The 115,343-nt window shown below is 63.4% G+C and carries 87 protein-coding genes and 1 riboswitch (1 of these 88 running past the window's edge); of the genes, 33 read left to right on the top strand and 54 right to left on the bottom strand.

Going from position 1 to position 115,343, the window contains the following annotated elements:
* From gndA to B0E55_RS20920, 4 genes are all read right to left on the bottom strand, one after another.
* Positions 1-454: the beginning of an NADP-dependent phosphogluconate dehydrogenase gene (gene gndA / locus B0E55_RS20935; protein WP_007730904.1), read on the bottom strand. The gene continues 1,004 nt to the left of window position 1, outside the view; 454 of the gene's 1,458 nt are visible here — the first part of the coding sequence; its start codon is at positions 452-454; the stop codon falls past the left edge of the window.
* A 218-nt stretch (positions 455-672) separates the two neighbouring features.
* Positions 673-2,640 carry a DEAD/DEAH box helicase gene (locus B0E55_RS20930; protein ID WP_080910392.1) on the bottom strand — a complete coding sequence of 656 codons (1,968 nt, stop codon included), beginning with the start codon at positions 2,638-2,640 and terminating at the stop codon, positions 673-675.
* A gap of 261 nt (positions 2,641-2,901) precedes the next feature.
* A complete protein-coding gene (locus tag B0E55_RS20925; protein ID WP_003944922.1) occupies positions 2,902-3,855 on the bottom strand; it encodes a M56 family metallopeptidase in 954 nt (317 codons plus the stop codon).
* 25 nt (positions 3,856-3,880) lie between these two features.
* Complete coding sequence (locus B0E55_RS20920) at positions 3,881-4,294, bottom strand: BlaI/MecI/CopY family transcriptional regulator (protein WP_003944876.1); 414 nt, start codon at positions 4,292-4,294, stop codon at positions 3,881-3,883.
* A gap of 191 nt (positions 4,295-4,485) precedes the next feature.
* Here B0E55_RS20920 and B0E55_RS20915 point away from each other — a divergent pair, with 191 nt between their 5' ends.
* Positions 4,486-7,059, top strand: coding sequence for a bifunctional lysylphosphatidylglycerol flippase/synthetase MprF (locus tag B0E55_RS20915; RefSeq protein ID WP_080910391.1), 2,574 nt, complete (start codon positions 4,486-4,488; stop codon positions 7,057-7,059).
* A gap of 10 nt (positions 7,060-7,069) precedes the next feature.
* On the opposite strand, the gene B0E55_RS20910 is transcribed toward B0E55_RS20915, so the two are convergent.
* Genes B0E55_RS20910 through B0E55_RS20900 form a run of 3 tightly spaced genes read right to left on the bottom strand, consistent with a single transcriptional unit; the run spans position 7,070 to position 10,466 of the window.
* The gene (locus B0E55_RS20910; protein WP_080910390.1) at positions 7,070-7,921 is read right to left on the bottom strand and encodes an ABC transporter ATP-binding protein; all 852 of its coding nucleotides are present in this window, start codon (positions 7,919-7,921) and stop codon (positions 7,070-7,072) included.
* Positions 7,918-9,009, bottom strand: coding sequence for a FecCD family ABC transporter permease (locus B0E55_RS20905; protein WP_019748452.1), 1,092 nt, complete (start codon positions 9,007-9,009; stop codon positions 7,918-7,920). Before B0E55_RS20905 ends, B0E55_RS20910 begins: the two co-directional genes overlap by 4 nt.
* A complete protein-coding gene (locus B0E55_RS20900) occupies positions 9,006-10,466 on the bottom strand; it encodes a FecCD family ABC transporter permease (RefSeq protein WP_080910389.1) in 1,461 nt (486 codons plus the stop codon). Before B0E55_RS20900 ends, B0E55_RS20905 begins: the two co-directional genes overlap by 4 nt.
* 202 nt (positions 10,467-10,668) lie before the next feature.
* On the opposite strand from B0E55_RS20900, the gene B0E55_RS20895 reads away from it, so the two are divergent.
* Positions 10,669-11,451 (top strand): hypothetical protein, encoded by a 783-nt coding sequence (locus tag B0E55_RS20895; protein WP_020907762.1) that lies wholly within the window; start codon positions 10,669-10,671, stop codon positions 11,449-11,451.
* Between the two features lie 236 nt (positions 11,452-11,687).
* Positions 11,688-12,116 carry a PaaI family thioesterase gene (locus B0E55_RS20890; RefSeq protein ID WP_020969625.1) on the top strand — a complete coding sequence of 143 codons (429 nt, stop codon included), beginning with the start codon at positions 11,688-11,690 and terminating at the stop codon, positions 12,114-12,116.
* A gap of 87 nt (positions 12,117-12,203) precedes the next feature.
* Here the strand turns inward: B0E55_RS20890 and B0E55_RS20885 are convergent, their stop codons facing one another.
* Entirely contained in the window at positions 12,204-13,619 is a 1,416-nt protein-coding gene (locus B0E55_RS20885) for an NAD(P)/FAD-dependent oxidoreductase (protein ID WP_019748456.1), read from the bottom strand.
* A gap of 410 nt (positions 13,620-14,029) precedes the next feature.
* Between B0E55_RS20885 and B0E55_RS20880 the strand changes: the two genes are divergently transcribed.
* Entirely contained in the window at positions 14,030-14,827 is a 798-nt protein-coding gene (locus tag B0E55_RS20880) for an ArsR/SmtB family transcription factor (protein WP_080910388.1), read from the top strand.
* Between the two features lie 421 nt (positions 14,828-15,248).
* Here B0E55_RS20880 and B0E55_RS20875 read toward each other — a convergent pair whose 3' ends face one another.
* Entirely contained in the window at positions 15,249-15,542 is a 294-nt protein-coding gene (locus B0E55_RS20875; RefSeq protein WP_080910387.1) for a hypothetical protein, read from the bottom strand.
* A 58-nt stretch (positions 15,543-15,600) separates the two neighbouring features.
* Here B0E55_RS20875 and B0E55_RS20870 point away from each other — a divergent pair, with 58 nt between their 5' ends.
* From B0E55_RS20870 to galE, 5 genes are all read left to right on the top strand, one after another.
* Entirely contained in the window at positions 15,601-17,688 is a 2,088-nt protein-coding gene (locus B0E55_RS20870) for a glycosyltransferase (RefSeq protein WP_080910386.1), read from the top strand.
* Positions 17,689-17,749: 61 nt separating this feature from the next.
* Positions 17,750-18,022 (top strand): PqqD family protein, encoded by a 273-nt coding sequence (locus B0E55_RS20865; protein WP_080910385.1) that lies wholly within the window; start codon positions 17,750-17,752, stop codon positions 18,020-18,022.
* A 64-nt stretch (positions 18,023-18,086) separates the two neighbouring features.
* Positions 18,087-18,908, top strand: a complete 822-nt coding sequence (locus tag B0E55_RS20860) for a hypothetical protein (RefSeq protein ID WP_029255362.1) — start codon at positions 18,087-18,089, stop codon at positions 18,906-18,908.
* Complete coding sequence (locus B0E55_RS20855; protein ID WP_080910384.1) at positions 18,887-20,017, top strand: nucleotidyltransferase family protein; 1,131 nt, start codon at positions 18,887-18,889, stop codon at positions 20,015-20,017. The genes B0E55_RS20860 and B0E55_RS20855 overlap by 22 nt, the downstream gene beginning before the upstream one ends.
* Positions 20,014-21,048 carry a UDP-glucose 4-epimerase GalE gene (galE, locus tag B0E55_RS20850; RefSeq protein WP_080910383.1) on the top strand — a complete coding sequence of 345 codons (1,035 nt, stop codon included), beginning with the start codon at positions 20,014-20,016 and terminating at the stop codon, positions 21,046-21,048. The genes B0E55_RS20855 and galE overlap by 4 nt, the downstream gene beginning before the upstream one ends.
* On the opposite strand, the gene B0E55_RS20845 is transcribed toward galE, so the two are convergent.
* Positions 21,020-22,003 (bottom strand): hypothetical protein, encoded by a 984-nt coding sequence (locus tag B0E55_RS20845; protein WP_080910382.1) that lies wholly within the window; start codon positions 22,001-22,003, stop codon positions 21,020-21,022. The two genes, galE and B0E55_RS20845, sit on opposite strands and share 29 nt — an antisense overlap.
* A gap of 489 nt (positions 22,004-22,492) precedes the next feature.
* Between B0E55_RS20845 and B0E55_RS20840 the strand changes: the two genes are divergently transcribed.
* Positions 22,493-23,626, top strand: a complete 1,134-nt coding sequence (locus B0E55_RS20840) for a GGDEF domain-containing protein (RefSeq protein ID WP_080910445.1) — start codon at positions 22,493-22,495, stop codon at positions 23,624-23,626.
* On the opposite strand, the gene B0E55_RS20835 is transcribed toward B0E55_RS20840, so the two are convergent.
* The 4 genes from B0E55_RS20835 to B0E55_RS20820 all read right to left on the bottom strand — a co-directional run bounded on the left by B0E55_RS20835 (position 23,615) and on the right by B0E55_RS20820 (position 52,660).
* Entirely contained in the window at positions 23,615-24,088 is a 474-nt protein-coding gene (locus B0E55_RS20835; protein ID WP_080910381.1) for a DUF5709 domain-containing protein, read from the bottom strand. The genes B0E55_RS20840 and B0E55_RS20835 overlap by 12 nt on opposite strands.
* Positions 24,089-24,161: 73 nt before the next feature.
* On the bottom strand, positions 24,162-25,337 hold the full coding sequence (locus tag B0E55_RS20830; RefSeq protein ID WP_021344275.1) for a lipase: 1,176 nt from the start codon (positions 25,335-25,337) through the stop codon (positions 24,162-24,164).
* A gap of 110 nt (positions 25,338-25,447) precedes the next feature.
* Complete coding sequence (locus tag B0E55_RS20825) at positions 25,448-52,024, bottom strand: non-ribosomal peptide synthetase (protein ID WP_080910444.1); 26,577 nt, start codon at positions 52,022-52,024, stop codon at positions 25,448-25,450.
* Positions 52,025-52,303: 279 nt separating this feature from the next.
* Complete coding sequence (locus tag B0E55_RS20820) at positions 52,304-52,660, bottom strand: hypothetical protein (protein ID WP_020907776.1); 357 nt, start codon at positions 52,658-52,660, stop codon at positions 52,304-52,306.
* A 189-nt stretch (positions 52,661-52,849) separates the two neighbouring features.
* Here B0E55_RS20820 and B0E55_RS20815 point away from each other — a divergent pair, with 189 nt between their 5' ends.
* A complete protein-coding gene (locus B0E55_RS20815) occupies positions 52,850-53,188 on the top strand; it encodes an RNA polymerase-binding protein RbpA (RefSeq protein WP_019748472.1) in 339 nt (112 codons plus the stop codon).
* Positions 53,189-53,615: 427 nt separating this feature from the next.
* On the opposite strand, the gene B0E55_RS20810 is transcribed toward B0E55_RS20815, so the two are convergent.
* The 6 genes from B0E55_RS20810 to B0E55_RS20785 form a co-directional block, all read right to left on the bottom strand.
* Positions 53,616-54,794 carry a PrsW family intramembrane metalloprotease gene (locus tag B0E55_RS20810; protein ID WP_080910380.1) on the bottom strand — a complete coding sequence of 393 codons (1,179 nt, stop codon included), beginning with the start codon at positions 54,792-54,794 and terminating at the stop codon, positions 53,616-53,618.
* Entirely contained in the window at positions 54,791-55,444 is a 654-nt protein-coding gene (locus B0E55_RS20805; RefSeq protein WP_241896109.1) for a hypothetical protein, read from the bottom strand. The genes B0E55_RS20810 and B0E55_RS20805 overlap by 4 nt, the downstream gene beginning before the upstream one ends.
* Before the next feature lie 136 nt (positions 55,445-55,580).
* Entirely contained in the window at positions 55,581-56,411 is an 831-nt protein-coding gene (locus B0E55_RS20800; RefSeq protein WP_080910378.1) for a hypothetical protein, read from the bottom strand.
* A gap of 92 nt (positions 56,412-56,503) precedes the next feature.
* On the bottom strand, positions 56,504-58,072 hold the full coding sequence (gene lnt / locus B0E55_RS20795) for an apolipoprotein N-acyltransferase (RefSeq protein ID WP_080910443.1): 1,569 nt from the start codon (positions 58,070-58,072) through the stop codon (positions 56,504-56,506).
* Positions 58,073-58,109: 37 nt separating this feature from the next.
* Positions 58,110-59,744, bottom strand: coding sequence for an amidohydrolase (locus tag B0E55_RS20790; RefSeq protein WP_080910377.1), 1,635 nt, complete (start codon positions 59,742-59,744; stop codon positions 58,110-58,112).
* Between the two features lie 12 nt (positions 59,745-59,756).
* Complete coding sequence (locus tag B0E55_RS20785; protein ID WP_003944915.1) at positions 59,757-60,317, bottom strand: FxsA family protein; 561 nt, start codon at positions 60,315-60,317, stop codon at positions 59,757-59,759.
* 250 nt (positions 60,318-60,567) lie between these two features.
* Here B0E55_RS20785 and B0E55_RS20780 point away from each other — a divergent pair, with 250 nt between their 5' ends.
* Positions 60,568-61,227 (top strand): hypothetical protein, encoded by a 660-nt coding sequence (locus tag B0E55_RS20780; RefSeq protein ID WP_037134396.1) that lies wholly within the window; start codon positions 60,568-60,570, stop codon positions 61,225-61,227.
* 37 nt (positions 61,228-61,264) lie between these two features.
* On the opposite strand, the gene B0E55_RS20775 is transcribed toward B0E55_RS20780, so the two are convergent.
* Together B0E55_RS20775 and B0E55_RS20770 are read right to left on the bottom strand one after the other, a co-directional pair.
* Positions 61,265-61,924, bottom strand: coding sequence for a response regulator (locus B0E55_RS20775; protein ID WP_003945024.1), 660 nt, complete (start codon positions 61,922-61,924; stop codon positions 61,265-61,267).
* 57 nt (positions 61,925-61,981) lie between these two features.
* Positions 61,982-63,145: a sensor histidine kinase gene (locus B0E55_RS20770; RefSeq protein WP_019748480.1), complete on the bottom strand. Its 1,164-nt coding sequence runs from the start codon at positions 63,143-63,145 to the stop codon at positions 61,982-61,984.
* Positions 63,146-63,183: 38 nt separating this feature from the next.
* On the opposite strand from B0E55_RS20770, the gene B0E55_RS20765 reads away from it, so the two are divergent.
* From B0E55_RS20765 to B0E55_RS20750, 4 genes are read left to right on the top strand one after another with little or no spacing between them, the layout of a single operon-like run.
* Complete coding sequence (locus tag B0E55_RS20765; protein WP_080910376.1) at positions 63,184-63,951, top strand: TSUP family transporter; 768 nt, start codon at positions 63,184-63,186, stop codon at positions 63,949-63,951.
* A gap of 30 nt (positions 63,952-63,981) precedes the next feature.
* Positions 63,982-65,502, top strand: a complete 1,521-nt coding sequence (locus tag B0E55_RS20760) for a TldD/PmbA family protein (protein ID WP_021344293.1) — start codon at positions 63,982-63,984, stop codon at positions 65,500-65,502.
* A complete protein-coding gene (locus tag B0E55_RS20755) occupies positions 65,499-66,857 on the top strand; it encodes a metallopeptidase TldD-related protein (protein WP_080910375.1) in 1,359 nt (452 codons plus the stop codon). The genes B0E55_RS20760 and B0E55_RS20755 overlap by 4 nt, the downstream gene beginning before the upstream one ends.
* Complete coding sequence (locus B0E55_RS20750) at positions 66,857-67,762, top strand: TIGR01777 family oxidoreductase (protein WP_020969646.1); 906 nt, start codon at positions 66,857-66,859, stop codon at positions 67,760-67,762. Before B0E55_RS20755 ends, B0E55_RS20750 begins: the two co-directional genes overlap by 1 nt.
* Positions 67,763-67,767: 5 nt before the next feature.
* On the opposite strand, the gene B0E55_RS20745 is transcribed toward B0E55_RS20750, so the two are convergent.
* Complete coding sequence (locus B0E55_RS20745; RefSeq protein ID WP_021344297.1) at positions 67,768-68,148, bottom strand: PPOX class F420-dependent oxidoreductase; 381 nt, start codon at positions 68,146-68,148, stop codon at positions 67,768-67,770.
* A 203-nt stretch (positions 68,149-68,351) separates the two neighbouring features.
* On the opposite strand from B0E55_RS20745, the gene B0E55_RS20740 reads away from it, so the two are divergent.
* Positions 68,352-70,007, top strand: a complete 1,656-nt coding sequence (locus B0E55_RS20740) for a GMC oxidoreductase (RefSeq protein ID WP_080910374.1) — start codon at positions 68,352-68,354, stop codon at positions 70,005-70,007.
* Positions 70,008-70,046: 39 nt separating this feature from the next.
* Here the strand turns inward: B0E55_RS20740 and cobN are convergent, their stop codons facing one another.
* A complete protein-coding gene (cobN, locus tag B0E55_RS20735; protein WP_070797025.1) occupies positions 70,047-73,667 on the bottom strand; it encodes a cobaltochelatase subunit CobN in 3,621 nt (1,206 codons plus the stop codon).
* A gap of 39 nt (positions 73,668-73,706) precedes the next feature.
* A riboswitch (cobalamin riboswitch) is annotated at positions 73,707-73,839 on the bottom strand.
* Positions 73,840-73,890: 51 nt separating this feature from the next.
* Here cobN and cobG point away from each other — a divergent pair.
* The 9 genes from cobG (at position 73,891) to B0E55_RS20695 (ending at position 80,605) form a co-directional block, all read left to right on the top strand.
* A complete protein-coding gene (cobG, locus tag B0E55_RS20730) occupies positions 73,891-75,033 on the top strand; it encodes a precorrin-3B synthase (RefSeq protein WP_080910373.1) in 1,143 nt (380 codons plus the stop codon).
* A 19-nt stretch (positions 75,034-75,052) separates the two neighbouring features.
* Complete coding sequence (locus B0E55_RS20725) at positions 75,053-75,679, top strand: precorrin-8X methylmutase (protein ID WP_007729839.1); 627 nt, start codon at positions 75,053-75,055, stop codon at positions 75,677-75,679.
* Positions 75,676-77,163 (top strand): precorrin-3B C(17)-methyltransferase, encoded by a 1,488-nt coding sequence (cobJ, locus tag B0E55_RS20720; RefSeq protein ID WP_080910372.1) that lies wholly within the window; start codon positions 75,676-75,678, stop codon positions 77,161-77,163. Before B0E55_RS20725 ends, cobJ begins: the two co-directional genes overlap by 4 nt.
* 26 nt (positions 77,164-77,189) lie before the next feature.
* Positions 77,190-77,549, top strand: a complete 360-nt coding sequence (locus tag B0E55_RS20715; RefSeq protein ID WP_019748490.1) for an HNH endonuclease — start codon at positions 77,190-77,192, stop codon at positions 77,547-77,549.
* Positions 77,546-77,950, top strand: a complete 405-nt coding sequence (locus B0E55_RS20710) for a nuclear transport factor 2 family protein (protein ID WP_020907789.1) — start codon at positions 77,546-77,548, stop codon at positions 77,948-77,950. Before B0E55_RS20715 ends, B0E55_RS20710 begins: the two co-directional genes overlap by 4 nt.
* Positions 77,947-78,096, top strand: coding sequence for a hypothetical protein (locus B0E55_RS31935; RefSeq protein WP_175470295.1), 150 nt, complete (start codon positions 77,947-77,949; stop codon positions 78,094-78,096). The genes B0E55_RS20710 and B0E55_RS31935 overlap by 4 nt, the downstream gene beginning before the upstream one ends.
* Before the next feature lie 77 nt (positions 78,097-78,173).
* Positions 78,174-78,743 carry a dihydrofolate reductase family protein gene (locus B0E55_RS20705; protein WP_080910371.1) on the top strand — a complete coding sequence of 190 codons (570 nt, stop codon included), beginning with the start codon at positions 78,174-78,176 and terminating at the stop codon, positions 78,741-78,743.
* Between the two features lie 82 nt (positions 78,744-78,825).
* Positions 78,826-79,857, top strand: coding sequence for a helix-turn-helix domain-containing protein (locus tag B0E55_RS20700; RefSeq protein WP_019748494.1), 1,032 nt, complete (start codon positions 78,826-78,828; stop codon positions 79,855-79,857).
* Positions 79,847-80,605, top strand: coding sequence for a nucleotidyl transferase AbiEii/AbiGii toxin family protein (locus tag B0E55_RS20695; protein ID WP_029538141.1), 759 nt, complete (start codon positions 79,847-79,849; stop codon positions 80,603-80,605). The genes B0E55_RS20700 and B0E55_RS20695 overlap by 11 nt, the downstream gene beginning before the upstream one ends.
* Before the next feature lie 213 nt (positions 80,606-80,818).
* Here B0E55_RS20695 and B0E55_RS20690 read toward each other — a convergent pair whose 3' ends face one another.
* From B0E55_RS20690 to B0E55_RS20650, 9 genes are all read right to left on the bottom strand, one after another.
* Positions 80,819-81,601, bottom strand: a complete 783-nt coding sequence (locus B0E55_RS20690; RefSeq protein ID WP_037134312.1) for an alpha/beta hydrolase — start codon at positions 81,599-81,601, stop codon at positions 80,819-80,821.
* Positions 81,602-81,802: 201 nt separating this feature from the next.
* Entirely contained in the window at positions 81,803-82,318 is a 516-nt protein-coding gene (locus tag B0E55_RS20685) for a DUF1990 domain-containing protein (RefSeq protein WP_029538145.1), read from the bottom strand.
* Complete coding sequence (locus B0E55_RS20680; RefSeq protein WP_019748498.1) at positions 82,318-82,677, bottom strand: VOC family protein; 360 nt, start codon at positions 82,675-82,677, stop codon at positions 82,318-82,320. The genes B0E55_RS20685 and B0E55_RS20680 overlap by 1 nt, the downstream gene beginning before the upstream one ends.
* Positions 82,678-82,687: 10 nt before the next feature.
* Positions 82,688-83,329: a ScbR family autoregulator-binding transcription factor gene (locus B0E55_RS20675; protein ID WP_019748499.1), complete on the bottom strand. Its 642-nt coding sequence runs from the start codon at positions 83,327-83,329 to the stop codon at positions 82,688-82,690.
* 159 nt (positions 83,330-83,488) lie between these two features.
* The gene (locus tag B0E55_RS20670; protein ID WP_230091155.1) at positions 83,489-84,409 is read right to left on the bottom strand and encodes a HAMP domain-containing protein; all 921 of its coding nucleotides are present in this window, start codon (positions 84,407-84,409) and stop codon (positions 83,489-83,491) included.
* Positions 84,410-84,554: 145 nt separating this feature from the next.
* On the bottom strand, positions 84,555-85,301 hold the full coding sequence (locus B0E55_RS20665) for a cobalt-precorrin-6A reductase (RefSeq protein ID WP_080910370.1): 747 nt from the start codon (positions 85,299-85,301) through the stop codon (positions 84,555-84,557).
* Positions 85,302-85,324: 23 nt separating this feature from the next.
* A complete protein-coding gene (cobM, locus tag B0E55_RS20660; protein ID WP_080910369.1) occupies positions 85,325-86,074 on the bottom strand; it encodes a precorrin-4 C(11)-methyltransferase in 750 nt (249 codons plus the stop codon).
* Positions 86,071-87,354, bottom strand: a complete 1,284-nt coding sequence (gene cbiE / locus B0E55_RS20655) for a precorrin-6y C5,15-methyltransferase (decarboxylating) subunit CbiE (protein WP_080910368.1) — start codon at positions 87,352-87,354, stop codon at positions 86,071-86,073. Before cbiE ends, cobM begins: the two co-directional genes overlap by 4 nt.
* The gene (locus tag B0E55_RS20650) at positions 87,351-88,112 is read right to left on the bottom strand and encodes an SDR family NAD(P)-dependent oxidoreductase (protein WP_021344316.1); all 762 of its coding nucleotides are present in this window, start codon (positions 88,110-88,112) and stop codon (positions 87,351-87,353) included. Before B0E55_RS20650 ends, cbiE begins: the two co-directional genes overlap by 4 nt.
* Before the next feature lie 30 nt (positions 88,113-88,142).
* On the opposite strand from B0E55_RS20650, the gene B0E55_RS20645 reads away from it, so the two are divergent.
* On the top strand, positions 88,143-88,568 hold the full coding sequence (locus B0E55_RS20645; protein ID WP_019748505.1) for a PPOX class F420-dependent oxidoreductase: 426 nt from the start codon (positions 88,143-88,145) through the stop codon (positions 88,566-88,568).
* Here the strand turns inward: B0E55_RS20645 and B0E55_RS20640 are convergent, their stop codons facing one another.
* Complete coding sequence (locus B0E55_RS20640) at positions 88,569-89,705, bottom strand: M24 family metallopeptidase (protein WP_020969665.1); 1,137 nt, start codon at positions 89,703-89,705, stop codon at positions 88,569-88,571.
* A 37-nt stretch (positions 89,706-89,742) separates the two neighbouring features.
* Here B0E55_RS20640 and B0E55_RS20635 point away from each other — a divergent pair, with 37 nt between their 5' ends.
* The gene (locus B0E55_RS20635) at positions 89,743-90,708 is read left to right on the top strand and encodes a 5'-3' exonuclease (protein WP_047888175.1); all 966 of its coding nucleotides are present in this window, start codon (positions 89,743-89,745) and stop codon (positions 90,706-90,708) included.
* A gap of 4 nt (positions 90,709-90,712) precedes the next feature.
* Here B0E55_RS20635 and B0E55_RS20630 read toward each other — a convergent pair whose 3' ends face one another.
* From B0E55_RS20630 to pafA, 7 genes are all read right to left on the bottom strand, one after another.
* Positions 90,713-91,546 (bottom strand): DUF4333 domain-containing protein, encoded by an 834-nt coding sequence (locus B0E55_RS20630; RefSeq protein WP_020907805.1) that lies wholly within the window; start codon positions 91,544-91,546, stop codon positions 90,713-90,715.
* Between the two features lie 52 nt (positions 91,547-91,598).
* A complete protein-coding gene (locus tag B0E55_RS20625; protein ID WP_021344319.1) occupies positions 91,599-94,310 on the bottom strand; it encodes a DEAD/DEAH box helicase in 2,712 nt (903 codons plus the stop codon).
* A 48-nt stretch (positions 94,311-94,358) separates the two neighbouring features.
* Positions 94,359-95,387, bottom strand: a complete 1,029-nt coding sequence (gene tatC / locus B0E55_RS20620) for a twin-arginine translocase subunit TatC (protein ID WP_019748510.1) — start codon at positions 95,385-95,387, stop codon at positions 94,359-94,361.
* Between the two features lie 73 nt (positions 95,388-95,460).
* Positions 95,461-95,736 carry a Sec-independent protein translocase subunit TatA gene (gene tatA, locus B0E55_RS20615; protein WP_003944836.1) on the bottom strand — a complete coding sequence of 92 codons (276 nt, stop codon included), beginning with the start codon at positions 95,734-95,736 and terminating at the stop codon, positions 95,461-95,463.
* Between the two features lie 134 nt (positions 95,737-95,870).
* Entirely contained in the window at positions 95,871-96,848 is a 978-nt protein-coding gene (locus tag B0E55_RS20610) for a helix-turn-helix transcriptional regulator (RefSeq protein WP_021344321.1), read from the bottom strand.
* On the bottom strand, positions 96,848-97,861 hold the full coding sequence (locus B0E55_RS20605) for a helix-turn-helix transcriptional regulator (RefSeq protein WP_019748512.1): 1,014 nt from the start codon (positions 97,859-97,861) through the stop codon (positions 96,848-96,850). The genes B0E55_RS20610 and B0E55_RS20605 overlap by 1 nt, the downstream gene beginning before the upstream one ends.
* Positions 97,862-97,971: 110 nt before the next feature.
* A complete protein-coding gene (gene pafA / locus B0E55_RS20600; protein ID WP_007729869.1) occupies positions 97,972-99,330 on the bottom strand; it encodes a Pup--protein ligase in 1,359 nt (452 codons plus the stop codon).
* Between the two features lie 144 nt (positions 99,331-99,474).
* Between pafA and B0E55_RS20595 the strand changes: the two genes are divergently transcribed.
* Complete coding sequence (locus tag B0E55_RS20595) at positions 99,475-100,893, top strand: phosphatase PAP2 family protein (protein ID WP_021344323.1); 1,419 nt, start codon at positions 99,475-99,477, stop codon at positions 100,891-100,893.
* A gap of 37 nt (positions 100,894-100,930) precedes the next feature.
* On the opposite strand, the gene prcA is transcribed toward B0E55_RS20595, so the two are convergent.
* From prcA to dop, 4 genes are all read right to left on the bottom strand, one after another.
* A complete protein-coding gene (prcA, locus tag B0E55_RS20590; RefSeq protein WP_019748514.1) occupies positions 100,931-101,698 on the bottom strand; it encodes a proteasome subunit alpha in 768 nt (255 codons plus the stop codon).
* On the bottom strand, positions 101,695-102,573 hold the full coding sequence (gene prcB, locus B0E55_RS20585; RefSeq protein ID WP_080910367.1) for a proteasome subunit beta: 879 nt from the start codon (positions 102,571-102,573) through the stop codon (positions 101,695-101,697). Before prcB ends, prcA begins: the two co-directional genes overlap by 4 nt.
* The gene (locus B0E55_RS20580) at positions 102,570-102,764 is read right to left on the bottom strand and encodes a ubiquitin-like protein Pup (protein WP_003944925.1); all 195 of its coding nucleotides are present in this window, start codon (positions 102,762-102,764) and stop codon (positions 102,570-102,572) included. Before B0E55_RS20580 ends, prcB begins: the two co-directional genes overlap by 4 nt.
* A 147-nt stretch (positions 102,765-102,911) precedes the next feature.
* Positions 102,912-104,411, bottom strand: a complete 1,500-nt coding sequence (dop, locus tag B0E55_RS20575) for a depupylase/deamidase Dop (RefSeq protein WP_019748516.1) — start codon at positions 104,409-104,411, stop codon at positions 102,912-102,914.
* Positions 104,412-104,469: 58 nt separating this feature from the next.
* Here dop and B0E55_RS20570 point away from each other — a divergent pair, with 58 nt between their 5' ends.
* On the top strand, positions 104,470-105,027 hold the full coding sequence (locus B0E55_RS20570) for an NUDIX hydrolase (protein ID WP_080910366.1): 558 nt from the start codon (positions 104,470-104,472) through the stop codon (positions 105,025-105,027).
* A gap of 66 nt (positions 105,028-105,093) precedes the next feature.
* Here the strand turns inward: B0E55_RS20570 and B0E55_RS20565 are convergent, their stop codons facing one another.
* Together B0E55_RS20565 and arc are read right to left on the bottom strand one after the other, a co-directional pair.
* Positions 105,094-105,771 (bottom strand): TIGR00266 family protein, encoded by a 678-nt coding sequence (locus B0E55_RS20565; RefSeq protein WP_003944961.1) that lies wholly within the window; start codon positions 105,769-105,771, stop codon positions 105,094-105,096.
* Positions 105,772-105,889: 118 nt separating this feature from the next.
* Complete coding sequence (gene arc / locus B0E55_RS20560) at positions 105,890-107,665, bottom strand: proteasome ATPase (protein WP_003944870.1); 1,776 nt, start codon at positions 107,663-107,665, stop codon at positions 105,890-105,892.
* Between the two features lie 195 nt (positions 107,666-107,860).
* On the opposite strand from arc, the gene B0E55_RS20555 reads away from it, so the two are divergent.
* Positions 107,861-108,385 carry a hypothetical protein gene (locus B0E55_RS20555; RefSeq protein ID WP_020907811.1) on the top strand — a complete coding sequence of 175 codons (525 nt, stop codon included), beginning with the start codon at positions 107,861-107,863 and terminating at the stop codon, positions 108,383-108,385.
* A gap of 64 nt (positions 108,386-108,449) precedes the next feature.
* Here B0E55_RS20555 and B0E55_RS20550 read toward each other — a convergent pair whose 3' ends face one another.
* Positions 108,450-109,373: a tRNA (adenine-N1)-methyltransferase gene (locus B0E55_RS20550; RefSeq protein WP_007729892.1), complete on the bottom strand. Its 924-nt coding sequence runs from the start codon at positions 109,371-109,373 to the stop codon at positions 108,450-108,452.
* 138 nt (positions 109,374-109,511) lie between these two features.
* Here B0E55_RS20550 and B0E55_RS20545 point away from each other — a divergent pair, with 138 nt between their 5' ends.
* Positions 109,512-110,402, top strand: coding sequence for a RecB family exonuclease (locus B0E55_RS20545; RefSeq protein WP_370627683.1), 891 nt, complete (start codon positions 109,512-109,514; stop codon positions 110,400-110,402).
* Between the two features lies 1 nt (position 110,403).
* Complete coding sequence (locus B0E55_RS20540) at positions 110,404-111,213, top strand: thioesterase family protein (RefSeq protein ID WP_019748522.1); 810 nt, start codon at positions 110,404-110,406, stop codon at positions 111,211-111,213.
* Positions 111,214-111,259: 46 nt separating this feature from the next.
* Here B0E55_RS20540 and hisG read toward each other — a convergent pair whose 3' ends face one another.
* From hisG to B0E55_RS20510, 6 genes are all read right to left on the bottom strand, one after another.
* Positions 111,260-112,111, bottom strand: a complete 852-nt coding sequence (gene hisG, locus B0E55_RS20535; RefSeq protein ID WP_003944905.1) for an ATP phosphoribosyltransferase — start codon at positions 112,109-112,111, stop codon at positions 111,260-111,262.
* Between the two features lie 97 nt (positions 112,112-112,208).
* Positions 112,209-112,472 (bottom strand): phosphoribosyl-ATP diphosphatase, encoded by a 264-nt coding sequence (locus B0E55_RS20530; protein WP_003944933.1) that lies wholly within the window; start codon positions 112,470-112,472, stop codon positions 112,209-112,211.
* A 59-nt stretch (positions 112,473-112,531) separates the two neighbouring features.
* The gene (locus B0E55_RS20525; RefSeq protein WP_046379912.1) at positions 112,532-113,392 is read right to left on the bottom strand and encodes a pseudouridine synthase; all 861 of its coding nucleotides are present in this window, start codon (positions 113,390-113,392) and stop codon (positions 112,532-112,534) included.
* Positions 113,393-113,449: 57 nt separating this feature from the next.
* The gene (trhO, locus tag B0E55_RS20520) at positions 113,450-114,310 is read right to left on the bottom strand and encodes an oxygen-dependent tRNA uridine(34) hydroxylase TrhO (protein ID WP_080910365.1); all 861 of its coding nucleotides are present in this window, start codon (positions 114,308-114,310) and stop codon (positions 113,450-113,452) included.
* 12 nt (positions 114,311-114,322) lie between these two features.
* Positions 114,323-115,021, bottom strand: a complete 699-nt coding sequence (locus B0E55_RS20515; protein ID WP_003944849.1) for an HAD family hydrolase — start codon at positions 115,019-115,021, stop codon at positions 114,323-114,325.
* The coding region (locus tag B0E55_RS20510) for a vitamin B12 dependent-methionine synthase activation domain-containing protein (RefSeq protein ID WP_133053430.1) at positions 115,014-115,343 on the bottom strand (330 nt) is incomplete at its 5' end. The genes B0E55_RS20515 and B0E55_RS20510, both read right to left, overlap by 8 nt.

Genomic DNA, 115,343 nt, shown 5'->3' with positions numbered 1-115,343 from the left:
CGCCGGGCATGATCGACGGACCGTTGAGTGCGCCTTCTTCGCCACCGGAGATACCAGCGCCGACGAAGTGCAGACCGCGGGCGCGGATCGCTGCTTCACGACGGATCGTGTCGGTGTAGAGCGAGTTGCCACCGTCGATGATGATGTCGCCGGGCTCCATGGCGTTCGCGAGCTCTTCGATCACGGCGTCGGTCGGGGCGCCGGCCTTGACCATGATCAGGACGCGTCGCGGCTTCTGCAGTGCGGCAACAAACTCCTCGACGGTCTCGGTGCGCACGAAATCGCCCTCGGAACCATGCTCGGCGATCAGGGCATCGGTCTTCGCGATGCTGCGGTTGTGCAGGGCAACGGTGTGACCGTGGCGGGCGAAATTGCGGGCAATATTCGAACCCATGACGGCCAGGCCGGTGACGCCGATCTGAGCTCGGGGTGATTCGGTGCTAGTGGTTGACATACTTACAGCTTTCCCTCTCGGTCCGCGGCTGTGAAATCCTGCGCTGTGCGCAGCCGAAAACGGTGCGGCCGCGACGCGCGTGAACATTCAGACCGTGCATACAAAACACGGATGCAGATCACTTTAATTGCAGTGACCTGCATCCGTCTCGATACAGCTTCCGGCACAGCCGGAAGGTTCTCAGTGTTCAGTTGTCGAGCCGCAGCTCAGCGCAGGTATTACCGCTGATCGCGCTTCGGGCCGTCGAATCCGTCATAGCTACGACGGTCGGTACGGCTGCGGAAGCCGCCACCGCTGGTCGAGGCTGCACGGTTGTCGCCGCCGTCGCGGTTGCCCTGGTAGCCACCGGAAGAGCGGTTGCCCTGGTAACCGGTCGAGGGGCGGCTGTCGCGATCGCCGTACGAGCGGTTGTTGTCGCGGTTGCCCTGGTATCCACCACCGGACGAACGGTTGCCCTGGTATCCGCCGCGGCTCTCGCCGTCACGGCTTCCCTGGTATCCGCCCGAAGAGCGGTTGCCCTGGTAACCCGTCGACGGGCGGCTGTCGCGGTCTCCGTAGGACGGACGGCTGTCACGGTTGCCCTGGTAACCACCGCTGGAGCGATCACCCTGGTAGCCACCGGAAGAGCGGTTGCCCTGGTAACCGCCGCGGCTCTCGCCGTCGCGGCTTCCCTGGTAGCCACCGGAAGAGCGGTTTCCCTGGTATCCGGTCGAGGGGCGGCTGTCGCGGTTGCCCTGGTAACCACCGCTGGAGCGATCACCCTGGTATCCGCCGCGGCTCTCACCGTCACGGTCGCCCTGGTATCCACCCGAAGAGCGGTTGCCCTGGTAGCCGCCGGAAGAGCGGTTTCCCTGGTAGCCGCCACGACTTCCGCCACGATCACCGAAGGAACGCTCGCCACGAGAAGAGCTCTCGCGCAAGGGTTCTCCGGTCGGCTTCTTGGCGCCGGTGATGCGAGCAAGTTCAGCAGAACCCGGGGTGACGGCAACGGCTGCGGCATTGACGCCGGCCATTCCGGTCAGACGCTTGAACTGACGCTTCTGGTTCGGCAGCACGATGGCGACAACGGTACCCTTCTCGCCGGCGCGAGCGGTACGACCAGCGCGGTGCAGGTAGTCCTTGTGGTCGGCCGGGGGATCGACGTGAACGACGAGGTCGATGCCGTCGACGTGGATACCGCGCGCTGCAACGTCCGTTGCGACGAGGACCGGGGTGCGGCCGTTCTTGAAACGCTCGAGGACGCGGGTGCGCTGGTTCTGTGCCTTGCCGCCGTGAAGCGACTCGGCAGCGATGCCGACTGCGCGGAGGCGATCGGTGATTCCCTCGCAACCGAGCTTGGTGCGGGCGAACATGATGGTGCGTCCGTCACGGGCACCGATCTCGGCGAGGACGGAATCCTTCTGCCCACGATCGACGAGGAGGACGTAGTGCTCCATCGTGTCGACGCTTGCGCGGCCGTCTTCGGTGGAGTGGGTGACGTGGTTGGCCAGGAACTGACGAACCAGCGACTGGACCTCACGGTCGAGGGTTGCCGAGAACAGCAGACGCTGTCCGTCTGCGGGGGTCTCGCCGAGGATCGAGCGAACCTCGGGCAGGAAGCCCATGTCCGCCATCTGATCGGCTTCGTCGAGTGCGGTGATTTCCACCGAGTCGAGGATGCAGGTGCCCTGACGCAGGTGATCGCCCAGGCGACCCGGCGTTGCGACGAGGACGTCTACGCCGCGGCGAAGCTGATCGACCTGCTTGGCGAACGGCGTTCCACCGACAGCGGGACGAACCGTGAGTCCGAGTGCGCCGGCGTAGGAGTTGAGGGAGTCGACCACCTGGAAAGCAAGCTCACGGGTGGGGACGAGCACGAGTGCGCGGGGACGCTTTGCGGCCGGGCGATCTTCGTGGCGTGAGAGGCGGGTCAGCATCGGCAGGCCGAAGGCGAGGGTCTTACCCGATCCGGTCTGTGCGCGGCCGAGAACGTTGGTTCCGGCGAGCGCGTCCGGGATGGACTGCGCCTGGATGGGGGACGGGACGGTGATGGAGTTGCGCGCCAATGCGGCAACAAGCTGCTCGGGCAGGCCGATCTCGGCGAAGGTGATACCCGGCTCGGTGGCGACTGCTTCTTCGGCAGCGGGGGTGTTGACGGTGGGGTCTTCGATGTTCTCGGAAGACGACATTTGGACAGCGTTGGTCACGCGGAAACCTCTCCGGACTACGGGCACGTCGCGGAGCGGAAGAAGCCATGCTGAAATACACGACACAGTTCGCAAAGGGACGAGCCAGGGCACATGTCACCTGGCAATCCGAACGCATACTGCGGGGAATTGGGCTGTGTGCCGTTATATGTTGACGGACCACGATGGTGGCCGTGGTCCACTCTACGCCACCGGGGACACCGAAGTCAGGTAGCCCCGCCTGTGACCTGCACTACTACACGGGGTTGCGCAGGTCAAGACTCAGTATGCGTTGAAAAGCAGTCGAAGTTCGGTGAGCCAGGGCACAGCCACCGCAACCGTGGGAACCACGAGAATCGCGACCGCCCCGAGATACGCAAAAACTGCGATGCGGGGATCTGCATCGTCGGCCGAGAGGCGCTGCACTCGGATGAGCGTCGACGGGCCGCCCGCTGCCATCGCTCCGCGGGGTGCCGTCGATCCGGCACACGCGACAAGTGCCCGCGCGAGGGGAGTGGGACCGGTAGCCCGCACAGCTGAATCGTCGGCGAGCAACTCCACCAGCAGTTGTACCGATCCCAGAGCCGACTTGCTACGGACGAAACGGGGGAAGGCGTGGTTGACGGCCGTGAAAGCCTCGAGGACCAGATCGTGACGAGCTCGCAGGTGTGAACGCTCGTGCGTCAGGATTGCTTTGACCTCGGCATGATCGAGGTTCTGCAGAGTGCCTTGGCTGAGAACCACGCGTTGGCGCAGACCTGGCAGGCAGTATGCGATCGGTTCGTCCACGTCCAGCACCCGCAGATCGGGTGTGCGTTCCACCGACGCGGGCATGGCGCAGTCGTCGAGAAGGTCCACCAACACGCGGTGACGTGCACGGCGACGTCGGGTTCTCACAGCGACCTGGATTATCGAGAAGATCAGCTTCGCGCCGATCAGGAGCGTCAGGGCAAAAACAACCACGTACAGAATCCACAGCGGGAGCCCGAGTGCATCGATTTCGGCGGTCGGGGCCGTCGTCGGCCTACCGTCAGCGCCGGGAACGAGCAGCTGGCTGGCAATGGCCAGGCCCGAGCTGAATGCCGACAGCACCGCAGCAATTGCGACGGCTTGCCACAGAACCAACGCCGCGCGTGGAGCGCGGTAAGGCCACGTGGAGCGGCTCAGGAGTGCGGGAACCGGACCGGCCAGCAACAAGGCAAGCAGTCCGAAAACCAGTGCAGTAGTGGCGTTCATGTCCTACACATCATGCACGACGAAATCAGTTCGGCCTAGAAATTCCGGGCTGCGCAGCCTTTTTCGCGGACTCGCGCACCTCGAGGGCAGCGAGCGCTTCGCGGAGAGCGTCGGCTTCGTCAGCATTGACCTGTCCCACGAAGTGGACGAGTGCCGCAGCGCGACCGCCGGACTCCGGAGCCTGGGCCAGAGCGTCGACCATCAGGCTCGCGACCAGTTCTTCGCGCTTGTTGACGGGAAGATAGCGATGGGCGCGATCGTCACGCTGCTGAATCACCAGATGCTTCTTCGCCAGGCGCTGCAGAACGGTCATTACCGTCGTGTACGCCAATTCGCGATGTGTCGCGAGTGCTTCATGCACCTGTCGCACAGTTTGCGGTTCCGATGTGGACCACAAATGATCCATCACCGCGCGTTCGAGTTCACCTAGACCTGCCATTCTTCGATTCTACGGACTTCCACGACGAAATACGTACTACTGGTAGTAGTAACCGCCTCGGTGGGGGTGTGGTATTGGCCATAGTGATCTGCGTGACGGTTACGGTGGTGTGAGACGACCAAAGTCCCGACAATGACGATGCCCGATAATTGCAAGCCAACAGTCGATCCGCAGAAAGTAGCCGCACGTAGATGACGATCGACAGTTCGCCGGGCACCGAAGAATCGACATCACGGGCGCGGGTAGTCACGCAGAAAGCTGCCGGCATCATCCGTTTCGGCATTCGCGACGCACCCTTGACGGTCGTCCTACTTCTCACCATGTGGATACTGGGCGCCGTAACCGGCAGCATCGTTCACGGACCGTCCCGCGATCTCGAGCACACGATCGGTGCGGGAATGGGCTCGATCCAGCACGGACATGTCTGGATTCCACTGAGCTCCGCGCTGTGGGCAGGAAACCTGCTCGGGTACATCGGCGCGAGCGTGCTCCTGATTGCGGTCGCTGCACCCCTCGAACGGCGGATGGGAACGATCAAGCTGGCGATCGCCGGCGCAAGCACTCAAATCTTGGGAGTTCTGCTCGGGCTCGGCTGGGCATCCTTCGTGAAAGTGTTCGACTCCAATTGGGGGTTCCGCCTCCATGTCGGCTCCGCTGTCGGCGCGAGCGCGTGGATCGTCGGCGCCGCGATGGCCGCCAGCTCGAACATGGGGACATTGTGGCGTCGCCGCATCCGCGTCGGAACCCTGGCTTTGACCATCACCTTGGCCTTGTTCAGTGGTCAGCTGCAAGATGTCATCCGATTTTTTGCCGCTGTGGTGGGTTTGGTGATCGGACAGTGGATCGTCGGACGATCGGCTCGCGGTGAACGCATCGCCGGGACACAGCGAGAGGGCCGTGTCCTGGTCGCCATCGTCGTCGCGGCAAGTGCGATCGGCCCGATGATCGCCGCGCTGTCCCCACAGGCGGTTGGCCCACTCGCCGTACTCCGCGATCTCTTCCGTGGTGTTCCCTGGACCGTCGCAGAAGTACGTGAGCTGTGCGCCGAATCCGCGTCGGATCCGGACTGCCGACGCGGCCTCCTCGAGCTGAGACTCTCGGGGATCGGGCCGACTCTGCTCTCGTTGATGCCGTCGATTTTTGTGCTGGTGTTGAGCGATGGGCTCCGTCGTGGCCGCAGATTCGCCTGGATTGCGACTGTCTGTGCTCAGGTCGTCTTACTCGTCCTCTCGATCGGGAACTTCGTCATCAGGTTCGTCGACGCAGTCGACAGTGACAGCTTGTTCTACGGAATCAGCGATCCGAACGTGTACCGAACTCTGGTGCCGTTCCTGACACCGCTCTTCGTGCTGATCCTGCTGATCGCCACACGTCGATACTTCGACGTCGCGGCCCCGGCCAAGACGTACCGACGTCTCGGTGCTGCGATCGTGGCCTTGCTCGCGGTCCTCGCCGTGATCTACGTCGGCGGCGGAATGCTCGCCAGGCACGGGTTCGACCGCGAGCCCACGGTCACGATGCTGCTCGCGGACTTCCCGCAGCGCCTTGTACCGCCGGTGTACCTGCAGTTGATCGACCCGCGCCTGCTTCCCGTGGACATCGAGTCGACGTTGCTCTTCGAGTGGACCGGCGTCGTGTTCTGGGGTGTTGCCGCCCTGTTGGTATTCGTGAGTTTCCTCAAGCCGGTCAAGACCGCCGATCCCACAGCCGCCGAACGAGCGCGATCCATGTTGATCGCCGGTACCGGCAGCCCGTTGTCGTGGATGACGACGTGGAAGGGGAACACCTACTGGTTCAGCGCGGACGGTTCGAGTTACGTCGCGTATCGCGTCATCGCCGGCGTTGCTCTCACCACCGGTGATCCGGTCGGTCCTCCAGATCGCATGCGCGCGGCGATCGAGGGGTTCGCCGAGTTCGCGTCGTCGAACGGTTGGATTCCCTGCTTCTATTCCGTGACCGACGACGCCCGAACCATCACCGATTCGATGGGCTGGAGCGGTCTACAGGTCGCCGAGGAAACCGTGCTCGACCTGGGACAAGTCGCGTTCACAGGAAAGCGGTTCCAGGACGTGCGCACAGCACTGAACCGGGCGAAGAAGTCCGGTATCACCGCCGAGTGGATTTCCTTCCCTCATGCACCTCTCGCGATCAAGGATCAGATAGTCGCCATCTCGGAGGAGTGGGTAGCGGACAAGGGGATGCCCGAGATGGGATTCACCCTCGGCGGACTCGACGAGGTCGAGGACGAACAAGTGCGGTGCCTGATCGCGGTCGACGAGGATCGCACCGTGCACGGTGTCACATCGTGGCTACCGGTGTACCGCGACGGCAAAGTCGTCGGGTGGACACTCGACTTCATGAGGCGACGCTCCGAAGGGTTCCGTCCCGCGATGGAGTTCCTCATCGCTTCCGCTGCACTGAAATTGGAGGAGGAGGGCGTCGAGTTCCTCAGTCTGTCCGGTGCACCGCTGGCAACAATCGCCGGTGACTCCGAGAGGAATGCGAACGAACCGGAGGCCACGACTTTCTCGGCGATGATGGACAGCGTGCTCGACCTACTCGGTCGCACCCTTGAACCGGTGTACGGATTTCGATCGCTGCTGGCCTTCAAATCGAAGTTCCAGCCGCGGTACGTGCCGATGCACATGACATTCGCCGATCCAGCCGCGTTGCCGAGCATCGGCAACGCGGTCGGACGGGCATACCTGCCGACCGTGACGATCGGTCAGGGATTCAAACTCGTTCGGACGATTCTGGGTCGCTGATTCGCGATCGTCACTCAGGCTTTGCCGGCCCGCCGACGGCACCGAACACGTGCCGGGTTCCGATCGGAACGATCAGCGGCCGATCCGAGACGGGATCGTCGATGACCGCAGCTTCGAGACCGAACACCTCGAGCAGAAGTTCCGCGGAAATGATGTCCTTGGGGACACCAGAAGCGACGACGGCGCCGTCGCGCATCACGATCAGATGATCGCTGTATCTGACCGCGAGATTGAGGTCGTGCAGAACCATCACCACGGTGCGCCCCATTTCCTCGTGGAGTTGATCCACCAGGTCGAGGACTTCCATCGAGTGTGCGAGGTCCAGATAGGTAGTCGGTTCGTCGAGAAGCAGGATGTCGGTTCCCTGGGCGAGAGCCATCGAGATCCAGGCTCGCTGACGCTGACCGCCGGACAATTGATCGACGGGCCGATCGGCGAGATCCGAGACACCGGTCAGCTCGAGCGCTTCGGCTACCTCGCCCTCGTCGTCCGCGGACCACTGCCTGATCCACGACTGGTGCGGGTGGCGCCCACGTGAGACCAAATCGGCGACGGTGAGCCCTTCCGGCGCAACCGGAGTCTGGGGGAGCATTCCGAGCACCCGCGCGACTTCCTTGGTCTTCATCGAACTGATCGCCTTGCCGTCGAGGATGACCGATCCACCCTTTGGCTTGAGCAGACGACCGAGCGCGCGCAAGAGCGTCGACTTGCCGCAACCGTTGGGTCCGATGACCGTCGTGATCACGCCGGTGGGGATCTCGAGATCGAGTCCGTCGACGATGATGCGATCCCCGTACCCGAGCGTCAGATTCTGCGCGACGAGACGCGAAGGAGCATCGGTGGACTGGGCGATGGTGGTCATGCTGTGACCTTCCGATTGTTACGAACCAACAGGTAGAGCAGGAACGGGCCGCCCAGTGCGGAAGTCACGATTCCGACGGGGAGTTCCACAGGCAGAATTGTTCGAGCGATGACGTCGCTGCCTACCACCAGTACAGCACCGGTCAGTGCGGAAGCCACGATGGGCGGGCCGGCGGAGCGCACCAGACGCATGGCGACCTGTGGCGCAGCCAGGGCGACAAAGCCGACCGGACCTGCTGCTGCGGTCGCGATGGCGGCCAGTGCCACGGCGGAAAGCAACAACTTGGCCTGTGATGATTGCAAGCGAACACCGAGTGAGGTTGCGTTGTCGTCGCCCAACCGAAGTGCTCCCATGGTGAACGATGCGATCACCGCGTAGCCGCCGACTACTGCGACGGCGATTGCGACCGGCCACATCTGATTCCAGGTGGCACCGTTGAGTGAACCGTTGAGCCACACCTGTGCGCGAGAAGCGTCGTTGATGTCCGCCGAGATGAGGAGCCATCCCGTCGCTGCCACCAGCATGGCGTTGATGCCGATACCGATCAGGATGAGGCGGAACCCCTCGACGCCCTTGCGCCACGCCAAGGCGTAGATCACCACTGCTGTCAGTAGGCCGCCGCAGAGCGCAGCCAACGGAATCCCCAGTGTGGCAAGCAGTCCCACGAACGAGCCACCCCCGCCGAGTACGATGAGTGCCACTGCGGCGGCACTCGATCCAGCCGTGATTCCGAGGATGTCGGGGCTGGCGAGGGCATTGCGCGCAATCGTCTGGGTGACCGCACCGGCAATGCCGAGTGCCATACCGATGAAGAGCGCGGTGAGCGACCGAGGAAGTCGAAGGTCGAAGACGATCAGGTTCTGTGTCTTGCTGCCATTGCCGAGCAGGACCGAAATGACATCGGGGATCGAGATCGGATAGTCGCCCCGCCCGATGTTGATGCAAAGCAGAAGGAACAGCGCAACTGCGAGGGCAATGCTCACCGACACCGCGAGTGGGCGGTAGACCAGCGAGAATCCACCGAGGCGGATCGACTTACGTGAGGGGACGGTCCGGGGGAGTACCCGGAGTTCCTGCTTGAGCGTCACAGACTTGCCAACTTCCTGCGGCGTACGAGAGCGATGAAGAACGGAGCGCCGAACAGGGCCAAGATGATGCCGACCTGCAACTCACCAGGGCGCACGACCACGCGGCCGATGATGTCCGCGGTGATCAACATGACCGCGCCGAGTAAGCCCGCGTACGGGACCAGCCAGCGGTAGTCGGGTCCGGTGATGGCCCGGGCCACGTGAGGGACCACCAAACCGATGAACGCGATCGGACCACACGCCGCGGTGGCGGCGCCGGTCAGCAGGGTGATCGCGACGATGCCGAGTGTGCGACTGAACGCGATGTTCGTTCCCAAGGCTTTTGCGACGTCTTCACCCAAGCTGAGGACGTTGAGCCCCGGCGTACTTGCCAAGGCGATGACCAATCCGAGTATCAGGAAAGGCAGGACCTGCCAGAGGACGTCGAACCCGCGACCGGACACCGACCCGACAACCCAGAAACGGTAGGCGTCCAGGCTCGTCTGGTCGAGGATTATCACGGCGTTGGTCATGGCTTGCAGGAAGAACGCGACGGCTGCGCCCGCCAGAGCCAGACTCAGAGGACTTGCGCCGCCGTTTCCGATGGAAGACAAGCCGAAAACGACGATGCTGGCGACGAAGGATCCTGCGAACGCGAACCAGAGGTACTGACTCGGCGCCGTAAAGCCGAAGAGGTAGATCGCCATGACCACGAAGAACGCCGCGCCTGCGTTGAGGCCGAGTAGACCGGCATCCGCCAACGGGTTGCGCGTGTGTCCCTGAATCAAGGCACCGGCGATACCGAGTGCAATTCCGACAACAAGACCCAAAATCGTTCGTGGGGCGCGCAACGTCCGCACGATGATGTCCGTTTGAGTTCCGTCCGAATTGAAGAGCGCGTGGAAGATCTCGGCGAACGTCAGTGGACGAGCACCCACCGCGATACTCGCGAGCATCACGAGCGCGAGCAGCACGGTGAGGACCGCGAGTCCGATCAGGCGGCGCCGGCGAGTTGCACCGACACTGTTGTCGCGTGCGAGTTCTTCGAAGCCCTCGTCGCGGGCCGTGCTTTCTCGGACCACCTCGATGCCGCTTCGGTCGAACGGTCTGCGCAGAGCCCGGCGGACACCGATGGGCTGTTTGGTGGTCGCGTCACGCGTGACCAGGCCAACCCATCCCTTCCCCGAGGTCCGACCGGTTGCCCCCTCACGGAATCCGAGGTTCCACACAAGGAGACCGACGGCGATGGCTATTGCTGTCCCGCCGAAGACTGCTCGATCGGCCTCGCCGCCACCGTTTTCGTCACGGAGCGACTGGACGATGTACCAGCCGACGATCAACGGAAGTAGGAACACCGCCGCGTCGAAAAGTCCAGCCAGGACACGCATTCGGACAGGAGCGGGGCCGCGCGGCACGATGCGCCGTCCGTACGTCTCGCTGGGTCCTCGGGGATGTCCGTTCCCGAGAGATTTGATCATCGTCACTGGCGGTTCGAGCTCCTGGTCTTGGTGCGCAGGGAATTCGCATCTTAGGTTACGGAACCCTATGCGGGTGCGCTTCCTGCGGGGGACGTTCCTGTGAATATGCGGTGCCCAGCGTCACAGTTCTTTACTCTTGAATTATGGTGAGGCTAACCTACATTAAGAACCACAAGACAACTTCGGCCGATTGGAGTGCACGGTGACCATCACCTTGACCACCCAGCATGCGGATGTTCGTGAATTCGAACTCCGGTCGAACGCATTGAGCCGCACCAGCGTTCGCCTACGAGCACTCAACCCTGACTATCCGCGCGTCTACGCGGTTGCCGCCATGGCGGGCGAAGGTAAACGGCGTTGGTGGCAACTGAGCGAGGGCCTGTGCGGGGATCGGGTGCATCAGATGTTCGCCCGTTCACTTCAAGATCTCGACAGCGCCGAAGCTGCGGCGATCCAGGTTGCCACGTCACTTATTCATGCCGTGGTCGGCAGGGTGGCCGCGTCGATCGTCTCCGAGGGGTCCGCATGGGACCCGGGGCTCGAGAACCTGTTCATCCACATGGACAGCGACGGCGGGATCGACTGGGCCGGCGTGGTCGACGAAACGCTGCGCGTTGCGCCCAACGGACGGGAGTCCGGCAGTGACGGCGTCGTCGACATGCCGTGTGAAGAAGCGCTCCTTGTCTGGACCGCGCACCGTTGCCTGACTTCACTCCGAGCCATTTATGACGCCGTCGCCAGGTGTGCGCCCGTCGACCAGTTCAGATTCTGGGGCCTGGTAGGGGAGTCGATCCTGGGTGCAGCGGCCTACGTCCCCATCTTGGCCGGTGAGGGCGAATCGGCCGCTCAGCGTCGAGGGCAGGGACTGCTGGACGCCTTTGTGGCCGCCGGGCTGCCGGTTCGTGCGCGCCGCAAGGTCTCGCTACGCCCTCGTTGGAACCAGTTCGACGAAGGGCTTGCTAAATTAGGTCAGCCTTGCCTATGATTGTGGAACACCTCGCAGAGAGCTACACGACGCGAGAGTGACGAAACTGCCGGACCGCGCCGGAGTCCTGAGGGCTGCAGAGACTCCCGGTCCTTCCCACGGCGGGTTTCCCATCGAATGATGGGAAACCCGCCGGTTCTTTTTCCAGACCTGATTCCAAGCTCGAGTTACCTCTCGTGTAATCAGGTAGGGAGTGGCAGCCACACCGGCGCCAGAGAATCACAGATGGAGATGGCATGGTCGACACTGCTGAGACCGCAGAGATGATGAAACGGCTCGGGACGGGCTTCGACGCCACCATCGGCCTGGAATACACCGAACTGAGCCCAGACCGTGTGAGGGCGCAATGGACGGTCAAGCCCACGCTGCACCAGCCCGCCGGGATACAGCACGGGGGTGTGTACTGCTCGGTGGTGGAGTCTCTCGCCAGCGTCGGTGGCACCGTGTGGCTGGGCGAGCGAGGACACGTAGTCGGAGTCAACAACAACACCGACTTCCTGCGCGCAACGCGGGAGGGCACTCTCACCGCTGAAGCCACCCCGATTCATCGCGGACGCACCCAGCAACTCTGGGAAGTTCGCATCACCGACGAGAACGGCCGACTCGTTTCCAAGGGGCAGGTTCGCCTCGCGAACATCACCGAGGTGGCGAAGATCGGAAACTGACCACGCGGCAGTCGATCAAATGACGAAGGGCGGCTGTGGAGTTGAACTCCACAGCCGCCCTTCGTTATTCGCCCAGGTGCTGATCGATCAGCCGGCGGCCTTCTGCTGCTTGCCGGCAGCCTTCTTGGCTTCGCCATTCGAAGTGCTGCCGGACTCCGTCGCTTCCTTGTTCTTCTTCTCCAACTCGCCCATCGCGTTTCGCGCGAAGACCTGCTGCTCGGTGGACGCCATCTGAGCACGGCCACGCCCGAAGAACGTCACTGCCCACGACAAGAGCGTCGAGGCGCGTGAACGGAATCCGACGAGGTACAGGAGGTGAATTGCCAACCAGGCAACCCACCCGATGAAGCCGCTGATCTCGAGCTTGCCCACCTTGGCTACCGCGCTGAAGCGCGAGATCGTCGCCATACTGCCCTTGTCGAAGTACTTGAACGGAACTCGTTCCGACGGGGACTTTCCATCCAGTGACGCTTTGATCTGTTTGGCCGCATACTTGCCGCCCTGCATGGCGACCTGAGCCAGTCCTGGAAGCTTGTCGAGCGACATCATGTCGCCGATGACAAAGACGTTGGGGTGTCCGGGAAGCGACAGGTCAGGATTGACCATCACTCGGCCGGCGCGATCGGTTTCTCCGCCGCTTTGCTCTGCAAGCTGCTTGCCGAGGGGGCTGGCCTGCACGCCGGCGGACCAGACCTTGCACTGTGACTCGATGCGGCGAAGCGTGCCGTCCTTTTCCTTGATGATCAGACCGTCGTTGTCGACGTCGGTGACCATTGCGTCGAGCTGGATCTCGACGCCGAGCTTCTCGAGCGTCTCGGCAGCTTTGCGGCTGAGCTTCCCGCCGTACACGGGCAACACGGCAGGGGCGCCGTCGAGGAGCACGACGCGCGCTTCACGAGGATCGATCTTGCGGAAGGCGCCGTCCAGCGTACGACGGGAAAGCTCGGCGATCTGCCCGGCCAACTCCACCCCGGTGGGGCCGGCGCCGACCACGACGAAGGTGAGCAAGCGCGCGCGCTCGGCGGGATCGTCCGACAGTTCGGCCTGTTCGAAGGCCCCGAGGATTCGTCCGCGCAGTTCGAGGGCGTCGTCGATCGTTTTCATTCCGGGGGCGAACTCCGCGAACTGATCGTTGCCGAAGTACGACTGACCGGCACCTGCCGCCACGATCAGACTGTCGAACGGCGTAACCGTGACGCGTTCGAGCAGACGCGAGGTCACGGTCTGATTCTCGAGATCAATGGTCTCGACCTCACCGAGCAGCACCTGGGCGTTCTTCTGCTTGCGCAGCACCAGTCTCGTGGCGGGAGCGATGTCACCGACCGAGAGGATGCCGGTCGCAACCTGATAGAGGAGCGGCTGAAACAGATGGTGGGTTGTACGCGCGATCATCGTGATGTCGGCATCGGCTTTTTTGAGAGCCTGAGTGCCGAACAATCCTCCGAAGCCGGAACCGATCACCACTACGCGGTGGCGGTGCGGTTCAACCGACTGGATGCTCATTCCGTACTCCTCGAGTTCTAGGCGACAGTCCTACGGTAGTCCCACCGCGGCCGAGCTTCTCTGCGAGCAGTCCGACGCGCGCCGGTGTGTCCGAATCGATCAAGCAGCCTCCGGCGGCGATCACCCCGAGACGCGTGTCATCCTCGCGCCGGGGGTGTTCACCACTTGGTCGAGGTGTCAGCTACTGGCGGACCGACAAAATGAACAGTGCGATGCACCCGCCGACGAAAACCAGGATCGACAGAGCCACCGAGGCATACCCGACACCCACTCCAATTGCTGCCCAGTCCATGTGCTCAACCTCTCTTACGGTGTGATCCGGGATTCAGATCACATCTGCCTGAAGACATCACACCCTATTTATCCCTACTTCCGAAACCCGGCACGCCCAACCATTGACATGCAAGCAAATGCTTGCATATCGTGAAGTTGTGAACGACCGGATGAATGCAGCCTTCAAAGCACTTGCCGATCCCACGCGAAGACTTCTGCTGGACCGCCTGTTCGTAGCCAACGGGCAGTCGCTCGGTGAGCTGTGCGAGAGCCTCGACATGAGTCGCCAAGCTGTCACGCAACACCTCACGGCGCTCGAGGATGCAAATCTGATCAGCACGGTGCGGCAGGGGAGAACGAAACTTCACTATCTCAATCCCGTTGCGCTCGAGGAGATTCGAGAGCGATGGATCAACAAGTTCGAGGTACCGCGCCTGCATGCGCTCAGTGCCGTCAAAAAACTCGCGGAGGAAGCCATGACCGACAAGCCCAGTTTTGTATATGTCACCTACATCGCCAGTACGGCCGAGAACGTCTGGAAAGCACTCACGGACGCGGGGGCCACTGCAGAGTATTGGGGACACAGCAACGTCTCCGACTGGCAGCCGGGATCGACGTGGGAGCACCGCCGGATCGACGGTTCGAACATCGCGGATGTAGTCGGCACCGTAGTCGAAAGCAGCCCACCGTCCAGGTTGGTCACCACCTGGGCTGATCCGAACGGTGAATCGGGCGTCGATATCTCGCGGGTGAGTTTCGACATCGAAGCCTTCGGCGCGATCGTGCGATTGACCGTCAAGCACACCGATTTGGCGGACGAATCGGCTCGCATGGAGGTAGCGGGCGGATGGTCGGCGGTGCTGTCGAATCTGAAGTCCTACCTCGAGACCGGAAATACTCTTCCGGTGGCGCCGTGGGAGATGCCGGTCGGTTGACGGTTGTCGACCGGGACAAACGAGTCCCCTGAACAGGAGGAGATCGCCGTACTTCTGTCCGAACAGTCGGCGCAGTCCGGACTCGAATTCGCATACCCGTCAAATATCGGCGCGTTCAGTCTGTAAAGTTGCCGGAAGGATGCTAGCGTTTTGCCCGACATCGAGTGAGGACGACCTCGTCTCGGACGCATGGGAGAAACACTATGGGCGGCGACGCTTTTCAGAATGTTCCGGTTGATCGACGCAAGTTCGTCAAGACAGTTCTGGCGGCCTCGGCGGTAACTGTTCCGGTCGTGACGTCGATCAGCCTCGGTGGTGCGGCACCGGCCTTCGCAGCCGGTGACACGCCGAACCTCTCCGGAGCTCCTACTCGTGGCCAGCAGAATCCGAATCAACCAGGCGGCGAGCAACCAGGCGGGAATCAGCCCGGTGGTAATACTCCGGGAGGGAACCAGCCGGGCGGAAACGAGCCGGGCAACCCCGGATCGTCGGGAAGTTCGGGATCGTCAGGAAGTTCGGGTAGTTCCGGGAGTTCGGGATCGTCTGGAAGTTCCACAGGTTCCGGATCAACCGGTAGCTCGTCAGGTTCGGGTGGAACGACTACCGCCAAGCCCACCGGGCCGACGGAGCCGACAGAGCCGACCGTCCCAACTGTGCCGACCACTCGCACCGAGCCGACGTTCCCAACCAGCCCGACCAAGCCGACAGATCCCACGGAACCTGTGTAACCGACGTAATCGATACAACGCCACGGGTTCCCAGGGAGCACACCGATGCCCGAGTTCGACGACGCCCTGCACCGCGCTCTGAAGCCTCTTCAGAGCGCGGTGCCAGTACAGGTGAAAGAAACGCCGCCGCACGGAGAATCTGCCGACCTCACCATTGCAATCGCGACCTACGACGATTTCGACGGCGCATACTTCACGATCCACTCGATCTTGGTCCATCATCGCGAGATTCTGGACAGAGTCGAATTCGTCTTGTTGGACAACAACCCCGAGGGGTTGCCGGCGCCGATGCTCGAATCGTTTGCCGGTTACATCGATCGGTTCCGCTACATCCCGTTCACCGACGTTCGATCGACTGCGGTGCGGGACGTCCTGTTCCGCAAGGCCACCGGAAAGTATGTCCTGGTCCTCGACTCCCACGTGATCCTGGCACCGGGATCGTTGTCGGCGTTGCTGGCGTATTTCGATGCAAATCCGGAAACTGACGATCTGATCCAGGGACCGATGCTCTCCCAGGATTCCTCGCACATCGCGGCCACCCACATGGACCCCAAGTGGCGCAACGGAATGTTCGGCTCCTGGGGGGTTGATCCGCGAGCGAAGCAACACCCGGACGTGCCTTTCGAGATCATCATGCAGGGCCTCGGCTCATTTGCCTGCAGGCGTGAGGCGTGGCCGGGATTGAACTCGCACTTCACCGGATTCGGCGGTGAGGAGGGATACATCCACGAGAAGTTCCGGATCAACGGCGGAAAGGTCGTCTGCCTTCCGACATTTGGTTGGCACCATCGATTCGAGCGCCCGGCGGGTGTCCCGTATCGAATAAATTGGGAAGATCGCGTTCACAATTACCTGCTCGGTTGGAGTGAGGTCGGATGGGATCTCGACTCACTCCATCGTCAGTTCTCCAGGTACCTCGGTGATTCGTATCCCGAGATTCGTCGCCGTGCCGAACTGAGCGTCCAGCGACCCGAGTTGGTCTTCGGCGGGGTGATCGTTCTCAGCGACGACGGCCGAGTAGCTCCGTGGCGTTCATGCCTGGCGGAGGCCGAGTCGATCGAACTGACCGTTCACCGTGCCATTCCGGCGGAGGACGACGGTCCGGATGGGTGGAGGACGGCCTCAGCGTTCGTCGCCGGACTCGACAAGGCGATTCTGCTGGGCTGGAAGTCGGTGGTCTTCCTGGACGAGGCTCGCGTGATCGAACCCGCGGTTATGTACAAGCTGCGGAACATAACAGACGACCTCCCCGCCGAAGCCGATGCGGCCGTCATCCACGCACACGGCGAAGACCTGGTCGGGGCTGCACTGATTGTTCGCGCCGCGGCATACCGAACCTTGCGAGACGAACTCTCTCGGAGCATGGACGGACCCGTGCGGTCCGACTTTTCACTGGCGACCTATCTGCTCGAGCGGGGCGCAGTCGACGTTGTGCTCGATCGCCCACTGTCGCCTGCCCGAGTAGGGGGAGAACCCACCCCGGCTGTCGAGGATTCGAAGTCGGACCTCGGTGTTGTCGTCGTGAATCTTGACCTCGATATCGACAGATGGAAGGCGTCCTGGCATCGATTCATTCGCTTACCGCGCGTAACAGCGGTGGAGAGAGAATCAGCTTTCGAGGACGTGATGAATCAGGAAGCGGCCTTTGCCGTCTCGTGGCGTCGCGCGGTTTCTCGGGCGACCGAGAAGAGCTGGGATTCGGTCCTCATTGCAGCTGACGACGTGAGTTTGCTGGATGCGGCTGCGTCGATCCTGGACCACGCACGCGAAGACCTCGATCACCGCGATTGGGATGTCGTCCAACTCGGACACGACGCGAAATCGGGCGACGGAGCGCTGATCGACGGTTCGGCGCTCTTGCGCACCAGTCCGGAGAACCGTGGAGTTCACGCCGTCCTCGTTCATTCGCGCGCCTTCGAACGAATTCTGGACGCGATTGCGGATCCGGAGGTAGACCCCGAAGCATTCGAAAAATGGACGGGCCACTACCAAACTTTGGGCAACTACCTGGTGGATGCGAACGCCGGGGGAGCGCTCACGTGTCTGACGCTCGCACCCGGCATCGCCTCCACACGCAGCCTGATTCGTTCGGGCGCAATCGAATCCGAATACTCACGACGCTTCTCGCTCTGACACCACCCCAAACGCAAATAGCTCAACACGAATATCGGACTGGTTGGAACAAGGAGATATCTTGACGGAACTACTCGAAGACGCGAGGCCTCAGCGCTCACAGACGGTGGAGAGCAATGATCTCACCGACGGTGTCGTGCTGTACGACAGTTCCAGCGACGTTGCCCATCACCTCAACCCCGTCGCGACTTTGGTGTGGGAACTGTGTGACGGCCGGACCGTCAGTGACATCGTCCAGGCGGTGTCGGAGGTACTCGAGATCCCTGACCATGACGCGGAGTCGGTGGTCAGCGAGACCTATGGACAGCTGAGCGCCTCGCGTCTGCTGGTGTGAGAATCCCGTGACAGGCAGCCACGTACCACAATTCCGAACGCACTACCTATGGGTTGATGCGATCGTGCGCGGCCCTGCCATACCCGAACTCGGTGTCATCGAGCATCGAATTGCCAGCCCCTGGCCTGCGGACCACAACATCGAAGTTCGGATTCAGCGGAATCGATCGACGTTCGGTCGCTGGGACGCCACCATCGACTCGACCATCGGAGGCAGAAAGGAACCGCTGATCGGTCTCGACGGACTCCACCTCGCGGAGAACGTTTACCGCACTGTGCACCGGGATGTCATGACGGCCGCAGATACCGAACTGTGGACACGCCTGCATGCCGCTCTGGTCGACTGCAACGGTGTGAGAGTGGCGATCGCCGGGCACTCCGGGGCGGGTAAAACCACCTTGGCGCTTGCCCTTGCCTTACGGGGTGCACAACTGCGAGCTGACGAAGGGGTCTTCATTCGCGGTACCGAAGCGGTGGGCTTGCCGCGCCGGGTCCACCTGAAAGCCGGTACGTTCGACGTTCTCCCGGACATCAAGGCGCACGATTCGCTGTATCTCCCGTATACCCCTTCGGTGTGGGCACTGGACCCGTCGACATTGCCCGCTACTCCCAACGTCGATTCGGCGGTTCGCGGAATCGATCTGGTGCTGATTCTCGATAAATGGGACGGGGGTCCTACTCGTGTCGCGCCGATGCCCGCACCCCAGGCGATACAGTCGCTGGCCGAGCAATCCGCTCTGTGGTCCGACAATCACGGACTGACCCTGAGAAACATCGCTGCCCTGCTCTCGAATGCCCCGTGCTACAGAATGATCCGGCACCACGGCGACACCGGCGCCGACACCGTGGAGGAACTGGTGGCGTCATGCGTGACACCCGGTACCTGATTTCCATGTTGGAACCCGAGCGCGGGGCCGACGTCATCCGTTCGTGTTCGCAGCGGGATTGGCCGCGAGTCATCGACGCCGCTGCCAGGCACAAGGTGCTGCCGCTGCTGGCCGCCCGCGCAGTCGATGCCGGCTTCGCATCGGTCCTGCCGGCGAGTTTCGCCGAAATGCTGTCGGAATCCGCAGCTAGCGCGTCGAGTCCGGAATTGACGCTGAGCCTTGTCCATCACCGAAACGCGCTTCGTATCGCGGACCTCGATGCGCAGCGCGTAGAACTGCAAGAGTTGTTACACAGCAGCGGATTTCCGACTGTCGCGCTGAAAGGTGCTGCTCTTCTCGAGCGAAGAATCTGGCCGAACCCGGCGGCACGACGGATGACGGACATCGACCTCTTGGTCGTAGATCCCGCACACGCCGTTCCAGCCAACGACGCGATCATCGACTTCGGCTATCGAATGGTTCGCCCGGACGAGGTGGCAGGGGATTCCATCGATCACGACGATCATCAGGAACCAGCGCTCCTTCGCGACGACCGTCACGGCTCCGTCGAAATCCACTCACACTTGCTTCCGCGGTTTGCCCGTCACGCGTTGACCCGCGAGTCCGCGGTCCGAGGACTCAGCGCAGAGACCGAAGGATCCAGACTTGCCCTTGCCGATGTCACGCTTCATGTCATCGCTCACGCGCGGCTTGCCGATCGCGCCTTGATTCGCGCTGATCTGGCGTTGAACAGCGTCTTCGACGTGGGGTACCTGTTCGACTCCGAGCCGTCACTCCCGGCGATGCTCGCGCGACGCCGATTGCCGCGCGATGTCCGTCGCGCGGTGAACGTCCACTGGGCTGCGGTGGAATCGATCTTCGGAGTGAATACCGGGGTGACGACTACGTCGGCGCGTTGGTGGTGGCAATGCACGCTGTGGTTGGCCGATCGCCCACGTCTGCACTCGCTCTACCGCGATCTGGTCATGGTGCCGCTCTTTCTCGACCGTGATCGGCTTTCCATCCGGGACGGGCGCGACCTACGTGGATGGGACTTGGCACGCTCACGCGTATCCCACTTCGTCCGTCGTGCGAGGGCTGCCGTCGAAGATGCCGGGGGAGCAGCGTGAAAGTACTGATCACCGGCGGAGCGGGATTCATCGGAAGCACCGTGGCGTCGAAGTGCGTCGACGCCGGGATCGATGTCGTGATTCTCGACAACCTGCTGACCGGCCGTGCCGAATTTGCGCACAGATGCCCGTTCTACTGCGGCGACATCGCGGACGAGAAACTGCTCGACAGGATATTCGCAGATCATCCCGATATCGTTGGCACAGTTCACTGTGCGGCCTTGATCGTGGTCGGAGATTCCGTGAGTAGCCCGGCGCGGTACTACGAGAACAACGTATCCAAGTCACTGACACTGGTATCGAGTGTCCTTCGGAACGGCTGTGAGCGCTTCTTGTTCAGTTCCTCTGCTGCGGTGTACGCGCCGAGCGACGGTGGGTGTGTCGACGAACATTGGCGGATCGCACCGCAGAGTCCCTACGCGCACAGCAAGGCTCAGTTCGAAACGATGCTTGACGACATCGTGGCGGCCACAGGATTATCGGCAATATCTCTACGCTACTTCAACCCTGTCGGGGCAGACCCGGAGCTGCGAAGCGGACCAGCGTCGGCGCGCCCGACCCACGCACTCGGAAAGCTGTTCGAATCATATTCGACAGGAACGCCTTTCAGGGTTACGGGGACGGATTGGCCGACGCGCGACGGATCGGGAGTGCGTGACTACGTTCACGTCTGGGACCTTGCAGACGCTCATGTTCGAGCACTCGAAAGGTTCGACCGGGTCACCGCTGATTCATCACGCATGACTGTGGTCAACTTGGGCAGCGGGCGGGGGACGACGGTGTGGGAATTGGTACACACATTCGAGAACGTGCTCGGCGAAGACGTCGACGTGGTCGCTGCCGACCGACGCACCGGTGACACTGCCGGCGCCTATGCGTCGAACGATCGTGCGTTACGACTACTCGGGTGGGTTCCGACGTTCACCTTGGAACAGGGGATCGAGGACACTGCACGGTGGCTGGCCGTACGGGCGCACCTGCTGAATTCTGCGCCGCTGAGCGTCAGCTTGGTGGCTCGCCCTCGACGGTGATGTTGTTGCTTCGTAGCCAGAATGTGGCGTCCGGATCCCACCCGGCGAGCACGGTGGCCCCCGAGTTGGCCGACAACGGGATCGCGATGCCTGGCGTGGTCAGATAGGCCATCAAGGTCAAGTGGATGGCGTCGTAATCTGCGGCGACCGAAACCCAGTCCGGAATGAACCAGTCACGGTATTCACCGGTCGTGTCGTACCAAACGAAGCGACGTGAAGCGGGCACTGGCAGGGGATAGGTATCGACCAGATTCGCCCAGTCCTGCGGACCGGTGATCTCGTAGATGCGGGGCGCGCCGTAGATCCTTACCGGCTGCACCCGCGCCTCGTTCGAGGAGCTGTCTTCTTCGAGAAACACCCCGAGGGCCCCGATACCGTCGCGGGCCCTGGTTGTTTCGGTTGTGCCGTTGGCAAAAGGGGTAGACCACCATTCGCCTCCGATGTTACGGTCCGGATCTTCGATCTGGTATTCCAGAAACCGGCGTTCGGTATCGAGTGCCTCATCGCGCCACTGTTCGAGGCCGTCCTTCGTGGGGTAAATCCGCAGGGGTAGGCCCGACCAGCCGTAAATGGGGTTTCGCTTTTCAACCAGATTCTGGTTCAGGCGGTCGATCGGCTCGGTCCACCATGCGGTGTGTGGCGAGTCGAGTAGTGCTCCGGCAATCGGTCGCAGCGCCGCTGCGACATCCGGCCGGACGAAGATCAGGTCTTCTTCGTCCGGCGGCTCCCAATAGCGTGCGCAATCTACGGCATACGCAAGACAGTGCAGAATCTCGAGTTCGGACATCTCGGCGATTGCCCGGATATCAACAGCGCCGAGAACTTCGAGCGCATGTTCCGGCGATTGAGGCCAGTGTCCACCGGAGTTGCTTGCGCTGGCGCGGCACGCGTGCCCGACGTTCGCACAGAAGCGACGGCCACGTGGTGAACCGAGGACGAGTGCAACGGAATCCATGTGGGTAAAGCTAGCGGACAGGCTGACGGGGGACGTTCGAATAACCATTACTTGACATAATGTAGATTATCGGCAAATTGTCGACCTGGCGATATCGGCTCCTGATCCGTTTCCTGCGTCGTCGATCCGTAGATGTATCTGTCGACCATTCGCGTGCTTCCGCCCTGGACCGCTGGACGCATTGTGTGAGCTGATCATCTTGGCGTGCCCGTCGTCGGACAATCAATCGTCGATCGCCGTCCGACCCCGGCCGGCCACCGAGCAACCCTGCCGCTCAGGTGTCCAGGCCGCGCGGCAGGCCGCCTGACGCGGGTTGATGTTGATGGATGAGTCTCGCCCACTCCCAGCCACCCCGCCCCCAATTCGTCACTGTGACGTATTGGGGGCGGGGTGGCTGGGAGCGGGTGCAGTTCCATTGTCATCGCCACGGACTACTATCGCCGCATGTGTTCTATTTCGACCGGCCGCTTCGAATGATCAGTGGCCGCGATGAGTGACACACCCAAGGCCGTGCACCGCTGGCTTGCAGTGCCAGACCAGTTCGACCGATTCACGCGATTCTTGCGCGACAACGGAATTCTGATGCCGACTCGGATAGGCATCGGCATATTGGTCTTCCTCCTGGGAGTCACGATTCTGCTGAAGCGACTAGGCACCCATTCGGTGCAGACCATCGGATTTCCGTTGGACGTCATGATCGCAGTGCTCGTGATGATCGGCGGAACAGCGCTGCCGTTCACTGCGACGACCCGGGAACGGTCGTACCTTTTCGTCATCGCGGGCGACCTCGCTGTCGCGGTGATCGTGCTGGCGGAGGCCGATCCGGATCAAAGGCTGTTGGGGTGCCTCGTCTTCGGACTCGTCGGCTCGTACATAGCGTTCTTTCACAATCTTCGAGCGCAGCTGTGGCACCTGCTGTTTTCCGGGGCGGTCATCGTTATCGCCAGCATTGGCGTGTTCACCGATGTACCTTCCGGCCTGTCAGACGTCCTGGGACGCATTGCCTTTGCCATCCCTGTCATCACCGTCATACCGGTCGTCACGCAGATTGCTCTGGCGCTCCTGAGCAACGACGCTCAAAGCTCCGAACTCGATCCGTTGACGGACCTGCTGAATCGGCGCGGACTCTCACGGCGGACTTCCGAACTCCTGCAAGCGAAATCCAGCCTCGACCAGTCCTTGCTGGTGGTGGTGATCGACATCGACAATTTCAAACACTTCAACGACACCTACGGTCACGACGTCGGCGACCGCGTCATCCTGCGCACGGCGTATCGACTCCACGACTGGGCCAGATCGGACGCAGCGATCGCTCGTATCGGCGGTGACGAGTTCGTCGTCGTTCAGATCATGCCGTTGCCGTACGTCGGCGACTTGCTCGCACGGATCGCCCCCATCATGAACTCCCCTACGGGCGAACCACTCTCGACGACAAGCATCGGCATAGCCATACACAACGGCGGCTGGCCAGACGTGCAAGCAGCAGAAAGTGGCGTTCACGATCTACATCGCCTAGCCGATTCGGCGATGTACGAAAGCAAGAGGATGGGTGGAAATCACGTCCACTCCATCGTTCTCACCGATCAACAGCCACAACAGTCAGGCGGTCGGTCAGTCGTCTGATTCTTCGATCAGATGCATCGCGGCTTCCTCCGCCGACGCTGCGCCGCCGTCGATTCCGACGTCTCCGGCAATGAGTTCGCTTTCCTCGTCCTCGTATCGGCCCTCGTCTTCGGCAACGAGACGCCCGACGCGGCGATCTCCGACTTCGTCACCGTTCGGGAATTCTTCTTCCCGTTCGAATTCGTCGGCATCTGCCGGATCCTTCAGGGGATCTCCCAGTGACGCGTACGGATCAGGTTCTTCCTCGGCCAGGCGCTCGTCGAGGGTCTCCCCCGCCGATTCTTCACTGCCGGTCAACCCGTGAGCGTCCAGGCCCAATGGGCGTTCCGGTGGTGAGATTCCCTCGTCGAGAATGTCGTCCACGCCTCGATCGATCAGGGTGTCTTCGGGTTGAAGCTGGTCGTCGGGATCGAGACTGTAATCGCCATTGCCGGCCGCGCCGGTGTCATCCGTGTCGCTCATACGATCAACGATGCCACGGGCACACCGAGTTGGCCATGTGCCGCGCCTGCTCGATACATCACTCCGGAGACATTCAGCACGAACGCGGGGCCGGCACTCCGTCGAACCGGTCCTGCAGGTACTCGAACGCGGTGGGCAGACCGAGGACCGCAGTGGTGAGGTGGTCCGGGCTGGGGAACAGCTGAGATTGAACCGTGGCTCCGGCGGCGCAGTACCGAGAAATCGTGTTGACCACCGAATCGATGGGGATAAGGACGTCGTCGGGCGTGTGCCATTCGAATACCGGGGCAGTCGGCACACCCGGATAGAGCTCGACGCTGTTGTCGTCCATAACCTTTCGCACTTCGGGGCTGGACAACAGGGAAGTCGACGTCGACACCTGGGAAGCGCTGCGTCCTGCGCCAACTCTCAGGATGTCGTTGGTGCACGCGTTGGTGAGTTCGGTCCGCATCGACCGACCGAGGTCATTGAGTTGGTTGCTCAGCGGAAGGAGGTCGGGGTACTCGCGTTCGAGGCCCATTGCTGCGGCGAAGGCGAGGCCGAATGCCGGGTGCGGATCCTGTCCGAGGCCGTTGGCCATCTTGGACAGATTCATCGGAACGCCGCCCTCGGCTACACCGACGAGGTTGACCTCGGGTGCGTAGCTCGGGGCCAGTGCGGCCGCCCACGCGGTGGCCATGCCGCCGCCGGAGTAACCGGCAATACCGACTGGGCTGGCGCCACTACGCAATTCGGGGATTTTCTGAACGGCGCGGATACCGTCGAGCGTGATCTGTCCGCCCAGGCGCGCGGCGCCGTAGGCGCTGTTGGGTCCGAGATGGTCAGGAAGGGCAATGGTCCATCCACGTTGAAGCGCGACGTTGAGGATGGGCGCTTCACGGATGACGATGTTGGGATCCGATGCGTAAAGCGCGCGAGATGGCGCACATCCCGTTCCGAGTGCGTTGACGATGTGCTGATAGGAGAGCAACGGGCCGTCTTGCGCTTGATTCGGCGGGACCAGGATCGTGCTGACCGCGGCGATCGGCTTGTTCTCGGAGTTCGTGGACCTGTAACTGACCTGCCAGATCGCGACGCCGGGAAAGGTCATCAGGTCAGGGGCCCGGCGCACAGAGATAGGCGTGCCGGCGGTCCCCTCGGCCGCTGCTTGCGAATAGAACGGGTCCGGGTCCGGCGCCGGATATGCGGGATCTGCTTGTGCAGTCCACCCGGAGAGAAGTGCGGCAGTCAGTGCAGCAGCAGTCAGCATCGATCCGGTAAACACGCGTCTGGTTCGCAGTTTCAACGTTTTCCCCTCGTCCGGACCCACCCGGGGTCCATCACCCTGTGTGTTTCACTCATACCCATGTCGAACCTGGTTCAGACACCCCACTGAGCGATAACTTCCCGCAATCGTACAGCTATGGTTGCCGCCGGACCCGGTTCGATCATCTGGTTGTGTTCACAATCGACTTCGGTGACTCGAATGTCGCCTTGCACAAACCTTCGCCATTCGGCCACGTCGTGTCCGTTCTCCGTAGATCTTCCGGCTACGAAGAAGTCGATGGCTCCAAGGTGGACAGGCGGTTGGTGCCGATTCGTCAATTCGACGGAGTGGGAGTAACCGCGACTGATCCGCGCTAGATGCTCCGCTTCGATTCCGATTCCGGCGCCCAGGGTCTGCTCCAGCAATTCCGCCGCTTCTTCGAAGGTTTCGACGGGCTTGGATCCCGCCGGCATCGCGAGCCCGGCCAGTAGCTCGGAGACCGAGAGTTCTGCGGGCTGATCGGAATCCGACGACGGATAGCTGTCGAGGATCGACAACGTCACGTCACGTCCGCTCCGAGTGAGACTGTGCGCCACGGCGTGTGCGATGACGCCGCCGAGCGACCAGCCGGCCAGATGGATCGGGCCGGTCGATGCCACGGCTGCAATGCGATTCGCGTAGTCGTCGGCGAGTTCGGTCAGCGAGTCGAAGCTGGGTCCTCCGCTCAGGGACGGTAGCTGAAGACCGTATACGGGTTGATCCAGCTCGAGGTGCTTGACGAATTCTGCATAACCCCAGGACAATCCGATACCCGGATGGACGAAGAACAGTGGTGCTCGATCGGATCCGGCGCGCAGCGTGATCATCGGGGCGAGCAGATCCGAAGAATCGTCCGGCGAGTGTGCGTCCATTCCGTCGGCCGCACGGGCGACACCGGCCGGTGTCGGATCCAGGAAAAGCGACTGCAACGGCACTCGCATCCCGAGGCGCTTCTCGAGTTCGATGGTTATTCGAGTGGCGACGATCGACGTTCCTCCCAGTTCGAAGAAGTCGTCGTCGACACCGATGTGCTCGTGACCGAGCACTGCCTCGAAGATGTCGACGACCGTTCGTTCGGTGTCATTGGTCGGCGGCGCGTACGGGACTGTACGACGCTCGAAGCTCGGCGTCGGCAGTGCTTTACGGTCCAGCTTGCCGACCGGTGTCACCGGAATTCGGTCGACGACGACAATCGCGCCGGGAACCATGTGCGCAGGCAGGCGAGAAGACAGGTGGCGGCGAAGCTCCCAGTCGTCGACGGTCTGTCCTTCCACAGGCTGGATGTAGGAGGCGATCATCGTCTCCCCCGACGGTGCTTCGTGCCCAAGTGTTGCGGCGAAGTAGACGGATGGGTGTGCCATCAGGACTGAGTCGATTTCGCCCAGCTCGATGCGGAATCCGCGGACCTTGATCTGGAAGTCGCTGCGGCCGAGGTATTCGAGGGTGCTGTCGGAGCGCCAGCGCACCAGGTCGCCTGTGCGGTACATCCGCTGGCCTGGTTCGCCGAACGGATCGGCGACAAATCGGTCGGCGGTGAGGTCGGGACGATTGTGGTACCCGCGGGCGAGTCCGGGGCCGGTCACGTACAGCTCCCCGATGACTCCCACTGGCACGGGCTTGAGGTGCCCGTCGAGGACCAGGCCGGCAAAGCCGATGGCCGGTCGGCCGATGTTGATGTCCTTGCCCGGCCGCATGGGTTCACTGACGCTGGCCTGGATGGTGGATTCGGTAGGTCCGTATCCGTTGAACATGCGGCGGTCTCGGCCCCAGATGTCCACGAGTTCGGGTGGGCAGGCTTCGCCACCGACTGCGAGCACGCGGAGTTCTGGCAGCGCGGAGCTTTCGATGGAGCTGAGCGCGGTCGGCGTGATGAACGCGTGTGAGACGTGTTCGTCGGCAAAGATTTCGGCCAGTTCGGATCCGCCGAAGACCGTGGGTGGGATGACGACCAGGCAGGCTCCGCTGCCGAACGCCATCATGAGTTCGAAGACCGAGGCGTCGAAGCTCGGTGATGCCAAGTGAGAGATACGCGAATAGGGCTGGACGTTGAATCTCTGATGTTCCTCCGCGTTGAGGTTGGACAAACCGAGGTGGGTGACGATGACGCCCTTCGGCTTCCCGGTTGAACCCGAGGTGTAGATCAGGTACGCGGGATGCCCGTGATGCAAGGGGATCGTGCGGTCGAGGTCGGTGATCGCGGCGGCGCTCTGGCCGTCGATCTCGTCGACGGTCTGCGCTTCATCGAGGACCATCCACTCGACCGTGTCGGGAAGTTGACTGCGGTGAGCGTCGTCGGTGATGCCGAGTACGGCCCGCGAATCGTCGAGCATGTGGTTGATGCGATCGTCTGGATAGTTCGGGTCGACCGGCAAGAATGCTGCTCCGGTTTTCGTAACCGCCCAGATGGCGACGATCTCCGCCGTGGACCGCGGCAGACCCAGCGCCACAAAATCTTCGGGTCCGACACCGCGCCGGCACAACGCTCGAGCCAGCTTCGTCGATTCCTCGTCGAGCTCGCGGTAGGTCATCGACCCCTCGCGACTCGAGAGAGCTGGAGCATCCGGGTTCGAGGCGACTGCCTCGGCGAGGATCTCCGGCCACACCTGCACGCGAGTCGCTGCTGCACCGGATGCCGGCACCAGGGCTGCTGTTTCGTCGGCGGCGAGGATGCCGATGTCGGCGATACGTGTTGCGGGTTCGCGTCCGACAGTGTCGAGGATCAGACGCAGGCGGTCGGCAAAGCGCCGAATGGTGGCGGGTTCGAAGAGATCGGTTGCGAAGTCGAAGGCAGCGGACATCCCGGCCGGGGCGCCGGACTCGTCGAACTTCTCGTCGACGATCAGTTCGAGATCTTCCTTCGCGTATTCGGTTTCCACGGTGAGGCCTTCGATATCGAGGCCGGGCAAGTGGAAATGCGCTGGTTCGTTGTTCTGAAGTTCGAGGGCGACCTGGAACAACGGTGAGTACGACGTGGATCTGGTCGGATTGATGACGTCGACGAGCCGTTCGAATGGCAGATCCGAGTTCTGGAATGCGGCCAGATCGATTTCCCGGATGTGTTCCACCAGTTCGGCAAACGTGATGTCGGGGTCGACGCCGGTGCGCAGGACCAGCGTGTTGACGAACATTCCGACGAGATGGTCGAGCGCTGCCTGACCGCGGCCGGCGATCGGTGTGCCGATGGTGACCTCTTCGGCGCCGGACAGCTTCGACATCAGCACGGCCAGTGCGCCGTGCAGAGCCATGAACATCGTCACTCCGTTTGCCCTGGTGAGGTCCGCGAGGGCGCGGTGGGTGTTGGCGTCGATGTTGAAGGTGAATCGGTCGCCGTGGAAGGTCTGTTGCACGGGCCGCGGGTGGTCGGTGGGCAGTGCGATGACGTCGTCGAGGCCGGCGAGTTGCTCACTCCAGTAGCGCAATTGGCGACTGATGACGGATTCCGGATCGTCTTCCGATCCGAGGACGCGGTGCTGCCACAACGTGAAGTCCGCGTACTGCACTTCGAGTGGCGCCCAGGTGGGTTCGGTTCCTGCCGTGCGCGCCAGGTAGGCCGTCATCACGTCGCGTGCGAGCGGCGCCATCGACGAACCGTCGGCGCAGATGTGATGGACCACGACAAACAGAATGTGAACGGGTTCATCGGTGTCGAGCCGGAAGAGCGCGACGCGCAGCGGCAGGTCCACCGACACGTCGAAGCCGGTCGTGGCGAGTCGTTGCATGCGCTCTGCCAGTTCGTGCTCCCCCAACGTCATTTCACGAACCGGCGGTACGGCCTCGTCGGCGGTGAGCACTTTCTGAATCGGATCGCCGCCGACGGCGGGGAACACCGTCCGCAGGGTTTCGTGCCGCTCGACGACGTCGGCGATCGCCTGTTGCATGGCGGTGACGTCGAGGTCACCGGTGAGGCGAACAGCTAGTGGGATGTTGTACGCGGCTGAGCGTGTGTCGAACTGGTTCAGGAACCACATGCGCTTCTGCGCCAACGAGAGCGGGACGTTACCGTCGCGCTCCATGGGAGTGAGCGGCACAGTGCCGACGGCAGTGACAGCGTCGGAAAGCCGTTCGGCGAGCTGAGCTGTCGTCGGTGCCTCGAAGAGCACGCGCACCCCGACGTCGATGTTCAGTGCGGAGTTGAGCCGCGAGACCACGCGAGTGGCGATCAGCGAGTTGCCGCCGAGTTCGAAGAAGTTGTCGTCGACGCCTACCTGCTCGACGCCGAGTACATCGATGAAGGCGTCGGCGATCCGACGCTCGAGGCTGGTGCCGGGAGCCCGGAATTCCACGCCGGTTCCGGTGAACTCCGGGGTCGGCAACGCTTTTCGATCGAGCTTGCCGACCGCGGTGCGCGGTAGCTCGTCGACGATCATGATGCTGGCCGGAACCATGTGCGAGGGAACACGTCCGGCTAGGTGCGCGGTGATCTCTGCGCCGGTCAGCGTCGACCCTTCCTCGACGGTGAGGTAAGACGCGAGAACCGTTGCGCCGGCCGGTCCGTCGACGCCGAGTGTCACGCAGTTCGTGACACTTGCCATTGCAGTGATCTGGGCGTCCACCTCACCGAGTTCGATACGGAATCCGCGAATCTTGACCTGGAAGTCGCTGCGGCCTACGTACTCGATGGTGTGATCGCTTCGCCAGGAGGCGATGTCACCGGTGCGGTACATCCGGTCGCCTGGCTTGCCGAAGGGGTCGGCGACAAATCGCTCGCTGGTCAAGCCGGGACGCCGGTGGTATCCGCGAGCCAGGCCGATGCCGGCGATGTACAGCTCGCCGGGAGCTCCGACGGGCACCGGTTGCAGGCGCGAATCGAGGATCATCTCGTGCACACCGCGGATCGGGCCACCGATCGTGATGGGTGCACCCACTGTCATGGGTTCGCTGATGTCTGCCATGACGGTTGTCTCGGTGGGGCCGTAGGCGTTGACGAATTCCCGCCCGGGTGCCCACAGACCGACGAGGTGCGGTGGCAGAGCCTCTCCCCCGACGACGACGTGCCGGAATTCGTCCAGGCCGGCCGGATCGACGGTGGCGAGTGCCGCCGTGGTGACGAACGCGTGAGTGACGTGTTCGCGGCGGATCAGACTTGCCAGTTCGGCGCCGCCGTAGATGTCGGTCGGGACGATCACCATGGTTGCTCCGACACCGAATGCCTGCAGGTACTCGAAGATGGCTCCGTCGAAGCTGGGGGTGGCGAAGTGCAGGGTCCGAGAGTGGTGATCGGCGTGGAATCGACGTTGCTGATCGAGCGCGAAGCTGTCGAGTCCGGTGTGGGTGACGACAACTCCCTTGGGTCGGCCGGTGGATCCCGAGGTGTAGACCACGTAGGCGGCGTTGTCCATGACCACCGGTGCAAGCCGTTCGTCCTGGGCGATCGGCAGCGTGCAGCTTGTGGCGACGTCGTCGTCGAATGCTTCCTCTCCGAGCACCAACCAGGACACGATGGGTGGCAATGTGTCGATGGCGTCGACGACGGTCAACCCGAACAACACCTCGGAGTCGCTGAGCATGTGTTCGATTCGGTCGGCCGGATAGGTGGGGTCGACGGGGACGAACGCTGCGCCGGTCTTGGCCACTGCCCACACCGCGAGTACTGATTCGACGGATCTTTCGATGCCGATGGCCACCGACGTCTCGGGCCCGGCGCCGCGGCGGATCATGGCTCTGGCCAACTGGTTCGAGCGTCGGTCCAGTTCGATGTAGGTCATGGAACGGCTGCCGGCCGAGAGCGCGATGCGGTCGGGATATGTGGCGGAGACGTCGGCGAGTATTTCCGGGAGCGTACGAGCGGAGCGACCCGGGGATCCGAAGACCGGCGCAAGATCACGGCTCTCGAACTCCGTGAGAACCTGCAGGCGGGCCAGCGGCTGATCCGGCGCCGACGCCAGCTGCTCGAGGACGATGCCCACGCGCTCGGTGATCTTCGCGACTTCGCGGGCGGAGAAGTGCGTCGGCAAGTACTCCATCTTCAGGTTCAGCGTGTCACTTTCCGACGCGACAACGGCAATCGGATAGTGCGCCGAGTCGCGTCCGTCGATGCCGAGGACGTGCATTCCCGCGATGTCGGTTTCGGCGGTCAGGGATGCCTCGTCGACGGGATACGACTCGAATACCGTCAGGGTGTCGAATGAACCGGCGGCGCCCACTGCTCCCGCGATGTCCGACAGTCCGATGTGGTGGTGGTCGAGTAGTGACGCTTGCTCGGATTGGACGCGAATGGCCAGTTCCGCGAGGGTTTCTCGGGCGTCGAGGCGGATTCGCACGGGCACTGTGTTGATGAACAAGCCGACAATCGATTCCACACCGGACACCTGTGGTGGGCGTCCGGAAACGGTTCCACCGAAGACGACGTCGTCGCGGCCGAGGAGTTCGGCGAGCACGATTCCCCAGGCCACTTGGACCAGGGTTGCCATGGTCAATCCGCGGCTTCGCGCGAACGCCCGAAGGGTCTCGGCTCGTTCGGTCGGCAGCGCGTACGAGTGAATGTCACTGGCAACGGTTTCGGCGGCGGTGCTCGCTTGCGAGAGTTGGGTGGATGAGTCCACTCCTCGTAGCGCTTCCTGCCAGGCTCGCAGAGAAGAGTCGGGGTGCTGCTTCGAGATCCAGGTGAGGTAGTCGCGATACGACTGAACTCTGGGCAGAATCTCGGGGTCGCCGTCGGTTGCGTAGAGAGTGAGCAGGTCTCGAAGTAACAGAGGGGTTGACCAGCCGTCGAGCAGGATGTGGTGGTTCGTCACGACGAAGCGTGCTGTGTCCGGTCCGAATCGTACGAGCATGAACCGGATCAGGGGTGCTGTTTCCATGTCGAAACGCTGAGCGCGATCACGCTCGAGCAGCTGAGCGAACGCGACTTCACTGTCCTCGGTCCCGGACAGGTCGATCTCGGCCCAGCCGATCTCGACACCGGAACGGATTACCTGCAGCGCCCGCCCTCCCGGCGCGGAGACAAATCCCGCGCGCAAGCTCGGATGACGATCAACCAAGGCCTGCGCGGCGCGACGCAGGCGCGGCGCCTCCACCCGACCCCCGAGTTCGAGGGTCAGTTGCACCATGTACGGATCGATTTCCGTTTCGTCGAACTGGGCGTGGAAGAGCATGCCCGACTGCAGCGGTGACAGTGACCAGATATCGGTCAGGTCGGGGAATCTACGCTCGAGCTGTTCGATGCTCTGCTGATCCGCGGTGACGAGATCGAGATCGGTGGGCGTGAGCTCGCGCTCGGAGTGTTCGTCCACGTATTCACTCAACGAGCCGAGCGCTCGGGACCAGAGCTCCGCCAGTTCCGTGACTTCGTCCTCGCTGAGGATGCCGCGGGGGAAGGACCACGTAGCGCGCAGAATCGGACCGTGCGCGGTATCGGTGGTGACGGCATTGATGTCGAGCACCGACGCGGCGGCAAGATCTCCGCTGTGCGCTTCGTCGAGCGTCACTTCCGAGATCGGCAGCCACGGCACCTCGCCGTGCTCGGGGTCCGAGCCGGCAAAACGTCCGAGGTAGTTGAACGAGATCTCAGGTGTGGGCAACTCCTGTAGTTCGTCGTTTCGGTCGAGGTACTTGAGCATCCCGAACCCGATGCCGTTGTCCGGCAGACCGAGCAGCGTTTCCTTGACGACTTTCACAGCGGAGGCCGCGGTTGATCCCCCGGACAGTGCATCGACGACATTGAGTCCGGTGAGATCGATCCGGACGGGGAACAAGGTGGTGAACCAACCGACTGTGCGCGAGAGGTCTGCGCCAGGCGCTGCGTTCTCCTCGCGCCCGTGTCCCTCGAGATTGACGAGCACTTCCCCGCTGCGCTGTCCGCGCGATCGACGCCAGGCGGTGACGGCAATCGCGAGAGCAGCAAGCAGCCCGTCGTTCACCGAGCCTCCGAAATGTCGTGGCACCGCCGAGATGATGTTCTCGGTCACCGAGGTCGGTACGTCGACGCTGACGCGGTCGACGGTGGCTCCGACGTCGACCGCGGGGTCCAGCCCGCGCGTTCCGAGCATTGGTTCGTCGGTCCGCATCCTCGACCACAGGTCGATCTCGTCGCGTCGATCTGCGGCGGTCTCGGCGAGCGCTGTCGCCCAGCGACGTATCGACGTTCCGCCGGGCGGAAGAATCGGTGTTTCGCCGTCGAACGCCGACGCATATGCCGTGACCAGGCCGGGGACCAGCATTCGCCAGGACACACCGTCGACCGCGAGGTGATGAAGTACCAGGAGCAACCGTCCCGCCTCAGGCCGGTTGCCGTTCGCGCTGACCGGATCCAACCAGACTGCGCTGATCATCTTGCCGTACTCGGGATCGAGTCGGCTGGATGCGTCCTGCATCGCGGCTTCTGCCGCGCGCAGGAATTCTTCGCCGCCGGTGGACACGATGGGGGTTCGGTGCAAGATGTCGGAGGCTGCGACGGTGCCGGGTTCGCTGATCTCGAGTTGGTGAGTCGCGGCCTCCAGACGTGCCCGCAGTACGTCGTGGCGGTCGAGGATCGTTTGTAGTGCGCGCTCCAGCGCGGGGCCGGACACATCCGCGGGCAGTGCGATCAGCGCGCTCTGGCTGTAACTGCGGATCGTGCTCAGGTCACCGCGACTGCGTTCGACGAGCCACTCCATGATCGGTGTGAGCGGTAGCGGGCCGGCTCCCCCGCCGGGTAGCTCGGTGAGAACCGGTGCGGTTTCCGATGATTCGATGAGGAGGACCTTGGTGAGGCCGGCCACGGTTTTCGCTTCGAAGACGTCCCGCGGAGTGAAGATGAGGCCTGCGGACTTCGCCCGTGAGACGAGTTGGATCGACATGATCGAATCGCCGCCGAGGCCGAAGAAGGAATCGTCCACTCCGATACCGCCCCGCCCCAGAACCTCTCCGAAGAGGTCCGCGAGGACCGCTTCGGTGGCGGTGGCTGGTGCCCGCGTCGCCTCGGTTGTTCCCGTCACGGTGAAGTCCGGAGCCGGGAGGCTGCGTCGGTCGAGCTTTCCGTTGACCGTCAGCGGAAGTGATTCGAGGACGACGATCGCGGTGGGCACCATGTACTCCGCGAGTTCGGCGGCGACGAAGTCGGTCACCGTCGCTGAATCGACGGTATTGCCTGTTTCGGCGACCACGTACCCGACGATCCGCGGTGACGCTCCCTCTGTGCGAACAAGTGCTACCGAGGCAGCGACGCCGGGGCAGCGGAGCATTGCGGCTTCGATCTCTCCGAGTTCGATGCGGAAACCACGCACCTTCACCTGGAAATCACTGCGGCCCACGTACTCCAACTGCCCCGCGTCGTTCCACCTCGCCAGGTCCCCGCTCCGATACATTCGATCCCCCGAACTACCGAATGGATCGGGAAGGAACCGCACCGAAGTCAATGCGGGTTTCCCGAGGTATCCCCGAGTCACCTGGTCACCGGCGACGTACATTTCGCCGACAACACCTGGTGGCACCAGGTTCAGTCGCCGATCGAGTACGTAGACGGACAATCCTGGTACTGCTCGCCCGATGATGCTCGCCGACGCGTGCTCGCTGTCGTTGCGGTCGAGCGCGATTCGACTGACGTGCACTGTCGTCTCGGTGATCCCGTACATGTTGACCAGCGTCGGCGCCGTGTCGGCCCGCCGGTCGTACCACTTGCGCAATTGCCCGAGATCGAGCGCTTCTCCACCGAAGACGACGTAGCGTAGTGCAAGGTCGGGACCGGTGCCGTTCGGTGAGTACGCACGGTCGGCTTCGGCGAGTTGGTAGAAGGCGGTGGGTGTTTGGTTCAGCACCGTCACTCGCTCACGGCGGAGCAGTTCGTGGAACATGTCCGGCGATCTGGTCGTGTAGTAGTCGACGACGACCAACCGGCCACCGTGCAGCAGCGGCCCCCACAGCTCCCAGACGGAGAAGTCGAATGCGTACGAGTGGAACATCGTCCACACGTCCGTGTTGTCGAACCCGAATGTCGGGGAGGTGTTGTCCATCAGAGTCAGGACGTTTCGGTGGCTGACCTGGACACCTTTGGGGCGCCCTGTGGATCCGGAGGTGTAGATGATGTACGCGATTGCGTCGGGCAGAAGTGGTGTCGTCCGGTCCGCGTCGGTGATGCGATGTGGCGCGGAGTGATCGAGGCGTACAGCGATCTCCGGCGATCCGAGTTCGACGATGTCGATGCCGGATTCGATGATCTCCGAAGGTAGGTCGCTTCGGAAGTCTCCGGTCGTGACCAGGCATACCGGCCGCGCGTCGTCGAAGAGGAATCGCATGCGCTCGGCCGGGTAGGTGATGTCGACCGGCAGGTATGCCGCCCCGGTTTTGATGACGGCGACGAGGGCGAGCACGAGATCGGTGGTTCTGGGCATCGCAACGGCCACCACGGATTCCGGACCGATACCGCGGCCGATCAGGAGCCGCGCCAGGCGGTTCGCGCGCCCGTCCAGTTCGGCGTACGTCATGGCGCCGTCGCTGTCGTTGACCGCGGTCGACGACGGATGTGCTGCAACAGCTTCGAAGAATCGGTCCGCGATGTTGTCGGCCGGAGCCGGTTCGGCGTGAGTGTTCCACTCGGTCAGCATCTGTCGACGCTCGCCGGCGCCCACGACGTCGATGTCACCGGTAGGAGTCGACGGCTCTCGGGAGACCGCCTCGAGGAGGGTGAGCAGCCTGCGTGAGAACGATTCGATCAATTTACCGTCGAACAGGTCTGTGGCGTAGATGAATTCGGCGTCGATTCCATCCGTTCCGCCATCCGCGTCGTAACGCTCGGTGACCGAGAGTTGCAGATCGAACTTGGCGACGGGTAGGTCGAACTCGACTCCCGAGACCGACAGCCCTGGCAGTTCGAGTTGCGGTAGCGCGTTGTTACGGAACTCGATGAGGATCTGGAACAACGGAGTGTGCGACGTCGAGCGTTCCGGGGCGAGTGCGTCGACCAACCTTTCGAAGGGCAAGTCGGTGTGTTGGAACGCGCCGAGGTCGCCTTCGCGAACCTGGGCGAGTACGTCCTCGAACGACGCGTCGGGCGTGATCTGTGTCCGCAGCACAAGAGTGTTGACGAACATTCCGACCAGGTGATCGAGTTCGGCCTCTCCGCGTCCGGCGACGGGTGTACCGATGGCGATGTCCTCGGTACCGGCCAGGCGTGCCGCAAGTACCGCCAGTGCTGCGTGCACGACCATGAACATGGTGCTGCCGTGCTCGCGGGCCAGATCGGTCAGCGCCCGATGGGTCTGCGGCGATACCGCGAACCGGTGAACAGAGCCGACCATGGACGGCTTTGCCGGACGTGGGAACGACGTCGGCAGGGCGATCGGCTCGCCCAGTCCCGCGAGTCGGTCCTTCCAGTAATCGAGCTGACGGGTCAGAGCCGAGTCCGGATCTTCCTCGGAGCCGAGCACTTCGTGCTGCCACACAGCGAAGTCGCCGTACTGCACGGCCAGTTCCGACCAGCTCGGCGCACTGCCGGCGCTGCGGGCCGCATATGCCGCTGCCACGTCCGCTGCCAGGGGGTTCATCGAGAACCCGTCGGCGACGATGTGGTGGACGACGATCACGAGTACGTGCCTGCGCTCGTCCCCGTCGACGCGCAGGACCGCGCAGCGGATCGGAACTTCGGCCGAGGCGTCGAAGCCTGCCGAGGCCAGCTCGAGGATTCGATCGGACACTCTGGCAGCAGTGACGATTTCCGGCTCCAGGATCGGCATGACCTCGTCGCTGGACATCACCTGCTGCACCGGCTGTCCGTCGATCGAGGGGAACTTCGTCCGCAAGCTCTCGTGGCGACCCAATACGTCCGCTACCGCGGCCTGCAATGCGGCGAAGTCCAGATCGCCGTCGAGGCGCACTGCCAGGGGAACGTTGTAGGCCGGCGAGGTCACGTCGAACTGGTTGAGGAACCACATCCGCTTCTGTGCCAATGACACGGGCAGTGGATCCGGGCGAGATCGCCGAGTCAACGGTGGTCTGGGGTTCTCGCCGCGGCCGACACTCTCCGCCAGACGAGACAGCTGCCGAACTGTCGGAGACTCGAACAATCCTCGAACGCCGATGTCGGTGCCGAGAAGTGCGTTGACGCGGGCGATGACGCGGGTCGCGGTCAGTGAGTTTCCGCCGATGTCGAAGAAGTGAGTGTCGATACCGATCGGGGACACTCCGAGCACGTCCTCGAAAACGCCCACCACCAGCCGTTCGAGCTCGGTCGCCGGTGCAGCGAGTGTTTCGGGATCGGTGTCGAAGCGAGGCGCCGGAAGAGCAGCCCGATCGACCTTGCCGACGCCGGTCAGTGGTAGCTCGTCGAGCACGACGACGCTCGCTGGCACCATGTGTGCCGGCAGTAGCTCCCGTGCCGCCGCCCGGATGTCCTCGGCGCTCACCGGGCGTTCGTCGTCGCAGACGACATATGCCGCCAAGGCCTGCTCGTCGGAGGGTCCGCGCACCGCCAATGTGACCGCGTACTCCACACCGGGCAGCTGACCCAACGCCGTGTCGACCTCGCCGAGTTCGATACGGAACCCGCGGATCTTGACCTGGAAGTCGCTGCGTCCGAGGTACTCGATGGTGCGGTCACTGCGCCAGCGCACCACGTCTCCGGTGCGGTACATCCGCTCCCCCGGCTCGCCGTACGGGTTGGCGACAAATCGTTCGCTCGTCAGCGATGAACGCCCGTGATAGCCGCGCGCGAGTCCAACTCCGGCGACATACAGTTCGCCGGGAACTCCGACGGACACCGGTTGAAGTCTGCGATCGAGGACGACCTCGCTGAAGCCGCGGTTCGGCGGCCCGAGATAGACCTTCTCACCGGCTGGAATGGGGTCACTGAGGTTGCAGGAGATGGTGGTTTCGGTGGGTCCGTAGACGTTGACGAACGATCTTCCCGGCGCCCAGGTGCGCACCAGGTCCGCCGAGGGCGCCTCGCCACCGACCGTGATGGTGGTCAGTTCGTCGAGTCCCTCGGGATCCACCGACGTCAGCGCTGCGGGCGTGATGAACGCGTGCGTGACATGTCCCTCTCGGAGAACGTCGGCCAGTTCGGCCCCTCCGTAGACGGTGGTGGGAGCTACGACCAGTTCGCCGCCGACGGCGAAGGCGAGCAGATACTCGAGAACGGAGGCGTCGAAACTCGGCGAGGCGAAATGCAGCGCGCGTGAATTCTTCGTGAGACCGTAGCGATGACGCTGTTCGTCGGCGAAGTTCTCGAGACCGGTGTGCGTGACGACGACACCCTTGGGCCGGCCGGTCGAGCCCGAGGTGTAGATGAGGTAGGCAGTGTTCTCCAGCCGCGGGGTTCCCCGGCGCTCGTCTTCGCGTAGCGGTGACGTGGACACTCCGGAGAGCCGAGTGGCGTTCTCCGGGTCGTCGAGTTCGAGCCACTTCGTTGCGCCACCGCCGGCCGGTGCGTGTGCAGCCGTGGTCATTCCGAGCGATGATGCCGAGTCCTCGAGCATGAACGAGATCCGGTCACTCGGGTAGCGAGGATCGATCGGCACGAAGGCGGCGCCGGTCTTGGTGATCGCCCAGACCGCTGCGACGGATTCGAAGGACCGTTCCACACAGATCGCCACCCGTGAGTCCGGGCCCGCGCCTTCCGAGATGAGCACGCGCGCCCACTGATTCGACGCCTCGTCCAGCTCTCGATAGGTCATCTTTCTGTCACCACAGGACAGTGCGACCCGTTCGGGGAATCTGCTCGCGGTGTCCGAAAAGATGCGATCGAGTGTCCTTACCGAGCGGCCTTGCCGGCCGCGCGCGGGAACCAATTGCTGCACTTGCGAATCCGGCATCAAACGCAGTTTCGCCAGCGGAAGATCCGGTTGTGCGGTGATCAGTTCGAGGGTGCGGAGTAGCCGGTCCGCGATCGCGTCGATGTCGTGATCGCCCAGGACTCCCGGGAAATACTCGAATTTGAGCCGCAGTCGCCCGTCTGCCGCAGAGGCAACGATCGCGAGTGGATAGTGCGCGGCATCCTCGGCGTCGTGGACGTCGAGAACGTGCATTCCGGCGATGTCGGTGCCCGAGGAGAGTCCACCGCGGTCAACGGGATACGACTCGAACACAGTCAGCGTGTCGAACGATGCAGCGGCCCCCACTGCCGAAGTGATGTGCGAAAGCCCCACATGATGGTGATCGGACAACCGCGCCTGTTCCGCTTGGACACGAACGCACAGCGCTGCCAGTGACTCTCGCGGGTCGAGGCGAACTCGGACGGGGACAGTGTTGATGAACAAACCCACCATCGACTCGACGCCGGACACCTGGGGTGGTCGGCCGGAGACGGTTCCACCGAAGACGACGTCGTCGCGGCCGAGGAGTTCGGCGAGCACGATTCCCCAGGCCACCTGGATCAAGGAGGCTGTCGTCAGGCCACGGGAGCGGACGAATCCACGCAGAAGTTCCGTCTCACGTTCTCCGAGGGCAGTGGTGGTCGAGCGTGAGGTGGCGCCGTCCTCGTCGACGGCGTGAGTTCCGGTGAGCAGCGTCGGGTCGCCGAGTCCGCGGAGTGCTTCGCCCCAGGCCTCGATCGACACGCTGTCGTCGCGAGTGCTGATCCAGCTCAGATAGTCCCGGTAGGGGTGCACGCGTGGGATGGCACTGTGATCACTGTCGGTGGCGTAGAGCGTCAGTAGGTCACGGACCAGCAGCGGCATCGACCATCCGTCGAGGAGGATGTGGTGGTTGGTCAGGATCAACCGATACGCGTCGTCTCCGGTTCGCAGAAGCAGGAACCGCAGCAGGGGCGGCGTGGCCATGTCGAAGCCTCGCACCCGATCCGCATGGAGGAGCTCGCGTATCTCGGTTGCCTGTTCGGTGGGGGCCAACGGAGAGATGTCGATCTCGGTCCACGGCACGTCCACGTCGGCGCTGATCACCTGCACCGATCGCCCACCGGTGTCGGTCGTGAACGCAGCTCGCAGGTTCTCATGACGGTCGAGCAACGCCTGTGCGGCGCGGTGCAACCTGGACGCGTCGACGCCGTCGAGTTCGAGTGCGAGTTGGACGGTGTACGCGTCGACTGTGTGTTCGGCGTAGCGGGCGTGGAAGAGCAGTCCGGATTGCAGCGGTGAAAGGGACCAGACGTCGGTCAGTGTCGGGAACTCGCGCTCGAGGTGGTCGATGGACTCCTGGTCCAGTTCGATCAGGTCGATGTCCGACGGTGTGAGTCCCCCGCGTTCGCTGTGTTCGGCGTAGGTGGCCAGAGCGCGCAACGACTGCACCCAGAGTTCGGCGAAGGCGCGAGCATCGCGCTCTGCCAGCACGCCGGTGGGATAGGCGATAGTGGCACCGATGTGCGGTGCACCCGAGATTTCGGTGGTGACGACATTGACGTCCAGGACCGAACCCACGGGCATCTCGGACCGAGCTGCCGCTTCCAGATCGACGTCACGGGCCAGTGCCCAGTCCCCCAGCGACTCTCCTGCCTCGGTGCCGGAGAAACGACCGAGATAGTTGAAGGAGATCTGCGGTTGGCGGAGATCTTCCAGTTCCGCTCGGCCCACCTCGTCGAGATAACGCAGAACTCCGTACCCGATGCCGCTGTCCGGAACTCCCAACAGTTCTTCCTTGACCCGCTTGAGAACCACCGCTGCCTCGGGGCCGCTGCTCAACACGTTCGAGATGTCGATGTCGGCGAGGTCGATTCGCATCGGGAAGACACTGGTGAACCAGCCGACGGTGTGCAGGACGTCCGCACCGGGCACCACGTGAGCCTCGCGTCCGTGACCTTCCATCGAGACGAGCACGTTGTCGGTTCGTATGCCCTGTGCCTGCCTCCACTGCGTCAGTGCCAGCGCGAGAGCAGCAACGAGACCGTCGTTGACGGATCCACCGAAGAGCGCGGGAAGCGTGGTCAGGACTGTGTCGGACAGTTCGACGGGCACGTCGGCGACAACTCGGCCGACCGAATCGAACGTGTCGAGCCGCGGGTCCAGCGGCCGGGTTCCGATCAGGGGGTCGTCACCTTCGAGGATCGAACGCCACCGGGGCAATTCGACTCTTCGATCGGGCGCGATGTCACGGAGCGCATGCGACCAACGACGAACCGACGTGCCCGAATACGACGGCTCCGGCTCCTCGCCGGCGTCGATCCGGTGGAAAGCGGACGCAAGTTCCGGTACGAGCACGCGCCAGGACACACCGTCCACCGCGAGGTGGTGGATCACCAGGAGCAACCGGCCGGTGTTGCGTACGCCGGACAACCAGACGACCCGCACCATCTCGCCCCGGACGGGGTCGAGTTCTCGACGTGCATCACCCAGGGCGGCGACGATCGCCGCGTCGAACACTGCGGAGCCCGGCTCGGCCTCGACCTCGACTACCCGGCAGATGTCCTCGGCTGCAACAGATCCCGGATCGTCGACAACGAGCCCGCGCTCGCCGTCGAGTTCGAGACGCACGCGAAGGATGTCGTGACGATCGAGAACGACTTGAAGCGCTGCGGTCAACTGCTCCGCACTGCGAAGCCCGTGCGGCGCATTGAGAAGAGTCGCTTGGGAGAACGAATCGAGCCCCTGGAGATCGGAGCCGAGCCGGTCGAGCCACCACTGAGCCACCGGCAACAACGGCACGTGGCCGACGCCGCCTCCGGGAAGTTCCTCGAGCACCTCGGGTTCGTCGTCCTTGGTCGATGCCAGCAAAACCGCAAGACCGGCGACCGATTTCACCTCGAAGACGTCACGCGGGGTGAACACGAGCCCGGCGTCGCGGGCACGGGCGACGAGCTGAATCGACATGATCGAATCGCCGCCCATCGAGAAGAACGAGTCGTCGACGCCCACCGATTCGACACCGAGGACATCGACGAACAAGGCGGCCAGCGTGCGCTCGGTATCGGACTCGGCAGCCCGCGAGCGTGCCTGGGTTGCTCGCAGGTCGGGAACCGGCAGGGCTCGGCGGTCGAGCTTTCCGTTGGCAGTCATCGGCAGTTCGTCGAGCACGACCACCGTCGCGGGAACCATGTACGGGGCCAGAGCCGAACCCGCGAACGCGATGACGGCCTCGGGATCCACAGTCTGAGCATCGTTGGCGGGCACGACGTATCCGACGATTCGCGCGGCGCCTCCGTCACGTTCGAGCGTGGTCACCACGGAATGCGCGACCCCGGGGTAACGAGCCAGAACTGCTTCGATCTCGCCGAGTTCGATGCGGAACCCACGAATCTTGACCTGGAAATCACCTCGGCCCTGGTACTCGAGTTCGCCGTTCTTGTTCCACCTGGCGAGGTCGCCGGTGCGGTACATCCGTGTGCCCGCACTGCCCGCGGGATTGGGCACGAAACGTTCGGCGGTGGTGCCGGCGCGGTTGCGGTAACCGCGGGCGAGTCCGTCGCCACTGACGTACAGTTCCCCCGTCACTCCGACCGGGACGCGGTGCAGGCGATTGTCGAGGACCCACGCAGTGATGCCTCTCGACGGGCGACCGATCGTCACTCGATCGGCCGGGGACATCGGCTCGGTGATGCTGGCGACGACCGTCGATTCGGTCGGTCCGTAGGCATTGATCATGATCCGGTGATCACTGACCCAGGCGGCGACGAGATCGGGCGGGCAGACGTCGCCACCGGTTCCGATGCAAACCAGCTCGTTCAGTTCGCTCGGATCGACCGTGGCCAGAGCGGCCGGGGTGATGAAGGCGTGCGTGACGTGCTGATCGGCGATCAGGCTCGTCAGTTCGGTTCCGCCGATGATGCTCGGTGGAGCGATGACCATCGTGGCCCCGGCACCAACGGCCATCAGGAGTTCGAGAATCGAGGCGTCGAAGCTCGGTGAGCTGAAATGCAGCGTGCGCGAAGTCGATTCCACCCCGAATCGAGTACGTTCCTGTTCGGCGAGTGCCGAAAGCCCACGGTGAGTGACCATGACACCTTTGGGGACGCCGGTGGAACCGGAGGTGTAGATGACATAGGCGGGATTGTCCAGAGACACCGTCCCCGCCAGTTCCGAGGCCTCCAGCCGCTGATCTCCGAACTGTTCGAGGGTTGCCAGTGTCTCGGCCTGATCGAGCAGAACTGCGTCTGCCTCGTCGGGGACGACACCCACATGCTCGGCGGTGGTGAGGACGACGCCCGCTCCCGAGTCGTTGATCATGTGATGTACGCGGTCGACGGGGTACGCCGGGTCGACGGGTACGAATGCGGCGCCGGTCCGGGCAACCGCCCAGATCGCGACCACGGATTCCAGTGAGCGTGGCAATGCCAGGGCGACAACGGATTCCGGACCTGCCCCGCGGCCGATCAACAGTCGTGCAAGCCGATTGGCCCGGCGGTCCAGATCGGAGTACGTCAGATGTCGGTCGCCGAAAATCAGTGCAGTTCTCTGCGGTTCGTCGACGTACTTCCGCTCGAGCAACGTCGAGAAGTGAACCTGGCCGGGAAGTTCCGGTGCAGGCACGACGCTGATCGTGTCGGTGTCGACCACGAGATCGATGTCGCCGACCGGCGTGTGCGGGGATTCGGTCACCGCACCGAGGATCCGAACTAGATATCGAGCGAAGCCTTCGACCGTCGACTCGTCGAACAGGGCGCTCGCGTAGGTGAACCCGGCCTCGATTCCCGCCGGCCGGCCCTCCTCGTCGAATGTCTCGGCAAGCGTGAGTTGCAGATCGAAATTCGAGACGGCGGATTCGAGTTCGAGGACCTCGACCTCGAGGTCCGTCAGACGAACTGCTGGTCGACTGGTGTTCTTGAACTCCAGCATCACCTGGAACAACGGTGAATGCGAAGTCGACCGCTCCGGAGCGAGCGCATCGACGACGCGCTCGAAGGGGACGTCTGCGTGAGTGAAGGCGTCGAGGTCGGTGCTGCGAACTCTGGCCAACAGATCGGTGAACGAGGCTGCGGGGTCGACGTCGGCGCGCAGCACCAACGTTCCGACGAACATACCGACCATCGGATCCAGGAGGGCATTTCCGCGTCCGGCGATCGGTGAGCCGATCGTGATGTCTTCCATGCCGGACAATCTGGCCACGAGCACCGCGTACGCGGCGTGTATCGCCATGAACATACTGCTTCGGTGTTCGATCGCGGTTTCGCTCAGACGACGATGGATGCCGGCATCGATGTCGAATCGAACGACGCCGCCCGAGAGATCCTGTACACGCGGCCGCGGGCGATCTGCGGGGAGCGCGAGAAGCTCGGGCACACTTGCCAGCTGACGTGTCCAGTACTCGAGCTGGCCGGCGAGGGTGCTCTCCGCTTCGTCTATCCGTCCGAGAGCCCTTTCCTGCCAGATCGCGAAGTCCGCGTACTGGACCGGGAGAGGAGACCAGTCGGGTGCCTCACCTCGATGCCGTGCCGAGTACGCGCTCATCACGTCGAACGCCAACGGTGCCATCGAGAATCCGTCGGCGCAGATGTGATGGACGACCACAGCCAGGACGTGATCTTCTGCGTCGACCTCGATCAGTTCGGCCCTGATCGGTGGAGCCTGCGTCACGTCGAAGCCCCTCGCGGTGACGCGTTCGATCTCCCCGAGTACCGCTTCGGTGCTCGCGCCGACAATCGGTAGCGACCCCAACGCTTCAACGGGTTCCACGATCACCTGCGCCGGCACTCCCTCGATCATGGGAAACAGCGTGCGCAGCGATTCGTGGCGATCGAGCACATCGGTGATCGCGCCTTCCAAGGCCGCAACGTCCAACCGGCCTCTCAGCCTGATCGCTATGGCCACGTTGTACGCCGCGGAGGTGACGTCGAATTGATTGACGAACCACATGCGCTTCTGGGCCAGCGACAGCGGAATCGACTGCGGCCGCGGCAACGCCTCGAGCGGAAGAACGGCTGCTCCCCCTCGCGCCGTGGCGCACTCGACCGCCAACTGCGCAACGGTCGGCGCGTCGAACAACTCTCTGATCGACAGGTTCAACGACAGTGAATCGTTCACGCGCGCCACGGCTCGGGCAGCGACGAGACTGTTTCCGCCGATCTCGAAGAAGTTGTCGTGAACACCGACTGCCCCGGATTCCAGCAGCTCCTCGAAGATCGCCGCCAACTGTGCTTCGAGCGGTGTTCGCGGCGCCAGATACGTCTGCGAGCTGTCGAAGCTGGGAGCGGGCAGAGCTTTCCGATCGAGCTTGCCGGTCGAGCCGAGCGGAAACACGTCGAGGGCGATGACCACTGCGGGAACCATGTAGGCGGGAAGGAGACCTCTCAACTCGGCGCGCATGCCGTCCGTGTCGATCGAGGTGCCGGTCTCGGCGATGACGTAGCCGACCAAGCTGTCACCGACCACGTCGTCGTGATGGACGAGAGCAGCAGCTTGCGTGACACCGGGCAGCCTGAGCAACGCTGCTTCGACCTCGGCGAGCTCGATGCGCTGGCCGCGGATCTTGACCTGGAAATCGCGTCGACCGACGTAGTCGAGTAGCCCGTCGGCGCGCCACCGGACGACATCACCGGTTCGGTACATCCGGGTGCCAGCCGGGCTGTACGGATCGGCCACGAATCTGTCGGCGGTGAGATCGCTGCGCCCGAGGTATCCACGCGCCAGTTGCACTCCCGCCAGGTACAGCTCGCCGTGAACGCCGACCGGAACGGGATGCAGCCGCCCGTCGAGGACATAGAGCTGGGTGTTCCACACAGGAGCACCGATGGGAACGGTGACGGTCATGTCTGGGGTGAATTCGGCGGCGCTCACGTCGACGGCAGCCTCCGTGGGTCCGTACAGGTTGAACAACCCTGCAGAACTCAGACGGGTGAACACCTCCGCGGTGGTGGGAGCGAGAGCTTCACCGCTGCAGAACACCTGACGCAGGCTTGCGCACTGCCCGGCAGTCGCGACCGCGACGAATTCCGCGAGCATCGACGGAACGAAGTGCGCCGTCGTGACGCCTTTTTCGGCCATCAACGCCGACAGGTACCCGGGATCACGGTGCCCCTCCGGTTCCGCGATCACCAACTGCGCACCAGTCTGCAGGGGCCAGAACAGTTCCCACACCGAGACGTCGAAGGTCACCGGAGTCTTGTGCAGCACCACGTCCGACGCGTGAAGTGGGTACGCGTCTTGCATCCACAGAAGGCGATTTACGATCGAACGGTGTGATACTGCAACGCCTTTCGGCCGACCGGTCGATCCGGACGTGAAGATCACGTATGCACCATTGTCCGGGAGGAGGGGTCGGATCCGATCAGCGTCGGTGATCGGCACCGTCGTGGACACGGGACGATCGAGATCGACGTCGACGATCGGGACTCGCGCGGGAAGTGCGCCGTGGTCCTGGGGCCGGCTCAGCACACAGATCGGTGCGGCGATGTCGAAGACGTACGCGATACGTTCGGCCGGATGGTCGGGGTCCACCGGGACATACGCTGCACCGGCACGGATCACGGCGTGGACCGCGACGAGTAGTTCGGGTGACCGGCGAATCGACACCGCGACGCGCATGTCCGGGCCGACACCGTGGGCGATGAGGGTTCTGGCAAGTTCACTGACCCTCGCGTCGAACTCCGCATACGTCAGTGTCCGCTCGCCGTAGATGAGCGCGGCCCCCTCGGGCGTCCGGGCTGCCTGCTCCGCCACCAGGTCGGAGAGGGTGGTGATCGGTACGGCGTGTTCGGTGGCATTCCAGCGCTCGAGGACCAGTTCCGCCTCGCCCACAGCTGTGAGATCGACGTCGCCGACGATTGATTCGGGGTCGGCCGCTACCGCGTCGAGGAGCATCGTGAAGCGATCAGCGAGGCCCGACATGGTGTCCGAGTCGAAAAGTTGGCTGGCATAGTTCAACTGGCCGTCGAGATGGTCGCCGCGGTCGGTGAGAATGACCTGAAGATCGAACTTCGCTGCACCCGTGGACAGTTCGTCAACAGTGACGTCGAGCTCGGGCAAGGTGACCTCGGCGGGAGCAGCGCCTTGCATCACCAACATGACCTGGAACAGCGGTGCCTGGCGCTCTGCGAGGGATTCGACGAGTACGTCGTACGGCACTTCGGTGTGCTGCAAGGCCGCCACGTCGACGTCCCGGACGCGGGTGAGAACTTCACCGAAGGTGAGTCCCCCGTCGAGAACCGTCCTCAGCACCACCGTGTTGACGAACATTCCGACGACGTCGTCGAGGGCGCGCTCGCTACGCCCGGCCACCGGGGTGCCGATCGTGATGTCGTTCGCTCCACATTCTCGACTGAGCAGGACGGCCAGCGCGGCGTGGATCACCATGAACACGCTGACGTCGCATCGCGCCGCGATCTCGCCGACCCGGCGGTACGTCGCGGAGTCGATCCGGAAATCGAGATCTCCACCGCGCAGCGAGACACCTGCAGGCCGCGGGTGATCCATCGGCAGTTCCGCGAGCTCACCGCGTTCGGCGAGCGTGTGCGACCAGAACCGCAACTGCTCGGCGAGAATCGAATCCGGGTCGGACGCTTCGCCGAGCGCTCCTCGTTGCCATTCGCTGAAATCGCCGTACTGCACTTCGAGCGGCAACCACGCCGGTACACGCCCGCTCGCCCTCGACGCGTAAGCGACCATCACGTCACGAGCCAGCGGCGCCATCGACAGGCCGTCCGCTGCAATGTGGTGAACGACGAGGACCAGCGTGTGCTCGCGTTCGTTCACCTCGAGCAGAGTGGCGCGGATCGGCACCGATTCGCTGACGTCGAATCCCGTTCGTGCCAGTTCGCTCGCCCGCGCTGCGGCCGCTGCGGCAGGCACCGTTTCCACCTCGAGATGATCGAACATCTCGTCCACACCGAGAACGTGCTGGACCGGACCACGGGCGCTCTCGGGGAAAACGGTCCGCAAGACCTCGTGCCGAACGATCACGTCCCGCAGTGCGGTGAACAGTGCGTCGACGTCGAGATCGCCGGTCATCGAAACCGCGATCGGAATGTTGTACGCCGGCGAACTCGGATCGAGTTGATTGGTCAGCCACATACGTTGCTGAGCCAGAGATACCGGTATCCGGTCAGGGCGATCGATACGCGTCAGTGCTGGGGCGCGCGTGTTCCGCGAGTCCGCGAGGTCTGCGCGAGCAGCCAGAGCGGAGACGGTCGGCGCCTCGAAGAGGTCGAGAACGCTCAGCGTCGTCCCGAGTGCTCCGTTGACCCTCGACACGACTCGGGTCGCGATCAGCGAGTCACCGCCGAGGTCGAAGAAACTGTCGTCTGCTCCCGCCCTGGTGATGCCGAGCAGATCGCAGAACACCGCAGAAATTCGCTTCTCGGTCGAGGTCTCGGGGGCACGGTATTCGGCCGTGCCGCCAGCCGAATCGATGTCCGGTAATGCTTTCCTGTCGATCTTTCCGGCGGGAGTCAGTGGAATGGAATCGAGTACGACGATCCGCGACGGAACCATGTGCGCTGCCAACGAGGATCCGGCGTGGGCGATCAATTCGGAGTTGTCGATGTGCGTGCCCTCAGCCGCCGTGACGTACGCCGCCAACAGTGTTTCCCCACTCGGGCCCGAAACTCCGGCGGTGACGGCCTGCGCGACGCTCGGATGGCGGCGCAGTACGTCGTCGATCTCGCCGAGTTCGACGCGGAAACCGCGGATCTTGATCTGGAAGTCGCTCCGTCCGAGGTACTCCAGCTCACCCGCGCCGTTCCACCGCGCGAGGTCACCCGTGCGGTACATGCGCTCTCCCGCAACGCCGTTGGGGTCGGCGACGAATCGTTCGGCCGTGATCGTGGCTCGCGCGTGGTATCCACGCGCCAAACCGATACCGCTCACATAGAGTTCGCCGGCGACACCGATCGGCACCGGTTGAAGCCGCGAATCCAGGAGGACGGCCGCGGCGCCGCGCATCGGCTTTCCGATCGTGACGGGAACATCGCTGCTCAGCGGTCCGGTCAGGGTGGCGACGACGGTGGTTTCGGTCGGTCCGTACGCGTTGAACATCGAGCGTCCGTGTGACCACTGATCTACCAGCGCGGGCGAGCAGGCGTCGCCGCCGGTCACGACCACTCGTAGATCCGGTAGGCCGGCGGGATCAACAGTTGCCAGCGCGGCCGGGGTGACGAAAGCGTGTGTCACCCGGCCGACGCGCATCACCTGGGCCAGTTCGTCGCCGCCGTACACGGTGGGCGGCGCTATCACCATCGTCGCCGCGCCGCCGAAGGCAAGGAGAAGTTCGAGTACCGAAGCGTCGAAGCTCGGCGAAGAAAAATGCAGGGTGCGGTCGCCTGGTTCGACTCCGAACCTGATTCGTTCTTCGTCGGCGAAGCTGCTCAGCCCGCGGTGACTGACCACGACGCCTTTGGGGACGCCGGTAGATCCCGAGGTGTAGATCAGGTAAGCCGGGTCGTCGTAGCGCACGCGTGAGCGACGTTCGCCATCGTCGAGCGGTGCGTCCGAGCGGTACGCGTTCGGTTCGTCGGTGCTGAATTCGTCCAGAAGCAGCCAGTCCACCGAATCGGCGAGCCCGGCATGGTGCTCCCCCACGCTGATTCCGACAACAGCTCCCGAATCGGTGAGCATGTGCCGAATACGATCCTCGGGGTAGTGCGGATCGATCGGAAGGAAGGCGCCGCCGGTCTTGGCCACTGCCCACGTCGCGGTCACCGATTCGATCGACCTCGACAGTGCAAGGGCGACGTAGGTGCCTGGGCCGACTCCCCTGTTGATCAGTTCGCGGGCGAGTGTGTTCGACTCGGCGTCGAGTTCCCGGTAGCTCACCTCACGATCACCGAAAACGAGCGCCGGGGCATCGGGGTTCACAGCCGCGGCCCGGCGGAGGATATCGGGCAGGGTCAACGGCGCGGACGCGGTCGCTCCCCGTGCCGGCATAAGGAACTCACGCTCGAACTCGTCGAGAAGATCGAGATCTCCGACCGACGTTCGCGGGGCTGCCGCTGCGCCCGCAAGGATCCGCACCAGTCGCGAGAGGAAGGCTTGGACCGTGGATTCGGCGTAGTGCTGCGTGGAGTACGCCACCTCGAGGGCGCCGGTATCCGCGTGGACGTCGATCGCCACATCGAGGCCGGCAATCGTGGTCTCCTGCGAGCCGTCGTTGAGATGGACGTGCAACTCGGGCAGCTCGGGGATACCTGCCGCCGATCGAACCAACAACGTGTCGCGTTCTCGAGCAAGAAAACTCACGAACTCGTCGAACGGCGCCGCCGGATCGACCTCGCAGCGCAGCGGCGAAGTCCCCCACTCGGTCCTCGTTCCGATCAACACGTCACGGCGCTCGGTCGATCTCGACAACAATGCCGCAAATGCCGCGTGGACAACGGCAAAGAGTGAGACATCTTCCGTACGTGCAAGTTCGGCGACCGCGGGATCGAGCGGGACGCTGAGCCGATTCGTAGTGGTCGGCTCCGATTCTGCGTCGATTCGCTCGAGCCCCAGCGCCGAACCCTCGTCGAAGTCCCCCAGATATCCAGCCCAGAACCTTTCGGTTTCCCTCCGCTGCGCACTGCGTGCCCCGGCCTCGGCGCTTGCCGGATGAATCCGGTTCATCGGCGTACCGGCCGGTGCTGCTGTCAGTTCTGCGACCAACTCGGTGAACGCCCGGTGGTGTTCAACCAGTTCGTCGTGACCGTAGCGATTGGGGTTGCCACGAAAGTCGATCAACGTCTGAGCTGGGTCGCCACTCTGGTACACGTTGACCAGGAGATCCTCGACGGGCCCCGACGTGACGATGTGAAACTCGCCGGTCAGTGATCCCAGTGTTATCTCCTGCCGGAAGAGCATCACATTCATCATCGGACCGGACAGTCGTGCATCGCCGACCGCCAAGCCCGCATCGCGCCTGATGTCTTCGAGACTGCATCGCTGATGACGAAGCGCGCCGAGGAGTTCGAGTTGGACCCGCCCGACCAGATCGTCCACGCTTTCGTCGGGGTCGACGTGGATGTGAAGGGGCGCGACGTTGACCAGCATTCCGCCGGAGCGTTGCAGCGGTGCCGTGGTCCTCGCCGAGACCGGCAGATTTATCAGAACGTCGTCGTAGCCGGTGTTGCGAGACAAATAGCACGCCAGTGCAGAAATCAGCACCGCCGCCGCAGTGGCACCGGAACGCGAATTCCACTCGTCCAAGGCAGCAAGGCTGTTCGCCGACATCGCGGCACTGACGAGTTCGCTACGCGCAGTCGGAGGTCCCTCACGCGTTGCCAACGTAGAACCGTGCTCGACGCCGGACACTCGCTGGGCCCAGTATTCGCGGTCGGCCTCGAACCGACTCGATTCGCGGTACTTCTGATCGAGTTCGGACAGCGTCGTGACGTCGAGCGCCTTGTTTACCGCAGGCTCCCGGCCCTCGACTGCTGCGGTGTAGATCGCGGCAATGCGATTCACTATCGTCATTCCGCTGTATCCGTCGAGAGCAACGTGGTGAATCCTGGTGTACCACAAGTAGTCTCGATCGCCAGTTTGGAGAATTGTCATCTCGACGAGACGATCACGCGTCAAGTCGAGCGTCGTCGCGTAATCGTTGTCCATCCACTCCGACGCAGCCTGCCGAGGGTTCTCACGCTCGCGGAAGTCGAAGTAGTCGATACCCGGATCGATCGTGAAGTCCACGATCTGGCACGGCTCACCATCGGGGTACATCAACCGCAGAAATGGCGACTCGAACTCGTGGGCGGCCTCCACTGCAGCGCGGCTGAGCAGTTGCATGTCCAGGTCGCCGTGGAACTCGATGTACTGCGCAATGAAATACGGCACCGTCGGGTGAAGTTGCTGCGCAAACCACATACTGCGCTGCACCGCTGACAGGGGAAACGCCCCTGCCGGCAGGCTTCGCGATCCGGTCAGCGGATCGATCCTCTTGTCGGTATCCATCACGACCACCCCCACACAGCGTTGTGACGATCAGCGCCGGGAACTGTGGCTCGGGGATTGAAGAGAAACATCGCACCGCCTCGATATCGAGTGGAAACCATGTGGCGATCCTGCGAGAGCGCAGCCGAAGATCATCGACCTCGACGAAGGGTCGCTTCGAAGTCCGAACCTCCCCGAAGGTCCGAACTCAGGATCAGAATTTGTCGTCGTCAGGCGTCAGGCGCACCGCAGTGCTGCGGTGCTCAACGCAAGGCTAGAAACCGGTTGCCCACACCTGCTTCACCGGAAACGTTCGGCTTCTCGGGCAAGTTCGGTCAACCGTTCACACAACTGTGCGAGTTCCGAACTTTCGGCTCCCTCGGCAACAGCAGTCGCCACATCTTCGGCGGCGCAGCGAACCTCGAACATCCGATCCACCAGTTCGACGGCCTCGACGGCGGTCAAGATGACGGCGTCAGCCGGGATCGTCGTGCCCTTGACGGCATTGCGCTGCTCGTACGCGCGCTGGCGACAAGACTGGCTGCAGTACCGGCGACGACGACCCACTCCCGTCACCGCGACCTCGCGGCCGCACCACACACACGGGTTTCCGGAACGCGCAGTCTGCGGTGATCCGACGCGTGTGCTCTCAGCCATGAGTCGACACTGTACTCGAGATTCGGACGCCTTCGATGAACGCGCGCGGTACCCGGTAAGATGGAGAGGTTGCGTCTTCTCGCCACACGGGAACCAATCGGGTGCTCGTGGCGTTGTAGATGAGTGTGAGCGTCTACTCCCCAAGTCAGGGCGCCCACCAGCGGTGACGAACGAAGAGAGGACACCACCATGGCAGATCGCGTACTTCGAGGTAGCCGTCTCGGAGCTGTGAGCTACGAGACCGACCGTGACCATGACCTCGCGCCCCGTCGTATGGCCAAGTACAAGTGCGAGAACGGCGAGATCTTCGACATCCCGTTCGCGGACGAAGCCGAGATCCCCGGCACCTGGTTGTGCCGCAACGGCCTCGAAGGCGCCCTCATGGAGGGAACTGCCCCCGAAGCCAAGAAGGTCAAGCCTCCCCGCACCCACTGGGACATGCTGCTCGAGCGTCGCTCGGTCGAGGAACTCGAAGAGCTCCTCAAAGAGCGTCTCGATTTGCTGAAGGCCAAGCGTCGCGGCGCATGAACTAGCACTTCGATCAAGACCGTCCGGTTCTACACCGGGCGGTCTTTCTCGTTCTACGGGGAGTGATCGTTCACAAGTCGACGTCATACTTCGGCCCTTCTTCGACGTGGCAACTTCAGGATGCTTCGCGGTCCTCAAAGGCACTTCAGGACAACGTCATTCAGCATCCAGGCGCACTCGCGAGCCGACAGTGCGCGGATTCGCGATTCGCGCTGGAGAACCATCGGCACTGCTTCGTGCACCAGTGTGAGCTGTATCCCCCACCCCGCGACACACCAAACTTCGGTACCCCACTCACGCCGATCGTGAACTGGTAGCCCAGTCACTCGGCCGGGTTGCTTGCCAAGTGACGTTGGCAAACAACCCGGCCGACTGGGGTGTGGGTAAATGACTTACGGTGCTGAACGGTACTTCCGCTACTTCGCGGTCACCGAGCGGTGCTCTGTGCCGCGGTTCCTTGGCGGAGGCGGGTGATTTCGTTGCGTGATTCGACGACCTGGGAGCTGTCGTCGCCCTTGCTTACAGCAAGGTCGCTGCACAGATCCAGCGCGGCACGAACGATATGTCGTCGTTGGCGACGTTCGGTGCGAGTGGGTGCGGCTTTCGCGTAAGTGCGTTGTTGTCGCCATCCGCCGGCGGCTGTCACCTCGGCGTCGGTCAGGACGCCGGACTCGATTTCCGGGGCGAGAATGTCACGGACGAAGTGGGACTCACGTGGGTGCGCCCAGACGAACGCGATCCACAAGGCAGTGAAAGCGAAGACGATGTCGCCGATCATGATGACGAACACGAGCGAACTGCTGCCGCCGGCGATCGCGAGCATCGAATCCCACACGCCGTGGATCAGGATGGGGGCCACGATCAACGCCAATCCGCGTCCGATCCGCCGGGGCTGGGCCGGGGTGCCGATCAGATAGATCACGCCGGCGCAGAAAAGGGCTGTAAAGAGGGGATGAGAGACGATGTCGGAGTAGGTGCGGGTGGCGATGGAACCGATCAGGCCGTCGGTTTGGTGGGCGCCGAAGCCCTGCGTCGCGCCGGCAATCGAGTAAAGAAAGTCTTCGCTGGTCTGAAATCCCAAGCCGATGAAAGCGCCGAGGAGCAGGCCGTCGGTTGCGGTGCGCACCAGTCGCGGTGCAAGCGCGAGGAGGACGACGATGCCGATGCCTTTGGCGGTTTCCTCCACGAACGGTGCAGAGAGGCCCGCATGCCAGTCCTGAGCCCATACCTGCCCGAAAATCTTCGTGTAGAGCGAGCCGACTGCTCCGTTCGCGGGTACTGCGATAGTGAACGTTGCTGCGGTGGCGCCCCAGATGAAGCCGGTGACCACTAGTCCTACGGGTTGGCGTTCGTAGCGGTCGATGTGCCGGAACCACCATGTCCAGACCGCGGCGCTGATGATGCCGACGATGCCGGCAACGAGGAGTGCGCGCCCGAAGTATCCGGCGAAGGGGGCGAACATCTGCCAGCCTTTGACGAGGCCGAATCCGCACATCCACAGGTATATCCAGAACACGACGTTGCGTGGTTGGAAGAAGTGAAATTTCTCGCCCCAGGCCGTCGTATCGAATGCGCGGGAGCGGGTTTCGAGGAGATCGCTGCTCACTTGGTGTCTCCCTCATGTGTGCCGATGGAGGCGATCATGTCGGTGATTTCTCGACTGCGGGCGGCGATCTGATCGGGTGGGCCGACTACCTGTACCCGAATTCCCTCGCCGTCGGTGACGAATGTGGTCACCGATCCGGCGGACCGCGGAGTGTCAAAGCTGACCTGGACGCCGCTCAGACCCCCGTCGGTGCTGATCGGCTGGCGTGTACCGGAGACCGCAAGCACGGAACTGCCGTTCGTCGCAAGACTCACGGCATCTGTTTGGGAGAGGAGCTCGTCGGCAGTTCCACTGAATGTGTCGGCGTCGACGCTCACGGTGACGGTGCCGCCGGTCAACGTCACACGTGGGAGCGAATCGGACGCGCCATGTTGGTCGGTTCGGAAACCACTCTCGACATTCCAGCCCGCAGGTGCGGCGAAGGAGACCGTTTCGGTCACGGCCATTCGGTCTCCGGCGCCGGTTGGATCTTCGGAGGAGACAGCGGAATCGATGGCGGGCACGATCACGGTCCAGAGCATCCACACCCCCAAGATCGCGAGGGCGTGTGGGAAGACGCGTGTGTCGAGTCCGAGGAAGCGGTGATCCGCTGGTGGACGTCGTCCGTGTATGGGCTCGTGCTTGTGTGCAGTACTCGAAATAACGCTCAATTTCCCTCGTTTCCATTGCACGGCAGGTGCACTGACTATCGCAGAAACGGACAAATTCCGTGCATCAGCCGGCACCTGCCGGTCATCGAGACGATCGTGCACCAAGTTCCCGTCGGCGCGAGATCACCGAGAGCTCCTAGTCGACGGTGAACCGTCGCATCGCCAGATGTCCGAACACGCCGACCAGAATCAACGTAACGCCTGCGGTCACGGAAACGGAGTCGGTCACCAACCCCGCGATGCCGGTCACGGCTACGAACACCGGCAAAAAGTCGAACAGCCTGAAAATCGACTGCGGTGGTTCGGTTTCGAGGCCCTGAGCCTGAGCGGCCTTGTTCGGCGCATACTCGGGGTACCACTCGGTGAAGGAGATCGCGAAGAAGGTTCCGAGCAACTGCAGAATCCATCCGGTCCAGAAGTTGTCTCCGTCGTGCAGCAGTGCGTCTCCGAACAGGCCCACTGCGGCCGACCATGTGAAGGCGAGCGCCCACACTGCGGTGATGACGTAGTTGATGCGCAGAAACAGTGGCGTCGTCCAATACTCTTCAGGCGTCGACTCTTTCGCGTACTGCAAAGTGAAAGGATTGCGGAGCAGGATCGATCCGAAGGCAAAGACCACCAGCGCGATGTTGGTCAGTTCGCCTCCCCAGAGTTCGAACCACCGAATCGTGTTCGCCGACGCGAGGAGGCCGATGGCCGCCAGAACGCCGAAGAACACGACGTCGAAGACCTCCAACAGCTTCACCGTGCCGCCGCGCCGGTGACTGGCCGCCAAGATCAGCAGCGACAACCCGAGCGCGGCGGCCGCGGATTCCTCGAACCTTCCCGGTCCGGAGAGCAAGGACAGCAGGATCCACGGTGACAGCCCCGCGAGCGGTGACTGCAGCACCGCGTCGACGACACTGGTCTTGCGAACTGCAGTCTGGGGCTCGGTCTTCTCAGGCTCGGTTTTGTCTGGCTCGGTCACAGGAGGCCGCCTTTACGCAGGAACGGGTGGCACAGCGAGTACCCGCGTAGGCGCCCCTCGGAACATCGGCAGCCCGATATCCGTTGCTCGGGTCAGATTGCCGCAGTCTCCTCAGGCGATTGCTCGGCCCGATCTCGGCGCCGGGCTACCAGCGCCATGGCAATCGCACCGACCGCGATGATGCTGAGCACGATCTCCGGCGCCGGACCTACTCGGGTAGCGAGGGTGGAGCTGGTCGAGAGCGGCACCTTGGCCACAAGTGCCGCCGGCACGAACAGGTCGGTCTGCGAAGTCACTGCCCCGTCGGGAGCGATGATGGCGCTGACACCACTGGTTGCGGCCACAACGACGGCACGGCCGTGCTCGACTGCCCGCACACGGGACATTGCCAGCTGCTGATACGTCATCTCGGTGTCCCCGAAGGTGGCGTTGTTGGTCGGTACTGCCAGCAGCTGCGCACCATTGCGCACCGATTCCTGGAACGCCCGGTCGAACGCAACCTCGTAACAAGTCGCGACGCCGATCGGTACACCCGCTGCTTGGACAACGCCGTTGCCCTCGCCGGGCACGAAATTGCCCGCACGATCGGCGTACGAGGAGAAGTTCCGGAAGAAGCTTCGGTATGGCAGGTATTCACCGAACGGCTGGATGATCTTCTTGTCGTGCTGTTCCTGAGGACCATTGGCGCCGTCCCACACGATCACTGAATTGGTGGTCGTACGATCGGCATTCACGAGTACGGTGCCGACAAGAATCGGGGCTCCGATCGCTTCGGAGGCTCGGGTGATGTCGGCCGCGGCATCGGCGTTTCGCAGGGGGTCGATGTCCGAGGCATTTTCCGGCCAGATCACGACGTCAGGCTGATCGACGCGGCCCGCGTCCACCTCGGCTGCCAGTTTCACGGTTTCGGTGACGTGGTTGTCGAGGACCTGCTTTCGTTGCGAGTTGAAGTCCAAGCCCAACCGCGGAACGCTGCCCTGGATCGCGGCGACGGTGATCGTTCGGTCGCCGGAATCCATGGTGGCAAGAAACGGCGACACCACGAGAGCAACGATCACGGGCACGATGGCGGCGGCAACGGCTCCGAAGAATCCTCGGTCCCATCGTTTTGCCGCGACAGCGACGACGACTGCTGCCAAGCCGGTACCGGTCAGGGCCACCGCGAAGCTGAGCAGCGGCGCACCGCCGATACTCGCGAGTGGGAGGAGCCACCCTTCGGATTGACCGAATGCGAGCCTGCCCCAAGGAAATCCGCCGAAAGGGACGCTGGAACGAAGCCACTCGGTAAGCGTCCAGGTCGCGGCAATCCACAAAGGTGCCCAAGGCAACCTCGCCACCAGTACCGCCAGCAACCCGAACAGTCCGATGAACAACGACTCCACCGCGGCCAACGCGATCCACGGGACCGCGCCCACGAACACACCGATCCACGGAAGCAACGGCACCAGGAATCCGAGACCGGCCAGGTACCCGTAACCGAAGCCGGCACGAAGACGCAATCCGCCTCGACCGAAGTTCGTCAACACGCACGTCAGAAGAGCGATCCCGACTGGCGCCAGAAACCACAGCGGACGAGGTGGGAACCCGGCGAAGATCAAGAATCCGCCTGCGGCTGCGTACAGCGAACGTAGCCATGCCGAACCGGTGAGCACAGCGTTCACGCGGGAGCGATCGCTGCTGGGCGCCTCTGCGCCGGCCTCACTCACTCGTCGAGCCGCGCTGGTAGACGACGCGTCCGCGATGCACCGACTTGATGCAGACCGGAATCGGCGCATCTTCCGCCAGCCTGGGCAGAGCGGGTACTCGCGAGCGCGGATCGGTAGACCATCGCTGGACCGAATCGGCCGGTGCACTGACTTCGAGTTCGCCTGCCGCCCACAACACGTAGGAGGCGGGTGCACCCGGATTGAGCGTTCCCGCGGCGCCGTCCCGCACTCCGCCCGCGCGCCAGGCGCCGCGCGTTGCGGCGGAGAAGGCCGCACGCGGTGAGATTCCACTTCCGTCGGTGCGGTGCTGGACAGCGGCGCGCAGCATCGCCCACGGCTCGATGGGGGTGACCGGGGCATCGGAGCTGAATGCGAGCGAGACACCCTTACCGGCAGCAGGTGCAAACGGATTCAACGCTGCTGCGCGGTCGACTCCCAGGCGCGTGGTGTACAGACCGTCGGTACCGCCCCACAGTGCGTCGAACACCGGTTGGACGCTCGCGATGACACCCAAGGCCGCGAAGGTTTCCGCGTCAGCCATCGACATCATTTCCGCGTGCTCGAGGCGGTGACCCAACGCGGCGACCTTGGGGCCACCCAGTTCGTCGGAGACCTTGCGGAACGCGGCCGCTGCCGACGAGACGGCACCGTCACCGATCGCATGGAAGCCGGCCTGGACACCCGCGAGGGTGCAGGCCCGGATGTGTGCGGCGATCGCGTCGACGTCGAGATAGGCGTTGCCCGTCGAATCAGGTTGGTCTGCATAGGGTTCGAGCAGCCACGCGGTATGCGAACCGAGCGAACCGTCGATGAATAGATCCCCGCCGAGTCCGTCTGCTCCGGTTTTGTCGAGGAGTGCGCGAGCATCCTCTTCGGTGTCGACGCGCTCACCCCAGTAGCCCCGAACCTCCACTCCGTGGTCGTGGGCCAGTAGTTCCTGGAAATCGGTCAGTCCCGAGATGTCCGGTCCGCCGCACTCGTGCACTGCGACGATCCCGCGGGAGGCGCACAGATCGAGCGCCGCGGTACGAGCAGACGCGCGCTGAGATTCGGTCAGCAGGTTCCGAGCCGCATTGCGCGCCAGGTGGTGTGAATCGAAGGTCAGCGGGCCGTCGGCCGAGTATCCGGCAGTGTCGGCGAGGCCGGAGATCCCGTCGCGCAATGCGCTCGAGCACGCGGCCGAGTGAACGTCGATCCGCGAGAGATACACCTTGCGGCCAGGGGCAGCCGCGTCGAGATCCGCGGTCGAAGGCGGCGTCTGATCTGCCCACTCGGTGTCATCCCAACCATGTCCCCAGATGACTGCGTCGGGATGGGCAGTTTCGGGGTTTGCCGCTGCGAATGTTCGTACTCGCGAGAGGCATTCGTCCAGTGAGTTCGCGCCCACGAGATCCAGACCGACGAGATTGAGTCCCAATGCAGTGATGTGGACGTGGGTGTCGACGAACCCGGGAGTGACAAACGCACCGCCCAGGTCTTCGATCTCCGCGGCGGGGTGCAACGCCCGTCCGGCGCGCTCGTCGCCGACCCAGACGACGGTGCCGTCGGTGATGGCGATCGAGGTCGCGTCAGGTGCAAATGAACTGTAGATCCGGCCGTTGACCAGCAGACGAGTAGTCACGAGCACCCAGTCTGCCTGTTAGTACTGCGGCCCCCGCGAACGGGTGGGTGTATCCGTGTCCAGAATCTCACCCTCGAGGACGAGTTCCTTGCCGTTGCTTGCTACGTACTCGGTGGTTTCGGGTGTCTCGACGATGATCTCGCCGTCGATCACCTCGCCGTTTCCGCGCATGCGCGCCGCGTAGCCGACGGTTCCGGCGAAGGCGTCACCACCGGCGGCAAATGCTGCTGCGCGCTTGCCTGCCAGGAGCACCGCAAGCGGGCGGAGCGCCCACCGGGTCGGCGGAATCAGAAGCAGAAGGCCCAGAACCGAAGTCACGAGTCCGGGTACGAACATCAACGCGGAGCCCGCCGCGACCAAGGCGCCGTCGGCGACCGCCAGTGACGGCGATCCCTCACCCCTCGTTGCCTTGCGGAATCCGTCCATGACTCGTCGCCACTGTGAACGCATGAGGATCAATCCGACAAGCGAACCGGCGAGAAACAGCAGCACTGTCCAGGCGACACCGATGGCGTTGCCCACGATGACCAATGCGGCGATCTCGACGATCACGTAGAGGAGGAATACGGCGGCGATCATGACGTCCCCTTTCAGACGGTCTATCCGTTCAACGCTCGAGGGGCCGGATTTTCTCCCGACAACGACTCAGAGGTGCAAAACAGGCGAGTGCCGTGAGTCACACGGGCTTTCTCTCGCGCACGTGCGACTTGCCTGGCGTTAACTAACGCTCCGCTAACGATTCTAAACCTCAAGTTGACGTTGAGACTATGCGCGTGGTCAAGTCACTTCGGGCCGCATTTCCCGGCCTCATGAAATGAAGGAGCCCGACATGAGCCGACTCCCCGGCAAGACACTCGCCCGACGCATTCCCGCTGCCATCGCCGGCACTGCCGCCGTCGTGGCACTCACGGCCGGCAGCACGATGATCAGCGCGGGAACCGCGGCCGCAGAACCGGTAGTACCCGAAGGAATTGCCGCGCTGATCGCGCAGGCCGCAGCCATCTCCCCCGAAGCCTCTGCTGCTGTTCAGCAGTTGATCGGCACGGCAGGCGCTGATCAGATCACGACCGCCCTCGATCTCCCGGACGTCGGCGTCACCAAGCCGCAGTCGTTCATGTACCCCGCACCGACGGTCGGGTGTGGCGTGGCCGGTGAACCTGTCACCGTCACCCTCAGCTCCGCACAGGCCGGTCCGAACTTCCCGTTGCCGCCGTGGGTCGAGGCCGACCATCTCCGGTTCCAGGCAATCCCGGGTTACGTCGGCATACCCAAGACCTCAGGGTTGAGTGTTGCCTGGATCAACGTCGGCACCTTCAAGGGTGGCATCGTCCCGTTGGACGAGAAGTTGCCCGTACTCGATACGCCGTTGCTCTCGAAGGTCGTCGACACCGGCGACGGCAAGGTGTTTGCCGCTCTGTTCGGCAATGTCGATTACGCAGACGGGAAGACCTGCATCGTGCTGCCAACAGTGGGCGCTTTTGATGCCTGAGCAGAGCGAAACGCTCGCTGCCTGACAGGCGGCTGGCCTACGCGCCCGGAGTTACCAGTCCGGTCTCGTAGGCCAGCACCACCGCCTGCACACGATCACGCAGATCGAGTTTGGTCAGAATGCGTCCGACGTGCGACTTGATCGTCGATTCGGACAGGTACAGCTGCTGTGCGATCTCGATGTTCGACAGTCCCGTGGCCACGTGCCCGAGGACTTCGCGTTCGCGTTCGGTCAGGACGTCGAGAACCACCGGATCGCGTCGCGGCGCCGGACCGTCCACGATGAACCTCGACAGCAGACGACGTGTCACCTTCGGGGAAACAACCGCATCACCGGCCGCCACGCTGCGGATAGCCGACACGAGGTCCTCGGGCGGGGTGTCTTTGAGAAGAAACCCACTCGCTCCGGCACGCAGGGCGCCGAGCGCGTGTTCGTCCAGGTCGAACGTCGTCATGACCAGGACCCTGGATTCGATCCCGGAGGCAAGAATCTGCTCCGTCGCTTTCACACCGTCGACAATCGGCATCCGCACATCCATCAACACGACGTCAGGCTTCAGCGCCACCGCCGCTGCGACCGCCGCGGCTCCGTCACCGGCCTCACCGATGACCGAGATGTCCTCATGTGCTTCGAGCACCATGTTCAGGCCCATCCGCATGAGTTCCTGGTCGTCGACTAGCAGCACGGTGATGGGCACGGCGTAAACCTATCGGGCCTGAGACGTCGGTGCCAATGCGATTGCGGCGAGCCGGTATCAATCGTGGATCTCGAGCGGCAACTCTGCGTACACACGCCAACTGCCGTCGGGGCGTCGTCCCGTCTCGAGTGTCCCGTGCAGTACCGCCACCCGCTCACGCATGCCGACCAATCCGTTGCCCGAACCGTGAGCGAAGGTCGAGCTCGACGTTCCGTTGTCGACGACCTCGAGCAGTACCGCGGTCTCGGTGCGGCGCACGGTGACCCGGGCCTTCGGGTTCGCGCCGGCGTGGCGGAGGACATTGGTCAATGATTCCTGAACGAGGCGATGAATGCCCAGGCTGACCGATGGACTGACGTCGTCGAGCTCGCCGGTCAGCTCGAGGCGCACGCCGAGACCGGCAGCACGCATCATCTCGACGACCTTGGCGATGCCGGCCGTTCCGTGTTGCGGCATCAAATCGCTACTGACCTCGGTGCGCAGAAGCGAGACGGTCCGGCGAAGCTCGGCAAGCGCGTCACGTCCGGTGCTGGAGATGTTGCCGAGCGCCTTCTTCGCCAACGCCGGATTGGAATCGACGGCGTACGAGGCGCCGTCCGCCTGAACGATCATCACGCTGACCGCGTGTGCGACGACGTCGTGGAGTTCGCGGGCGATCCGGGTTCTTTCCGTCGCCACCGCATCCTCGGCGCGGCGGTCTCGTTCGTATTCGGCCACTTCGAGTCTGGCGGCCACTTCCTCGTCGTAGGCACGTCGCGCGCTCAAGAACTCGGCGGTGATCCAGGCCAATGCATAGAGCAGCGTCGCGATGATGATCGTCAGGATCACGTCTTGGCGGATGACGAGCAACGAGAAAGTCATGTCCAGGGCAAGGAAGCACGCGAATATCGCCCCGGTACGCCGATCGACGTACGCAACGAGTGTGTAGAGCGAAACTCCGAGCGCCAACAGGCCTGGATGTTCCGCAGCCGGATCCCCGGTCGCCCACATCATCAGGGTCGCGAAGTACGACATCGACAATATGGACGCAGCGGACACACGCGGATATTTGCGACGCCACACGACGGGAAGGCAGATCAGAAATCCGACGACGAGCTGAGGCCACCGCTCCTCACGCGGCGAACTGACGAACGTGACTACCTCGAGCGCGAAGAACACGAGCGCCAGCGCGCTGTCCGCGATCATCGGCTTTCCTCGCAGCCACAGGCTGAACCTCCGCATGTGCTCAAGAGTGTCACAGCTGTGAAAGAGTCACCGCCGTGGATATTGCTGATTGGGGACTGCTGATGACGGCAGCAACGGCGGCGGGTTGGGTGGACGCCGTCGTCGGCGGCGGCGGATTGATTCTGTTGCCCGCGCTCTTTCTGGTCGCCCCACAATTGACCCCGCAGGCCGCACTGGCCACCAACAAACTGACGGCATTCACCGGGACGAGTGCTGCGGTGTACACGTTCTCGCGTCGAATCCCGATGCAATGGCGGCAGATGGCGCCGGCAGCCGCCTTGGCAGCGGTGACGTCCGCGTGCGGGGCGGCGGCCGTTTCACTGATCGACAAGAAGTACTTCATTCCGATCGTGATGGTCGTACTCGTCGCTGTCGCCGTCTTCGTGACAATGCGGCCGACGCTGGGCACCACGATCGCCACTCATCGTCCGACGCAGCGCAAGACCGTCCTCGTCCTGCTGCTCTCCGCCGGACTCATCGGGCTTTACGACGGTCTGCTCGGACCCGGCACCGGCACTTTCCTCATCATCAGCTTCGCCACCTTCCTCGGAACCGAATTCGTTCGAAGCGCGGCCATGGCGAAGGTGATCAATCTCGGTTCCAATTTCGGCGCGCTCGCCTACTTCGCCGTCACCGGGCATGTCTGGTGGAGTTTGGGTTTGGCGATGGCGGTGTGCAATGTTCTCGGCGCGGTCATCGGTTCGCGGATGGCGCTGAGCAAGGGATCCGGATTCGTCCGGATCACGCTGTTGGTGGTCGTGATCGCCATGGTGATTCGCCTCGGATGGCAGCAGTTCGGTTGAGATCGGCGGTCGTCGGCTAGCGTCGTGTGCGTGACCGTCACCCGAGATGTCGATGCAGATTTCCTCGCCCTCCCGCTGCGAGCTGTCGCTGATGCGGCGCTGTCGGCAGCGAGAACAGCCGGCGCCCAGCACGCCGATGTTCGTGTCCACCGCGTGCTCACACAGTCGATCCGCTTGCGCGACGGCGTAGTTCAGGCGGTGTCCGACGGAGACGAGATCGGGGTCGCCGTCCGTGTGATCGTCGACGGCACGTGGGGATTCGCCTCGCACGCCGAGGTATCCCCTGACGTCGCGGCTGCGCTGGCACGCCAAGCGGTCGAGGTTGCGAAGGCATTACGCTCGCTCAATCGGGATCCGGTCACCCTCGCCGACGAACCCGTCTACGCTGACGCGACGTGGGTGTCCCCGTACCTCGAAGATCCCTTCGCGACACCGACGGCCGACAAGGTAGCGCTGCTGGTCGACTACTCCGGACGGCTTCAAGCCGCTGACGGCGTGGATCACGTCACGGCGAGTGTCCTCCAGGTCAAGGAGCAAACTTTCTACGCGGATCTGGCCGGTTCGTCGATCACCCAGCAACGGGTGCGTCTGCACCCCGAGTTCGAGGCGACCGCCGTCGACAAGTCGGCCGGCAGCTTCGAATCGATGCGCACCTTGGCGCCGCCGGTAGGTCGCGGATGGGAGTACCTCGGGGCGCAGAGCACGTGGAACTGGGGCGATGAGCTCGCGCAGATCCCGGAGTGGCTGGCCGAGAAGACGAAGGCACCGACCGTCGAAGCGGGTCCGACCGACCTCGTGATCGATCCGACCAATCTGTGGCTCACGATCCACGAATCCATCGGACACGCCACCGAATACGACCGGGCGATCGGCTACGAAGCGGCCTACGCCGGTACGTCGTTCGCGACGCCGGACAAGCTGGGAACGCTGAAATACGGGACGCCACTCATGCACGTGACCGCCGATCGTAACGAAGAGCACGGCCTGGCCAGCGTCGGATTCGACGACGACGGCGTCGCCTCTCAACGGTGGGATCTGGTGGCAGAGGGAACACTGGTCGGGTATCAACTAGACCGCGTGTTCGCGCCGAGGCTGGGGCTGACTCGTTCCAACGGCTGCTCGTACGCCGACTCCGCACATCACGTTCCCATCCAGCGAATGGCCAACGTCTCGCTCTCCCCCGACCCTTCTACGGACACCTCGACCGCAGACCTGATCTCGCGAGTCGAGAACGGCATCTACGTCGTCGGTGACAAGTCCTGGTCGATCGACATGCAGCGCTACAACTTCCAGTTCACCGGTCAGCGGTTCTTCAAGATCCGTGACGGAAAGCTCGACGGTCAGGTGCGTGACGTGGCGTATCAGGCGACGACGACGGATTTCTGGGGCTCGATGGAAGCCGTTGGCGGTGAGTCGACCTGGCGCCTGCAGGGCGCGTTCAACTGCGGCAAGGCGCAACCCGGTCAGGTTGCGGCGGTCAGCCACGGCTGCCCGTCCGCTCTGTTCCGCGGAGTCAACATCCTCAATACTCGTTCGGAGGCTCAGCAGTGATCGATCCGCAGCAGGTCGTCGAGCGTGCATTGGCCGCGAGGACGGTAGACGAATCGTTGGTGATCGTGACCGATGCAAGTGAGGCGTCGCTGCGGTGGGCCAACAATTCGATGACCACCAACGGAGTCTCGCTGTCCCGGACGTGGACGGTGATCTCGATCGTGCGCGAGGGTGACATCGCGAAGGTGGGCACTGTCAGTTCCAGCAGTGTCGATCCCGAGCAGATTTCCGCACTCGTACAGGCAAGCGAACAGGCTGCGCGTACAGCCACTCCGGCTGACGACGCGTCCGACCTGATCACGCAGTCGGCGGCAGAGACCGACTGGGACCTGCCGGCCGCCCTGACCGACATCGGTGTCTTTGCGCAGTTGGCTGCCGACCTGTCCACGGCCTTCGACGGTGACGACCAGTTGTTCGGCTTCGCTCACCACCAGTTGCACACCACCTGGCTCGGAACTTCGACGGGCGTGCGACGTAGAACGGCTCAGGCCACCGGCTCCGTGGAGATCAACGGCAAGCGCGGCCACGCCAGCGCCTGGGTCGGATCCGGAACTGTCGATTTCACTGACATTTCAGTGCCGAATCTTTTGTCGCAGTTGACCACTCGGCTCGACTGGGCGGAGAATTCGGTCAGTCTGCCTGCCGGCCGCTACGAGACGATTCTTCCGCCTTCTGCTGTCGCGGACCTGATGATCTATCTGATGTGGACCATGGAGGGTCGCGGCGCCGAAGAGGGCCACACCGCACTTTCCACCACCGGTGGTACCCGGATCGGCGAGAAGCTCGGATTGCCACTGACACTCACCTCCGACCCCGGCGCCGAGGGCTTGCAGTCCGCGCCGTTCGTGATCACGACGTCGTCGAGTGAATCCGTCTCACTGTTCGACAACGGTATGGAGATCGAACCCGTCGACTGGGTCCGAGACGGCGTCGTCAATGCGCTGGCGTACCCGCGCCACGCTGCACGAGAGTTCGGTCGACCTGTCGCAGTTCCCGGCGACAATCTCATCCTGACCGGTGGTGACGACACCTCGATCGAGGACATGATCGCAGGTACCGAGAAGGGTCTACTGCTCACAACCCTCTGGTACATCCGTGAGGTGGATCCGACGACGCTGCTGTTGACCGGACTCACCCGTGACGGGGTGTATTTGATCGAGGACGGCAAGATCGTCGGCGCCGTCAACAACTTCCGTTTCAACGAGAGTCCGCTCGATCTCCTGCGGCGGGTCACCGAGGCTGGACGCACCGAGATCACGCTTCCCCGCGAGTGGAAAGACTGGTTCACCCGCACGGCCATGCCGCCGATGCGGATTCCCGACTTCCACATGTCCTCGGTCAGCCAGGCGCAGTGATGACGAAGGTCGTGATCGCCGGCGGCACCGGCGCTCTCGGCCGCCGAATCAGCGACGATCTCGCCGACCGCGGGTATGACGTCGTGGTCCTGACTCGGTCACCGAAACCCGGCAGGCACAGGCAGGTTCAGTGGGACGGCGTCACGGTCGGCGACTGGGCAGGAGAACTCGACGGCGCCGCGGTGATCAATCTGGCCGGCGAGTTGGTCGATCGCCGACCAACCCCGGCAAACATCGCACTGCTCACCAGCTCCCGTGTCGATCCGACCCGCGCGCTGGTCGAAGCGTCGAAACTACTGGCGCACCCTGTTCCGGTGTGGATCCAGGCGAGCACGCTCGCAATCTACGGTGACGCCGGAGAGACCCGACTCGACGAGGCTTCCCCACTCGCTGACGGACCACCTCAGATGACCGACGTCGCAAAGGACTGGGAGGCAGCGGTCGAGGGAGCAAACACGTCACGAGTAGTGATCCTGCGAACCAGTGTCGTGTTGGAGAAGGGCACACCGGCGCTCGAGCGACTCCTGTTGCTCGTACGTCTCGGTCTGGGCGGACGCGTTGCCTCGGGTAGACAATGGACCAGTTGGATTCACATCGACGACTGGCTGTCGATCGTTCGTTGGGCCCTCGAACCCGATTCGGCTGCCTCGGGCGTGGTCATCGCGACTGCCCCGGATCCCGTCCGCAATTCAGAACTGATGGCCGGGCTGCGCAAGCACCTTCACCGGCCACCTGCGCCGCCGACGCCCGCTGTCATGGTCAGATTCGGCGCGTTCCTGCTGCGCAGCGACGCTGCCTTGGGCCTGACGGGTCGTCATGCCGTGTCGAAAGTGCTGACGGACAACGGCTTCCCCTTCACCTATCCGCGGTTCGATTCAGCGTTGGACGATCTGCTCGGCAACTGACGCGGTCAAGCTGCAGTGATGGCAAGTCCGATCGTTCCGGTCTTGCCGCGGCGCAGGAGACTGCCTTTCATGGTGATCCAGCCAAGGATTCCGTAGCGACGCGCGATCGCGTCGCGAGCATGATCGGTGCCCGGCGCGTCGAGGATCTCGGCGACGGCGGCAACCGGTTCACCCTTCGGATTTCCCCGCGCGTCACACGCGGCGACTGTGACCGACGGGTTTCGCCTGATGCGCTTGACCTTGTAGGAATCGGTGACGGTCCACATCAAGATCTTGTCGCCGTCCGGCGCGGCCCAGAGTGGAGTCGCCACCGGCGTTCCGTCCTTGCGGAGGGTAGTGAGTAGGACGTACTTGGCCTCGGAGACACGCTTGAAGTCGGAGTTCACTCCTCGAGGATAGGGGCGGGAACCTCTCACTGGACACCGATGAGCTTCCGCGACTATCCGGCGACCTTCCGCAATCGGCTGACACACGCCACTTATGCACGTTTTATCCGGTTTCTGCGCGCATTCAACATGCCGTTTCGTCCGCAAACTCCATCTCGAGTTATTCTGAGGCAAATCATCGAACTGGGGAGTCGAACAAACACATGCAGCGTCGTGACATGCAGCGTCGTGACTTTTTCAAAGCGGCCGGAGTGGGGGCAGCAGTTGCAGCCGCGACACCGCTCATGTCGACCTCGATCAGCCACGCCGCTCCCGCGCCTCTGCGTGCGCTACCGATGGGTGCCGATCACTACCGCGCACTCGTCCCCGAGTTGTTCGTACCCTCGCCTACTCCCCCGGAGCATTCCGAAGCCATCGTCATCGGGTCAGGTTTCGGCGCCAGCGCGACCGCTCTCCGGTTGGCGCAGAGCGGCACCCAGGTCACCATCCTCGAACGCGGACTCCGATGGCCGCATGATCCGCAGCGGGAGATTCACACCTCCGACATGCTGGCCGACGGCCGCGGAGTTTTCCGGCGCACATCGTTCACCAACCTCACCGGACTCCCGGTGGTGTGCGACTACTTCAGCGGCGTCCTCGATGCCACCGACTACGAACACATCTCGGTCTGGCGCGGCGCTGCAGTCGGCGGTGGTTCCATCATCTTCACCGGCGTGATGATCGCGCCCGAGCGCCGATTCTTCGACGCAGTCTTCGGCAACTCCCTCGACTACGACGAGATGGCGTCCACCTGGTACCCCAAGGTGCGCCAGATGCTGCGTCTGAGCGCGTTGCCCGAAGACATTTACCAAACCCCGAATTTCGGTCACTCGCGTCGTTGGGATCAGGACGCTCGTCGTGCCGGATTCGATCCGCAGCGGATCGACGGGATCTGGAACTGGGACGTGGTGCGCTCAGAACTCGACGGCCGAACCCGAGCCTCGGCCACTGTCGGTGACAGCAACATGGGTAACTCCAACGGCGCGAAGTTCGACCTCACACAGAACTACATTCCCGCCGCCGAAGCCACCGGACGAGCCACCGTCTGTTACGGACATCAGGTGCTCGCGATCAGTCGCGAACGTGATGGACGCTACGTCGTCGACGTCGAATCGACGGATCCGACGGGTGGCGTTCTGGCCCGGAAGACTCTTACCTGTGACCGTCTGTTCCTCGGCGCCGGCTCGATCGGCACCTCCGAACTGCTGGTACGCGCCCAGGCGACGGGCGCGCTGCCGAACCTCAACGAACACGTCGGTAAGGGCTGGGGAACGAACGGCGACGCCGGGATGGTGCGCTCGTTCGGCTTCAGTGACGGCACTGCGCAAGCCGCACCGTCGGCATCACGCATCGTCGACGAGTCGGGAATGCCACTCTCCCTGGAAAACTGGTACGTCCCCGGCCTACCCGTCAACATCGGCATGCTCGGAACCTTGGGTATGACCCTCGATTCGCAGCGCGCCGACTTCGCCTACGACGGGGGCAACGATCGGGTGGTGCTGAACTGGCCGAAGAACGGCAACGACGCCACCGTCGAGGCCCTGCGCGCCGTCCAGAACAAGATGGCCTTCGCCGGCACCACGCTGCCGTCCGCCTTGCCGTTCGCGAAAGACGTCAATTCCTCGTTCACCGCGCATCCCCTCGGCGGTGCGGTTCTCGGCAAGGCAACCGACGGCTACGGGCGAGTCAAGGGCTACGACGGCCTGTACGTGATGGACGGCGCTGCCATTCCGGGCAGCACCGGCACCGTCAATCCGTCACTGACCATCACTGCTCTGGCGGAGCGGAACATCGCTCAGATCATCAAGTCCGGACGCTGAAACACTTCAGCGCCCGGACCTGCTGATGATTCTCGAGGTTTACTCCCCCTCGAGTTCGCCTTCGGTTTCGAGGTACACCTGACGCAAGCCGTCGAGTGTCTTCTGCTCGGGGTGCTCCCACATGTTGCGCTCGGCGGCTTCGAGGAGCCGCTCGGCGATTCCGTGTAGTGCCCACGGATTGGATTGCGTCATGAACTTCTGGTTCTGCTCGTCCAGAACGTAGGTCTCGGCGAGCTTTTCGTACATCCAGTCCGCGACCACGTTGGTGGTGGCGTCGTACCCGAAGAGGTAGTCGACCGTGGCTGCCATCTCGAAGGCACCCTTGTACCCGTGACGGCGCATCGCGTCGAGCCAGCGGGGATTGACCACGCGCGCCCGGAAGACACGTGCGGTCTCTTCCGAAAGTGTGCGTGTGCGAACCGATTCCGGCCTAGTGCTGTCGCCGATGTATGCCTCGGGCGACTTTCCGGTCAGCGCGCGCACGGTGGCAACCATGCCGCCGTGGTACTGGAAGTAGTCGTCCGAATCGGCGATGTCGTGCTCACGTGTGTCGGTGTTCTTGGCCGCCACGTTGATTCGACGGTAAGCACTGCGCATGTCGTCGGCTGCCGGGATTCCGTCGAGCCCACGGCCGTACGCGAAGCCGCCCCAGTTGGTGTACACCTCGGCGAGGTCGTCGTCACCGCGCCAGGTCTTGGAGTCGATGAGTTGCAGCAGTCCGGCGCCGTAGGTTCCGGGCTTCGAACCGAAGATACGGGTGGTCGCACGCCTGGCGTCGCCGTGCTCGGCAAGGTCGGCCTGTGCGTGGGCGCGCACGTAGTTCTGCTCGTCCGTCTCGTCCAGTGCCGCGACCAGCTGAACGGCGTCGTCGAGCAGTGCGAGCACGTGCGGGAACGCATCACGGAAGAATCCGGAGATGCGGACGGTGACGTCGATGCGCGGGCGGCCCAGTTCTTCGAGATCGATGACTTCGAGGTTGACGACGCGTCGGCTTGCTTCGTCCCAGACGGGGCGAACACCGAGGAGCGCGAACACTTCGGCGATGTCGTCGCCGGAGGTACGCATTGCGGCGGTTCCCCACACCGACAGACCCACCGAGCGCGGGTACTCGCCGTGATCGGCGAGATAGCGAGCGGCGAGCGACTCGGCCATCGCCTGACCGGTCTCCCACGCCAGGCGTGAAGGAACTGCCTTGGGGTCGACGGAGTAGAAGTTACGACCAGTGGGAAGAACGTTGATCAGGCCGCGCAGCGGCGAACCGCTCGGACCCGCGGCGATGAATCCGCCGTCGAGCGCGTGCAGGACCTGCTTGATCTCGTTGTCCGTCTGCCGCAGACGCGGAACCACTTCGGTGGCCGCGAACTGCAGGATCTTCACGACGGTCTCGTCGTCGCTGAGTTGTTCTGCCGCAGCGGGGTTCCAATCGGCGTCGTACATGCCGCGAACCAGTGCGTGCGCCTTTTCCTCGACGTCGTCGACACGGCTGCGCGACTCGTCGCCGTCTTCGCTGAGCCCGAGTGCTTCACGCAAACCGGGGACGCTCTGTTCGCCGCCCCACATCTGACGGGCACGCAGCATGGCGAGGACCAGTTCGATTTCGGCGTCGCCCTGGGGTGCACGGCCGAGAATGTGCAGACCGTCGCGGATCTGGACGTCCTTGATCTCGCACAGCCAACCGTCGACGTGCAGGAGCATGTCGTCGAACACGTCTTCTTCAGGCCGCTCGGCGAGGCCGAGGTCGTGGTCCATCTTGGCGGCACGCATCAGTGTCCAGATCTGCTGGCGAATAGCCGGGAGCTTGGACGGATCGAGTGCGGAAATGTTGGAGTGCTCGTCGAGCAGTTGCTCGAGGCGGGAGATGTCGCCGTAGCTTTCGGCACGGGCCATCGGCGGGATCAGGTGATCGACGAGCGTCGCGTGAGCACGACGCTTGGCCTGTGTTCCCTCGCCCGGGTCGTTGACCAGGAACGGGTAGATCAGCGGCAGGTCGCCGAGCGCTGCGTCGGTGCCGCAGTTGCTGGACATGCCTAGCGTCTTGCCCGGCAACCATTCGAGGTTGCCGTGCTTGCCGAGGTGCACAACGGCGTCGGCGCCGAATCCGCCGTTGTCCGGGGTGGCAGCGATCCAGCGGTAGGCCGCGAGGTAGTGGTGGCTCGGCGGCAGATCCGGGTCGTGGTAGATCGCGACAGGCTTTTCACCGAATCCCCGTGGCGGCTGGACCATGAGGACGATGTTGTTGAATCGCAGTGCCGCGATGACGATTTCGCCGTCCGGATCCTGCGAGCGATCGACGTACAACTCGCCGGGCGCTGTGCCCCAGTGTTCTTCGACTCCGCTGCGCAGTTCCTCGGGCAGGGTGGCGAACCAGTCGCGGTACTTCGCTGCCGAGATGCGGATCGGATTGCCCTCGAGCTGCTCGGCGGTAAGCCAGTCGGGATCCTGTCCGCCGGCCGCGATCAGGGCGTGGATCAGCGCATCGCCGTCCTTGGCTGCCAGGCCGGGAACTGCGTCAGGACCGTCGACCGGACCGAGGTCGTAACCGGCAGAACGCATTTCGGTGAGCAGATCGATTGCGCTCGCCGGAGTGTCGAGGCCGACGGCGTTGCCGATACGGGCGTGCTTGGTCGGGTACGCCGAGAGCATCAGAGCAACCCGACGCTGGGTGGTCGGAATGTGGCGAAGCTTGCCGTGACGGACTGCGATGCCGGCGACACGGGCAGCGCGCTCGACATCGGGGACGTACGTGGACAGTCCGTCGGAGTCGATTTCCTTGAAGGAGAACGGGACCGTGATGATGCGCCCGTCGAACTCCGGCACCGCCACCTGCGTCGCGACGTCGAGAGGCGACAGGCCGTCGTCGTTCTCGTCCCAGGTGGCGCGGCTACTGGTCAGGCACAGCCCCTGCAGGATCGGGACGTCGAGTGCAGCGAGTGCGGCGACATCCCAGGCTTCGTCGTCCCCACCAGCGGACGCGGTGGCGGGCTTGGTGCCGCCGGCAGCAAGAACCGTCACGACCATAGCGTCGGCGCGGCGGAGCGTGCTCAGAAGTTCGGCTTCTGCGGTTCGCAGAGATGCGCAGTAGATCGGCAGCGCGGTGCCACCGGCCTCGGCGACCGCGTCGCACAACGCCTGGATGTACCGGGTGTTTCCGGCCAAATGCTGGGCGCGGTAGTACAGAACTGCGATGACCGGACCGCTCGCCGAGTCGAGATCGGGCGCGAAATCAGCGATGCCCCAGGAAGGCAGGTGAGCCGGCGGCTCGAAACCGTGGCCGGTGAGCAGGACGGTGTCGGATAGGAAGTGGTGCAGCTGTGCCAGATTCTGTGTGCCACCCTCAGCCAGGTAGTTGTGCGCCTCGGCAGCAACACCGGCGGAGACCGTCGAGCACTCCATGAGGTCGGCATCCGGCGCGTGCTCGCCGCCGAGAACGACTACGGGCAGTCCGGAGGCGAGGACCATGTCCAGGCCGTCTTCCCAGCTGCGACGGCTGCCGAGGATACGAACGATCACGAGGTCGACGCCGTCGAGCAAGGGCGGCAAGTCCTCCGAGACCAGCAAGCGTGAGGGGTTGGCCCAGCGATAGGAGACGCCGTCGCCGGCTTCCTGGCTGGCGCGGGCGCTCAGCAGATCGGTGTCGGACGTGGAGAGCAGAAGAATCACGGGTGAAGCCTTCCTGGGGTTTCGCGCCCCGTGGCACAGATCTGTCATCGACGGCGGTTGAGGGTCTGACTCGTGTTTCCGAGCGGAAACACGTCCCGCTCGAGCAACACTCACAGTGGCGCGACCGCACCGGACTTTCACCGGTTTCCTCAACTGCCGTCACTGGTGGTGGTGATGCTACCGGTCCGCAGAAGGCACTCATGACAGGTCGTACCCTGGAGCCATGCCCACGGACCGTTCACAGCCAGACGCGTGCCCGGGTGCACTGCAAGTTCACCACGCCGCCGACGGCGCACTGGCACGCGTGCGCCTACCCGGCGGACTCCTCACCCCGGTCCAATTGCAGACGCTCGCCGTCGCAGCGCGCGATCTCGGCAACGGGCAGATGGAACTCACCTCGAGGGGCAACGTCCAACTGCGCTCGGTCTCGGACCCCGAAGCCTTCGCGTCGCGAATCGCTTCGGCCGGCCTGCTGCCGTCCGCGACGCACGAGCGAGTGCGCAACATCCTCGCGTCCCCACTGTCCGGCCGTATCGGGGGCGTAGCCGACATTCGTGAACTGGTCCACCGTCTCGATTCGGCGATCCAAGCGGATCAAGCATTGGCGGATCTGCCAGGGCGAACCCTGTTCACCCTCGACGACGGGCGCGGAGACATCACCGGGCTACGGGGCGATTTCGGGCTCCATGCGCGCAGCGCCACCGAGCATTCACTGGTGCTCGCCGGTCACCACACCACTCACCGCGTCCAGGCGGACGACGCCGTCGAATTGCTCCTCGAGGCGGCTCGATCATTCCTCTACGTCCGCGACAAGCACTGGCGCCTGGCCGAGGTTCCGGACGGAATCGAACGCACCCTCGAGCAGCTGGGTCTGAGCGCCGAGTCCACCGGTGCGGCGGACCTCACGCCGGATACACGGCCCACCATCGGCTGGCTCGAGCAGCGCGACGGGACCGTAGCCCTGGGCGGAGGCTTGCGATTCGGGCTGCTCGACGCTCGGCTGGCCGAGTTCCTGGCCGCCGTCGACAAGCCCGTTGTCGTGACGCCGTGGCGATCGGTGCACATCTTCGACCTCGACGAATGGGCTGCCGAGCAGGTAGTCCGGGTGTTGGCGCCGATGGGGTTGATCTTCGACGAGAACTCACCGTGGCTCGACGTCACCGCCTGCACCGGAAGCCCGGGATGCGAGAAGTCGCTCGCCGATGTGCGCACCGACGCAATCACCGCCGTCGAGCAGGCAGAACTGCCCGTCGTCGGGCGCCAGCACTGGGCCGGGTGCGACCGCAGCTGCGGACGTCCCCGCGGGGACGTAGCGGATGTGATTGCGACGGGTGACGGTTACCGGGTGAATCCGGCCGATCGGTGATGCCTCTATCGTGTGGCACATGATCGAGTACATCCGTGACGGCGCGGAAATCTATCGCCAGTCCTTTGCCACCATTCGGGCCGAAGCCGACCTGAGCCGTTTCCCGGCGGATGTCTCGCAAGCTGTAGTGCGCATGATTCATGCAAGTGGCCAGGTCGATCTCGTCGACGACGTCGCCTTCACACCCGGTGTCGTCTCGGCTGCGCGCGCAGCTCTGCGCGACGGCGCGCCGATTTTCTGCGACGCCCAGATGGTGGCTGCCGGCATCACGCGCAAGCGTCTGCCCGCCGGTAACGACGTCATCTGCACCCTCGGCGATCCGCGGGTTCCCGTGCTGGCGTCGACCATCGACAACACTCGCTCGGCGGCTGCTCTCGAACTGTGGGGAGCCAAGCTCGAGGGCGCTGTTGTCGCGATCGGAAACGCACCCACCGCACTGTTCCATCTCCTGAACCTCATCGAAGCCGGCGCACCCCGTCCGGCCGCCATCGTCGGAGGTCCGGTCGGCTTCATCGGCGCTGCCGAGTCGAAGGAAGCCCTCATCGAACACGCCAGCGGGATCGATCATCTCGTTCTCCGCGGCCGACGCGGCGGCAGCGCGATCACCGCGGCCGTCGTCAATGCGATTGCGAGCGAAGTCGAATGAGTGCAGGCAAGCTCTGGGGTGTCGGTATCGGCCCCGGCGATCCCGAATTGGTGACCGTCAAGGCCGCCCGCGTCATCGGCGAGGCCGATGTGGTTGCGTTCCACTCCGCGAGGCACGGCAAGAGCATCTCCCGCGGAGTTGCAGCGCCGTACATGCGCGAAGGACAGATCGAAGAACACCTCGTCTACCCCGTGACCACCGAGACCGTTGATCATCCCGGCGGATACCAGGGCGCGATGGACGAATTCTACGAAGCGGCTGCCGAACGGCTGGCAGTTCACCTCGCGGCCGGTCGAACCGTCGCGTTGCTCGCCGCCGGCGATCCGCTCTTCTACAGCTCCTACATGCACATGCACAAGAGGCTGGCCGATCGCTTCGACGCCGAAGTGATTCCCGGCGTCACCTCCGTCAGCGCGGCATCTGCTGCACTCGGAAAGCCGCTGGTCGAGGGTGAAGAGATCCTGACGATCCTGCCCGGAACATTGCCGCAGGCCGAGCTGACCAGGCGGCTCAAGGAAACCGACGCCGCAGCCATCCTCAAGCTCGGACGTACGTTCCCACCGGTCCTGCAATCGCTCGAGGATTCCGGCCGCTTGGATGAAGCGCACTACGTCGAGCGCGCGAGCACCACACGTCAACGCGTCGAATCCGCTGCCGAGGTCGACCCGGACGGAGTTCCGTACTTCTCGATCGCCATCGTTCCTAGCCCGTCGAACAACCCTCGACCAGCAACCGAATCCCGCGGCGAGGTGGTCGTGGTCGGACTCGGACCGGGCGACACCGCCTGGACCACACCCGAAGTGGCGCATGAGCTTTCGTTGGCCACCGACCTCGTCGGCTACGGCCCTTACGTCGATCGCGTGCCGACGCGTCCGGGCCAGCGGCGCCATTCCAGCGACAACCGCGTCGAAGCCGAACGCGCCGCGATGGCGTTGGACCTGGCGAAGAACGGCGCCCGTGTAGCTGTCGTCTCGTCGGGAGATCCCGGCGTATTCGCCATGGCTGCAGCAGTTCTCGAAGTTGCCGCCGAAGACCAGTGGCGCGACGTCCAGGTCCGCATCCTTCCCGGTATGACGGCGGCAAACGCTGTCGCCAGTCGCGTCGGCGCTCCCCTCGGGCACGACTATGCGGTGCTCTCGTTGTCTGATCGCCTCAAGCCGTGGGATGTCGTCGCGCGCCGTATCTCGGCAGTTGCAGCCGCAGACATGGCATTTGCGGTCTACAACCCGGCGTCGAAGTCCCGGACGTGGCAGGTCCAAGCCATGAAGGACCTCGTGCTCGAACACCGCTCCCCCGAGACTCCTGTTGTCATCGGGCGCGATGTTGCCGGCGCCGAGGAATCAGTTCGCGTCGTAACCCTCGGTGAGCTCGAGCCTTCCGAGATCGACATGCGGACGCTGCTGATCGTCGGCTCATCGATGACCACGGTCGTCGAAACCGGTTCGGGCCGTCAGGTGTTCACCCCGCGGCGCTACCCGGAGTAACCACCACTCGGCGATAGCATGGCGTCATGCCCGTCAACCGGACCCGGAAAGCCAGATACGCGCGCAAACGCAAACGCCGAATGGATCTGGTGGAGCACGACCTGTCCGTCGAGCAGTGGTCCGCGCTCAAAGCGGCCTGGGGTGGCTGCGCGTACTGCGGCGAGCCGGACGAGTCGCCGCAGCGTGACTGTGTGCTGGCGATCTCCCGCGGTGGGCGCTACACGCTCGACAACATCGCACCGGCGTGCCGCTCGTGCAATGCAAGCAAATGCAACAGCGAGGTCACTCTCTGGTTGCGACGCAAGGGGTATGACGAGAAGGCCTTCCTCCTGCGGCACGCGGAGATAGGTATCGAGATGAAGGCGCAGTTCTCGGAGCAGTCGTGACGACCCCGCACGAGTTGCGCCCGATCCTCGACGAGTTGATGGAGTTCGAACCTCTGTTTCACCGAACTCGAGTAGCGATGTCACGAGACGAGTTCGATGCGGTCGTCGACCCGGAGTTCCGGGAGATCGGAGCCTCCGGCGCTCGATACACTCGCGACTACGTGCAGTCGGTAGTTGAGCGCCGACGCCTCCGCGGCGAGGTGAACGACGCCGCCGAACTCGGGTGGAGGGTTGACCGGCCAGCACTGAGCAGGATCGCGCCTGACACGTATCTGGTGACGTACCGGCTGGCGCAGGCGCATCGTGTCACCGAGCGATCATCCATCTGGCGGTTCACCGAGAATCGATGGAGCGTGTTGTTTCATCAAGGCACAGTCGTCGAAAGTGGTCTGGAAGCGTGAACGAATCGACCCAGAAACCCACCATTCCGCTTTGGATGGACATCACCTTCACCGTCTTCGTTCTTGCCTGGATCTTCATCACGATTAGCGCGCTCGCCTGGTTGCTGTTCGGTCGACCCCCGCGTGACTCCAGGTCCCGAACCTGATCTACACCGACGGCCCGGCAGTAGTCTGAGTACGGTCCGGTGCTGTCACTCTGCGCGTATCAGGGGAGAACAACGAGATGAGACCACTTCGATACTCGATCAACGTCACCCTCGACGGCTGCTGCCATCACGAGGCGGGGCTCCCACCCGACGAGGAGTCGATGCGCTACTGGACCGCTCAGATGGAACGCGCCGATGCTTTGCTGTTCGGCCGGGTGACCTACGAGATGATGGAGTCGGCGTGGCGGCGGCCCGCAACGGGCGCGTGGCCTGACTGGATGGACGAGTGGGAGATCCCGTTCGCCGAGGCAATGGACCGGGCGAAGAAGTACGTCGTGTCGAACACGCTGAGCGGGGTCGATTGGAATGCCGACCTGGTGCTGGGCGACTTGGGGCCAGCAGTTCAGCGACTCAAGGAGCAGCCCGGCGAAGGCCTGTGGGTTGGCGGCGTGACACTCCCCCTGGCATTGGCAGACCTGGGACTGATCGACGAGTACGAGTTCCTTGTGCAACCGGTCCTCGCCGGACACGGACCGACGTTGCTCGCGGGCCTGCGCGAGCGCATCCAACTCGAACTCGTCGACCGCCACGAGTTCCAGTCGGGTGCAGTCGCCGTGCGATATCGGCCCGCTCAAGTACCGACATGATGTGAATGCGCGAAGAGCTGCAATCAACCATGTTCGGTGTTCGGTATTGACCGAACACCGAACATGCTGAAACGATACACGCGTGAACAACCAGGCTTCCGCCGTTGAGGCTTTCGTGATCGACGCCTTCGCAGAATTGGGCATCGACGCCCAACCACCAATCCGCGAACCCGGCACCGGCATCGACCTTGTGCTGGACCCAGACGGTCTTGCCGTCCCAATCCAGATGAAGTACCGCTCTCTGGTCACCGACCAGGTTGCCGAACGACTACTCACCGAAAACCAGTCCACGGACACGACATTGTTTGTCGTATCGGACCGCCTCACCGAAACCGCGCGCGCGATCCTCGTCCAGCGACGCTGCGGCTACCTCGATCTCCGCGGACGACTTGCCATCCGTACAGGCAGCATGGTCATAGACGCCGAAGTAAAGACGCTCCAGAAACGCCTTGAACGGTCGGAAGCACTCAGCGGCAAGGCCGGCCTCGAGGTCGCAGTTTCAGTGCTCATGCATCCCGAGCGAACTTTCGCGGTGCGTGAGCTCGCGCGGGAGTTGGGTCGTTCCCCCAGCACGGTCTCGGAGATACTGGCTGCCCTGCGCCGCGACGGTTTCGTCGATGCGAGGAATATGCCGACGAGCACCGACCTGTTCTGGCAGGTCGCCGAGCGCTGGCCGAAACCCCGCGTTCACTTAGCTGCGCTCCCGTCTCGGGGCGATGCAACTTTGATGCGACCACTGCGGCTCAATCTCGACACACTCGAGAAGGAACCGGGTTGGGCTTTGACCGACTCTGCGGCGGCCGCTATGTACGGTGCGCCCTTGGCTTTCCGCTCAGACCAAACCCTCGACTTCTTTGTCCCCGACCCTTCGACCCTCCGGCGCGCTACTACCCTGCTGGGAACTTCAGCCTCTGCGATGCAGGCGAAGGCCACGTTGCGGGTCGCGCCTGTACCCGCAGCCGTGAATCACCGCGTCAATTTCGACTCCAACGCGCTCGAATGGCCACTCACACATCCGTTGTTCGTCGCACTCGATCTCGCCCAAGACGCCGGACGCGGCCGGGAGATCTTGGACGCATGGACACCCGACGTCCGGTGGACCCGTGTCTGGTAGCCGAGTTACCTTTGCCGGTGATGCGATGGCCGCCGTAGTTCAGGGTGTTATCGAGGTCCGCTCACTGCTCGGGGGGCCGCCTGTCATCGTAGGCGGACTCGCCGTATTGTCGCGGTTGTCGAATCCCCACCGAGCCACGGTCGACCTCGATCTTGTGGATCGACTTCTCGGCGATATCCCCCAACTCGAAGTCCTGCGTTCTGCCAACGGCGCTGAGCCTGTCGAGCCGGCAGCCGTCTTACTGCCCACGCCGTACGGATCAGTGAAGGTCGACGTGCTCGAAGTCCGTCAGATCGAGATCGACCACCCCAGCGACGATCCTGGCGATCGTCTCCACGCTTCAGCGCACGCGTGGGCCAACGACACCGCCAGCGACATGACCATCGCGGTGATCCGGGCCCACGGCAATCTTGTCGAGGTCACCACCCCAGTTGCCGAGCCGGGCCCACTTATCGCGATGAAACTTCAGGCGGTGATGAATCGTTCCGGAGACAAACAAGGCACTGACCTTCTCGACATCGTGCACCTCGCGCTCGACGCAGCCACCCGCCCCGCGGCGATGGCGCAAATCAGCTCCGTCGATATTGCCGTTGCCCGCGACATCGCCCTTCACGTCAATCTGTGGTTCAAGGAGAGACGAGAGCAATCTCTCCAGCGGATCCGAGCAGCGGGCGACCGAGATATCGCCGCCGACGACTTCGATCTGGTCGCCGAATTGCTAACTGACGCAACAGATCATCAACGCTGACCACAAACGGGCTATGTCGGACGCGGGAACCGGCCCGGGTGACATTAGTGAAAAACTCCCGTCAGTACGGTGTCGACGTGTTCGACGATCTGCTCACCGACTGGGCCTGTGTCCTCCCCGTTGTGAGCGCGTCGCGGAGTCCGGGCGGTCACGCCATAATGGTCGACTTCGTATCGGCGTCCGACACAGGCCGGACGCCGATACGTGTTCACGTCAGCTCACAGGAGCGCCACCGCTCCCGCCGAGGTGGCGGGCGAAGAACCGAGCCGAACTGTCGCGCTCGTAGTCGGGCACCGGATAGTGCCTGCCCGAGTAGGCGTGCAGCGTCTTCTCCTTCGAGCCGAAGGCATCGAACAACGCCACCCCTGACGTGCGGTCGTAATCCTTGTCGTCCCAAGGGATCCGGTACTCGACCGGGACCGTGAGCTTTCGCGCTGCCTCGATGAGGGAGTCGTCCACAAAAACTCCCCCGAAGCTCACGGCAGCGATCCTGGATTCGACCGGGGCCAACATCAGCCCGGTCACGACCCCTAGCGACACGCCGCCGAAGCCGATCGGAGCGTCGGCGTCGACGTCGGGCAGTGTTTGCAGAGCGTCGATGGTCGCCTGCCATTCCGGCACTGCACGCTCCGCCAACGATCGGTTGTACTCGACGACGATCGGGGCGATCGGCTCGTGGGCCGCCCTAGCCTGGTGGATCGCCTCGACCCACTGTTCGTCCTGTGTGTTCCGCGGCCGGTCGCCGTGTCCGGGCGCGTCGATCGCGGCGACTGTGAACCCGTGGGAGCTCACGCTGTGGAGCGCACTGGCAACCAGTCCTGGTGCCTTCTTGTGCATGCCGCCGGAGTGCCCGGACAGCAGAAGGGGTGATTCGACAGATCCGGACGCGGGTGACCAGAGCACACCGGTGATGTCGTCCAGAATGAAATGGCGTTCGACGACACCGTTCAACGTCGTCTCGGAAGTGAATTCGATGGTCTGAGAATTGGATTGCATGGTGTTACCTTTCGGGATTGCCTACTCGAGGCGCTCCCGGCGACACCTACGTCAATCGCCGATCCGTGAACACGAGTGGGAGCACCCACATGGTTACAGCGTTCATGGGTCTCACCTCCCGGCGTGTTGTCACGGTCTCGCACAAGCTATCAACCCGAACCGAAGCTCGTCCAATCATTTTTCCAGCGCGCCCGACAGCGGTCAGACCCGCGATCGGTCGACGCTCGCGCGGACGGCACGGATGTAGCGGCGCGTCACAAACGCCTGAACTCGACGTCCGATCGGAGCGCCGAGACGCACCCACCACGTTCCAGGCTTGGAGAATGCGACGATCTCGATACGAACCGCTTGGCTGGTCTCGTCGAACTGGACGACAAACAACTCCTCCCCGCATTCGGGGTGGCCTGCGCGGGTTCCGTACGCGAAGCCCTTGCGATTGGGGTCGTCGACGACATAGACGATCCGAACCGGGATAGTCACCGGACCGAGTCCGAAAGTCGCATCCTGACCTGCCACCGCGGTCGGGGCTGCCGTACGGACGGTCAGACCGGCTCCGCGGTGCATTCCCCATTCCAGGACGGTACGAGCTGCGACCTCGAAATCTTCACGTCCGGATCCGACGGTCGCGCTCTCGTGAACGTGGTGATAGCCAGCGGGGAGAACGCCTGCCGTCGCGCCCACCTCGAGGTACGTCAGTCCGCCCGGGCCGGACACCATCACTGCTCGCGTCGGTGGCTGAGGATGTTGATCACGTGACCGTCGGGGTCGGCAGCGAAGAACCTGCGCACACCCCACGGCTCCTCGGTGACGGGGTAGACGATCGTGTCGCCGCGCTGCACCGCGGCCTCGTACGCTGCGTCGAGATCGTCCACCTCGACGGAGACGTCCGGCACGACGGGGGCATGAGCGTCGTGCGTCATGACGCTGATCTGCAAGGACGGATCCGTCGGCGAAGCCAACGTCACGATCCACCCGTGATCCATGACAACTTCGAGGCCCAGCACTTCGGTGTAGAAGCGCTGCGCGGCCTCGAGTGAACTACTCGACAGATCCGAAACTATCCGCGTGACGGCCATGTCCCGCAGGCTACGCCGCCGCCGGAGTCCACCGCGACTTGACGAGGCGCTCGATGTCACCGGAAAGTTCGTCGCTGACGATTCCCGGAAGCAGGATCTGCCACATCTCGTCGACACGATCCGGAAGGTCCGAGCGTCGGGTGAGAACGTTCGAAACCAGCTGTACCCCGGTGAATGCCGAGGGCATGAACCTGCCGAACGATTCTGCGCTGACCGATTTTCGGATTTCACCTTCCGCCTGAGCTCTGGCGGTGAGATCCGTGATTGCCGAGATCCATTCGGCGTACGGTTCCACCGGCCCCTCGTACGTGCTCAGTTCCAGCGTCAGGCGAATGCCCGCGCGAACGATCGGCTCGTCGACAATCTGACGTGCCATTTCGTGCGTGAGCATGATCATCTGTTCCAACGGGTCCTTGCCCGTCGCGGAAATCGCCTGCACCGATTCGATCGAGAGCCGATGCTGTTCGGCAATGATGAATTGCGCGAGCTCGTCCTTCGACGCGAAATGGAAGTACAACGCGCCCTTGGTAGTACCGGCCCCCGAGACTATGTCGGCCATGCTGGTGCTGCCGTAACCAGTCTTCTCGAACTGCGCGGCCGCGCCGGCAACGATTTGCTGCCGAGTCAGCTCGGCGCGTGCTTGCTTGACCACTGAATCCCTCTCGTCCTCCAAAGGCCCCCGCCCAGCAAACCCCACGGTTCGCGCCACACTCCAGCTATACCCAAAAACTTCACAATTGCCCCACATTACCAGCGCTCCTTCCATTGCTTCAATTACGAATGCAACAAAGGCGCTGGTCAGACGTCCGATTTAGAGGGAATCTCCTCTCCCCAACGTGCTTTCGTCAACCCGCGCACGGTCCACCAAGTCTCCGACTAGGAGCGTCAACTCCATCATCTGGTCCGTGATTTCCTCACGCAACTGCGTTGCATCTGCCTCGGAAATCGCGCCGGACTTGGTATCGAAAGACATCAACAACTCGATATTGGTGCGAAGTGCAGTCAACGGAGCCAGAAGGTCCTGGCCCGCTTCGGTGATCAGACTTCTCTGGCGCGCCCGCGATTCCGACAACGTCCCGAGCATCCGATTGAAACTGACTGTCAACGACGCCAACTCGTCGTCGCCGGTCACCGGAATCGGCGCAAGATCATCCGTTTCGGCAACCCGCCGCGTTGCCGCAGTGAGTCGCGCAATTGGTCGTAATCCTGTGCGTGCCACAGCATCTCCGGCCGCATAGGCGAGTGCGATTCCGGCCGCCCCGAGTGCCGCCAACACCACTGCGAGTCGCTTGAGGACCGAACGGGTCGGCCCCAAGGATTGGGCGACAACCAAAGTTTGGCCCGCAACCGAGGGCTCGACAAGAATTCGATACGCATCGACGGTTGCGATCGTCTGCGACGAATTGCCGTCTGCGATCGACCTGATGGCGTCTGCGCTGGTGCTGAACGGCGGCAGACCGGGAGTCGCCGTCACCAAGGCGCCGTCGGCAGTGAGAAGCCCCACCGCCTGGATGACCGCTGTATCCGCGCCGGCCGTCAATCCCAGAACCGGTGTGACACCGCCGAAATTGACGGTGTCGGTGATCGCGTCACTCGTGCGCTCGAGTTGTCGATCGACGTTGCCTTGCAAATACGCGTTGAACACGATGTACACCGCCGACGCCGACACGATCACCGCGATCGCCACCAGCCCTGCAGTCAGCAATTTTACGCGCGCGTGGAGCGTCCGCACGTGAATTCCCGATGGTTTTCGACGGCTCATTCCGGGAACCGACACTCTCATGCGCGGTCCCGCAGTGCGGCGTCGAAAGATCCCAACATCCCTCCAGTATGGTCACGGAACCTTAGACGAACCTGAAGCGAACGCGATGTCGGCCTCACAGCGCCGTTCCACTACCGAAAGCCGTGAGCCAGTCCACCGCCCCGGCTTCGGTGTCGAATGCCGGAGCGGTCGCCGGGATCGGTGGTCGTTCGACGACGATCACCGGGATCGACAATTGCCTGGCGGCGGCGATCTTTGCGTACGTCTGCTCGCCGCCACTGTTCTTGGTGATCACGACGTCGATGCCGTGAGTTCTCATCAGATCGACTTCCGCTTCGACGTCGAATGGGCCACGTGCGAGCAGCAATTGCGAATGAGGCGGCAATGTCCCTGAAGGCGGATCGATGGAACGCACGAGAAACGAGACGTTCTTCACGCGGTCGAACGCCGAAACTCCTTGCCTCCCGATCGTCAGAAAAGCGCGTGAGCCGATCGTCGGCACCAATTCTGCGGCGTGATCGAGATCGCGTACCGGAAGCCAGGTGTCGCCGGGTTGCTCGCGCCACGGGGGGCGTCGGTACATGGCGTACGGAACGGAATTCGCGAGGCACGCGTCGAATGCATTTTTGGTGATGCGAGCGGCAAACGGATGTGTGGCGTCCAGCACTGCACGAATATCGTTGTTCGACAACCACTCCGAGAGGCCTTCGGCTCCCCCGAACCCACCGATGCGTACTTCCCCCTCCGGCCATCGAGGATCACGAACCCGGCCGGCCAGCGATGTGACAACTTCGAGGTCGGCTGAATCGGCCAACCGAGAAGCGATCACTCGACCTTCACCCGTGCCGCCGAGCAAGAGCACGCGACGACGAGTACCCGTCGGGGTCAGTGTGTGCTTCTCTCACGCGCCGCCGAGTAGAGATAGCTGTCCGGGAATCCTTCAGCAGTCAACACTCGGCCGACGATCACAACGGCCGTCTTCGTGATGCCGGCTGCATGAACAAGTTCGACGATCGTCTTCAAAGTGCCTCGAACAACGATCTCCTCGGGCCGCGAGGCGAAGGCGACGACCGCCACCGGGCAGTCCTCGCCGTAATTGTCGGCCAACTCGGATGCGATCTGTTCGATGCGATGAGCGCCGAGGTGAACCACCATCGTTGCGCCGCTGCGGCCCAGGGACCGCAGATCCTCGCCCTCCGGCATTGCCGTCGACAAGGTGGAGACTCGGGTGAGAACAATGGTCTGCGAGACGCCTGGGACGGTCAACTCACGCCCCAGTGCAGCTGCTGCCGCGGTAAATGCAGGAACACCGGGAATCATGTCGAAATCGACACCCGCGGCGTCCAGGCGACGAGCCTGCTCGGCCACCGCGCTGAAGATCGACGGATCACCGGAGTGCAGACGCGCGACGTCCAGCCCGGCGGAATCCGCTTCGACAAGGATTGCGGTGATCTCGTCCAGGCTCAGGCGAGCAGTGTCCACGACCTGCGCCCCGACCGGGCACCACTCGAGCAACTCCGCCGGGACAAGGCTGCCGGCGTACAAGCACACAGGGCTCGCAGCGATGATGCGTTGCGCGCGGACAGTGATCAGATCTGCCGCACCGGGACCCGCACCGATGAAATGAACGGTCATTGTGTGGATTCCTCCGGCGTATCTGTGTCTGCGCCTGCAGACGGCTGACTTTTTGTGACGGACCATTGGACCACCGGAAGTTGCGGTCGCCAAACGTTGAACGCGCCCAAAGGCTCGGCGCGCTGCACCTGAAAGCGTCGCAGCGTCCCACCCTGGCGACTCATCCAGCCGAGCAGCAACGATTCGGACTCGGCGGTCACGGCGTTGGCAACCAGACGCCCGCCCACGCTCAACTGCTCCCAGCACGCTTCGAGCATTCCCGGTTGCGTGACGCCGCCGCCGACGAACACCGCATCGGGACGCCGAACCTCTTCCGCAAACGCCTCGGGCGCGGTCCCTTTCACTGCCAACGCAGGCACGCCGAGATTGAGTGCATTGGCACCGATCTGCGATACCCGGCTCGCCACTTTCTCGAATGCTGTTGCAGTGCAACGCGGGTGGGTTCTCATCCACTCGATGGCGACGGTGCCCGACCCTCCGCCGACGTCCCAGAGGTGTTCTCCCGGCGCCGGTGCGAGTGCACACAACGTCAATGCGCGGATCTCCTGCTTGGTCATCTGACCGTCGCCGACAAACGCAGCATCCGGTAGACCCGGGATTCGAGTCAGCCGCAACGGATGATCGACCGAGATGCACTCGACGGCCAGAACGTTCAACGCGTCCACGTCCTCGTCCGCGTGATCCCACTCGTCTGCCACCGTGACGGTCCGCGATTCCTCGGCCCCGCCCAGCTGGGCCAGTACAGTCAGAGTCGATCGTCCGAAACCCGCGCCGGACAACAGACGAGCCACCTCCCCCGGTGTCGAGCGCCCGTTACTCAGAACCAACAGGCGCACGCCATCGACCACTGCCGCCAAGACGGTCGCCGAGTCTCGGTTCACCAGGCTCACGACGTCGATCTCGGCCGATGCCCATCCCATTCGCGCGCTCGCCAACGCCACCGACGACGGGTGCGAGATCACTCGCACGTTGTCCGCGCCGAGCAGCCGGACCAACGTGACACCGAGGCCGTGGAACATCGGGTCACCGCTGGCGAGCACACATACTTTGCGGTCCGCGTTCTCTGCGAACATCGACGGCAACGCCGGAATCATCGGAGACGGCCAGGTGAGCCGGGTGGGCGCACGCCGTGCCCCGAGATGTGCCGCCGGGACCAAGTCCAGCTGGCGCGGCGACCCCATCAGGACCTCCGCACCGAGGATTGCACCCTGCGCGCTCTCGGACAGCCCTTCCCAGCCGTCGGCGCCGATGCCGACGATCACCACCGGGTGTGCGGTCATCGCGGCATCCGGCGCCAGATCGTCTGAGGCAGAAGCCGCATGACGAAGAACACCGGCTGCAGAATTCGCGGAACCCACACCCGCGTTGCCCCGGAGTTCAGTCCCCGTACGACGGCGTCGGCGACCTGCGACGGAGTGCTCGACATCGGGGCAGGCGACATTCCCTCGGTCATCTTCCCGATGACGAACCCTGGCCGTACCAGCATCAACTGCACGCCCGAACCGTGCAGCGCGTCGCCCAGACCGCTGGCAAAACCTTCCAAGCCGGCCTTTGCGCTCCCGTAGACGTAGTTGGCGCGGCGAACCCGAACGCCGGCGACGGACGAGAACACCACGATCTTTCCGGTTCCCTGTCGGCGCATGATCTCCGCGAGGTGCGTGAGGATGCTGATCTGAGCCACGTAGTCGGTGTGCACCACCGCGACCGCATGCGCCGCGTCGGTTTCGGCACGCGCCTGATCGCCGAGAATTCCGAAAGCCAGCACTGCAACCGAAATCCGACCGTGCTCGGCGACTACGGCGCCCAGGAGGTCTCCGTGCGTGTCGACGGCGTCGGCGTCGAACTCGACGGTGGAGACGCCGACCGCTCCGGCATTCCTGAGCATCTGCTCCTGCTCCGACAGCTCGCCGCTGCGTCTGGCAGCCAGAACGATGTTGCGGCCCGGCGCGAGCCTGACCGCGATCTCGAGGCCGATCTCACTTCGTCCGCCGAGGAGCAGTACCGTCTCGATGTCATTCACGTTCGCACCCGCAGTCACCGCTCCAGTGTCCTGGATTACCGTCGTGGCATGACGCTCACCCCCTCCACCACGCCATCGGCACAGCAGACTCTCACCGAAGACGGGCTGAAGTTCGTCGGTGAATACCACCTCGCGACACTCACGACGTTGCGTCCGAACGGCACCCCACACGTCGTGGCCGTCGGGTTCACCTGGGACCAGGAAGCCGGAAAGGCGCGCGTGATCACCAGCGGTGGTTCACAGAAGGCGATAAACGCAGCGCGTGGCGGATACGCCGCAGTCAGTTCGGTCGACGGTGGTCGCTGGCTCACGCTCGAAGGGCCGGCACGCGTGCTCGCCGACGAGGACTCCGTGGCCGACGCCGTTCGGCGCTATGCCGAGCGGTACCGCCAGCCACGGGTCAACCCAGCGCGCGTGGTCATCGAAATCGACGTCACACGCATCCTCGGGTCCGCGGCGTTCAAGGAAAGCTGATCAGCCGAGGACAGTCAGGCCGTGCGGACGGTTGTTGAACGACTCGCAACCGTCGGCGGTCACGACAACGATGTCCTCGATACGGGCACCCCAACTGCCGCGGAAGTAGATTCCCGGTTCGATGCTGAAGGCCATACCTTCGACGAGTTCGATGGTGTTGCCCTCGACGATGTACGGCTCCTCGTGCACGGACAGCCCGATACCGTGACCGGTGCGGTGAACGAAGACCTCCGCAAGACCTTGTGCGGCAAGCACTTCGCGGGCGGCAACGTCGACGGATTCTGCGGATACTCCTGGCCGCACCGAATCGACGGCAGCCTGCTGTGCCGCTTCGAGTACCGCGAACTGCGCTGATACCTCGGCGGACGGCTGTCCCATGCTGTACGTGCGGGTGGAATCCGAGTTGTAGCCGGGCTCGACCGGTCCGCCGATGTCGATCACCACGATATCGCCGCTCTCGATCACCCGGTCCGAAACCTCGTGATGCGGATCGGCGCCGTGCGGGCCTGATCCGACGATCACAAACGCGGCCTCGGTGTGCCCCTCTTCGAGAATCGCCTCCGAAATTGCCTCGCCCACTTCGGCTTCCGTACGGCCGACGATCAAGAACTCGGCCATGCGGGCGTGAACACGGTCGATCGCCGCACCGGCCCGTCGCAACGCCTCGATCTCGGCGTCGTCCTTGACCATCCGCAATTCACGCAAGACGCCGGTAGCGAGGATCGGCAACGCGCCCAAGGTGTCTGCGAGCGGGATCAGGTGCAATGCAGGCATCGCATCCGTCACCGCAACCTTGGCGCCGGTCGGGAGTTGCGCCGCCACAATCGCATACGGGTCGACACCGTCGACCCAGTCGAGGACGGTCAGCCCGAGATCGCCCACCGCCGATTCCTTCAACGACGCCAACTCCAAGCGAGGAAGCACGACAGACGCCTTCGCCGTGTCCGCAGCGATGACCAACGCGGTCAAGCGCTCGAACGAGTCGGCCCGAGAACCCGTCAGGTACCGCAGATCCGGGCCTGGAGTCACCACCAGACCGTCGAGTCCTGCTGATCGAGCCAACTCCGCGGCGCGAGCGATACGTGCGCCGTAGACGGCGCTGGAGAATCGGGAATCCTGTTCGGCTGGAGACGTCATGGCTTACAGGTTAGTGCCGACTGGCAGGATGGTGACCATGAGTGGGCCATTGCTTCTCCTCGACGGTGCCAGCCTGTGGTTTCGTGCGTTCTACGCGCTGCCCGAGTCATTCGTCGACCCCGACGGAAGACCTGTCAACGCCGTGCGCGGTTTCACCGACATGGTGGCTTCCCTGATCACCAAACACCAGCCGAGTCGTCTCGCGGTGTGCCTGGACTTGGATTGGCGACCGCAGTTCCGCGTCGATGCAGTCCCGACGTACAAAGCGCATCGCGTCGAAGAAGGCTCTGACGGTTCGTCCGAAGAAGTTCCGGACACGTTGACGCCTCAGGTCGACATGATCATGGACGTGCTCGCAGCAGCAGGAATCGCGACGGCGGGTGCCGTCGGACTCGAAGCCGACGACGTGCTGGGAACGCTTGCCGCCACCGAGCGCGAAGATCTCACCGTCGTCGTCAGTGGTGACCGAGACCTTCTGCAGGTCGTCACCGACGAGTACGTGCCCGTTCGTGTCCTCTACGTGGGCCGTGGCTTGTCCAAGGCAGAACTCTTCGGACCGGTCGAGGTTGCCGAGAAGTACGGAGTACCCGGTGACCGTGCGGGCGAGGCATACGCCGAACTCGCGGTACTGCGCGGAGACGCCTCCGACGGTCTACCCGGCATCAAGGGTGTCGGTGAGAAGACTGCGTCGACGTTGATGCTGCGCTACGGCTCGTTGGCCGGACTTCGCGCGGCCGCAGCTGATCCGGAATCCGACATGGCCAAGGGAATTCGCGCAAAACTCACCTCACCAGAGGCCATCGCTTACCTTGATGCTGCGTTGCCGGTAGTACGAGTGGTTCGCGACGCGGACGTTCAGTTCTCGAAGGACGACCAACTCCCGGCGGCCCCCGTCGATCCCGCACGCTTCGAGGAAGTGGCGGCCTCGCTGAACATCGAGCGCTCGGCCGGACGGCTTGCCGCCGCGCTCGCGGCTGCGGCGGCAGGCCGTTCCGACCAGTAGAGCGTCAGCTCGGGCGGCTGACCTCGTACGTGCCGTTGTCGTCGACAAACGTCACAGTCACGTTCGACTTCACACCCGCGATCGAAAGCGTGCAGGTGAACTTGTTGCCTGACTTGACTTCCTGGTCCGCGGGGCACTGAACGTTGCTCACGTTCTTTGCCCCGTAGGACTCGGTGACGATCTTCTCGACGCCGGCCTGAGCCGCGCTCTGATCGAGTGTGTTCTTGCCGAAGACACCGAACACCAGGGCCACCACGACAGCAGCAAGAACGACGAGAACACCGATCGCACCGAAGATCAAAGGCTTCTTCGACTTACCCGACTGGTTTCCGGGCGCACCGGGACTCGGGAACGGCTGAGCCTGGTTCCACTGATTCTGCTGTCCCGGCGCTTGGCCGGGAGCGGCGGCGCCCCATGCCTGCTGAGGTGCGGCAGCAGGCGGCTGACCCCAGGCCTGGGTTGCGTCAGGTGCCTGCTGTTGCCCGGGCTGACCCCACGGCTGAGCGGGAGGCTGCTGCTGGGGTTGTCCCCACGGCTGTTGCTGGCCGGGTTGTCCTTGTCCAGGTTGCTGCGGCTGACCGTACGCAGGCTGACCACCAGGCTGCCCGGGCTGGCCGTAGGCAGGTTGTCCCCACGGCTGTTGCTGGCCGGGTTGTTGACCGGGCTGCGGTGTTTGACCAGGCTGACCCCACGGCTGCTGCTGGCCGGGCTGCTGACCAGGCTGCTGCTGACCGCCCGGCTGCTGAGGATTCTGCCCCCACTGCTGCTCGTTCGGCTGCTGCTGATCACCAGGACCCCATTGCCGATTCGGATCGTTCGGTCCGTAAGGCCCGCTCATGTTCGCCTCCCACTCGAAATACCAGTCTGCGAATCAAACCACATAGTTGCGGTCATGCTGCGTCGACAGCAACTACCCCGCGACGAATTGCAGCTACCGCCCGCGCCGCAGTCTTCGCGACGTCGGCATCCGTCGATGTCAGGCGGACCTGATCGAGGAGATCGATCACCTGACGACACCAACGTACAAAGTCACCCGCAGACAGCGCACGGCCCTGTACTCCGGCCGCGATCAGTGCGTCGACAAGCGAGTTCTCACTCGCCCAGTGATAAACGGCGGTGACGAATCCGAGATCCGGTTCCCGCGTCGGCGGCAGCTTGTGGCGAATCTCGTCCGACCGCAGTTCGCTCCACAATCGTTGAGTGTCGTTGAGGGCGTGACGAAGCGCCGCTGTCGGCACCCGATCAACGGTGTCGCCGTCCCGACGTGATTCGTAGACCACCGAGGAGACGACGGCCGCCAACTCGGCCGGGCTGAGACCTGTCCACGCCCCGGTCCGCAGGCACTCGGCGACCAGAAGGTCGCTTTCGGAGTAGATGCGGCTGAGTCGTCGTCCGGATTCGGTGACTTCGGGCGCTGCTTCGGCAGTCATGTACTCACGCTCTTTGAGTAGCGCAATGATGCGGTCGAACGTCCGCGCCAACGAGTTGGTGGTGGCCGCTGCCTTTTCCCTCATCGACTGCGTTTCCCGGGCCAGCCGGTTGTAGCGCTCACCGATCCGGCTCAGATGTTCACGATCGGGCCAGCTGTGGCACGGATGCGAGCGAATAGCGCGTCGCAAAGTAGCGACCTCGGCGTCTTCGGACGCGCCCGCCTTGTGGCGCTTCTTCCGCCGGGGGGCACTGATCCCGGTACTACGCAACGCCGAGGCCAGATCGCGCCGGATCCTTGCGGTGTGGTGATCGACATGCTTGGGCAGGCGCATCTTTCCCAGAACGTCGGCTGCTTCCGGGAAATCACCCGAGGAGAGTCGGCCGGCCCACTGATCGGCAGTCAGAACCAGCGGACGCGGGTCCTTCGGATCGTTGTCCGGGACGAGGACCACTGCCACCCCGGAATGACGACCGATGGGAATTGCGATCACGTCACCGCGGGCGAGTGCACGGAGGGACTCCACCGCATCTCCGCGTCGATCTTCGCGGCCCTTACGTTCGAGCGCGCGCTCGCGCGCACTGAGCCGCTCACGCAACGACGCGTATTCGAAGTATTCGCCGTCCGCACCGCCGAGTTTCTCCTGCAAACCCTTCAGGGCTTCTTCGTTCCGCTCGATGCCACGCACCAGGCCGACCACCGAGCGATCCGCTTGGAATTGTGCGAAGGAACGCTCGAGCAGCTTCCGTGAATCGGCCGCGCCCATGCGTTCGACGAGGTTGATCGACATGTTGTACGAGGGGCGGAACGAACTGCGGAGCGGGAACGTCCGGGTCGACGCCAAGCCGGCGACATCCGTGGGCTCGACCCCGGGCTGCCACAGGACCACAGCGTGCCCTTCGACGTCGATGCCGCGTCGGCCTGCCCGACCGGTCAGCTGCGTGTACTCCCCCGGTGTCAGTTCGGCATGCGATTCACCGTTGTACTTGACCAGACGTTCGAGGACCACCGTGCGTGCCGGCATGTTGATGCCGAGGGCCAGCGTCTCGGTCGCGAAGACCGCACGCACGAGACCTTTGACGAACAGTTCCTCGACTGTCTGGCGAAATGCCGGCAACATGCCGGCATGGTGAGAGGCCAGTCCGCGTCGCAGTGCCTTGCACCAGTCCCGATATCCGAGAACTTCGAGATCCTCCTCGGGTAGTTCCCCGGTGTGTTTCTCGATGATGGTGTCGATCTCGCGAACCTGCTCCGGCGAAGTCAGATCCAGTCGGGACCGCAGGCACTGTGCAAGAGCCGCATCACAACCGGCGCGGCTGAAGATGAAGGTGATCGCCGGGAGCAGTCCGGACTGGTCCAGCTGCGCGATGACGTCAGGTCGTGGCAAGGGTCGGAAATCGTTGGAACTCTGGTAGCTGCCACGACGCCCGCGGCCACGCGGCTGCCAGCTCTCGACGCGTTCGAGAGCCTGACGCTGCTTGACGTGGCGAACCAGATCCTGATCGACGAGCACGGTCTTCGGCCCAGCGGCAGGATGACTGCGGCTGTCGAAGAGATCGAAGATCCGTCGACCGACCATGATGTGCTGCCACAGCGGGATCGGCCGCGTCTCGTCGACGACCACGGTGGTGTCGCCGCGGACGGTTTCCATCCAGGAGCCGAATTCTTCGGCATTGCTCACGGTCGCCGACAAACTCACCAGCCGAACATCCTCGGACAGGTGCAGGATCACTTCCTCCCACACCGCACCACGGAACCGGTCCGCCAGGTAGTGCACTTCGTCCATGACGACGTGCGAAAGCCCGCGCAGTGCCTCGGAATTTGCGTAGAGCATGTTCCGCAGGACTTCAGTGGTCATGACGACCACCGGTGCGTCGGAGTTGATACTCGAATCACCCGTCAGCAGGCCGACCTCGCTCGGGCCGTACCGCTCGACGAGTTCTGCGTACTTCTGATTACTCAACGCCTTGATCGGCGTCGTGTAGAAACACTTGCGGCCCGCCGCGAGAGCCAGGTGGACAGCGAACTCGCCGACCACGGTCTTGCCTGCACCGGTCGGCGCGCAGACAAGGACTCCGTGGCCCGCTTCGAGCGCAACGCATGCCTTCACCTGGAATGGATCGAGTTCGAACTTCAGGCTGGACGCAAACGTGCTCAGTTCACTCTTGTTCATAACCACCTCGTCAGGGTTTCACACGCCGCCGACGTGGTGGCACGGCGCTCAGAGGGTGTCAGTGAAATCCTGACCGGGCGCGTTGTCGCCGCCGGTGTCGGATTTCTCCGCAACCGGAGCCTTGGACTTGGACTTACGTCCGAACAATCCACTCGATTCGGCCTTGGGTTTGGTCGGATTGTCGAAAGCCTCGTTCAGATCGGACGGAGACGAGATGGAGGAAGCTTCCTCGTCGGACAGTGCGCCCCAGTCTTCACCGGCTCGCTTGGCCTTACGTTTGTCGTTGAGGCGAGCGATCTGAACAGCGACCTCGAAGAGAAGCGTCAGGGCCAGCGCGAGCGCCAGCATCGAGAACGGATCCGAACCCGGCGTGGCGACTGCAGCAAATACGAAAAGCCCGAAGATCAATCCTCGACGCCAGGCCTTCAAACGCTCGTACGTCAGAATGCCGGCAAAGTTCAACACGACGACGAGCAGTGGAATTTCGAAGCTGACACCGAAGATGAGCAGCAGGTTGATGATGAAGCCGAAGTACTCCGAACCACTGAGCGCGGTGATCTGGACGTTGTCACCGATGGTCAGGAGGAAGTGCAAAGCCTTCGCCACGACGAGGTACGCCAGGATCGCGCCGAGAATGAAGAGAGCGGCACCGGCGGTGACGAATCCGACCGCGTATCGACGTTCTTTGGCGTAGAGGCCCGGGGTGATGAATGCCCACAATTGGTAAAGCCACACCGGGCAGGCAAGAACGATGCCGGCGGTGAGCGCCACTTTGAATCGCAGCATGAACTGCTCGAACGGCCCGGTTGCCAGCAATCGGCACGCGTCGTCGGTGCTGAGGTTGGCGCGACTCTCGGACGGAAGCTCGCAGTACGGACCACGAAGTAGATCGCCCAGACTCTCGAGACCGAGTATCGAGTGTGAGTACCAGAAGAAGCCGAACGCCGTGGTGATGATCACGCCGAGGAATGCGAACAACAAACGAGTCCGCAATTCGTACAGGTGGTCGACCAACGACATGGTGCCGTCTGGGTTGACCTTCCGCTTGCGGTTACGCGGATCTAACGGAATACGCACTGTGCATCCTGGTCTTGGTCAGCAGACAACCGGGGTGAACGAATATTTCACCCCGGCTAGAACGCAGTGTGTACTAGAGCGGCTTGACTTCGGTCGGCTGCGCAACAGGTGCTGCTGCACCGTTTGCGACCACCGCGGTGTTGGCCGTCGGCAACTGTGCCGGAGCAGGCTGTGCGACCGGCGCGCTTGCGGGCGCCGCATCGTCGTTCTGCATTTCCTTGACTTCGCTCTTGAAGATGCGGAGTGAACGACCCAGACCGCGTGCTGCATCGGGAAGCTTCTTCGACCCGAACAGAATTACGACGACAACAGCGACAATCAGCCAATGCATCGGCTGCATTGCACCCATAACGACCTCCCATGATCAGATTCCTAGATGCTACCGGACACAACCGGCGCTCGGAGGTGTCAAAGCACTTACTTCAGCTACCTTTTACCTGTTTGTTTCCTGCGAACCCACTGAACGCGGAGTTTCCCCAACATTTACGAACCGATTACGTCGTAGGCGTCGAGTGCCGCAACGGCCCGATCATGGACTTCGGAGACCAGTTCCGGCGGATGAAGGACCCGAACTCCCTCACCGAATCCCAACACCAGCCTTGCCATCCATTCGAGTGTTCCGAAACTCATCGTCGCCTCGACCGACCCGTCGTCGTTCACGTGCTCGACGTCCATCGGGTAGTAGTCGAGCATCCACACCCACTCTTTGGTGATGAACAACCGTGCTTCCGGAAGGGAACCGTCGCCGCTGAACAACTCGAGATTCGAATCTTCCTCGAGGGCCTGCGGCGGCGGGTCGGCGGGCTCGTCGAGTTGGACGGCGGCATCGATCCGATCGAATCGGAACAACCGCACACCCTCGGCCTGACGGCACCAGGCCTGGAGGTAGCTGTAGTTGTCGACCAACACGATACGAACGGGATCGACGATGCGCTCGGAGACCGCGTCACGCGAGGCCGAATAATACGTCAATCGCAGGGCGGTCTTGTCTGCGAGCGCGGCTCTGACCGTCGCGGCGATCGGGTCTTCGGCGATGTCCGGCGCCGGCGATGTATCCCGGTCCTGACCGATAGCTCGTGCCGCGGCCGAGCCTGCTGCGTCCTCGATCTTCGCGATAGCGCGCTGGGCCGACGACGGATCGACCATGCCCGGCATTTCCACCAACGACCGAAGGGCGATCAGCAATGCCGTCGCTTCGGTAGAGGTGAGGCGCAGCGGGCGATCGATCCCGGCCGAGAACGTGACCTCGATACTTTCCTCGGAGAAGGACAGGTCGATGAGATCGCCGGGACCGTACCCGGGCAGGCCGCACACCCACAGCTGATTCAGATCGGTCATCAGTTGAGTCGTGCTGACGCCGAGTTCCTCGGCGGCCTCGGCGGGACTGATGCCCGGATTCGCGATGAAGTACGGCACGAGGTTGAGCAGCCGTGCCAACCGCGATGACAGTCGATTGCTCATCAGTTGTCCCCCTGTCCGTCATTGCTGGTGGCCGGGCTCGCCGCGGCGGCGCGAAGCTTCGCGACGACCTCAGCACGCAAATCCGGTGGGTCCAACACCAGTGCATCCAAACCGTGACCGGCGATCAACCGAGCGGTCCATTCCCAGGATCGGACGGGAATGGCCAGCACGCTGCCATCACGATCGGTCAGCCGCCGATCGGACGACGACGTCGCAAGCCGCCGAAGCTCATGTGCGCGGCCGTCTGCGACCCAGACCGTGGCGGTTCCGGTGACGACTCCCGATCCGGTCACGCGGTCGACGACCTCGCGAAGATCAACACCTTCGGGTTTGTGAACCGAACCGGCCGGGCCGAACTCCCTGACATCGTCACCGATCCGGGAGAGCCGGAAGGTCCTCACCGCATCACGGTCGACGTCGTGCCCGACCAGATACCACTTGCCGTTGTGCGTGACTACGCCCCACGGCTCGACGGTGCGCTCGGTGAACGGTTCGTTCAACGCGCCGCGGTGCTGAAAATGAACTGCTCGTCCGGCGTCGACGGCTGCAAGCAGCTTGCCGAGCGCGGGCTCCGAACCGCGGGTGCGCGCGGGAATCGCCGTGACCGGCGCGGCACTGACTTCTGAGTCGACCTGGACGCCGGCCGCTCGGAGTTTGAGTAGTGCACTCTGGGCTGCCGAAATCAGTTCCGGCGACTCCCACAACTGCACGGCGACGGCAACCGCAGCAGATTCCTCGCTGGTGAGGTCAACGTCCGGAAGCTCATAGGCATTGCGATTGATCCGATAACCCTCGACCGTCGAGAACCGTCCTGCCAGACCGGTTTCCAACGGGACACCCAGGTCACGAAGTTCGTTCTTGTCGCGTTCGAACATGCGACTGAACGCTTCGTAGTTCGCGGAATCGTTGTACCCGGCCACACTGTCGCGGATTTTCTCCGCCGTGAGGAACTGTCTGGTGGACAGCAATGCGATCACCAGGTTCATCAACCGCTCGATTTTTGATGTCGCCACGCCGAAATCCTAGTGGCTATCCGATAACCGAACGCGCGCCGGACACTTTCGTGCCCGGCGCGTCGCCGCAAAACAGACCTGCCGTGTTGTCAATCGTGAAAATGAGTGACCTACATCGAAGCGATCAAACGCTCGACACGCTCGTCGACGGAACGGAACGGATCCTTGCACAGCACCGTTCTCTGCGCCTGGTCGTTGAGCTTGAGGTGAACCCAGTCGACCGTGAAGTCCCTGCCTGCGGCCTGGGCTGCAGTGATGAAGTCGCCTCGCAATTTGGCGCGCGTGGTCTGCGGCGGATTCTCGACGGCATCGTCGATCGTCTCGTCCTCGGTGACCCGCTTGACCAAGCCCTTTCGCTGCAGCACGTCGAAGACACCCCGGCCGCGTTTGATGTCGTGGTACGCCAAGTCGAGCTGCGCGATCTTGGGATCGGACAGGTCGAAACCGTGACGGTCCTGGTAACGCTGGAACAGCTTGCGCTTGATGACCCAGTCGATCTCCGTGTCGACCTTCGCAAAATCCTGAGCTTCGACGGCATCGAGGGTGCGACCCCACAGGTCGACTACCTGCTCGACCTGCGGGTCCGGTTCGCGGTTACGCAGGTGTTCGACTGCCTTGGCGTGGTATTCGCGTTGAATGTCGAGGGCACTGGCCTGACGACCACCAGCTAGACGGACAGGCTTTTTACCCGTCACGTCGTGACTCACCTCGCGGATGGCACGAATCGGGTTGTCCAAAGCGAAATCGCGGAACGAAACCCCGGCTTCGATCATCTCGAGCACGAGTGCTGCAGAACCGACCTTGAGCATCGTCGTTGTTTCGGCCATGTTCGAATCGCCGACGATCACGTGCAGTCGGCGGTACTTCTCGGCGTCGGCATGCGGTTCGTCGCGGGTGTTGATGATCGGACGCGAGCGCGTGGTCGCCGACGAGACACCTTCCCAGATGTGTTCCGCACGCTGCGAGAGGCAGAACGTCGCGGCCTTCGGCGTCTGCAGCACCTTGCCGGCGCCGCAGATCAACTGGCGCGTGACGAGGAACGGCAACAAGACATCCGAAATGCGGGAGAACTCACCGGCGCGCGCGACGAGAAAGTTCTCGTGGCATCCGTACGAGTTTCCGGCCGAGTCGGTGTTGTTCTTGAAGAGGTAGATGTCGCCGCCGATCCCCTCCTCGGCGAGTCTCGCCTCGGCGTCGATCAGCAGTTCTTCGAGCACTCGCTCACCGGCACGGTCGTGATTGACCAACTGGATGAGGCTGTCGCACTCTGCGGTCGCGTACTCCGGGTGCGAACCCACATCCAGGTACAAGCGGGCTCCGTTACGGAGGAAGACATTGGAGCTGCGACCCCACGACACGACACGACGGAAGAGGTAACGAGCAACCTCGTCGGGGCTCAGTCGCCTGTGCCCGTGAAAGGTGCAGGTAACGCCGAATTCCGTCTCGATACCCATGATTCGTCTCTGCACACTTCGACACTACAACCAGAATGCGAGGTTCACCCGTGTACTTCGATCGCGTCGTAAGTCACGACTCGACAACGTCGGGCGGCGGCATAGTGTGACGGTGTGAGCCTTATTCGCCGAAAAGTTGTCCGAAGCGACGTCAAAGTCATGGAAAGCACTGGAGCACTGCGCCCTTCCGTGCTCGACCCGACCATGCGGTTTCTCTCCAGAGCTGCCGATCACGGCGTTTTGTGGATGGTTGTCGCAGCCTTGCTCGCGATGATCGGTGGCCGCCCCAGGAGGGCAGCGGCACGTGGGATGCTCGCGCTGGCAGGTTCGAGCGCGCTGGCCAACGGCATACTCAAGCCCCTCTTCCCCCGCCGGCGCCCACCGGCGCGTGTCTGGCTGAGCCCGAAGCGAGGCGTCGACATTCCGACGTCGTCCTCGTTCCCCTCCGGGCATTCGTCTTCTGCCGCGGCATTCACCGCGGCAGTGGCCATGGAGTCCCCGGCGGCGGGCGCCGCACTCGCGCCACTGGCCGCAGCAGTGGCGTACTCACGCGTTCACAACGGAGTGCACTGGCCGTCCGACGTCTTCGCAGGCCTCGCGGTCGGCGGCGCAATCGCTGCCGGCACACGTCGTTGGTGGGCGGTGCGAGACGAAGAACCCGCCGAACTCGGACCCGAATGTGTGGTTCCCGCGCTCGCGCGCGGAGAAGGCTTGTTGGTCTTCACCAATCCTGGTTCAGGCTCCGAGGACGACGGGATCGTGGAATCGATTCGAGAACTGCTGCCGGAGGCCATCGTCTACGAGTTCGACGCGGACATCGACTTCGACATGCAGATCGATGCCAAGATCCCCGAACTCTCGCCGAAAGCGTTAGGAGTATGCGGCGGCGACGGAACAGTGGTCACGGTCGCGACCGCGGCGACAAAGCACGAGCTACCACTTGCGGTCTTTCCCGGCGGAACGTTGAACCATTTCGCCCGCGACGTCGGGGCGGTGAATGTCGAGGAGACCGCACAGGCAGTCGAGTCCGGTCAGGCGGCATTTGTCGACCACGCGGTGGTGCGCACGGATTCCGGAGTGACTGCACGGTTTCTCAACACAGCCAGCCTGGGCGGATACCCGGACGCTGTGCGTCTGAGGGAAAAGTGGGAACCGCGTTTCGGTAAGTGGCCGGCCGCTGGTGCTGCAATGATCCGGGTTCTCGCAGCGGCAGAGCCGATGACTGTCACCATCGACGGGAAGCGGACCACCATCTGGATGCTTTTCGTCGGAAACGGGCGATACTCCCCCGCTGATCAGGTGCCGATGTCGCGTCCGGAGATGAACCGTGGACTGCTCGACGTCCGCTACTTGCGCGCGGACAAGAAGTTCTCGCGTTCACGCCTGCTGTTTGCTGCTGCCACAGGAACATTGGGCAGCTCGCGGGTCTACGTTCGCGAACTCGTGTCCTCGATGTCGGTTCGAGTGGCCGATTCACCGGTAGCCATCGCCACCGACGGTGAAGTGGTGGCAGACGCGCGCCGGTTCGATTTCGACACCGAACCGGGCGCGGTGGCCGTCTACAGAATCACGCAGTAACTCCAGACCTGCAGTAACTCCCAGACCGACGCAGCAACTACGAGGGTGCGTCGCCGTTTGCCGGCGGCGCGTCCTCAGTTGCTGCCGGAGTTGGAAGCATCTCTTCCAATGCCGAACCAGCGATTCTTTTGAACGCACGGCGTGGACGGTTGCTGTCGAGAACGGCAACCTCGAGTGCACTCACATCGAGTGTTCGCGGTTCCGCCTCAGTGGTTCCGGCCGGCGCCGGACCGCCCTTTTGAAGCGCCCCAACCGCGAGCCGCACCGCGGATTCGAGGTCGAGGTCTCGCTGGTAGGACTCGCGCATCGCCGTCACGATCGGTTCGGTTGTACCGCCCATGACCACGAATTCCTGCTCGTCCGCGATGGAACCGTCGTACGTGATCCGGTAGAGCTGAGCCGGCGTACTACTCCCGAAACGGCCGATCTCGGCAACGCAGATCTCGACCTCGTACGGCTTGGGCTGCTCGGTGAAGATCGTTCCCAAGGTCTGTGCGTACGCATTGGCGAGGGAACGCCCCGTGACGTCCCGACGGTCGTACGAGTACCCACGCATGTCGGCGTGGACGATGCCCGCGCGGCGCAGATTCTCGAACTCGTTGTACTTGCCCACTGCCGCAAATCCGAGACGGTCGTACAGTTCACTGACCTTGTGCAGCGCCCTCGACGGGTTCTCGGCGACAAAGAGCACTCCGTCGCGGTAGGTGAGAACGACGACGCTGCGTCCGCGGGCAATTCCCTTGCGCGCCAATTCCGAACGATCGCGCATGATCTGCTCGGCTGATGCGTAGTACGGCATCGTCATAGCGCAGACCCCCCTTCCGGACTCGCTGTCGCAGTACGAGCCGCGACGATCTCCCTTGCGATCTCGGCAGCCTTGGCCGTCGACAACTCCACGGCACCGGCCGAGGTGATGGTGACCGCTGTCGGATAAATCCCGCGTGTCAGATCAGGACCACCGGTAGCCGAATCGTCATCTGCCGCGTCGTACAGCGCCTCGACTGCGAACCGAAGCGCGGTGTCCTCGTCGATTCCCGGGGAATACAGCTTCTTGAGCGCTGATTTCGCGAACAGGGAACCGGATCCGACTGCGTGATAGCCCGCGCGCTCCTCGTATCGCCCACCGACGACGTCGTAGGAGACGATGCGACCTGCCCTCGACGGATCGACCGCGTCCAGGTCGTAACCCACGAGCAATGGCACGACCGCCAAACCTTGCATCGCTGCTCCGAGATTTCCTCGAACCATCGACGAAAGTCGATTGGCCTTGCCGTCGAACGTGAGTGGGACGCCTTCGATCTTCTCGTAATGTTCGAGCTCGACCGCGAAGAGCCGGACCAGTTCGATTGCGATCCCGGCCGTACCGGCGATACCCGCAGCCGAGTAGTCGTCCGTGACGTACACCTTCTGCACGTCACGGCTGGCGATGAGGTTGCCCATCGTCGCTCGGCGATCACCCGCGAGCAGAACTCCACCCGCATAGCTGATCGCGACGATGGTGGTGCCGTGCGGAGCTACGTCTCCCCCGCCCATGACAACACCTCCTGTGTCGGCGAAGCGGTTCTGCGGAAGATGCTCCGGTGCATGCACCCGAAGGTATTCCGAGAATGACGACAGATTCGAGCCGAAGCTCAACCGTGTGTCCCCGTCGGTGATCCGGGGCGCGCGATCCACCGTCACTGGCCGCCCTTCTGGACATAGGCACGGACGAAGTCCTCGGCGTTCTCTTCCAACACGTCGTCGATCTCGTCGAGCAGGTCGTCGGTTTCTGCAGCGAGCTTCTCACGACGTTCCTGGCCGGCACTGCCGTCGCCACCAGTGGTTTCGTCGTCTTCGCCGCCACCGGCACGCTGCGTCTGTTCTTGAGCCATCGCCGTCGACCTCCTTGTGTGAAGGGAGCTCTCGCGAGCATCCTGTTCGGCCCAGCAGAGTCGGTAACTGATCCCGCTCGGACCTTCACCCTACCGAGCGGCACCGTCAGGTGTGGAGAGACGCGACGGCGAGCCGCATCGGCTGTTTCAGTGAGTGAGCTGATCAACCAGTTCCGCGGCGCTGTCAACGGAGTCGAGCAACGCTCCGACGTGCGCTTTGGTACCTCGAAGCGGCTCGAGGGTGGGGATGCGGATCAACGACTCGCCGCCGAGATCGAAGATGACCGAATCCCAGCTCGCGGCCGCGATATCGGCACCGAATCGGCGTAAGCACTCGCCACGGAAGTATGCGCGAGTGTCGGTGGGAGGGTTCGTGACCGCGTCGAGAACCTGCTGTTCGGTGACAAGCCGCTCCATGGAGCCGCGAGCAACCAGACGGTTGTAGAGGCCCTTGTCGAGTCGCACGTCGGAGTACTGCAGATCCACCAGATGCAATCGCGGAGCCGACCACGCGAGTCCCTCACGATTGCGGAAACCTTCGAGCAGACGCAGTTTGGCCGGCCAGTCGAGGATGTTCGCGCACTCCATGGGATCGCGCTCGAGGAGATCGAGAACCATCGCCCACTTGGCGACGATATCGTCCGCTCGCGGATCACGATCCGCCTCGCGATCGAGGAACTTCGAGACACGTTCGAGGTAAATACGTTGCAGCGCAAGCCCCGTCAGTTCGCGACCGTCGGCCAGCGCAACGGTCTTGCGAAGGGTGGGGTCGTGGCTGATGTGGTGGACGGCGGTGACCGGACGTGCCAGTTGCAGATCGGTGAGGTCGACGCCCGCCTCGATCAGGTCGAGTACCAGCGCGGTTGTTCCCACCTTGAGGTAGGTCGACATCTCCGCGAGGTTCGCGTCACCGATGATGACGTGCAGCCGGCGGTACTTGTCCGCATCCGCGTGCGGTTCGTCGCGGGTGTTGATGATTCCGCGCTTGAGCGTGGTCTCGAGGCCTACTTCGACCTCGATGTAGTCGGATCGCTGCGAAAGCTGGAATCCGGCCTCGTCGCCGGACTGACCGAGACCCACACGACCGGAACCGCAGATCACCTGCCGCGACGCGAAGAACGGCGTCAAGCCGGTCACGATCGAGGCGAACGGGGTGTCACGCGAGCAGAGGTAGTTCTCGTGCGTGCCGTACGACGCACCCTTGCCGTCGACGTTGTTCTTGTACAACTGCAACCGTGGGGCACCCGGCACGCTGGAGGCGTGCCGCGCAGCTGCCTCCATCACTCGTTCGCCGGCCTTGTCCCAGATCACGGCATCGAGCGGGTCGGCGACCTCGGGGGCCGAATACTCCGGATGGGCGTGGTCGACGTACAACCGTGCCCCGTTGGTGAGAATCATGTTCGCGGCGCCGATCTCGTCCGCGTCGATGACCGGTGCGGGCCCGCTCATTCGCCCCAGATCGAAGCCTCGGGCATCTCGCAGCGGAGATTCGACCTCGTAATCCCAGCGTGTGCGCTTGGCCCGTGGCACGCCCGCTGCGGCGGCGTAGGCAAGCACCGCCTGGGTTGAAGTGAGAATCGGATTCGCCGACGGCTCACTGGGTGAAGATATTCCGTATTCGACCTCGACACCGATGATCCGCTGCATGACACAAGAGCCTATGTGATTGCGGCGCGGCACCCACAGGCGTGGCACAGTTGGAGGAATGCACCAACCTCTCACCGCAGACCTGAATCCCGCGGACGAGGTAGTCGCCGTGTACGACCGGACGGGTAATCCGATCGGCCGAGCACCACGTTCCGTCGTCTACTCGGGTGGGCTCTGGCACGCGAGTGCGGGCGTCCTGGTTCGCACCGGGGACGGCTCCCGCATCTACGTCCATCGCCGAACCGATACAAAAGCGGTGTTCGGGGGCTATCACGACTGTCTTGCCGGAGGTGTCGTTGATCCAGGTGAGACGCCGCAGGAAACCGCGATCCGTGAAGTCGGTGAAGAACTCGGAATCTTCGGAACAGCAGATCAGCCACTCCAACTGACGGAGATCGCTCGAATCTCCTGGGACGGCGAGTGGAACAACTCTCCGTTGCGCTGTCACCTGTTTGCGTTCGAACTCAGATACGACGGGCCGATGGCACATCAACCCAGCGAGATCGCCGAAGGTTGGTGGTGTACGCCGAAAGAACTCGGCGCCCACCTGCAGGACCCGTCGTGGCCGTTCGTTCCGGACTCACGCGCGCTGCTGGCCGACTATTGCTGGAGCTGAACACCGCTGGAGTTGAACACTGCTGGAGCTGAACACCGCTGCGACTGAACACTGCTGCGACCGTGATCAGCCCGGGGTGATCGCCGAGAGCCAAGCAGCAAACGCGCTGGGGTTGCGGGTCTGCGCGAGAACGCGTCCTGGGCCGGTGAAGTCGAAGACAAATCCTTCACCGGACTTCATCGACTGAATGGTGCGCCCCTGAACGGCGCGCCGCATGTTGAAGTTCATCCCGAGGTCGTAGGCGACCACGTGACCGGTATCGATCGTGACCGTCTCGCCTGGCTGCAAGTCGATGACGTCGATCGCGCCGTAGACGGCCAGCACTACTTCACCGTCGCCACTTGCCCGCAGACCGAATCCACCCTCACCGCCGAAGAGGTTGGACATGCCTCCCCACTTGGACTCGACGGTCACGCCGTAGGAGTTGGCCAACCAGGTTCCACGGTTGAGGAAGAACGGGCGATCGGACGTGATGGTCAGTGGGATCAGATCGCCGGGAAGCACGCCGGTCACGTCGACCCAACCACCTTGCGGCGGAGCGGTATACGTCGTGACGAAAAACGACTCCCCACTGAGCATCGACCGCTTGAGTCCCTGCAGGACGCCGCCCTGCGCCTTCGCTTCGAGAACTACGCCGGCGGAATGCGCGAGCATTGCCCCGCTCTCCACGCGCAGCGGTTCGCCGGGCGCGAGGTAGCAGCGAGCGACAGTGGACGACGGATTGTGTCGAAGATGTATCTGCACGGCGGGACTCTAAACCAGCGCGACCGACCGGTCCAATCGCAACGGAGGGAACGGCAGCGACGCACAGATCGGGCCGACGACTCCCGAGGAGTGGCCGGCCCGATCGGTGTTCGTTTCGCTACAGGTACTGGCCCGTGTTCGACTCTGTGTCGATCGCGCGGCTGGCACTGGCGTTCTTACCGGTGACGAGTGTGCGGATGTAGACGATCCGCTCACCCTTCTTGCCCGAAATACGTGCCCAGTCATCAGGATTGGTGGTGTTGGGCAGATCCTCGTTCTCGGCGAACTCGTCGACGATGGAATCGAAGAGGTGCTGCACACGCAAGCCAGGAGCACCGGTGTCGAGTACCGACTTGATCGCGTACTTCTTGGCGCGGTCGACGATGTTCTGGATCATCGCACCCGAGTTGAAGTCCTTGAAGAACAGAACTTCCTTGTCGCCGTTGGCGTAGGTGACCTCGAGGAAACGATTCTCTTCGCTCTCCGCGTACATGCGATCGACGACGCGAACGATCATCGCCTTCAAGCATGCGGTGCGATCGCCACCGAACTCGGCGAGGTCGTCCGCATTGATCGGCAGACCGTCCACCAGGTACTTCGAGAAGATGTCCTGAGCGGATTCCGCGTCGGGGCGCTCGATCTTGATCTTCACGTCCAGTCGGCCCGGACGCAGGATGGCCGGGTCGATCATGTCCTCACGGTTGGAGGCGCCGATGACGATGACGTTCTCGAGCCCTTCCACGCCGTCGATCTCGCTGAGCAGCTGCGGAACGACCGTTGTCTCCACGTCGGAAGAGACTCCCGAACCACGGGTACGGAAGATCGAGTCCATCTCGTCGAAGAAGACGATCACCGGCGTCCCCTCGGACGCCTTCTCACGAGCACGCTGGAAGATCATCCGGATGTGACGCTCGGTTTCGCCGACGAACTTGTTGAGAAGTTCCGGGCCCTTGATGTTCAGGAAGTAGGACTTGGCGTCCTTGCTGTCCTGACCGCGAGCTTCGGCGATCTTCTTGGCCAATGAGTTGGCGACGGCCTTGGCGATGAGCGTCTTACCGCAACCAGGCGGACCGTAGAGCAGTACACCCTTCGGCGGCCTCAGCGAGTACTCGTGGAACAGGTCCTTGTGGAGGAACGGGAGTTCGACGGCATCACGGATCTGTTCGATCTGACGCCCGAGACCACCGATGTCGTCGTAGTGAACATCCGGAACTTCTTCGAGAACCAGATCTTCGACCTCGGCCTTCGGGATGCGCTCGAAGGCGTACCCGGCCTTGGTGTCGACGAGCAACGAGTCGCCCGGACGCAGTTTCCTGGTCGGAGAATCGGCGTCGTACGCGATGATGTCGGCTTCGGGGTCGGCGAAGACCGCTGCCAACGGTGCTGCGAGCCAGACGATGCGCTCTTCGTCGGCATGACCGACCACCAGTGCGCGCAAGCCGTCGTCGAGTACCTCACGGAGCGTGCTGATCTCACCGACCTGCTCGTAGGTGCCGGCCTCGACGATGGTGAGTGCCTCGTTGAGGCGCACCGTCTGTCCGAGGGCAAGGGTGTCCGTGTCGATGTTCGGTGAACACGTCAATCGCATCTTGCGACCCGACGTGAACACGTCGACGGTCTTGTCCTCGTGTACCGAGAGAAGGACTCCGTAACCGCTCGGCGGCTGACCGAGTCTGTCGACTTCTTCACGAAGTGCGATGAGCTGCTGACGGGCCTCCTTGAGGGTGTCCATCAACTTGCTGTTTCGGATGGACAGCGAGTCCACCTTCGACTCCAGCTCACGCACCTGCTCCGGCGATTGTGCAAGTTGTCGGCGCAGTACTTGTGCTTCCACTCGTAGCGCGTGGAGTTCTTCTGCTGCCGCAACCGAATCCGGGTTCTCTGTCGAGCTCATGTGCGTCTCCTCCCAGTGCGATCCATCAACGCTACCGGCATAAGGCCCCAAGTGTCGCCAGACACGGTGCGCGAGTGCGAATTCACACGGGCGTACGTACCCTGCCGACTGGTCTCGAGCCAGGTTTTGGTCATGTTAGCCTTGCCTACAAGATGGAGACAGCGCCTGTCTCTCTTTACAACGAAAGGTAACGCTGTGATCATCCGCAAGACTCTCATCAGCGCTTGTGCCGTCGCTGCCGTCCTGACCATGGGCGCATGCAGCTCGGACGACAACAAGGATTCGACGGCTGCCAGCTCGACTTCGGTCGCCGCCTCGAGCACCACGGCCAAGGCCTCGGCTTCCGCCACGACGTCAGCTGCCGCTGCCGCAACGGCTCCGACGGCCGAGGAGCTCAACGCTTCGCTCGTCGCTCTGATCGATCCGGCCAAGCCGATCGAGGAGAAGACCGCTCTGGTGGTCGACGGAACCAAGCGTCAGGCCAACATCGAGACGATGAGTGCTGCGCTGGGCGGTAACCCGGCCTACGCGATCACGTTCAACGTGGACAACGTCAAGGTCGACGGTCAGACCGCAACCGCAGACGTCGCCGTCGTCAGCCCGCACGGCGCCGCACCCGCCACCCCGTGGACCTGGGAGCTCGAAGACGGATCCTGGAAGCTGTCCGACACCTCGGCATGCGTGCTCCTGGAAATGGGCCGCGCTTCCTGCACCGCATAACTTCCAGCTACGACAAGAGCGGCGATCCGGAATCCGGATCGCCGCTCTTGTTGATTTCGTATGACTACTTGGCTGCCGTGTTCGAGCCCTTGCCCGCGCGCCGCTGCGGCTTCGGGGTGACCGTTCCTTCGGCCAGACGACGAGCGCTCACGAGGAACGCGGTGTGGCCCTGCATCCGATGCTCGGGACGCACCGCCAATCCGACGACGTGCCAACCGCGCACGATCGATTCCCACGACCGTGGCTCGGTCCAGCATTCCTGCTCACGCATCGCTTCGACGACCTTCGAGAGTTGAGTAACGGTCGCGACGTAGACGATCAACACGCCGCCTGGCACGAGCGCCTTCGAGACGGCAGGCAAGACGTCCCATGGAGCCAGCATGTCGAGTACGACGCGATCGACCTTGCCGCCGTGCGCTTCCGGATCGAACTCCGCCAGATCGGCGATGGTCAGTTCCCAGTTCGGCGGACGTTCACCGAAAAAGGTCTCGACGTTGCGAACCGCGTGTTCGGCATGATCGTCGCGGACCTCGTAGGAGATGACCTTGCCCTCGGGTCCGACGGCACGCAGCAGTGAACACGTCAGTGCGCCGGAGCCGGCTCCGGCTTCGAGCACGCGCGCTCCTGGAAACACGTCGCCTTCGTGGACGATCTGAGCTGCGTCCTTCGGGTAGATGACCTGTGCACCGCGCGGCATGGACAGCACGTAGTCGACCAGTAGCGGGCGCAGGGCGAGGTAGGGCGTGCCGTTGACCGACTTGACGACGCTGCCCTCGTCGGCGCCGATCAAATCGTTGTGAACAATTCCGCCCTTGTGGGTGTGGTACTCGCGGTTCGCCTCGAGAACGATCGTGTAGTGGCGTCCCTTGCCGTCGGTCAGCTGGACCCGGTCGCCGACGCGAAACGGCCCCGACGGCCGCTTGCCCGGCGCAGTGAGATCAGCTTCCGGAAGCTCTTGTTCGGGAATCTCGGCGACAGCGGACTGCACAACCTCATCCACTTCGGTCGTGCCTTCTTCTGGTTGCAGCTCGTTCGCCATGCGCAGATGATCCCTGTTCGCTTGTTTCCGGTGTCCTCGCCACCGGCTCCGACGGAGTTGTCGGACCAACCGCATAGCCTGCCAGGTGTGAGCTCTGTCGAATTGCCAACCCCCACTCCAACGGGTGCAACATCACAGGAGCGCCCGCGTAGTCGGCCGGCGCTCTCTCCTTCGCGTGCGGGTGACTACAAGCAATGCCCCCTGCTCTACCGGTTCCGAGCGGTCGACAGAATTCCGGAAACACCTACCAGAGCCCAGGTCAGAGGCACCGTCGTCCACGCGGCCTTGGAAGCGCTTTTTGCACTCCCCACCGGTCACCGGGTTCCCGATCGCGCAGCCGAACTCGTCCGTCCCGCGTGGGAACGTGTCAGTGCCGAGTCTCCCGAGGCGGCTGATCTGATTCCGGAAGACGAACTGGACGCGTTTCTCGGCGAAGTCGGCAAGCTCGTCGCGACGTACTACACGCTCGAAGATCCCACTCGATTCGATGCCGAGGCGTGCGAGGTCTACGTCGAGACCGAATTGGAGAACGGCGTTCGACTCCGCGGCTTCGTCGACCGGATAGACGTTGCACCGACCGGTGAGGTGCGGGTGGTCGACTACAAGACCGGAAAGGCACCCCGCGAGTTCACCGAGTCCAAAGCGCTCTTCCAGATGAAGTTCTACGCGCTCGTACTACTGCGCACTCGTGGAATCGTTCCCGCGCAACTGCGCCTGATCTATCTGGCCTCCGGCTCGATTCTCACGTACGCCCCGGATCACGACGAGCTCATTCGATTCGAGCGGACCCTCTCCGCCATTTGGAAGGCGATCCTCGCGGCAGGTGCGACCGGAGACTTCAGACCCAAGCCTGGCAAACTGTGCGACTGGTGCGATCACAAGTCACTGTGCCCCTCGTTCGGCGGAACACCACCGCCGTATCCAGGTTGGCCGGACCTGCTGAGCACCGAACCTGTTGCTGCAAAGGAGAATTCATAACATGACGGACAGTTCGTACTACCGCTACCTCGGAACCACGGAGGAAGGGCACGAGCGGTTCGCGAGCACGCAGGCGACTGTCAGCATCTGGGGCCCGACACTGCAGCACGGTGCTCCCCCGTCGGCGCTGTTGGTACGAGCCCTCGAGCGGTGCGGTGCGCGCGACGAAACCCGTCTGACGCGCGTCGTCGTCGAGATTCTCGGGCCCATTCCGATTGCCGACCTCGAAGTCCGGTCGTGGATCGAACGCCCCGGTCGCCGAATCGAATTGATCGTCGCCGAGCTGTGGGCAACCACCGCCGACGGATCTGCCCGCGCGGTTGCGCGCGGTACGGCATGGCGGATGGAGACCGTCGATACCGGCGAGGTCGTCCACGTAGTCGATCCCCCGCTCGAACCCCGTGACAGCGGCACCCCGGGCGTTCTCGAGGGTCTCTGGAGCGTCGGCTACCTCAAGACCCTCGACTGGTCCTGGATTGCTCCGATCGGGTGCGTGGGAACCGGGAAGGTATGGGCACGCCCCAAGCCCGAGCTGGTCGAGGGCGAGAAGATGTCTGCCCTCGAGCGTTTGTTCGCGGTGGCCGACATCTCCAACGGCGTCGGCGCCAAGCTCGACCCTGAGCACTGGACGTTCCTCAACACCGATCTCACGGTGCATATCTTCCGTGTGCCCGAGGGCGAGTGGGTCGGTGTCGCCGCCGAAACCACGACCGGTCCGGATGGCGTCGGCATGTGTGCGGGAGTGCTCTACGACGAGCAGGGTGCCGTCGGCCGTATCGCCCAGACTTTGCAGATTCGCGCCCGTTCCTGATTTCCAGGAACGGGCGCGAATGCGCGTAAATCTATTCAGACAGTGATCAGAAAGCGCGTACCGAGCGGATGTTCGACGCGAGGATGGCCTTGGCGCCGAGTTCCGCCAAGGCATCCATCACCTGGTTGTGTCCCTTGATCGGAACCATCGCGCGAACCGCGACCCAGTCGGGGTCAGCCAACGGCGAGAGGGTCGGCGACTCCATACCCGGAGTCATCTTGATCGCGTCGTCGAGGATGGTGCGCGGGCAGTCGTAGTCGATCATCAGATTCTGCTGCGCGAAGACAATTCCGCGTACGCGTTCGATGAGTTGATTGCGTGCGGGATCGTCTTGCGGAGCGCCGGTGCGCTCGATCAGGACACCTTCGGAATCGCAGAGCGATTCACCGAAAGCAACGAGGTTGTGTTGGCGGAGAGTACGACCCGACCCGACCACGTCGGCGATCGCATCGGCGACACCGAGCTGAATCGAAATCTCCACTGCTCCGTCGAGACGGATGACGGTTGCGTCGAGTCCACGATCGGTGAGGTCCTTGCGGACAAGGTTCGGGTACGACGTCGCAATGCGCAGGCCGGACAGATCCTCAACGGCCCAGTCCTTGCCTGCCGGTGCTGCGTAGCGGAACGACGAACGGCCGAAGCCCAGTGACAGACGCTCGGATACGGGAGCGCCCGAGTCGCCGGCGAGATCACGACCAGTGATGCCGAGATCCAGCTCACCGGAGCCGACGTAGATCGCAATGTCCTTGGGACGCAAGAAGAAGAACTCGACCTGGTTGGCAGGATCGAGGACCGTCAGATCACGGGAATCGGTGCGTCGACGGTAGCCGGCCTCGCTGAGAATTTCGGCGGCGGACTCGGACAGTGAGCCTTTGTTGGGAACTGCTACGCGCAGCATGGTGGATGTCCTTTCGGAAGGTGTGGGTGACGGGAGACGACATGAATCGGAAGCCCTGGACGAGCGAGATGGCGAACATCTCGCTGGTCAGCTCCGATCACAGATGTCGGTACACGTCCTCGAGGGTCAGTCCGCGACCGACCATCAGCACCTGCGTCCAGTACAGCAGCTGGGAAATTTCCTCGGCTAGCTGCTCATCGCTCTGGTATTCCGCAGCGATCCACACTTCACCGGCTTCCTCGATGACCTTTTTGCCCTGAGCATGCACACCGGCGTCGAGGGCGGCGACAGTGCCGGACCCCTCGGGGCGAGTAGCAGCACGCTCGGTCAATTCGGCGAACAAGGATTCGAAGGTCTTCACGGGTACACATTCTTTCACGAGGACGGAAGCGGTTTGCACACGCCCACGAACAGCGGTGTTCACAGGCCTGCGTCGAGGCTGCGCGAACTCACGAACCTGCGAGTCTGCCCGGTGATCGGATCCGGGTATTCCAACGCCCGCGCCAACAATCGCAACGGAGTCGAGAAGTCGCCGGGCACCGAGGGAAGGTACTCGGGGTAGTAATTGTCACCGACGATCGGGACGCCCAGCGAGTTGAGATGCAGCCGAAGCTGATGGGTACGGCCGGTCCGTGGGAGCAACCTGTATCGGCCGAGAGTCCGGCCGGCCGAGTCGGTGATCGTCTCGATCAGTTCGATCGAAGTCTCACTGTTCGGCTCGCCATCGATCTCGGTAGCCGTCATCTCGCCGTGAACTTTGTTGATGCGGCTACGCACCGTGCGAGGGAAAGTCAGTTCCGGATCGAAGCCTGCAATCGCCTCGTATTCCTTGACGATCCGCTGCTCGGCAAAAAGTTCCTGGTACGGCCGTCGTAAGTCCGGTGTCACCGTGAACACGATGACACCCGCCGTCATTCGGTCGAGGCGGTGAACGGGCGCAAGGTCCGGAAGATCCAGATCACGACGCAGTCGCACGACGGCGCTTTCGACGATGTGCGCTCCCCGTGGAATGGTCGCCAGGAAGTGCGGTTTGTCGATCACGAGAATGGAGTCGTCGCGGTACAAGATCTCGATCTCGTGCGGAACCGGAATCTCGGGGGCCGGCTCGCGGTAGAAGTACACGAAACGGGTCGGCTGATAGGGCGTTCGGCTCGTGATCTTCCGCCCGTGCTCGTCGACGACGTCTCCGGCATTCACGAGGTCCGCCCACAGGTCCCGCTCCCCCGGGTGCTCGCCGATCAGATGCTCGAGGACGGTATGCGCCGACGACTCCGCCGGCATCCGCAACCGGTCGGGTCCGAGACCGTTTCGGATCGGCAACGGAGCCTTGGGCACTGCTCAGTCCTGCTCGAGGTCTGGTGAACAACTCTCGCAGAGCAATTCGAGGGTGCGGCCGTCGCCGTCGATCCGATTGCGGTACCGCGGTGTCGGAGTACCACAATCGACACACACGCCGAGTGTCTTGGCTTCGGATGAGAACTCGATGTTCATCCGCTTGTCGAACACGTACAGGGAGCCGTCCCAGAGGGCCCGGTCGCCGAAAGTCTCGCCGTAACGGACGATTCCGCCGTCCAACTGGTAGACCTCGTCGAAGCCACGTGAGCGCATCAGCGAAGACAACACCTCACAGCGCACTCCGCCAGTACAGTACGTGACTACGGCTTTGCCCTTGAAATGGTCGTATTTTCCACTGTCGAGTTCGTCGACGAAATCGCGGGTGGTGGCGACGTCCGGAACTACCGCATCCCGGAAGCGGCCGATCTCGGCTTCGAAGGCGTTGCGGCCGTCGAAGAACACAACGTCGTCACCGCGACTGTCGACGAGTTCGTGTAGTTCCTTGGGCGCCAGATGAACTCCGCCACCGACAACACCGTTCTCGTCGACTTTCAGCTCGTCGGGGGCTCCGAACGTCACGATCTCCGAGCGAGCCTTGACGCTGAGGCGAGGGAAGTCGTTTCCGAGTCCGTCCGACCACTTGATGTCAGCGGTACGGAACGGCTCGTAGCCACGCGTTCCGCGGACGTATCGCTTGACATCCTCGATGTCTCCGCCGACCGTCGCATTGATTCCGTGAGGCGAGACGATGATTCGGCCCGTCAGGTTGTTGGACTCGGCCAGGCTGTGCTGCCACAGCTTGATAGCTTCCGGGTCCGCCAACGGCGTGAACTGGTAGAACAGAACAATTTTCGGAATAGCCACAGCAAATCCCGCCTAACGTGCCGCGCTCGAGTGAACGTCGTGAAGATCGTGAATGGACAAGTCCACCAGAGACTCTCGAAACACGCGTCCAGGGCCGGCCGGGACATCGACCTCACACGGAACGACGAGCACCGCGCAACCCGCGGCGCTTGCCGACGCAGTACCGGTCGGCGAGTCCTCGATGGCGAGGCACTGCGCCGGCTCGAGTCCGAGTAGATGCGCTCCGCGCAGGTACGGATCCGCCGCCGGTTTTCCGTTGGGAACCTCGTCGCCGCACACCGAGTGGTCGAAGAATTCACGGCCGAGCATGCCGAGTGCCCGATCGACCAGTACTCGCTCGGTGTTGGTGACCAGCGCAGAACGCAGACCACCGTCACGCACGGTCGCCAGTGCATCGCGAGCACCCGGCCGCCAGGTCACGCCGTCCTCGAACAGATCGCCGACGCGGGTGTACATCCAGTCCTTCGCCTCGGCGACGGCATCGGGATGCTTCTCCAGGCCGAGCGCGTCGAACACCGTCGCCAGAGCGAAGGGGCTCGACGCACCGATGACGGCGATGCGTGTCGCTTCCGTCATCGGTCCGCCCAGGCGTAGGGACAACTCACGAAGCGCGATGTCCCACAGCTTCTCCGAATCGAGCAGGGTGCCGTCCATGTCCCACAGGACACCACCGAGGGTCGATTCGGATACCTCGGTCAACAACTCAGACATTGAAATACTTTGCTTCCGGGTGGTGCAGGACAAAAGCGTCCGTGGACTGCTCGGGATGCAGCTGCAGTTCCTCGGACAATTCGACACCGATTCGCTCGGGTTCGAGCAACGCCACCAACTTGGCACGATCCTCGAGGTCCGGGCACGCGCCGTATCCGAACGAGTAACGAGCGCCGCGGTACTCGAGATCGAAGTAGCCGGCAACCTCGGTCGGGTCCTGCTCCGCGACGGTATGCCCCTCGGGGAGCACAAGCTCTTCACGAACGCGTCGATGCCAGTACTCGGCCAGAGATTCCGTGAGCTGGACGCCGATTCCGTGAAC

The organism is Rhodococcus sp. 66b, assembly GCF_002076325.1.
In the GTDB taxonomy this organism is placed as follows: domain Bacteria; phylum Actinomycetota; class Actinomycetes; order Mycobacteriales; family Mycobacteriaceae; genus Rhodococcus_F; species Rhodococcus_F erythropolis.
The sequence above is the reverse complement of the archived record's forward strand: the minus strand, read 5'-3'. Positions and strand labels throughout refer to the sequence as shown.

Coding starts and splice junctions, on each gene's coding strand:
- B0E55_RS20915 (WP_080910391.1), top strand. CDS start 4,486: ATGACGATCGACAGTTCGCCGGGCACCGAAGAATCGACATCACGGGCG.
- B0E55_RS20890 (WP_020969625.1), top strand. CDS start 11,688: ATGGTCGACACTGCTGAGACCGCAGAGATGATGAAACGGCTCGGGACG.
- B0E55_RS20515 (WP_003944849.1), bottom strand. CDS start 115,021: ATGTCTGAGTTGTTGACCGAGGTATCCGAATCGACCCTCGGTGGTGTC.
- B0E55_RS20815 (WP_019748472.1), top strand. CDS start 52,850: ATGGCAGATCGCGTACTTCGAGGTAGCCGTCTCGGAGCTGTGAGCTAC.
- B0E55_RS20785 (WP_003944915.1), bottom strand. CDS start 60,317: ATGATCGCCGCCGTATTCCTCCTCTACGTGATCGTCGAGATCGCCGCA.
- B0E55_RS20825 (WP_080910444.1), bottom strand. CDS start 52,024: ATGGATACCGACAAGAGGATCGATCCGCTGACCGGATCGCGAAGCCTG.
- B0E55_RS20630 (WP_020907805.1), bottom strand. CDS start 91,546: ATGAGCGGGCCTTACGGACCGAACGATCCGAATCGGCAATGGGGTCCT.
- B0E55_RS20910 (WP_080910390.1), bottom strand. CDS start 7,921: ATGACCACCATCGCCCAGTCCACCGATGCTCCTTCGCGTCTCGTCGCG.
- B0E55_RS20680 (WP_019748498.1), bottom strand. CDS start 82,677: ATGGCCGTCACGCGGATAGTTTCGGATCTGTCGAGTAGTTCACTCGAG.
- B0E55_RS20845 (WP_080910382.1), bottom strand. CDS start 22,003: ATGGATTCCGTTGCACTCGTCCTCGGTTCACCACGTGGCCGTCGCTTC.
- cbiE (WP_080910368.1), bottom strand. CDS start 87,354: ATGACCGCACACCCGGTGGTGATCGTCGGCATCGGCGCCGACGGCTGG.
- B0E55_RS20770 (WP_019748480.1), bottom strand. CDS start 63,145: ATGCGGAGGTTCAGCCTGTGGCTGCGAGGAAAGCCGATGATCGCGGAC.
- cobG (WP_080910373.1), top strand. CDS start 73,891: ATGCCCACGGACCGTTCACAGCCAGACGCGTGCCCGGGTGCACTGCAA.
- tatA (WP_003944836.1), bottom strand. CDS start 95,736: ATGGGTGCAATGCAGCCGATGCATTGGCTGATTGTCGCTGTTGTCGTC.
- B0E55_RS20925 (WP_003944922.1), bottom strand. CDS start 3,855: ATGAACGCCACTACTGCACTGGTTTTCGGACTGCTTGCCTTGTTGCTG.
- B0E55_RS20690 (WP_037134312.1), bottom strand. CDS start 81,601: ATGCAATCCAATTCTCAGACCATCGAATTCACTTCCGAGACGACGTTG.
- B0E55_RS20635 (WP_047888175.1), top strand. CDS start 89,743: ATGAGTGGGCCATTGCTTCTCCTCGACGGTGCCAGCCTGTGGTTTCGT.
- B0E55_RS20900 (WP_080910389.1), bottom strand. CDS start 10,466: ATGATCAAATCTCTCGGGAACGGACATCCCCGAGGACCCAGCGAGACG.
- cobJ (WP_080910372.1), top strand. CDS start 75,676: ATGAGTGCAGGCAAGCTCTGGGGTGTCGGTATCGGCCCCGGCGATCCC.
- B0E55_RS20715 (WP_019748490.1), top strand. CDS start 77,190: ATGCCCGTCAACCGGACCCGGAAAGCCAGATACGCGCGCAAACGCAAA.
- B0E55_RS20740 (WP_080910374.1), top strand. CDS start 68,352: ATGCAGCGTCGTGACATGCAGCGTCGTGACTTTTTCAAAGCGGCCGGA.
- arc (WP_003944870.1), bottom strand. CDS start 107,665: ATGAGCTCGACAGAGAACCCGGATTCGGTTGCGGCAGCAGAAGAACTC.
- B0E55_RS20725 (WP_007729839.1), top strand. CDS start 75,053: ATGATCGAGTACATCCGTGACGGCGCGGAAATCTATCGCCAGTCCTTT.
- B0E55_RS20840 (WP_080910445.1), top strand. CDS start 22,493: ATGAGTGACACACCCAAGGCCGTGCACCGCTGGCTTGCAGTGCCAGAC.
- prcA (WP_019748514.1), bottom strand. CDS start 101,698: ATGACGATGCCGTACTACGCATCAGCCGAGCAGATCATGCGCGATCGT.
- B0E55_RS20880 (WP_080910388.1), top strand. CDS start 14,030: ATGCTTGCATATCGTGAAGTTGTGAACGACCGGATGAATGCAGCCTTC.
- B0E55_RS20640 (WP_020969665.1), bottom strand. CDS start 89,705: ATGACGTCTCCAGCCGAACAGGATTCCCGATTCTCCAGCGCCGTCTAC.
- B0E55_RS20750 (WP_020969646.1), top strand. CDS start 66,857: ATGACGAAGGTCGTGATCGCCGGCGGCACCGGCGCTCTCGGCCGCCGA.
- B0E55_RS20645 (WP_019748505.1), top strand. CDS start 88,143: ATGACGCTCACCCCCTCCACCACGCCATCGGCACAGCAGACTCTCACC.
- B0E55_RS20685 (WP_029538145.1), bottom strand. CDS start 82,318: ATGGTGTCCGGCCCGGGCGGACTGACGTACCTCGAGGTGGGCGCGACG.
- B0E55_RS20920 (WP_003944876.1), bottom strand. CDS start 4,294: ATGGCAGGTCTAGGTGAACTCGAACGCGCGGTGATGGATCATTTGTGG.
- B0E55_RS20885 (WP_019748456.1), bottom strand. CDS start 13,619: ATGAGCATCCAGTCGGTTGAACCGCACCGCCACCGCGTAGTGGTGATC.
- dop (WP_019748516.1), bottom strand. CDS start 104,411: ATGCAGCGGATCATCGGTGTCGAGGTCGAATACGGAATATCTTCACCC.
- B0E55_RS20570 (WP_080910366.1), top strand. CDS start 104,470: ATGCACCAACCTCTCACCGCAGACCTGAATCCCGCGGACGAGGTAGTC.
- B0E55_RS20580 (WP_003944925.1), bottom strand. CDS start 102,764: ATGGCTCAAGAACAGACGCAGCGTGCCGGTGGCGGCGAAGACGACGAA.
- B0E55_RS20610 (WP_021344321.1), bottom strand. CDS start 96,848: ATGAGCAATCGACTGTCATCGCGGTTGGCACGGCTGCTCAACCTCGTG.
- hisG (WP_003944905.1), bottom strand. CDS start 112,111: ATGCTGCGCGTAGCAGTTCCCAACAAAGGCTCACTGTCCGAGTCCGCC.
- B0E55_RS20540 (WP_019748522.1), top strand. CDS start 110,404: ATGACGGACAGTTCGTACTACCGCTACCTCGGAACCACGGAGGAAGGG.
- B0E55_RS20595 (WP_021344323.1), top strand. CDS start 99,475: ATGGAAAGCACTGGAGCACTGCGCCCTTCCGTGCTCGACCCGACCATG.
- B0E55_RS20830 (WP_021344275.1), bottom strand. CDS start 25,337: ATGCTGACTGCTGCTGCACTGACTGCCGCACTTCTCTCCGGGTGGACT.
- B0E55_RS20625 (WP_021344319.1), bottom strand. CDS start 94,310: ATGAACAAGAGTGAACTGAGCACGTTTGCGTCCAGCCTGAAGTTCGAA.
- B0E55_RS20525 (WP_046379912.1), bottom strand. CDS start 113,392: ATGCCGGCGGAGTCGTCGGCGCATACCGTCCTCGAGCATCTGATCGGC.
- B0E55_RS20780 (WP_037134396.1), top strand. CDS start 60,568: ATGAGCCGACTCCCCGGCAAGACACTCGCCCGACGCATTCCCGCTGCC.
- cobM (WP_080910369.1), bottom strand. CDS start 86,074: ATGACCGTTCATTTCATCGGTGCGGGTCCCGGTGCGGCAGATCTGATC.
- B0E55_RS20705 (WP_080910371.1), top strand. CDS start 78,174: ATGAGACCACTTCGATACTCGATCAACGTCACCCTCGACGGCTGCTGC.
- B0E55_RS20855 (WP_080910384.1), top strand. CDS start 18,887: ATGCGTGACACCCGGTACCTGATTTCCATGTTGGAACCCGAGCGCGGG.
- B0E55_RS20820 (WP_020907776.1), bottom strand. CDS start 52,660: ATGGCTGAGAGCACACGCGTCGGATCACCGCAGACTGCGCGTTCCGGA.
- B0E55_RS20870 (WP_080910386.1), top strand. CDS start 15,601: ATGCCCGAGTTCGACGACGCCCTGCACCGCGCTCTGAAGCCTCTTCAG.
- B0E55_RS20835 (WP_080910381.1), bottom strand. CDS start 24,088: ATGAGCGACACGGATGACACCGGCGCGGCCGGCAATGGCGATTACAGT.